This window comes from Pseudomonas sp. W2Oct36 (genome assembly GCF_041060465.1).
GTDB classification, from domain to species: Bacteria; Pseudomonadota; Gammaproteobacteria; order Pseudomonadales; family Pseudomonadaceae; genus Aquipseudomonas; species Aquipseudomonas graminis_B.
Genome location: NZ_JAUERW010000016.1, coordinates 1 through 115343, shown reverse-complemented (window position 1 = coordinate 115343; position 115343 = coordinate 1). Strand labels below are relative to the sequence as shown.

The 115343-nt window shown below is 62.0% G+C and carries 96 protein-coding genes (1 of these 96 running past the window's edge); 48 read left to right on the top strand and 48 right to left on the bottom strand.

Annotated elements, in window-relative coordinates:
* On the bottom strand, nt 1-79 hold the 5' end (the start) of the coding sequence (locus QWI18_RS19580; RefSeq protein ID WP_369319631.1) for a hypothetical protein. 377 nt of this gene lie to the left of the window's left edge; 79 of the gene's 456 nt are visible here — the first part of the coding sequence; it begins with the start codon at nt 77-79; the stop codon falls past the left edge of the window.
* A 68-nt stretch (nt 80-147) separates the two neighbouring features.
* On the opposite strand from QWI18_RS19580, the gene QWI18_RS19575 reads away from it, so the two are divergent.
* Nucleotides 148-558 (top strand): MerR family transcriptional regulator, encoded by a 411-nt coding sequence (locus QWI18_RS19575; protein ID WP_192130297.1) that lies wholly within the window; start codon nt 148-150, stop codon nt 556-558.
* 8 nt (nt 559-566) lie between these two features.
* Here QWI18_RS19575 and QWI18_RS19570 read toward each other — a convergent pair whose 3' ends face one another.
* Nucleotides 567-1745 carry an MFS transporter gene (locus QWI18_RS19570; protein ID WP_192130298.1) on the bottom strand — a complete coding sequence of 393 codons (1179 nt, stop codon included), beginning with the start codon at nt 1743-1745 and terminating at the stop codon, nt 567-569.
* Between the two features lie 398 nt (nt 1746-2143).
* On the opposite strand from QWI18_RS19570, the gene QWI18_RS19565 reads away from it, so the two are divergent.
* Complete coding sequence (locus QWI18_RS19565; protein ID WP_192130299.1) at nt 2144-2458, top strand: RcnB family protein; 315 nt, start codon at nt 2144-2146, stop codon at nt 2456-2458.
* A 133-nt stretch (nt 2459-2591) separates the two neighbouring features.
* On the opposite strand, the gene QWI18_RS19560 is transcribed toward QWI18_RS19565, so the two are convergent.
* A complete protein-coding gene (locus QWI18_RS19560; RefSeq protein WP_244656864.1) occupies nt 2592-3071 on the bottom strand; it encodes a DinB family protein in 480 nt (159 codons plus the stop codon).
* A 93-nt stretch (nt 3072-3164) separates the two neighbouring features.
* Nucleotides 3165-4070 carry an AraC family transcriptional regulator gene (locus QWI18_RS19555; protein WP_369319630.1) on the bottom strand — a complete coding sequence of 302 codons (906 nt, stop codon included), beginning with the start codon at nt 4068-4070 and terminating at the stop codon, nt 3165-3167.
* A 100-nt stretch (nt 4071-4170) separates the two neighbouring features.
* Between QWI18_RS19555 and QWI18_RS19550 the strand changes: the two genes are divergently transcribed.
* The 9 genes from QWI18_RS19550 to QWI18_RS19510 all read left to right on the top strand — a co-directional run bounded on the left by QWI18_RS19550 (nt 4171) and on the right by QWI18_RS19510 (nt 14864).
* Nucleotides 4171-4917, top strand: coding sequence for an SDR family oxidoreductase (locus QWI18_RS19550; RefSeq protein ID WP_065988831.1), 747 nt, complete (start codon nt 4171-4173; stop codon nt 4915-4917).
* 151 nt (nt 4918-5068) lie between these two features.
* Nucleotides 5069-7651, top strand: coding sequence for a glycosyl hydrolase family 28-related protein (locus QWI18_RS19545; protein ID WP_369319629.1), 2583 nt, complete (start codon nt 5069-5071; stop codon nt 7649-7651).
* Between the two features lie 280 nt (nt 7652-7931).
* Nucleotides 7932-8963, top strand: a complete 1032-nt coding sequence (locus QWI18_RS19540; RefSeq protein ID WP_369319628.1) for a substrate-binding domain-containing protein — start codon at nt 7932-7934, stop codon at nt 8961-8963.
* Nucleotides 8947-9951 (top strand): ABC transporter substrate-binding protein, encoded by a 1005-nt coding sequence (locus QWI18_RS19535; RefSeq protein ID WP_369319627.1) that lies wholly within the window; start codon nt 8947-8949, stop codon nt 9949-9951. The genes QWI18_RS19540 and QWI18_RS19535 overlap by 17 nt, the downstream gene beginning before the upstream one ends.
* Nucleotides 9952-10821 (top strand): ABC transporter permease, encoded by an 870-nt coding sequence (locus QWI18_RS19530; protein ID WP_369319626.1) that lies wholly within the window; start codon nt 9952-9954, stop codon nt 10819-10821.
* Nucleotides 10818-11612: an ABC transporter permease gene (locus QWI18_RS19525; protein WP_369319625.1), complete on the top strand. Its 795-nt coding sequence runs from the start codon at nt 10818-10820 to the stop codon at nt 11610-11612. The genes QWI18_RS19530 and QWI18_RS19525 overlap by 4 nt, the downstream gene beginning before the upstream one ends.
* On the top strand, nt 11609-12640 hold the full coding sequence (locus tag QWI18_RS19520) for an ABC transporter ATP-binding protein (protein WP_369319624.1): 1032 nt from the start codon (nt 11609-11611) through the stop codon (nt 12638-12640). Before QWI18_RS19525 ends, QWI18_RS19520 begins: the two co-directional genes overlap by 4 nt.
* 22 nt (nt 12641-12662) lie before the next feature.
* Nucleotides 12663-13496, top strand: a complete 834-nt coding sequence (locus tag QWI18_RS19515) for a phosphodiesterase (RefSeq protein WP_065988838.1) — start codon at nt 12663-12665, stop codon at nt 13494-13496.
* 213 nt (nt 13497-13709) lie between these two features.
* A complete protein-coding gene (locus QWI18_RS19510; RefSeq protein WP_369319623.1) occupies nt 13710-14864 on the top strand; it encodes an ATP-binding protein in 1155 nt (384 codons plus the stop codon).
* Nucleotides 14865-14885: 21 nt separating this feature from the next.
* Here QWI18_RS19510 and QWI18_RS19505 read toward each other — a convergent pair whose 3' ends face one another.
* The 27 genes from QWI18_RS19505 to QWI18_RS19375 all read right to left on the bottom strand — a co-directional run bounded on the left by QWI18_RS19505 (nt 14886) and on the right by QWI18_RS19375 (nt 49136).
* Nucleotides 14886-15125, bottom strand: coding sequence for a hypothetical protein (locus QWI18_RS19505; RefSeq protein WP_065988840.1), 240 nt, complete (start codon nt 15123-15125; stop codon nt 14886-14888).
* Nucleotides 15126-15218: 93 nt separating this feature from the next.
* Nucleotides 15219-18137: an EAL domain-containing protein gene (locus QWI18_RS19500; protein WP_369319622.1), complete on the bottom strand. Its 2919-nt coding sequence runs from the start codon at nt 18135-18137 to the stop codon at nt 15219-15221.
* Nucleotides 18138-18168: 31 nt separating this feature from the next.
* Nucleotides 18169-19020: a phosphate/phosphite/phosphonate ABC transporter substrate-binding protein gene (locus QWI18_RS19495; protein WP_065988842.1), complete on the bottom strand. Its 852-nt coding sequence runs from the start codon at nt 19018-19020 to the stop codon at nt 18169-18171.
* Nucleotides 19021-19355: 335 nt separating this feature from the next.
* The gene (locus QWI18_RS19490) at nt 19356-20189 is read right to left on the bottom strand and encodes a Brp/Blh family beta-carotene 15,15'-dioxygenase (RefSeq protein WP_369319621.1); all 834 of its coding nucleotides are present in this window, start codon (nt 20187-20189) and stop codon (nt 19356-19358) included.
* Between the two features lie 26 nt (nt 20190-20215).
* Nucleotides 20216-20908 (bottom strand): bacteriorhodopsin, encoded by a 693-nt coding sequence (locus tag QWI18_RS19485; protein WP_369319620.1) that lies wholly within the window; start codon nt 20906-20908, stop codon nt 20216-20218.
* A gap of 158 nt (nt 20909-21066) precedes the next feature.
* Entirely contained in the window at nt 21067-21270 is a 204-nt protein-coding gene (locus tag QWI18_RS19480; protein WP_369319619.1) for a DUF1289 domain-containing protein, read from the bottom strand.
* A 6-nt stretch (nt 21271-21276) separates the two neighbouring features.
* Complete coding sequence (locus tag QWI18_RS19475; RefSeq protein ID WP_369319618.1) at nt 21277-21630, bottom strand: hypothetical protein; 354 nt, start codon at nt 21628-21630, stop codon at nt 21277-21279.
* Between the two features lie 35 nt (nt 21631-21665).
* Complete coding sequence (gene dmeF, locus QWI18_RS19470) at nt 21666-22613, bottom strand: CDF family Co(II)/Ni(II) efflux transporter DmeF (RefSeq protein WP_296311992.1); 948 nt, start codon at nt 22611-22613, stop codon at nt 21666-21668.
* Nucleotides 22614-22633: 20 nt separating this feature from the next.
* A complete protein-coding gene (locus tag QWI18_RS19465) occupies nt 22634-22909 on the bottom strand; it encodes a metal/formaldehyde-sensitive transcriptional repressor (protein ID WP_065988849.1) in 276 nt (91 codons plus the stop codon).
* Between the two features lie 88 nt (nt 22910-22997).
* Nucleotides 22998-23759: a YoaK family protein gene (locus QWI18_RS19460; protein WP_369319617.1), complete on the bottom strand. Its 762-nt coding sequence runs from the start codon at nt 23757-23759 to the stop codon at nt 22998-23000.
* A 95-nt stretch (nt 23760-23854) separates the two neighbouring features.
* Entirely contained in the window at nt 23855-24577 is a 723-nt protein-coding gene (locus QWI18_RS19455) for a Crp/Fnr family transcriptional regulator (RefSeq protein WP_192130315.1), read from the bottom strand.
* A gap of 64 nt (nt 24578-24641) precedes the next feature.
* Nucleotides 24642-33287, bottom strand: coding sequence for a glucoamylase family protein (locus QWI18_RS19450; RefSeq protein WP_369319616.1), 8646 nt, complete (start codon nt 33285-33287; stop codon nt 24642-24644).
* Nucleotides 33288-33414: 127 nt separating this feature from the next.
* On the bottom strand, nt 33415-34791 hold the full coding sequence (locus QWI18_RS19445) for an ATP-binding protein (protein WP_369319615.1): 1377 nt from the start codon (nt 34789-34791) through the stop codon (nt 33415-33417).
* Nucleotides 34788-35450, bottom strand: coding sequence for a response regulator (locus QWI18_RS19440; protein ID WP_192130318.1), 663 nt, complete (start codon nt 35448-35450; stop codon nt 34788-34790). The genes QWI18_RS19445 and QWI18_RS19440 overlap by 4 nt, the downstream gene beginning before the upstream one ends.
* Before the next feature lie 10 nt (nt 35451-35460).
* The gene (locus tag QWI18_RS19435) at nt 35461-36102 is read right to left on the bottom strand and encodes a tetratricopeptide repeat protein (RefSeq protein ID WP_369319614.1); all 642 of its coding nucleotides are present in this window, start codon (nt 36100-36102) and stop codon (nt 35461-35463) included.
* A complete protein-coding gene (locus QWI18_RS19430) occupies nt 36099-36908 on the bottom strand; it encodes an SDR family oxidoreductase (RefSeq protein ID WP_369319613.1) in 810 nt (269 codons plus the stop codon). The genes QWI18_RS19435 and QWI18_RS19430 overlap by 4 nt, the downstream gene beginning before the upstream one ends.
* Complete coding sequence (locus tag QWI18_RS19425) at nt 36895-37584, bottom strand: TenA family transcriptional regulator (RefSeq protein WP_369319612.1); 690 nt, start codon at nt 37582-37584, stop codon at nt 36895-36897. Before QWI18_RS19425 ends, QWI18_RS19430 begins: the two co-directional genes overlap by 14 nt.
* Entirely contained in the window at nt 37581-39062 is a 1482-nt protein-coding gene (locus QWI18_RS19420) for an AMP-binding protein (protein WP_369319611.1), read from the bottom strand. Before QWI18_RS19420 ends, QWI18_RS19425 begins: the two co-directional genes overlap by 4 nt.
* Nucleotides 39052-39732 (bottom strand): thermostable hemolysin, encoded by a 681-nt coding sequence (locus QWI18_RS19415; protein WP_244656887.1) that lies wholly within the window; start codon nt 39730-39732, stop codon nt 39052-39054. The genes QWI18_RS19420 and QWI18_RS19415 overlap by 11 nt, the downstream gene beginning before the upstream one ends.
* Nucleotides 39733-40036: 304 nt before the next feature.
* Nucleotides 40037-41779: an ABC transporter ATP-binding protein gene (locus QWI18_RS19410; RefSeq protein ID WP_369319610.1), complete on the bottom strand. Its 1743-nt coding sequence runs from the start codon at nt 41777-41779 to the stop codon at nt 40037-40039.
* Nucleotides 41776-42723 (bottom strand): acetamidase/formamidase family protein, encoded by a 948-nt coding sequence (locus QWI18_RS19405; protein ID WP_369319609.1) that lies wholly within the window; start codon nt 42721-42723, stop codon nt 41776-41778. The genes QWI18_RS19410 and QWI18_RS19405 overlap by 4 nt, the downstream gene beginning before the upstream one ends.
* Before the next feature lie 77 nt (nt 42724-42800).
* Complete coding sequence (locus tag QWI18_RS19400) at nt 42801-44408, bottom strand: ABC transporter substrate-binding protein (protein ID WP_369319608.1); 1608 nt, start codon at nt 44406-44408, stop codon at nt 42801-42803.
* A 26-nt stretch (nt 44409-44434) separates the two neighbouring features.
* Nucleotides 44435-45361 (bottom strand): ABC transporter permease, encoded by a 927-nt coding sequence (locus tag QWI18_RS19395; protein ID WP_369319607.1) that lies wholly within the window; start codon nt 45359-45361, stop codon nt 44435-44437.
* Nucleotides 45361-46209, bottom strand: coding sequence for an ABC transporter permease (locus QWI18_RS19390; protein WP_265385353.1), 849 nt, complete (start codon nt 46207-46209; stop codon nt 45361-45363). The genes QWI18_RS19395 and QWI18_RS19390 overlap by 1 nt, the downstream gene beginning before the upstream one ends.
* Complete coding sequence (locus QWI18_RS19385; RefSeq protein WP_065988865.1) at nt 46206-46790, bottom strand: ANTAR domain-containing response regulator; 585 nt, start codon at nt 46788-46790, stop codon at nt 46206-46208. The genes QWI18_RS19390 and QWI18_RS19385 overlap by 4 nt, the downstream gene beginning before the upstream one ends.
* Nucleotides 46787-47947 (bottom strand): transporter substrate-binding protein, encoded by a 1161-nt coding sequence (locus tag QWI18_RS19380; RefSeq protein ID WP_369319606.1) that lies wholly within the window; start codon nt 47945-47947, stop codon nt 46787-46789. Before QWI18_RS19380 ends, QWI18_RS19385 begins: the two co-directional genes overlap by 4 nt.
* A 292-nt stretch (nt 47948-48239) precedes the next feature.
* A complete protein-coding gene (locus QWI18_RS19375; RefSeq protein ID WP_369319643.1) occupies nt 48240-49136 on the bottom strand; it encodes a LysR family transcriptional regulator in 897 nt (298 codons plus the stop codon).
* A 117-nt stretch (nt 49137-49253) separates the two neighbouring features.
* On the opposite strand from QWI18_RS19375, the gene QWI18_RS19370 reads away from it, so the two are divergent.
* Nucleotides 49254-50744, top strand: a complete 1491-nt coding sequence (locus tag QWI18_RS19370) for an MmgE/PrpD family protein (RefSeq protein ID WP_369319605.1) — start codon at nt 49254-49256, stop codon at nt 50742-50744.
* Between the two features lie 98 nt (nt 50745-50842).
* Here QWI18_RS19370 and QWI18_RS19365 read toward each other — a convergent pair whose 3' ends face one another.
* From QWI18_RS19365 to tcuA, 3 genes are all read right to left on the bottom strand, one after another.
* Nucleotides 50843-52147: an MFS transporter gene (locus tag QWI18_RS19365; protein ID WP_369319604.1), complete on the bottom strand. Its 1305-nt coding sequence runs from the start codon at nt 52145-52147 to the stop codon at nt 50843-50845.
* 62 nt (nt 52148-52209) lie between these two features.
* The gene (gene tcuB / locus QWI18_RS19360; protein WP_369319603.1) at nt 52210-53367 is read right to left on the bottom strand and encodes a tricarballylate utilization 4Fe-4S protein TcuB; all 1158 of its coding nucleotides are present in this window, start codon (nt 53365-53367) and stop codon (nt 52210-52212) included.
* On the bottom strand, nt 53354-54808 hold the full coding sequence (gene tcuA, locus QWI18_RS19355; protein ID WP_369319602.1) for an FAD-dependent tricarballylate dehydrogenase TcuA: 1455 nt from the start codon (nt 54806-54808) through the stop codon (nt 53354-53356). The genes tcuB and tcuA overlap by 14 nt, the downstream gene beginning before the upstream one ends.
* A gap of 194 nt (nt 54809-55002) precedes the next feature.
* On the opposite strand from tcuA, the gene QWI18_RS19350 reads away from it, so the two are divergent.
* Nucleotides 55003-55923, top strand: coding sequence for a LysR family transcriptional regulator (locus tag QWI18_RS19350; protein WP_369319601.1), 921 nt, complete (start codon nt 55003-55005; stop codon nt 55921-55923).
* Nucleotides 55924-56069: 146 nt separating this feature from the next.
* Here QWI18_RS19350 and QWI18_RS19345 read toward each other — a convergent pair whose 3' ends face one another.
* The gene (locus tag QWI18_RS19345) at nt 56070-56222 is read right to left on the bottom strand and encodes a hypothetical protein (RefSeq protein WP_369319600.1); all 153 of its coding nucleotides are present in this window, start codon (nt 56220-56222) and stop codon (nt 56070-56072) included.
* A 97-nt stretch (nt 56223-56319) separates the two neighbouring features.
* On the opposite strand from QWI18_RS19345, the gene gcvA reads away from it, so the two are divergent.
* Together gcvA and QWI18_RS19335 are read left to right on the top strand one after the other, a co-directional pair.
* Nucleotides 56320-57225, top strand: coding sequence for a transcriptional regulator GcvA (gene gcvA / locus QWI18_RS19340; protein WP_369319599.1), 906 nt, complete (start codon nt 56320-56322; stop codon nt 57223-57225).
* Between the two features lie 76 nt (nt 57226-57301).
* Complete coding sequence (locus tag QWI18_RS19335; RefSeq protein WP_369319598.1) at nt 57302-58129, top strand: EamA family transporter; 828 nt, start codon at nt 57302-57304, stop codon at nt 58127-58129.
* Between the two features lie 11 nt (nt 58130-58140).
* Here QWI18_RS19335 and QWI18_RS19330 read toward each other — a convergent pair whose 3' ends face one another.
* Entirely contained in the window at nt 58141-58422 is a 282-nt protein-coding gene (locus tag QWI18_RS19330) for a hypothetical protein (RefSeq protein WP_369319597.1), read from the bottom strand.
* A 177-nt stretch (nt 58423-58599) separates the two neighbouring features.
* Nucleotides 58600-59118, bottom strand: coding sequence for an Hcp family type VI secretion system effector (locus QWI18_RS19325; protein WP_065988875.1), 519 nt, complete (start codon nt 59116-59118; stop codon nt 58600-58602).
* Nucleotides 59119-59798: 680 nt separating this feature from the next.
* Here QWI18_RS19325 and tssA point away from each other — a divergent pair.
* The 17 genes from tssA to QWI18_RS19240 all read left to right on the top strand — a co-directional run bounded on the left by tssA (nt 59799) and on the right by QWI18_RS19240 (nt 82200).
* On the top strand, nt 59799-61355 hold the full coding sequence (gene tssA / locus QWI18_RS19320) for a type VI secretion system protein TssA (protein ID WP_369319596.1): 1557 nt from the start codon (nt 59799-59801) through the stop codon (nt 61353-61355).
* Nucleotides 61356-61387: 32 nt separating this feature from the next.
* Entirely contained in the window at nt 61388-61891 is a 504-nt protein-coding gene (tssB, locus tag QWI18_RS19315; RefSeq protein ID WP_369319595.1) for a type VI secretion system contractile sheath small subunit, read from the top strand.
* A gap of 25 nt (nt 61892-61916) precedes the next feature.
* The gene (gene tssC, locus QWI18_RS19310; protein ID WP_369319594.1) at nt 61917-63392 is read left to right on the top strand and encodes a type VI secretion system contractile sheath large subunit; all 1476 of its coding nucleotides are present in this window, start codon (nt 61917-61919) and stop codon (nt 63390-63392) included.
* A gap of 13 nt (nt 63393-63405) precedes the next feature.
* A complete protein-coding gene (gene tssE, locus QWI18_RS19305) occupies nt 63406-63825 on the top strand; it encodes a type VI secretion system baseplate subunit TssE (RefSeq protein WP_369319593.1) in 420 nt (139 codons plus the stop codon).
* 107 nt (nt 63826-63932) lie between these two features.
* Complete coding sequence (tssF, locus tag QWI18_RS19300) at nt 63933-65720, top strand: type VI secretion system baseplate subunit TssF (RefSeq protein WP_369319592.1); 1788 nt, start codon at nt 63933-63935, stop codon at nt 65718-65720.
* A complete protein-coding gene (gene tssG, locus QWI18_RS19295) occupies nt 65684-66706 on the top strand; it encodes a type VI secretion system baseplate subunit TssG (RefSeq protein WP_369319591.1) in 1023 nt (340 codons plus the stop codon). Before tssF ends, tssG begins: the two co-directional genes overlap by 37 nt.
* Nucleotides 66703-69282, top strand: a complete 2580-nt coding sequence (tssH, locus tag QWI18_RS19290; RefSeq protein ID WP_369319590.1) for a type VI secretion system ATPase TssH — start codon at nt 66703-66705, stop codon at nt 69280-69282. The genes tssG and tssH overlap by 4 nt, the downstream gene beginning before the upstream one ends.
* 10 nt (nt 69283-69292) lie before the next feature.
* A complete protein-coding gene (locus QWI18_RS19285) occupies nt 69293-70810 on the top strand; it encodes a sigma-54 interaction domain-containing protein (RefSeq protein ID WP_369319589.1) in 1518 nt (505 codons plus the stop codon).
* Between the two features lie 78 nt (nt 70811-70888).
* A complete protein-coding gene (locus tag QWI18_RS19280) occupies nt 70889-71029 on the top strand; it encodes a type VI secretion protein (RefSeq protein WP_369319588.1) in 141 nt (46 codons plus the stop codon).
* 17 nt (nt 71030-71046) lie between these two features.
* Nucleotides 71047-72246: a type VI secretion system-associated FHA domain protein TagH gene (tagH, locus tag QWI18_RS19275; protein ID WP_369319587.1), complete on the top strand. Its 1200-nt coding sequence runs from the start codon at nt 71047-71049 to the stop codon at nt 72244-72246.
* 5 nt (nt 72247-72251) lie between these two features.
* Nucleotides 72252-72758 carry a type VI secretion system lipoprotein TssJ gene (gene tssJ / locus QWI18_RS19270; RefSeq protein ID WP_369319586.1) on the top strand — a complete coding sequence of 169 codons (507 nt, stop codon included), beginning with the start codon at nt 72252-72254 and terminating at the stop codon, nt 72756-72758.
* Nucleotides 72755-74086: a type VI secretion system baseplate subunit TssK gene (gene tssK / locus QWI18_RS19265; RefSeq protein ID WP_369319585.1), complete on the top strand. Its 1332-nt coding sequence runs from the start codon at nt 72755-72757 to the stop codon at nt 74084-74086. Before tssJ ends, tssK begins: the two co-directional genes overlap by 4 nt.
* Before the next feature lie 5 nt (nt 74087-74091).
* On the top strand, nt 74092-74973 hold the full coding sequence (icmH, locus tag QWI18_RS19260) for a type IVB secretion system protein IcmH/DotU (RefSeq protein ID WP_369319584.1): 882 nt from the start codon (nt 74092-74094) through the stop codon (nt 74971-74973).
* Between the two features lie 13 nt (nt 74974-74986).
* Entirely contained in the window at nt 74987-78514 is a 3528-nt protein-coding gene (gene tssM, locus QWI18_RS19255) for a type VI secretion system membrane subunit TssM (RefSeq protein ID WP_369319583.1), read from the top strand.
* Nucleotides 78514-79242, top strand: a complete 729-nt coding sequence (locus QWI18_RS19250; RefSeq protein ID WP_369319582.1) for a PP2C family serine/threonine-protein phosphatase — start codon at nt 78514-78516, stop codon at nt 79240-79242. The genes tssM and QWI18_RS19250 overlap by 1 nt, the downstream gene beginning before the upstream one ends.
* On the top strand, nt 79239-80261 hold the full coding sequence (locus QWI18_RS19245; protein WP_369319581.1) for a serine/threonine-protein kinase: 1023 nt from the start codon (nt 79239-79241) through the stop codon (nt 80259-80261). The genes QWI18_RS19250 and QWI18_RS19245 overlap by 4 nt, the downstream gene beginning before the upstream one ends.
* 580 nt (nt 80262-80841) lie before the next feature.
* Nucleotides 80842-82200 (top strand): MFS transporter, encoded by a 1359-nt coding sequence (locus QWI18_RS19240; protein WP_369319580.1) that lies wholly within the window; start codon nt 80842-80844, stop codon nt 82198-82200.
* A 74-nt stretch (nt 82201-82274) separates the two neighbouring features.
* Here QWI18_RS19240 and QWI18_RS19235 read toward each other — a convergent pair whose 3' ends face one another.
* Nucleotides 82275-84704, bottom strand: a complete 2430-nt coding sequence (locus tag QWI18_RS19235) for a DUF3772 domain-containing protein (protein WP_296313569.1) — start codon at nt 84702-84704, stop codon at nt 82275-82277.
* A gap of 451 nt (nt 84705-85155) precedes the next feature.
* Here QWI18_RS19235 and QWI18_RS19230 point away from each other — a divergent pair, with 451 nt between their 5' ends.
* A complete protein-coding gene (locus tag QWI18_RS19230) occupies nt 85156-86100 on the top strand; it encodes a DNA/RNA non-specific endonuclease (RefSeq protein WP_369319579.1) in 945 nt (314 codons plus the stop codon).
* 99 nt (nt 86101-86199) lie between these two features.
* Here QWI18_RS19230 and QWI18_RS19225 read toward each other — a convergent pair whose 3' ends face one another.
* The gene (locus QWI18_RS19225; RefSeq protein WP_369319578.1) at nt 86200-87798 is read right to left on the bottom strand and encodes a hypothetical protein; all 1599 of its coding nucleotides are present in this window, start codon (nt 87796-87798) and stop codon (nt 86200-86202) included.
* A gap of 3 nt (nt 87799-87801) precedes the next feature.
* A complete protein-coding gene (locus QWI18_RS19220) occupies nt 87802-89499 on the bottom strand; it encodes an Hsp70 family protein (RefSeq protein WP_369319577.1) in 1698 nt (565 codons plus the stop codon).
* Between the two features lie 329 nt (nt 89500-89828).
* Between QWI18_RS19220 and QWI18_RS19215 the strand changes: the two genes are divergently transcribed.
* From QWI18_RS19215 to QWI18_RS19195, 5 genes are all read left to right on the top strand, one after another.
* A complete protein-coding gene (locus tag QWI18_RS19215) occupies nt 89829-90737 on the top strand; it encodes a hypothetical protein (protein WP_369319576.1) in 909 nt (302 codons plus the stop codon).
* A gap of 130 nt (nt 90738-90867) precedes the next feature.
* Complete coding sequence (locus QWI18_RS19210; protein WP_192130353.1) at nt 90868-91569, top strand: DUF3053 domain-containing protein; 702 nt, start codon at nt 90868-90870, stop codon at nt 91567-91569.
* 157 nt (nt 91570-91726) lie between these two features.
* Nucleotides 91727-93913: a M48 family metalloprotease gene (locus QWI18_RS19205; RefSeq protein ID WP_369319642.1), complete on the top strand. Its 2187-nt coding sequence runs from the start codon at nt 91727-91729 to the stop codon at nt 93911-93913.
* Nucleotides 93914-94234: 321 nt separating this feature from the next.
* Nucleotides 94235-95983 carry a right-handed parallel beta-helix repeat-containing protein gene (locus tag QWI18_RS19200; RefSeq protein ID WP_369319575.1) on the top strand — a complete coding sequence of 583 codons (1749 nt, stop codon included), beginning with the start codon at nt 94235-94237 and terminating at the stop codon, nt 95981-95983.
* A 275-nt stretch (nt 95984-96258) separates the two neighbouring features.
* Entirely contained in the window at nt 96259-97500 is a 1242-nt protein-coding gene (locus QWI18_RS19195; RefSeq protein ID WP_369319574.1) for a DUF1835 domain-containing protein, read from the top strand.
* On the opposite strand, the gene QWI18_RS19190 is transcribed toward QWI18_RS19195, so the two are convergent.
* The 3 genes from QWI18_RS19190 to QWI18_RS19180 form a co-directional block, all read right to left on the bottom strand.
* Nucleotides 97501-97962: a GNAT family N-acetyltransferase gene (locus tag QWI18_RS19190; protein WP_369319573.1), complete on the bottom strand. Its 462-nt coding sequence runs from the start codon at nt 97960-97962 to the stop codon at nt 97501-97503.
* A gap of 76 nt (nt 97963-98038) precedes the next feature.
* A complete protein-coding gene (locus QWI18_RS19185) occupies nt 98039-99547 on the bottom strand; it encodes a Fic family protein (RefSeq protein WP_369319572.1) in 1509 nt (502 codons plus the stop codon).
* Between the two features lie 117 nt (nt 99548-99664).
* Nucleotides 99665-100561, bottom strand: coding sequence for an AraC family transcriptional regulator (locus QWI18_RS19180; protein WP_192130356.1), 897 nt, complete (start codon nt 100559-100561; stop codon nt 99665-99667).
* A gap of 138 nt (nt 100562-100699) precedes the next feature.
* Here QWI18_RS19180 and QWI18_RS19175 point away from each other — a divergent pair, with 138 nt between their 5' ends.
* Genes QWI18_RS19175 through QWI18_RS19165 form a run of 3 tightly spaced genes read left to right on the top strand, consistent with a single transcriptional unit; the run spans nt 100700 to nt 102847 of the window.
* Entirely contained in the window at nt 100700-101443 is a 744-nt protein-coding gene (locus tag QWI18_RS19175; RefSeq protein WP_369319571.1) for an SDR family NAD(P)-dependent oxidoreductase, read from the top strand.
* Between the two features lie 19 nt (nt 101444-101462).
* Complete coding sequence (locus QWI18_RS19170; protein ID WP_192130358.1) at nt 101463-101864, top strand: VOC family protein; 402 nt, start codon at nt 101463-101465, stop codon at nt 101862-101864.
* Nucleotides 101861-102847 carry a trans-acting enoyl reductase family protein gene (locus QWI18_RS19165; protein WP_369319570.1) on the top strand — a complete coding sequence of 329 codons (987 nt, stop codon included), beginning with the start codon at nt 101861-101863 and terminating at the stop codon, nt 102845-102847. Before QWI18_RS19170 ends, QWI18_RS19165 begins: the two co-directional genes overlap by 4 nt.
* 6 nt (nt 102848-102853) lie before the next feature.
* On the opposite strand, the gene QWI18_RS19160 is transcribed toward QWI18_RS19165, so the two are convergent.
* On the bottom strand, nt 102854-103759 hold the full coding sequence (locus QWI18_RS19160; RefSeq protein ID WP_192130360.1) for an AraC family transcriptional regulator: 906 nt from the start codon (nt 103757-103759) through the stop codon (nt 102854-102856).
* A gap of 202 nt (nt 103760-103961) precedes the next feature.
* On the opposite strand from QWI18_RS19160, the gene QWI18_RS19155 reads away from it, so the two are divergent.
* Nucleotides 103962-104711, top strand: coding sequence for a glucose 1-dehydrogenase (locus QWI18_RS19155; protein ID WP_369319569.1), 750 nt, complete (start codon nt 103962-103964; stop codon nt 104709-104711).
* 52 nt (nt 104712-104763) lie between these two features.
* Here the strand turns inward: QWI18_RS19155 and mntP are convergent, their stop codons facing one another.
* Complete coding sequence (gene mntP / locus QWI18_RS19150; RefSeq protein WP_369319568.1) at nt 104764-105330, bottom strand: manganese efflux pump MntP; 567 nt, start codon at nt 105328-105330, stop codon at nt 104764-104766.
* Nucleotides 105331-105568: 238 nt separating this feature from the next.
* Nucleotides 105569-106888, bottom strand: coding sequence for an ATP-binding protein (locus tag QWI18_RS19145; protein ID WP_296312208.1), 1320 nt, complete (start codon nt 106886-106888; stop codon nt 105569-105571).
* A gap of 10 nt (nt 106889-106898) precedes the next feature.
* Between QWI18_RS19145 and QWI18_RS19140 the strand changes: the two genes are divergently transcribed.
* The gene (locus QWI18_RS19140; protein WP_192130363.1) at nt 106899-107132 is read left to right on the top strand and encodes a hypothetical protein; all 234 of its coding nucleotides are present in this window, start codon (nt 106899-106901) and stop codon (nt 107130-107132) included.
* 53 nt (nt 107133-107185) lie between these two features.
* On the opposite strand, the gene QWI18_RS19135 is transcribed toward QWI18_RS19140, so the two are convergent.
* The gene (locus QWI18_RS19135) at nt 107186-109258 is read right to left on the bottom strand and encodes a calcium-binding protein (RefSeq protein WP_369319567.1); all 2073 of its coding nucleotides are present in this window, start codon (nt 109256-109258) and stop codon (nt 107186-107188) included.
* 391 nt (nt 109259-109649) lie between these two features.
* On the opposite strand from QWI18_RS19135, the gene QWI18_RS19130 reads away from it, so the two are divergent.
* The 4 genes from QWI18_RS19130 to QWI18_RS19115 are packed head-to-tail and all read left to right on the top strand — an operon-like array spanning nt 109650 to nt 113247.
* The gene (locus tag QWI18_RS19130; protein ID WP_192130365.1) at nt 109650-110690 is read left to right on the top strand and encodes an NAD-dependent epimerase/dehydratase family protein; all 1041 of its coding nucleotides are present in this window, start codon (nt 109650-109652) and stop codon (nt 110688-110690) included.
* A complete protein-coding gene (locus QWI18_RS19125; protein WP_296315278.1) occupies nt 110690-111448 on the top strand; it encodes a glycosyltransferase family 2 protein in 759 nt (252 codons plus the stop codon). The genes QWI18_RS19130 and QWI18_RS19125 overlap by 1 nt, the downstream gene beginning before the upstream one ends.
* Nucleotides 111445-111723: a lipid-A-disaccharide synthase N-terminal domain-containing protein gene (locus tag QWI18_RS19120; protein WP_065988912.1), complete on the top strand. Its 279-nt coding sequence runs from the start codon at nt 111445-111447 to the stop codon at nt 111721-111723. Before QWI18_RS19125 ends, QWI18_RS19120 begins: the two co-directional genes overlap by 4 nt.
* 3 nt (nt 111724-111726) lie before the next feature.
* Complete coding sequence (locus tag QWI18_RS19115) at nt 111727-113247, top strand: ArnT family glycosyltransferase (protein ID WP_369319566.1); 1521 nt, start codon at nt 111727-111729, stop codon at nt 113245-113247.
* Nucleotides 113248-113304: 57 nt separating this feature from the next.
* Here QWI18_RS19115 and QWI18_RS19110 read toward each other — a convergent pair whose 3' ends face one another.
* The gene (locus QWI18_RS19110) at nt 113305-114195 is read right to left on the bottom strand and encodes an SDR family oxidoreductase (protein WP_369319565.1); all 891 of its coding nucleotides are present in this window, start codon (nt 114193-114195) and stop codon (nt 113305-113307) included.
* 99 nt (nt 114196-114294) lie between these two features.
* Between QWI18_RS19110 and QWI18_RS19105 the strand changes: the two genes are divergently transcribed.
* Nucleotides 114295-115188, top strand: coding sequence for a helix-turn-helix transcriptional regulator (locus tag QWI18_RS19105; RefSeq protein ID WP_369319564.1), 894 nt, complete (start codon nt 114295-114297; stop codon nt 115186-115188).
* Nucleotides 115189-115343: the final 155 nt, after the last annotated feature.

Genomic DNA, 115343 nt, shown 5'->3' with positions numbered 1-115343 from the left:
AGCCTGCCGTCATTATCAAGTCGTAAACGGCGCTGCCTCTGACAAGGTGCCTGTTGGTCTTTGCGTTGATCATGATCATCCCTCAGAGTTGAGCCCGCAGGCTAAAGCCTGGTCTTGGGTCCAGAGTCAACGTGAGCATTGAACGTTATGAAAATAGGTGAAGTGGCACTGCACGCTGGCGTGTCTGTGGACGCGTTGCGGTTTTATGAGGAGAAAGGCCTGATCAAACCCCGGCGCAGTGCCAATGGCTACCGGCATTATCCGCAGGAGACCCTGCAGCTGGTGGGGTACATCAAGCTGGCGCAGCAGCTGGGGTTTTCGCTGAAGGAGATCGGCGAAAACCTGCCGTTGCTGTGGAACAGCGAGCAGGTCTCCAGCGACCTGCTCGCTCGATTATTCAGCGAGAAAATCGCGTTGCTGGACGAACGCATCGGGCAGATGCACGCGCTGCGCAATCTGCTGGCCGAGCGGGCCGGGCAGGTCTGTCCGCTGTTGGGCAATGGCGCCGCTGACTCGCCCGGAAGGGCGCATCACCAGGCAATGCCCGGCCGTCCCTAACGCCGCTTTCAGTCGCACAGCGCCTGGCTGCGACGCATCGCTATCGGCCGCACCAGGCTCAGCAATCCTGCCAGGGCCATGGCCGCACCGACCCAGAGCGGCGAGCGCAAACCCAGGCCTGCGTCGATCGTCACACCGCCCGCCCAGCTACCGAACGCCAGTCCGGCGGTGATGACCGAGGTGTGCATGATGTTCACCAGCGCGCCGGGCTCGGCCGCTTTCATGACGCGCGCCACCATCGCAGGATTCAGTGCCACACCGGTCAGTCCGAGGGCAAGGAAGCACATCAGGTTGAGCCACAGATGATCCCCGGCCAGGGCGAAGCCCGATAACGCCAGCACCATGATTGCCAAGCCCCAGCCGACGATCGCCATCATGTAGCGGTCCGCCAGCCGGCCCACCACCCAGTTGCCCAGCACGTTCGCGACGCCGTACAGCGCCAGCAGCGGTGCGACGAATTTCGGCGCGACGCCGACTTCCTGAATCAAAATGGGCGTGCAATAGCTGAAGGCGGCAAAGGTCGCGCCGATGATCAACCCGCTGGTGACGTACGCCGCCCAGAGGGGCGGGTTCTTCATGTCGGCGACTTGTTGGCGCAGTGGCGGTTCGCTGCCGTTGGCGCTCGCCGGCAGGCGCTTGCTCGCCAGCACCGTGCACAGCATCGCCAGCACCACCACCAGCCAGGCGCTCGCACGCCAGCCAAAGTGTTGCTCGACCCATGTAGTCAGCGGCACGCCTACGACCGGGGACAGCATCAGCCCGGCAAGGACCACCGACACCGCCCGACCGCGACGTTCCGGCGTCACGAGGCCTGCGCACACCGTCATGCACAAACCGATGCAGACGGCACTGGAGATGCCCATGACCACGCGAGCAGCAGCGAGCACCAGATAACTTTGCGCGGCCGCTGCGACTGCGCCGGCGACCACATAACAGACGAGCAGCGCGATCAAAGAGCGTTTGTTGCTGACGCCTTTTGACAGCAGCAGGACGGTCACAAGCGGGCCGCCGATCGCCATGCCCAAGGCGTAAAAGGCGATCAGGTTGCCGACCTGGGCGAGACTGACCGAGAACGCGTCGGCCAGTGCCGGCATCATGCCGGCGACCATGAACTCGGCCGTCACCAGCGAGAAAATCGTCAGGCCCAGAAGGTAGACGGTGGAGGGGAGCTTGCTGCGGCTGGACATGGGTTTCCCGAGGGGTAAAGAAGGCCGGCTACCCTAGGGATTGAGACGGGGCAGGTCAACAGGCAATCAAGTCACTGTCCCTAGAAAATTGGGGCTGTTGCATCATCCCGAGGCCCGCGCTTGCATCGCCAGCCATTCGTCCCGCGTCAATTCCCAGAACGTGGAAGCAATTGCTGTATCAGGCAACCCCCTGGCTCCAAACCGAGCCCGTCGTGCATCCGGTTGAGACCGGTACATCGCTCTAGGGCACCTGCCAGTGAGGCTGCGCAGGCTGGTGATGCGGATCTGAACCTCCGTGATCCGATCGAACTCCTGCGAATCAGCCCCGGTCAGAGCATGACGGATGCACCGTCACCCCTTATTCAATCAGCGGCACTCGTTTGCCAAAGGATCTGATCATGATCGGAAAGAAATACCTCCCTCATCTGCTGTTCACCGCGGTATGCGCCGTCAGCAGCTTTTCGTACGCTGCCGAACAGCCAAGCGTGACGATGGATCGGCCGGGAGCAGGGGTCAAGGAAATCAAGGAAGGCGATAACGCCCCTGACCAGTACCAACGTCCGAGCCTCGCCGTTAAAGACTGGCGCGCACGCCACCTGACTGCACCGGACAAGAACCAGCAGTGGGTGGAAATCAAGGACAAATACGCGTTGATTGACATCCCTACCGGGACGATCAAACAGATGGTGCCGAAGGCCAAGGGGCACAAGTAACGCCGTTGGTTGAGACCCCATTTCTCAGTCAACGAATGAAGGCGTGACGTCTGACGCCTTCCCGGCTAAAGCCGGTCCTACAGTGGGCTCACCGCTAGCCTGACTAGATGTGTGTGGTCTGGTAGGACCGGCTTTAGCCGGGAAGAGGCCTGTCGGCGGCCCTTAAGGGCAAATCCCCATCCAGATAAAATTCATCCAGTTGTGGCGGTGATATGCGGGTACCGGACAGCATGGCGTGAACCTGTCCACGGTGGTGAATCTGATGCTGGAATAAGTGCAGCAGCAAGCGATCCACCCGTTCAGGAATAATGCCTGCTGCCCGCACCACGCGCGCTCGACTGCTCAAGACGTCCTCACTCAAGCCTTCGCAATAGGTGACAAGTCGGGCGTCGGCCCCGGATTGGAGCTGGACCAGTTGCTGAATCGACATATTCTCGGGCAGGTTCTGTCGTTGGCCCTTCAGATCAAACGTCAGTGCCGCCAGGTAAAACTGATCGACATCAAGAATGTGCCGCAATGTCAGCTCGATCGAGGGAAAAAACCTGTTCGCGGCGCCAGGTATGCTTCGTCGCTTAAGCCAAGGCATGCCGAGAGCAAGCGCCGGTTCGACCATTGATTATTGTGTGCCTGCGCCAGATAGCTGTTCATCCGAGGGCCCCGTGTAGATGGCTGGAACGACAATCGTATTGAATGTGCGGGCGGTCAGTCACCCACCGTCTCCTTCCCGCGAGTACCGACCCGGCGCGCGCCCGGTGTAGCGGTTGAATGCCACGCTGAACGCGCTCACCGAGCCGTAACCCACGCGCTGTGCAATCCCGGCAATGTCCTCCACGCGCTCACGCAGCAGCTTTTTTGCCAGCGCCATTCTCCACGCCAACAGATACGCCATGGGTGGCATGCCCAATGCGTTCTGAAAACGCTCGAAGAACGTCGAACGCGACAGGGCGGCTTCCCTCGCCAGTTGTTCCACGGTCCACGGGCGGCCCGGATGCCCGTGCATTTGCCGCAATGCCACCGCGAGGCGTTCGTCGCCCAGTCCGCGTAATAATCCGGGTGGCGCCGCTTCGGTGGCGGTGCAACGCAGCGCCTCTATAAACAGCACTTCCAGCAAATGGGCGAGGATCACGTCCCTTGCTGGCCGCTGAGCCCGGGCTTCCCCGGTCACCAAGCCAACCAGCGTCGCCAGTCGGGGCTCGCCGCGCACGTGGATCAGTTGCGAGAGCAGCGAGACCAATAAAGCAGCGTCCGGCGATCCGAAGGTGCAGTGACCTACCAACAACTGAACGTCGACGGGCACATCGGGCGGGCCGACACGAATGTCCCGTGGACGGACCTCGACGGGAACCCGTTCAGCGTCACCCTCCAGAACGGGCTGAAGGCTCATCATCTCGAAATCGTAAGCCGCCGGGATCAGCACAAAGTCGCCTGCCTGCAGGGTCATCGGCAACTGCCCGGCCACCGAAAGCCTCGACTCCCCTTGTAAAATCGCGCAGTAAAAAGGCTGGCCGTGTACGGAGCGCTGCACCCGCCAGGCGCCGGCGCCGTTGACGATTTTGGACAGTGAAGCGCTGGGTTGCAGCAGGGTGACCACTTCAGCGAGCGGATCGAGCATTCCGGACTCCTGCAAAAGAATAGCGGATGGGCGATGATATTCAGTCCGGTTACCACAGCTTATCGTTGCGTCACTGTCAATCACGCGATGGATACACACCATGAAAACCATTCTGATCACCGGCTGCTCTTCGGGCTTCGGCCTGACTACCGCCCAATATTTTATCGACCGAAACTGGAAAGTTATCGCGACCATGCGCACGCCGGATGCAGCGCTTTTCAAAACGTCCGAACATCTGCGCGTGCTCGCGGTGGACGTCACCGACCCAGACAGCATCCAGAACGCGATCGACGTTGCCGGGCCGATTGATGTTCTGGTCAACAACGCCGGCATCGGACTGCTGGGCGCCCTCGAAGGCTGCTCGATGCAGAAGATCCGCAGCATCTTCGACACCAACACCTTCGGCACCATGGCGATGACTCAGGCCGTACTGCCGCAGTTCCGCCAGTGCAGCGCCGGGGTCGTCATCAACGTCACCTCCAGCGTGACGATCAAATCACTGCCATTGCTCAGCATCTACACGGCGAGCAAGGCGGCGGTAAATGCGTTCACCGAATCCCTGGCGCTGGAACTTGAGCCGTTCAACATTCGCGTCAACCTGGTACTGCCGGGGCGCGCACCGGGGACCGACTTCGGCAAAAACGCACAGCCCCGCATGCAGGGCAGCATTCCGGACGCGTATGCCGATCTGGCTCAACGCGTGTTTAGCGAGTGGTCGCAATCGACACTGGTGACCGAGGCCCAGGATGTCGCCGAAGCCATCTGGGGGGCGGCGAACGACCCTGGTTCGCCGATGCGCATCGCGGCGGGCGCGGATGCGGTCGCCTTGATGGGGGAGGCGGACTGACGATCCGCTGTTATCCCGGATCATGCTGCCCATCCGACGAAAGCCCCTTCAAGGGAACTAACAATCAGGAACTCCACCGGTCCAAGCTGTTCCCCGAGCCGGTTGTGACAACCGGCTCACAGGTCGTCAGTTTTCCAGGCAGGAGCAGCGCATGAGCATCACCCCCACTTTTGATATCCGCAATTATGGCGCCAAGGGCGATGCCACTACTGACGATACCGTCGCCATCCAGAAGGCAATTGATGCCGCAAGCGCCGCGGGTGGGGGCAAGGTTTACATTCCTGGCGGCACCTGGCGGGTGTCGGACAGCGACGGTTCGGGTAACGCGCTCGCGCTGAAAAGCAACGTCACCCTCACCGGAGAGGGTGCCGGTGACAGCGTGCTCCAGTTGGCCGATGGCACCGGTTCGAACACCACGTCTCTGCTGGGCGTGGTGGCAGGCAGCACCGTGCGAGACGCCACCGTCAGCAATCTTACGCTGGATGGCAATCAGGCCAACGGCGGTGGGCAGGTCAGTGGCTGGTCCCAGTCGGGGGCCAACAGTACCAACCTGCTGATCGACGGCGTCACCGCGACGAACTTCAGCGGCAGTGGCTTCGACCTGACCGGCGCGTCGGTGCATCTGACAGTGCGCAACAGCACGGCCACCGACAACGCCTCCGACGGGTTTGCAGTGGGAGGTTCGCTGCCCGCACTGACCTTTCAGGACAACCGCGCGCTGGATAACGGCGCCAACGGCATCAATGTCGGCCTGGGCGGCGTAGCGGTTTCGCTGACCGACAACCAGGCGTCCGGCAACGCTGGCGACGGGATTTACGTCCATGAAGAAAGTGGCGTCGACACCGGCTTTTTCAGCGTCATCGGTGGCGACGTCTCCGGCAACGGCGGCGATGGCGTGCACATGCGCGGCATCGAATACGGCGGCGTGTATCGCCTCGACATCCACGGCAACGGCGGCTCGGGTGTCAATCTGCAAGGCACGACCCACATCGAGGTGTCCAACAACGTCATCCACACCAATGCGCAAGGCAATGACGTGCCTGAAGTGGCCATCCGCAACCTGGGCAGCGATAACGGCACGCAGAATTTCGTCTACGACAACCTGATCACCGGCGGCGCCGGATCGACCTGGGGCGTGGCCGAGGTGCCGTCGGACGTGGCGAGCGTGGAAGGCAGCGTGATCTTCGGCAACGTCATCAACGGCACTCAAGCCGGCGACATCAGCGCGGCGGGCAACGCAAGCCAGGTCTACAACAACAGCGATGTGCTGATCGTGCGCGGCAGTGCGGGCGCCGACACGCTGATCGGCAGCCGCTCGGACGAACTCATCAGTGGCGGGGCAGGGCGCGATCGCATCGATGGCGGCGCCGGTGATGATGTCATTCAGGGCGGTGCAGGCGCGGACCGCCTCAGCGGCGGAACGGGCAGCGACGTGTTTCGCTTTACCTCGGTCAGCGACAGCTACCGCACGGCCACCACGTCATTCACCGATCGCATCACCGATTTCAACGACGCCAGCGACCGTCTCGACCTGACCCTGCTGGGATTGTCCGGCCTGGGCAATGGCCACGACGGCACGCTGAAAGCGACCTATAACGCTGGCACTAACATCACCTACCTCGCCAGCCTGGACGCCGATGCCGCCGGCAACCGTTTTCAACTGGCACTGGACGGCAACCACCTGAGCTCCCTGAGCGCGGCGAACTTCTTTTCGTCGATCACCGGCACGGCCAGTGACGACAAGCTGCTGGGGACCGCTGCCGACGACGTGCTGCTCGGCGGTGCAGGTCGCGATACGTTGTCCGGCGACGGCGGCGCGGATCGTCTGATCGGCGGCAGCGGCGGCGACACGCTGACCGGTGGCGCAGGCGCAGATACCTTCGTCTACACCCGCGTCAGCGACAGCCTGCGCAACGATGCCAGCGGCAGCTACGCGCAACGCGACCTGATCACGGATTTCAACAGCAACGGCCATGATCGCCTGGATCTCACCGCTTTGAATTACAAAGGCCTGGGCAACGGCTACGACGGCACGCTGAAAGTGGTGCTGAACCTCGCCGGCGATCAAACGGCATTGAAGTCGCTGGAGCCGGACGCCGACGGCAACCGCTTCGAAATCCTGCTCAGCGGCAATCACCTCTATGACCTGACCGCCAGCAACGTGCTGTTCGCCAACCCCGATGACACGCGCACCGATTCGTCCCAGCCGCTGACCTCGGTGAACGCCACCGGCACGGCAGGCGCCGATACGCTGTATGGCGACTGGGGCAACGACACCTTGTTTGGCCTGGCGGGCGACGACGTGCTGGCCGGCAGCGTCGGCGATGATTTACTGGTTGGCGGTGCCGGCAGCGACAAGCTCACCGGCGGATCGGGCGAGGACACCTTCCGCTTTGATCACATCAGCGACAGCTACGTCGGGGCGGCGGACCTGATCACTGATTTCACCACTGGCCACGACACGCTGGATGTTTCGGCGCTGGGCTTTACCGGCCTGGGCGACGGCCGCGACGGTACCTTGCAGGTGAGCTACAACGCCAACAGCGACCGCACCTACGTGCGCAGCAACGAAGCGGACAGCGCCGGCCAGAAATTCCAGGTCACCCTGGCGGGGGATTACAGCCACAGTCTGAAGGCCGAGGACTTTGCCTTCAGCGCCGCCGTTAATGCGGCTGAGATCAAGGTGGTGGGCGTGGCGGCGCCGATGGACCATGTGGTGCTGTCCGACGCCTGATCGCCTTCAATGCATGGGGTCTCTCAGGCTGCACGCGATCTCATTGCAGGACCGGCATTAGCCGGGAAGAGGTCAGTCCGCACACCCTCGCATTTGCGGTGTGACGCCTGACGTCTTCCCGGCTAAAGCCGGTCCTACACTGGGTTGAGCCAGTCCGACTTCCGCCTGGCAGTCAGTCCTGCCTCACCCAATGACTCCAATCTGTCACACCCCCGCCCCTGAAATGCCACATTGACACCGTAATGTCCTCGCCAATGAGATCGATCTCAAGCGAGTGATCATGAGTGACCTGAAAGACGTCGCACGGGTGGCCGGGGTTTCCAGAGCGACCGCCGCCCGCTGTTTCGCCTCCCCCGAAGTGGTACGCCCGACAACCCGTGACCAAGTATTCGCCGCCGCGCGAGAACTGGGTTTTCGGCCCAATCTGCTCGGCCGTCAGTTGCGCCTTCAAACCACCCAGCTCATTGGCGTCGTCGTGCCGAGCCTGCTCAACCCGGTGTTCGCCGAACAGTTTCAAGCCATGGAGCGCGCCGCGCGGTTGCGGGGCTACAACCTGCTGCTGGCGACCACCGACTACAGCGCCGAGCGGGAAAGCGCGGTGGTTGAAGAGCTGCTGCGCCAACGGGTCGACGGCCTGGTCTTGACGGTCACCGACGTCCACAGCAACCGCGTGCTGCAAAGCCTCAGCACCGAAGACACGCCCTTTGTTCTCGCCTATCACCAGCCCGGCAGCACCGAATACAGCGCCGTCTCGGTGGACAACCGTGCCGGCATGGCCCTGGCCACGCGCTATCTGCTGGAGGCCGGTCATCGACGCATCGGCATGGTCGCGGGGCCGACGCTGCAGTCCGACCGGGCGCGGCAGCGCTACGCCGGCTACTGCGACGCAATGGCTGAACACGGCCTGGCCGCCATGCCCATCATCGAAATGCCCAGCCACACCCAGGCCGACTTCAGCGCGCTCGCGCCATTGTTGCTCGGCCCTGACGCGCCGACTGCGCTGGTCTGCTCCAACGATTTGCTGGCGATCAGCCTGATCGCCGAACTGCGCCGCCACGGATGGGCGGTCCCTCAGCAGCTGTCGATCATCGGGTTCGACGGCATCGACATCGGCACTCAGATGCACCCGACCCTGTGCAGCGTGGTCCAGCCCATCGCCGCGCTGGCGACCACCGTCATCGATCAATTGCTGGCGCAGATTGCCGGCGCCGCCCCGACTTCCCATTGCCTGCCGTGCCACATCCGGCCTGGCGAAAGTACTCAACCCTACAATCAGCCCTACGAGGAGACGCTCCATGATCCGCTTCAGTAAAACCCTGGCGGCACTGCTGCTGTGTGGCGTGGCCAGCCTGACCCAGGCCGCCGAAACCGCGATTTGCTACAACTGCCCGCCAGAGTGGGCGGACTGGGGCACCCAGCTCAAGGCGCTCGCCGACACCACCGGCGTGCAAGTGCCGCTGGACAACAAGAACTCCGGCCAATCCCTGGCGCAACTGGTGGCCGAGAAAGCCGCGCCGGTGGCGGACGTCGTGTACTACGGCGTGACCTTCGGTTTGCAGGCGCAGAAAGCCGGCGTGGTCGGCACCTACAAACCCAAGGGCTGGGAGGACATTCCCGCAGGCCTGAAGGACCCGGAAGGCCACTGGTTCGCGATCCACTCCGGCACCCTTGGCATCATGGTCAACGTCGATGCCCTGGGCGGTTTGCCGGTCCCGCAGAGCTGGGCCGATCTGCTCAAGCCGGAATACAAAGGCATGGTCGGTTACCTGGATCCGTCCAGCGCCTTCGTTGGCTATGTCTCCGCTGTGGCGATCAACCAGGCCATGGGCGGCACTCTGGATAACTTCGCGCCGGCCATCGACTATTTCCAGAAACTGGCGAAGAACGCGCCGATCGTGCCCAAGCAGACCGCCTACGCCCGAGTGCTTTCAGGCGAGCTGCCGATCCTGGTGGATTACGATTTCAACGCCTACCGCGCCCGCTACAAGGACAAGGCCAATGTCGCCTTCGTCATCCCCAAGGAAGGCAGCATCAGCGTGCCCTACGTGATGAGCCTGGTCGCCAATGCCCCCCATCAGGCCAACGCCGAGAAGGTGCTGGATTTCGTGCTCTCCGAGCAGGGCCAGGCGCTGTGGGCCAAAGCGTATCTGCGCCCTGTTCGTGCGATGAAAATGCCGGCCGACGTGGCCGCGCAATTCCTGCCTGACAGCGATTACGCCCGCGCCGGTGTGGTGGATTACCAGCACATGGCCGACGTGCAGGAAGCCTTTTCGGCGCGTTACCTGAGCGAGGTCAAGTAAGTGAGCACCACGGTGTGGAAGGCGCAGAACGTGGCCGCGGGTGGGTTGTTGAAACGGCGTTTGCGCCCGACGGCCGCTTGGGCCCTCGCACCCGCCGCGGCAGTACTGGCGGCGTTCTGGCTGCTGCCATTGGCGCACCTGATAGTGCTCGGCGGACAGCAACGGGACGGCGCCGGCAGCGGTTACTGGCAAGTGCTCAGCAGCCCGCAGTACCTGGGCAGCCTGGCGCAAACCTGTGTGCTCGCCGCCGTGGTGACCCTCGCCGCGCTGTTGGTCGGCGGCATCACCGGCGTGTTTCTCGCCCGTCAGCGTTTTTTCGGTCGCACCACACTGGTGGCGCTGCTGACCTTTCCGCTGGCGTTTCCTGGGGTGGTGGTGGGCTTTCTGGTGATTCTGCTGGCAGGGCGGCAGGGGCTGTTCGCGATGCTCGGCCTGAAACTGGCGGGCGAGCGCTGGGTGTTCGCCTATTCCCTGGCGGGGCTGTTCCTCGGCTACCTGTATTTCTCGATTCCCCGAGTGATCCTCACGATCATGGCCGCCTGCGAAAGCCTCGACCGCAGCCTGGAGGAGGCCGCCCACTCCCTCGGCGCCGGGCACTGGCGGGTGGTGTGTGACGTGATCATTCCAGGGCTCGCGCCAGCGCTGGTGTCCTGTGGGGCGATCTGTTTTGCCACCTCCATGGGCGCGTTCGGCACGGCCTTCACCCTCGGCACCCAACTGAACGTCACTCCTGTGGCGATCTACAACGTGTTCACCAACTACGCCAACTTCACCGTCGCTGCAGCGCTGTCGGTGGTCTTGGGCGCGCTGACCTGGGCGGTGTTGCTGCTCGCGCGGCGCATGGTCAAGCAATCGAGGACGGTCCTGTGAAGCGCTCTTCGCTGTTCATCGCGCAACTGCTGTTCACGCTGCTGGTCTGCGCCTTCATGTTGGTGCCGGTGCTGATGTCCTTGGTGGCCGGGCTCACCCGCAATTACTTTCAGGGCGTGTCCAGCGGACTGACCTTCGACTGGCTCGCGCAAGTCTGGCAGGCCTATTCGCCGACGGTGTGGCTGTCCCTGCAACTGGCAGTGGCGTGTGCGGTGTGCGTCTGCGTGATCGGCGTCCCGGCGGCCTATGCGCTGGTGCGGATGAACAACCGCTTCAGTCGCGCCTTCGAGGAATTGATGGTCCTGCCGGTCGCCATGCCAGGCCTCGCCAGCGCCCTGGCCCTGCTGCTGACTTATGGCCAGTTCGGTAGCTTTCGCAGCAGTTGGCTGTTCATTCTCGTCGGCCATGTGCTGTTCACGTTGCCGTTTCTGGTGCGGCCAGTGATGGCAGTGATGCAGCGTCAGCACCTGCCGACGCTGGAGGAAGCGGCGGCCAGTCTCGGTGCCGGGCCGTTTCGACGGTTCTTCAGCGTGGTGGTGCCCAACTGCCGGGCGGGAATTCTGGCCGGCGTGCTGATGGTGGTGACGCTGTCCCTGGGCGAATTCAACCTGACGTGGATGCTGCACACGCCGATGACCAAAACCCTGCCGGTGGGTCTGGCGGACAGTTACGCCTCGGCGCGGCTGGAAGTCGCCAGCGCCTACACCCTCATATTTCTGCTGATGATCGTGCCGCTGCTGGTGGCGTTGCAGGCCATCAGCGCGCGCCTTTCCCGTGGAGAGCAAAGATGACTGGAACCACGCTGCGCCTGATCGGCTGCCGCAAGGCTTTCGCCGACGGCACCGTTGCCGTTCACGACCTCAACCTGACCATCGAGGCGGGGGAGACCCTGGCGATCCTCGGCCCGTCCGGTTGCGGTAAAACCACCACCCTGCGGATGATTGCCGGGCTGGAGCGGCCGGACGTAGGCCAGGTGTTGTTCGGTGATCATGACGTCACCCGTCTGCCCATCGAGCGTCGCGACGTCGGCATGGTCTTTCAAAATTACGCGCTGTTCCCCAACCTCACCGTGGAAGGCAACATCGCTTATGGCCTGAAGGTGCGCGGCATGTCTGTTGCCGAGCGCAACAAACGCTGCGCCGAACTGCTGGAACTGGTCGGCCTGCAAGAGCACGCCAAACGCGGCATTCATGAGCTGTCCGGCGGACAGCGTCAGCGGGTGGCGTTGGCCCGCGCGCTGGCGCCACGGCCGAAAGTCCTGCTGCTCGACGAACCCCTCGCGGCACTGGACGCGCAACTGCGCGAACGCCTGCGCAGCGAACTCGATCAGCTGTTGCGCGGCCTCGGCATCACCTCAGTGTTCGTCACCCACGATCAGGGCGAAGCCATGGCCCTGGGCGATCGGATTCTGGTCATGCAGCAAGGGCGCATCGCCCAGCTCGGCACGCCGCGCGAAATCTATCAGCAGCCGGCCAATCCTTTCGTGGCCGGTTTCGTCGGCAACCTCAATGCCTTTTCGGTGGCAGGCCGTACCGTCAACGGCCTGAAAGTCAGCGGCGGCGAGCTGCCCTGGGCTGAGGCGAGTGAGCCATCCACGGTGTATTGCCGGCCTGAGCATCTGCGGGTGGTGACGCGCGAAGGGCACCTGCACGGGCGTTTGCTGGGACAGTTTTTTCAGGGCGCGCAAAGCCGCTTGCTGATTGAGGTCGGCGCCGCGCAACCGCTGCTGGTCGACAGCGCCGACAGCGTTATTCATGCGCCGGGCGATCTCATTGCCCTGGCCATCGAGCCGCAGGCGCTGTTCGCCCTGCACCCGTGATCCTTGTTTAAGTGAGTTGAATGTGAACGCCCCGTTTCTCATCGCGCAGATCAGCGATCTGCACCTTAAAGCCGGCAACAAGCTGACCTATGGCGTGGTCGACACCCTCGGCGCCTTGCGTCGCGCGGTCGATCATCTGAACGCCAGCACGCCGCGGCCGGACATCGTGGTGATCAGTGGCGACCTGGTGGACTTCGGTCGGCCGGATGAATACGCCGTCCTGCACCCCGAGCTGGCGCGCCTGAGCATGCCGTATTACCTGGTGCCCGGTAATCACGACGTCCGCGAGCACCTGCTGGCCGAATTTGCCGATCACGTTTACCTGCCGCTCTGTCCCCAGTCGCCCCTGGATTGGGTCGTCGAAGAGCACCCGGTGCGTCTGATCGGACTGGACTCGACGATCCCCGGTGCCCACGGCGGCCAAGTGCTGGACAGCCAGATGGCCTGGCTGGATGACGTGCTCGGTCGGCGCCCGGAGGTGCCGACTCTGGTGATCATGCACCACCCGCCGTTTGTCACCGGTATCGGCCACATGGAGCGCGAAGCGTTCATCAATGGGGCGGCGCTTGAGCAGGTCATCACACGGCACCCGCAAGTCGAACGGGTGCTGTGCGGTCATTTGCATCGGCCGATGCAACGGCGCTTCGGCGGCAGCATCAGCTGCACCTGCCCGGGCACCTCGCACCAGATCGTGCTCGATCTGCGCGACGACGCCCCGGCGCATTTCAACCTCGAGCCGGCGGGCTACCTGCTGCATCGCTGGGAAGCGGAGCAGGGCCTGGTGACCCACAACGGCGTGTTCGGTGATTACCCGGGGCCGTACCCGTTTTACGACGCTCAGGGGTTGATCGATTAGGCACGCCCCATCTCGGTGGACTGTCCTTACGCTTTGGCCTGGCGGCGCCCGAATGTTCTGCGGGCGCTGATGGTTGGCGTACGACTGAAGTGGGTTACCTATAATCAGTCTATAGTCGTTCTATAATCGCCTATAAACGTAGATTTCACCCATATCTATAATTGGTCTATAGTCACTCTATAATTGCCTATAGAGCTGTGCAGAGATCTACAAATGCCTGAAATCCTCTACCACCGTCCCGAGCTGGCCGCCCGGCTCTCCAAGCTGATCATGCAGGTGTCGGTGGGCAGTTCCGCCAGCTCCGGCGTCTTCCTGGCAGCGCCACGGCGTACCGGCAAATCCACCTTCGCACGTGAAGACCTGCGGCCTGCGCTGGAAAAAGCGGGGGCGATTGTGTTGTATGCCGACCTCTGGCAAGACCTCACCAAAGACCCAGGTCTGGTCATCGTGGAAGCGATCCGCGAAGCGGTAGGTCGCAGCGACGGTTTCATCACACGGCTGGCCAAGGCGTCCGGCGTGGAGAAGGTCGTTGTCGGCGGCTTGAACTTCAGCGTGGATAAAATCGGGCTTGGCAGGGACATCGACCTCACCACGGCGCTGGTGGCGCTCTCCGACGAATCAAAGAAGCTCATCGTGCTGATGATCGATGAAGCGCAACACGCGATCACTACCGAGGCGGGTGTGGCGGCGCTGTTCGCACTCAAGGCGGCGAGGGACGAACTCAACAGCTCCCGGCACCACGGCCTGCGAATCGTTTGCACCGGCTCGAACCGGGACAAGCTGGCCATGCTGTGCAACAGCAAGGATCAGGCGTTCTTCGGCGCGTCGATGGTGCCTTTCCCGACGCTCGATCAGAACTACATCGACTGGCTGTGCGCCAATATCGACCTGCCATCTCCGCTCGATCCGGCAGAAGTGTTCCAGCTGTTCAAAGAAAGTGGCTATCGGCCCGAATTGCTTGGCGCAGCAGCTGATGCTATTCGCTTCGACTTTTTCATCGACCCTGAAAATGTACCTGAGCGTTTTGCCGAGCTGGTCCGGGCGCAGGCGGATGAGCTGAACGCGAACCTCAAGAAGGTGATCCACAGCCTGACCCCGATCCAGTCGGCCGTCATTCGCGTCATGGGCAGCATGGGCGATAACTTCGCCCCGTTCGAGGCGCCCACCATGGCGTTGTACGCCACAGCGATGAAGCAGTCAGGCGTTGCCGAAAGTGCCATCAAGGTTGAGGTGCCGGGGGTGCAACAAGCGCTCATTGCCTTGCAGGAAAAGAACCTGGTCTGGAAGGCTTCCCGGGGCGTTTACGCGGTGGATGAGCACGTGATCGTTGATCTGCTCCGTGCCGACGGGCTGCTTGACGGCTTGTAGCGTCGCGGCAGCCCGCAACCGTCACCTCTTAAGGGCTATGGCCTCTTGGACAAGGCACTCAAGGGCAAACTGCTCGGTGTAGGTCATCTGAATCGGGGTGGTCTCGCCCTTGACGGTCCTTTCGCCATCCAAGATGTAGCGGATGCGCTTGTCAGTCACACCGATACGCTTTGCGATCCACGAAGGTGTTTGGCCAATTCGCGAGATCAGCTTGTCAGCGTATTCGGTGGAGGGGTTATAGAGTTCTGCGTTGGGTGTCATGTGACGTCCAGGTAGAAGTCGGGCGGGTGCCCGAGGAGATTGCCACACAGTGTGTCAACAACTGGAGAGTGTGGCGACCTCAATATCACGGGTTTACGCAACATCAGGCTCGGCAAATCTTATGTCCAGCGTACGTGACGACTTGATCATCGCAGCGCACTCATCCCTCGGTACGGGTCTGCTGAAAAGATAACCCTGTATCTGATCGCAGCCATGTTTCACCAGCAGCTCCAGTTGCTCGAATGTTTCGACCCCTTCGGCAATGACCTTCAAGTCCAGCTCATGCGCCAATACGATGACCGCTCGGGTAATCGCCTCGTCTTCATGATTGCTCATGATGTCTTTAATGAACATTCTGTCTATTTTGAGGATGTCGATAGGGAATCGCTTCAAGTAGGCCAGGCTGGAATAACCCGTTCCGAAATCGTCGACCGAAAGGCCTATCCCGTATGACTTGATGTCTCGAAGTATTTCAACCGCCGACTCGGGTTCAATCATCAACACCGACTCAGTGAGCTCGAACTCTAAAAGAGTAGGGTTGATACCGTATTCTTCCAGGATATGTTTGACGATGTTGGCCAGGCCTTTTACCTGAAGCTGCCTGGCGGACAGGTTGATGGCGATGGGTACCAGTCTGATATGACTGTCTTCCCAGCTTTTCAACGTCTCACAGACTTTCCGGATGACCCATTCGCCCACCGGAATGATCAGGCCGGTCTCCTCAAGCATGGGAATAAAATCAGCGGGAGACACCAGGCCGAGCGAGGGATGATTCCACCTTAACAAAGCCTCCAGGCCACTGATGCTGCCATCTGCGAGGCTGACCTTTGGCTGGAAATGCAGAATAAATTCATCGCGTTCCAGCGCACCCCGTAAGAGTGTTTCAGTCTGCAGACGTTTAACGGCACTTTCGTTCATCTCGGCGTTATAAAACTTGAAATTATTACGCCCACTTTTTTTCGCATGGTACATGGCGGTATCCGCATTCTTGAGGATGACGCCGGCGTCATCTCCGTCAAACGGATAATTGGCGATGCCCACGCTTGCTGAAACAAATATGTCCTGGCCGCGAAGGTTGAACGGCTTCTCCATTGCGTCAACAACATGGGCCGCCAGGGATTTGATGAAACTTGCCGAGTAGACAGGGTGTGTGACCACAATCGAGAACTCATCCCCGCCCAGTCGCGCAACCATGCTGTTCTCATCGATGTACTCTTCCAGACGTCGACTCGCCTGGATAAGCAACTCATCGCCCACGGAATGCCCCATGGTGTCGTTCACGGTTTTGAATCTGTCGAGATCGATAAAGATGACGCTTATTGCAGATGGCGCGGAGGCTGTGCGGCTGATTGCAGCGTGCAGGTAATTATTGAGAAACCAGCGATTGGGCAAGGTGGTGAGCGAATCATTTTCGGCAAGATGGGTGAGTTTTTTCTTCGCGTCGTCTCTTTCAAGCGCGGCTGCCAACAGGTTTGCCAATGTCTGGATGTAGCTAACATCTTCACGGGTAAAAACATAGTCAGTGGTGGCATACACCCCAAGAACGCCCTTGAAAACATCCCTGCACGATATATCGACTTCCAGGGTACTTCTGATGCCATGGGTTTCCACTGTGTCATCAGTCAACAGCTTGTAGGTGTCATCAGCTCCATCGGAAATAATGGCAAGCTCAGTCGAAGCGCCCATGCGGCTGGACACTTGGCTCGCGTAGCTGCGGCGGATGTCATCGTGGGTCAGGCCAATCTCAGCGCTGAGGATCACCCCGTGACTCACTTGGTCAACGACTGATAACGCTGCCTTGCTCATTTTCAAACCTTGCGCCGCCGTTAGCGCCGCCAGTTGACCCAGGGCTCTGACGTTTTCCTCGGTCAATGCCTGCTGGCCAAACAAGGCGATCAGGTTTTGCCTTCTGGAGTTATCCAGAATGGCGACCTCGAACTCTTTTCGGTCGGTGATATCGATGTCGATGCAGATATATTTTTCAACGCCGCCCCTGTCATCGAGGATCGGGATGATGGTGCGTTGATGCCATTTATCTGTCCCGGCACGACCTGAAAGCCTGACCTCACCGTTCCACACTTCACGTTCAGGTGTCCATTGCCACGGCTGAGTGGCGCAATACATGCCGTTCCAGACTTCATCGATCGTCAACGCCAGAAGCTCAGCGCGAGAACGCTGGGCGCTGGACACGAATCGTTCGTTAACATAGGTAATACGGCCGGAGGGTGAAAATTCGCAAACGATCGAAACCTCATCCAGGGCATTCTTATGCTGCACCAATGTGTTCATCAACGATTCAATGCGCTGACCAAAGTGATTGCGCATACTGGCTGCCGTACGGTTTACCGCCTTTATGGCCTCCTGTATTTCCACGGGCGCATCGGCCACCAACATCGCTTCTGCTGCCACCGCACCTGAAGCGATTTCCGCTTCATAAGAGTGAAGTTTGTCCAGGTGTGCGAGCGACCGTTTGATCATGAACCCCATCAACAGCAAACTGGTCAGCAGAAAAAGCACTGCCAGTACGGTCGCCTGCACCACCAACGTACACAGTTCAGCCGCAATTTTCTCGGCATTGAAAGACAGGCGCATCACGCCATAATCTTTGCCCCCGATCGTTATCGGACGGTTGACATCGAATAACCGTGCGGCCACCTCGGATTCTATCCACGCAGGGGCTCTTCCAGCAGGCGCCTTGGGTGCCTGCAGACGAATGACGCCACCTGACAGGTCAATAAACATGGCCGACTTGAACGGTGAGCGAGACAGGGTTTTTTCGAGGGTCCTTTTGATGGTGTCGTAATCGCCGATGATGACACTTTCTTCAACGGCCTGTGCCGCCACCTCTATCAGCATGTTAGCGCTGTCTTGTATCTCTTCAATGTGCTGGAGCATCTGGTTTTTATAAAAAAGACCCAGCCCGGTTGTCAGAAATACTACGATCAAAAAGGACAGCATCGCCAATATGCGCGACGTCAGTGATCTGGGCATCAGGCTTTTAAAGAAATTCATTAACAGCCTCTCCCGCTAGGTGTGAGATTGATTACTTATGGTTTGCTGGAGCGCTGTTATAAAAATCACGATAGGACGCATAATCCGCTTCCGTCGCAGGAATAAACTTGATCGGTTCAGGTGCATGGACGAGCTCAGTCGCGTCATGAAGAATTTTGCTGCCTTCACTATCATATTGCATATTAAAAAATGCATCGGCGACCGCCGTCAGTTCTTTTTGAGACACTCTGGGCGAGGCCATGAGGGCTAAGTCGTTAAACAAGGACGAGTTCCACAGTACGCGGAACGACTTGCCTTCTCTCTCGGTGTAGCCGCTGACCAGCTGTGAATTAACCCCCATTGCCTGGGCCTTGCCACTGATCAGCTGGCTGAACGCACCATCCATGTTTCCTGCAAACACCGTAGACGTATTTATCCCTTTCTTTACCAATTCGGCGCTGGTGACTTTGTAAGCGATGAACGCTTCGGGTCCCGGGTACACGACTTCCTGGCCTTCCAGTTCAGCAAGGCTATGGATGGGGGAATCGGCAGGTACCACGATTTGCCCTTCCAGGGGAGGGGCGTCACGGCGACCAAACACCTTCCAACCCATTTTGTCGCGCTCTGGACTGAAAAGATGGTTGGTAAAAGCGAAATCAACTTCTTGTGCGAGCACATAACTGGTGGTGTCGGAGGAGGTACGCCCTAATTTCAGGGTCAGGTTCACGCCGCTTTTGTCGGACACGTACCGAATGATCGGGTTCCAGAAACTGGCTGAGAGATTAAGGTTGTATTGATTGACCGGCGAAAAATTGTAGACTTTAACGTCTTCGGCACTCGCCACATTTGACAACCCAAAAGACAGCGCAATAATAAAAGCTTTGCAGGTTAGGCGTAACGTCACGTGTTCACTCCAGCGGTAGACTAGCTTCTGACCCAACGGTGATTAAAGTTAAATCAAACTCATCAATCCAATATAATCGGCCGGGCGCGGGGGATCTTAAGCACCCTTTGCTTAAATAATTAGTTAAGTCTATTGGATCCACTAATCCGCCCGCATTGGTCCCTGTGATAAGGCCGTTACCCCATACTCGTTTGGATGAGGGAGGTGATTGGAGGAAGAGCCGTTATTCCGACAGTGGATGCATTCCTGATGGTGACGCGTCTGGCCCGCCCGGGCATTGGTCTTGGTAGAAGCAAGGCGACCTGAGTGGGTCAAAGCGTTAGTGTGCGGGTCAGTTACCGCTCAACCACTCGCGCTTCCGAGGGTGGCGGGCCGTCTATACCCGCCGCTTTACCCACTGGCAGAAAACGCGGCAATACGATCATGTGCGGTACTGCAAAGGCCGTTAATACAGCGAACAGCGCGCGGATTCCGGTGCCTTCCTGCAGCAGGAAGACAAGACCTCCAACCAAGATGAACAGAGCAGCGCCCAGGCATATTGGCCAAGTGAGGCGCAGGTAGGCAGACAGGTGAGGCGCGCCCAACAGACGCTGGCGAACCTGGGTCTGAGGCGCGGCGTGCAAGCTATAAAATCCAACAGCGAAGCCGACGAGGGGTGGTAACAGCACCACGGCAAACAGCGTGGCCGCTAACCACAGGCTGCGTTGGCGCCAGGAGGCCAGCAGCAATACCGGTAGCGCGATGACGCCGCTTGTGGCGAGCAACCACGTCAGCCGTTCCGCCAGTCCATGGGGTTCGCCCGAGCCGATGGTTAACGCGAGCAACCGGGCGACCTCTGTCCCATGCACCACTGCCGGACCGCCAATGATGAAGAGCCCCAACGCCAGCGATGTCAGCCGCTCGTGGAACAATTCATCTTCATGGAAAAAATGCCAGGCCGACAGCAGCAGAAACAACAGGAGTGCTGTCGCACTTGCCAGCTGCCAGCAGAGTAGACACCCAAGGGCTGTCGCCAGGTAGGAAAAGAGGAAAGCGGGGCGTCGTGCCGTTGCCACCAGATGCATATCGCTTACCCCGTGGAGAAGCCCCAGGCCCAACCCTACCGCCAGCGCAAACGTCATCTGCGTCGCTGCCCCGGACAGGCTGGCAATCACGGCGGTCGACAGCATGACTAGCCACCCCGTCCTGTTCACTCTCAGGCGCCTGACTTCGCCAGAGCGGCGTGCAACTTGCGCTCGGAGGTGAAGGCGTACACGACCTTGGCCAGGACATCGAGTACCAAGAAGATCCAGATGGTTGCGGCATCGCTTACCATCCATATCCCCTCTGGCCCGATGGCGAAAACAACCGGGTAGATCAACCAGAGCACAGTGAGAAAACCGATATTTTTACGGTACGCCGCGCCAATGGCCGGATGCTGCCCGGCGATATTCGCCAGTGGCTTCCACAGCAGATAAAGCACACCGACAAAAGCCGCGCACGACCAGGCAAAAAATACCCATTTCAAGGTGCCGTAAGGCGCCAACGAGGCGATCAGACCGGCCACTATCATCATCACATCCAGGGTCACGATAGACGCCACGAAGCCGGCTTGGCCTTCCTGCTCACGGCCGCCCAGATACGCCGAACTGACGACCCCGGCCAGCAGCAGAGGCGTGGTTAAGGCCCAGTCGACGTAGCGAGCGAGATAGGTAACGCTGTCGTCCGGTTTGATCAGGTTACCCACGCCCAGGTACATGCAGAGGTAGGCCGTTGCCGCAATGAACGGGACGGCGGAATGGACCAGTGTGTGGCCGCGCAGTGGGCCGCTGTGAGCGCCTTTGGCGTAGATGGCCAACGAGGCAAGCGACATGATGACGAAGCCCAGGAGCAGAGGTATTGGGGTCATTGGGGTGTCCAGATAGTCTATGAGATCCGCTTGGCGACGCCATCTCCCAATCCGAGAAGGTTTTGCCGAGCGCTGCAGTCAGATAGAGAAGTCACGGACTAAAATGGTTCAAGATGTTTCTCGGGTGCTCAAACATTCGGCTGAATGTGCCTTCACCGTTAACACTCACCGCCATGCTCGGCTTTCTGCTCCTTGCGAAACTGCTTCAAACGCCCACTCGCTCTTTGCACCGCCGCCATTTTTTCAGGCCGCTTCATGCGTTTCCACTTTCTGATGTCGTCCTTCGTCCGGCCACAACTCACACACAGATCACCCCTGAGCTGGCACACCGCGATGCATGGGTTTTCAATTTCTTTGGCCATCGTCAGTCACCCTTGACCAAGTCGCTTTTGCCAGTTGCCCTCATGAGCGCGCTGGCATTCCTCTTCGGAGTCAAGGCGAACATTGCGATCGGAGAGTTTCAGGTCGATGCAGGCTTCATTCAACGCAATGGCCGTCAGCTCAAAAATGCGCGCCTTCGCTTCAAGCTGAGCGTGCTGTTTGTCCGCCCGCGTTTCGAACACCCAGATCACCTTCAGGGTGTCAGCCAGCGCATTCAGGTCAGCCGTGTGGGTCAGCCAGGTGAAGCCTTTGATCTCACTTTTTGCTGTCTCGCACGCTTCGGTCAGCGTGGCGATTAACCGGCGTTCGATTCGCGCCAGTTCACGTTTGCCGGGTGGCATGGCAATTTCCTCTGGGGCAGGGCAGAAGCGCTCAATCAGGCCGGTCGAAATTCGACCGTCAGGTGCCTGATTTCATGGACCGGCTGGAGACGTTCACGGATGGTGTCGGCGTTCGCAGTGGCGGCGCCAAGGACGCTGACGATGGCCGCATGGGCTTGGGGGCCGACCCGCCAGACGTGCAAGTCGGTGATGGTGGCGTCTCCCGGTTCTTCAACCAACTGGCGGATCTCCTCGGCAACGTGTGCGTCAGTCTGATCGAGCAATACGCCTGCGGTGACGCCCATCAAGGTCCAGGCCCACCGCGCGATAACGAGGGCGCCAACGATGCCCATGGCCGGGTCCAGCCATACCCAGCCCAGATAACGACCGGCGAGCAATGCAGCGATGGCCAGCACCGAGGTCAGCGCGTCCGCGAGGACGTGGACATAGGCCGATTTCAAGTTGTTGTCGTTGCCATGAGGGGCATGGGGATGGCCGTGATGATCATGCTGATGGTCATGATCGTGCTCATGATCGTGTCCATGGCTGTGCCCGTGGCCCAGCAACAGGGCGCTGACGATGTTGACGATCAACCCGGCAATCGCGATGAGGGTAGCGGTGCCAAACTGAACATCGGTGGGCTGCAAGAGGCGCATGACGGATTCAACGCCGATCCCCAGGGAAACCATGCCGAGAATAAGTGCCGACGCGAAGCCGCCCAGATCCCCTACCTTTCCTGTGCCGAAACTGAAGCGCTGGCTGGAAGCGTTGCGTTTGGCGTAAGCATAGGCGGCCGCGGCGATGCCCAATGCACCGGCATGCGTCGCCATGTGAAAACCATCGGCCAGCAGCGCCATCGAACCGGTGACATACCCGGCGGTGATTTCACCGACCATCATCACCACCGTCAGCGCCACCACCCACAGAGTACGCCTGGCGTTCTCATCGTGCGCCGAGCCCAGGAAGACGTGGTCGTGCAGGTAATTGATGTTCGGACTCTGCATAAGCGGGCGCCTGGATGTGTTCACTTGGAATAACGACGAATGGCTTCAAGCAGCTCTTCGACACCTTTGCTGCGCTCGGCTTCGCTGAGACCAGGATCCGCCACGTGAGCGCGCGCGTGGTCTTCAATGATCTCCTCCATCAGGCCGTTGATGGCCCCGCGAGTGGCGGCGACAAGGTGCAGCGTCTTGGCGCAGTCGAGGTCCGACTCCAACGCCCGTTCGACGGCCTGGAGTTGTCCGGCAATGCGTTTGACACGCTTGAGAAGATCGTTTTTGTTGGCTGCGACATGACCCATCGGATACACCCCTGGCTAGACGGGATGCAGCATAGGGGTACCCCCTATACCTATGCAAGGGTTGGCTCGGGCACGGATCAACGATGGATCACCCCCGACACGCACGCCGGAAATACCGCCGCACATCGTCCAGGGCAGGCACGACCGCCAGCATGCCCAGGACCAGCGAAAGCGGTACGGTCGCGGTGTACCCCACGTGTTTGAACCCGTACGCACCCACCACACCGCCGGTGAAAAAGCTCAATGCCAGAGCAGTCAACAGTTTCAGCCGCCCGCGGTTCGCGACCACTCGCGGTTGCCCGGGCGGTGTAGCGCCGTTCCAGTAGACGAGCTTGCCGAGTTCAATACCGATGTCGGTGACGATGCCGGTGATGTGCGTGGTTCTGATTTCAGCCTTGGAAACCTTGGTGATCAAGGCGTTTTGCAGGCCCATGATGAAACACAGCAGCATGACCGTGAGGGACACGATCAATCCGTCCACGGCCGCCAGCCCGGGGCCCAGAAAGCCGAAGCAGAGTAGTAAAAACGCCTCGAACAACAGGGGCAAGGCGAACGCGCTGTGCAGGCGTCTGCGGCGGGAATAATTGACCATGATGGCCGAACAGGCGGCGCCTGCCATGAAAGACAAGAGGGCGCTGCCCCCGCGCAGCAGCAGGTCGTACGCACCCAGCACCGCGTTATCGGCCATGGACGAAAGGATGCCGGTCATGTGCGAGGTGTACTGCTGAACCGCCAGAAAGCCCCCGGCGTTGATGGCGCCGGCCACAAAGGCCAGGACAAACCCGAGGTGGCGGTTAGCGTCCGGTGTGCGTCTTCGGCCGGTCAGGCTGCGGATGTATCTGATCGCCATCAAAGGGTCCCGTGGCTGCTGAAGTTCCTGACGCCGTTTTCATCCGATCCGTGCAATCACCGCCTTGAGCCTTCAAGACCCTGATAATGACCTGATCACTCACGTCGTCGGGTATAGCTCAGCAAGCGGTCGGACTCGGCCTTCACCACTGAATAGCATTCGCAGCTCAACCGTTCCAGTCGCGGGCGGTCAAGGACCTTGATCTGGCCCCGAGTGTATTCGATCACGCCTTGGCGCTGCAGCTTGCCCGCCGCTTCGGTCACGCCTTCTCTGCGCACACCGAGCATGTTGGCCATCAGTTCCTGGGTCATGGTCAGCTGATTGCCTTGCAGTCGATCCAGCGACAACAGCAACCAGCGGCACAATTGCTGGTCGATCGAATGGTGGCGATTGCACAGACCGGTCTGTGACATTTGCGCAATCAGGGCCTGGGTGTAGCGCAGCATGAGCAGCAACAGCTCGCCGTGACGATCGAATTCTTCCTTGAGTTTATGGCCGGGCAGGCGGAAGGCGCCTCCGGCACTCTGCACCACCGCGCGGCTGGACGTGCTCTCGCCACCCATGAACACGGCAATGCCGACAAGCCCTTCGTTGCCGACCACGGCGATCTCTGCGGAGGCGCCGCTTTCGGTAACCTGCAGCAGGGACACGATCGAGTCGGTGGGAAAGTACACCTGACGCAAAATGTCCCCGGGCTCATACAGCACCTCACCCAATACCAATTGCACCCACTCCATGTGCGGCGCCAGACGCACGAGTTCTTCATCGGCCAGCGCAGCAAGCAGGTGGTTGTCGACGGGCTGCGGCGCGGTGTACATGGTGGAGCTCCAGGAGTGGGGACGACCAACGGAGAGTACTCCAGTGCAGCGCCGGCGCTGGAGGTCAATCATCGGCCGCTTTCGCGTAATCCACCGGCTTGGGGGCTGCCGGCTGCGAACCGCCGCACTGGATGCGAACCCAGCGCTCCGATCCATCGTCCACCAGCGTCAGTGTCATTCCGTCCACTGCGGTGCCGTCCAGCGTCATCGAGCTGCCGGCCGTCTCGCCACGGACCACCTCGAAGTGGTACTGCGTCCCTGCAAAGCGGTAACTCAGGTTGAACCCCGGCCAGTCCTCCGGCATCAACGGCTTCAGCTGCAGCAGGTTGCCGCTGCGCTGAAGCCCCAGCAGTGACTCGACGCCCAACCGGTACATCCAGCCAGCGGAGCCGGTGTACCACGTCCAGCCGCCGCGCCCCGCATGGGGTGCAGTGCCGTAGACATCGGCCGCCATCACATAGGGTTCGACTTTATACGTGTCGATCCTGGCGCTGTTGAGGGGGTCGGCCGGGTTGATCATGTGCAGCAATTGCCAGGCCTTGGCCGTGTCGCCCAAGTGCGCGAACGCCATCGCCGCCCAGACCGCCGCATGGGTGTACTGCCCACCGTTTTCGCGCACGCCCGGCACATAACCCTTGATGTAGCCCGGGTCTTGCAGACCCTTGTCGAACGGCGGATCGAGCAGCAGGACCGCACGGATATCCGGCTTGACCAGGTACTGATCCACCGCTTGCATCGCCCGTTGCTGCCGGGCGGGTGATCCGGCGCCGGACAACACCGACCAACTCTGGGCGATGGAGTCCAGCCGACACTCATCGTTGACTGATGAGCCCAGAGGTTGCCCGTCGTCAAACCAGCCGCGGCGATACCACGCGCCATCCCAGGCAGACGCTTCCAGGTTGTCGCGCAGCTGTTTCGCCTGTTCACCGCAACGTGCAGCGAATTCGCTGTCGCCGTGGCGTTCGGCGACCCGCGCAAAGCGCTCAAGCACATGGCACCCGAAGAAGCCCAGCCAGACGCTTTCACCCCGGCCGAGATAGCCCACGCGGTTCATGCCGTCGTTCCAGTCGCCACTGCCCATCAGCGGCAGACCGTGTTCGCCACGGCTCAGGCTGTGCTCGATGGCGCGGACACAGTGCCGATACAGCGGCTCCTGCAAGGGAGAGAGACCGGGCAGGTCGTAATAGGATTCTTCCCCCGGCCCCAGCGCGCGCCCTTCGAGGTAGCCGGCGGGTTCGTCCAGCACGGACAGATCACCGGTGACCTCGACGTAGCGGCTGGTGGCGGCGACGAGCCACAGGAAATCGTCGGAGCAGGCCGTGCGCACGCCTCGATTGAGGGGAGGGTGCCACCAGTGCTGAACATCGCCCTCGGCGTATTGATGATTGGCGCACAGCAACAGATGCGTCCGCGCAGCCGCCGGATCGGCATGAATCATCGCCATGCTGTCTTGCAACTGATCGCGAAAGCCGATGGCGCCACCCGACTGGTAATAACCGCTGCGGGCGAGAAACCGGCAGGCGATCACCTGGTACATCAACCAGCCGTTGAGCATCACATCCAGGGCCGGTACCGGGGTCTTCACCTGAACCACCGAAAGCACCGAACGCCAGTGGTCTTTGACTTTCTGCAACTGCTCCGCCGCCACCTGCACGCCTTTGTAGCGTTGCGCCAACTGGGTGGCTGCCTGGGGATTTTTCTCCGCACCCAGGCGCAAAATGACTTCGGTGCCTTGCCCGTGTGCGAGCGCCAATGTCACTTGTATCGCAGCGCACGGGTCCAGACCGCCACCGGTTTTTCCCGACAGCCCCTTGTGCCGCATCGCGGCGGGCGACCGCAGGCTGCCGCAACGTCCGATGAATTCGGTACGGTCCGCCGTGACACTGTGATCGACGGTGTCGGTGTCGAAAAACGCCACGCGCTCGCTGAATTCCACCGACCAGGCGTTGCGCGCAAACAGTGCGCCGCTGGCAGGGTCCGAATGGGTGACCACGTGCATGGCTGATTTGCTGCGCAGATCGCCCAGCACCCACTCCACATAGCCGGTCACCGTCAGGTTGCGCTCTCGCCCCGAGACATTGCGCAGCACCAGCCTGGAGAACTTGATCGGTGCATCCAGCGCCACGTAAACCCAGAGCTCGCTGTGGATGCCGTCTTCCTCGTGCTCGAACACGGTGTAACCAAAGCTGTGGCGGGTTCGGTAAGCGCCAGTGCCCGAAGCGGGTTGCGGGGTGGCCGACCAGAAGAGGCCGGTGTCTTCATCGCGCAGGTAAATGACCTCGCCGACGGGGTCGCTCACCGGGTCGTTGTGCCAGGGAGTCAAACGGTATTCGTGGGCATTTTCAGCCCAGGTGTAAGCACTGCCGGACTCCGAGACCACCGTGCCCATCTGGGCATTGGCAATCACGTTGGCCCAAGGAGCTGGCGTGGGATGGGAGGCCGGGGCGTTGATGATGTACTCGTCGCCGTCCTGGCTGAACGCACCGTAAGCGTTGCTCAGCGGCAGCGAAACGCGCAACGGCGCAAGGGCCTTTAATGGCGCTGGCACATGAACCACGGTAGCGACAAACGGCGCGTGCACCCGCACGACGCGGCGGCGGTGAACCTGTTCGGCCAGGGTGCCCAGGCCTTCGGAAAACACCAGCCGCGCGGCGGACAGGATCAGCGTGCGGTCTTCGTTGGACATCTGCTGCGCCATGCGCACGAATATGCCGCCCGGCCGATCCACCAGCGTGGCTTCGCTGCCGGAAGTGACCAGTCCCATGATCGCGTCCTGCAGTTGCTGGCGATAACCCACCTGATCTTCGTTCCAGATGAGGAGGTCCGTCAGCAGGCCTTTCTGACGCCAGTAGGCGTGGGCCTGAATCATCTTCTGGACCAGCTCGATGTTCTCAAGGCTTCTGACCTGCAACAGCACGATGGGAAGGTCGCCTGAAATCGACTGCCCCCACAGGCCCTGCTGATTGCGCAGGTTGGCCGTCAGCACGGTGCTGTCGGCGCGCAAGCCTGCGTTGGCGTAAATCAGGGAAGAGGCCATCTGTTCAAACAAACGGGCGTCGGCAGGGGAAACGTTGAGCTGACGCAGCAGCACCTGGCTGTGGGTCCATGACAAATCGAAGACCCGGTCCGCCAAGTGTCGGTCCCGGTACTTGTTGATCAGCGAGAGGCAGTCTTCGCGGCTGTCCGCCACGCCCGTGACCAGATCGATGGTGCCTTGCTGCCCGGGCTGCAGGGTAATCCGGCAACGGATGGCGACAATCGGGTCCAGGACCGGGCCGGCGCTGCCTGACAGTTGCTCGCAGTCCGGGTCCAGCGCGGCCGGCGACTGGGTGCTGCGGCCTCGGCCAATGAAGCGTGCGCGGTCGGTCTCGTAGGAGATGGCCTGGATATCAACGCCATGGGCCGCCAGCAGGTGGCACATCCACGGCGTGTGTTCATCGCTGGCCCGCGGGCGACGGCTGCAGACGATGGCTTGCAGCGGCAGCAGCAATTCGGTCTGCACGAATAATTTGCTGAACGCCGGGTGCATGGCGTCCGTTTCCGGTGACGCCAGCACCACTTCCGCGTAGGTGGTGATCTCCAGCGTCTTCGCAGACTCCCCGCGGTTGGTCACGTGCAGGCGCCGCAGTTCGATGTTGTCTTCAGGGGAGACGACGATTTCCATGTGGGTGTCGAAACCCAATTCCCGGGTGCGAAACTCGGCGCGGGCATCGCTGAAAATAGCCTCGTGGCTCTCGGCCCGGTGCAAGGTCGGCTGAAAGGCACTGGACCAGACGGCGCCCGTGGCAACGTCTCTCAAGTAACAGAACATGCCCCAGTTGTCCCGGGTTGCATCTTCATGCCAGCGGGTGGCGGCCATGTTGTCGAGGCGGCTGTACCCGCCGCCGGCGCTGCTGAGCATGACGTGGTACCGGCCGTTGGAGAGCAATTGCACCGCCGGGCGCTTATGCCCCGGGTTGGCAAACACCCTCAGGTCGTTCTCCTGCCCGGCGCCGGTATCACTGGCGGCGGGCTGCTGGGCGGTTTGCAGGTAAGGCGCGGCCACTTTCGGCACCCGCTCTTGCAACAGCAGCAGGGCCGATTGCAGGGCAGGGTCCGACTCAAACCGCCGTTGCATCGGCTGGTTGAGCAGCACGCTGGTCAAGGCCAGCAGGCTCATCCCCTGATGATGCGCCATGAAGGACTGCACCCAGGCGTAACGCTGGCCCCGCGGCAGGCGCGCTTCGGTGTAATCGACCGCCTCGTAGAATCCGTAGCGCCCGGAGGCGCCCTTGCGGGCCAGCCGCTGCAGGTTTTTGCAGGCCGCGTCGGCGTCCACCATCAAGGCCAGGACGCTGGCGTAAGGCGCGACAACCACGTCGTCGCCCAGGCCGCGCTTGAGGCCGAGGGCCTGAACGCCGAACGCCCGGTACTGATAATTAAAGTGCGCATCCAGTGTGTAATAGCCCGATTCCGACACCCCCCACGGGATGCCCAGACGTTTGCCGTGTTCGATTTGCACGGCCACCGCCGCCCGGCAGGTCTGGTCAAGCAGACTGCCGTCGTAGTTGGGCATGACCAGCATGGGCATCAGGTATTCGAACATCGAGCCGGACCAGGACATCAAGGTCGGTACGCCGGCGGAGTCACCGAGCAGTCGCCCGAGGGTGAACCACGCCCGCTGCGGAATCTGCCCCTGGGCGATCACCACGAAGTTGGTCAGGCGCACTTCTGACGCCAGCAGGTCGTAATAACCGGTGTCCAGGCGACGCTCGTCGGCGTTGTAGCCGATCACGAACAAGTCGCGCTTGTTGTCATAGAGCAGGGAGAAGTCCATCTGCGCCAGATCGCTCGTCAGCAGAATCAGGCGATCGATCCGGGCGATAGCGTCGAGGGCCGTTCTGCGCACTGCTGCTATGCGCGGGTGATCCTCCGCAGCCCAGTCAGCTTCGTCCAGCCGGGACAGCGCCCGCAGTGTGCGGCGACGGGGTTGGCGGCCGGCCAAGGGCGGCGGCAGTCGATAACGTTCGAGGGCCGCGAGCCAGTCATCACACTGCGCGAGCAAGGCGTTTTGCCAATACACGCCTTCTTCGCTGCCACCGGCTGCCATGGCTGCAACCCGGGCACGGACGGTCTGTAACGCCGTCAACAGCGCACCGATGTCATCGGTTCCGGCGGGCTCGTCGAGCAGGGGAAAGAGCGCGGTCAACGTGCCAGCGGTGTCCGTCGTTTCAAGCAGCGTGTCCAGCGTGATGCGCAGGCCCTTGAGCATGGCGGCATCGAACACCGCAGCGTCGGGCAGCTGGATCAAGCCGGCGCGCAGAGTCAGCAGGTGCCCGGCCAAGTTGCCGCTGTCAACGGTGGAGATGTACTGAGGGCGCAGGGGCTTGAGTGTCTGCGTGTCATACCAGTTGTAGAAATGTCGTTGGTACCGCTCCAGGCTGTCCATGGTGTCCAGCGATGCGGACACACGCTGCAGCAGTCGGTCGGTGCTGAGGTAACCGAAGTCGTGGGCGGCCAGATGCGCGAGCAGCGCCATGCCCATGTTGGTCGGCGAGGTCCGGTGGGCGATCACCGATTTCGGCTCCTCCTGAATATTGTCAGGGGGCAGCCAGTTATCCTGGGGCCCGACGAAGTCATCGAAGAACGCCCACGTCCGCCGCGAGAGCACCTGCAGGAAGCGCAGTGCGTGCACCGAGGGCTCGAACACGGCATTTTCCGGCATCGCGCTCAGGCGCCAGGCGATCCAGGGGCCGGCAGCCCAGGCGAGCAGGAACGGCATGGCAATCAGCAGAGCCAGCGGGTCATTCATCAAACCGGCCAGCCCGCAGAGGGCGAGGGCAGGGCCTGCCCACATTTCGCGGTAGAGTCCCGGCAGCGGGTTCTGCGTGTTGCGCTCCACTTCCCGGGAGGGTTGCCACTGCAATAACAGGCGACGGCTGAACAGGATGCGCCAGAGCGAACGGGCAATGGCGCCCACGCTGTAATACATCTCGAACGGCAACCATGCGACGGTGGCAGCGATCTGGGCGAGGTCCTGCCCCAGACTCCTGCACAGCGCGGCCAGGTATTGCCGGTAAGGCACGTTCAACGGCGGTTGCAACCCGTCGGTCAGGGTCCTGAGCAACGGTTGCATGACCAGCAAGCCGACCACCGCCAAGGTCCAGGCCAGCGGTTCACTGCTGGCGAACCAGCCCCAGGCCAGCATCAGCAACACTGCCGCCGGCTCAAGGCTGCGGCGCAGGTTGTCGAGAATCTTCCAGCGGGCCATGACATCGAGACGGTTGCGTGCCCATTGGCCGCGGGTGTTCAGGGTCCAGGGCAGAATCCAGGGGATCAGCTGCCAGTCGCCGCGAATCCAGCGATGGCGTCGCTTGACGTCCACGCTGTAGCGAGACGGGTATTGCTCGTACAACTGCACATCGCTGAGCAGGCCTGACCGGGCGTAGCAGCCCTCGATCAAATCGTGACTGAGGACCTGGTTGTCCGGCAGACAGCCCTCCAGCGCACAGGTGAACGCGTCGACATCGTAGATGCCCTTGCCGATGAACGAGCCTTGTTTGAACAGGTCCTGGTAAATGTCCGAGACCGCCCGGGTGTAGGGATCAACGCCGCCGCCACTGCCAAACAGGCGCGAATAGATCGAGCGGGGGGTGCTGGTCAGGCTGATGCCGACCTGGGGTTGCAACAGCGCGTACCCGGAAATGACACGCTCACGTCGCGCGTCGAACACCGGGCGGTTCAGCGGGTGCATCATGGCGGCCACGCATTGGCGGGCAACCTCTCCCGGCAGGAGCGTGTCGGTATCAAGGGTCAGCACATAACGCACCGCGCCAAGGGCAGAGGTGTCGCCCACGATGGTGGTAAAACGGTTGTCGTCCGCACCCCGCAGCCAGGCGTTGAGGTCAGTCAGCTTGCCGCGTTTGCGCTCGTGGCCCATCCAGGCGCGTTCACTGGCGTTCCAGCGGCGCGGGCGGTGAAACAGGAAAAACCGCGCGGGCAGTTCGTCCTCGTATTTGCCGTTGAGTCGGTTGATCGCCGCCGAGGCATAGTCGAGCAGGTCTGCATCCGCTGCCTGCACTTCGGCCGGCGCATCGAGAAAGTCGGTCAGCAGCGCGAAGAAAAGATTGCTGTCGCGATTGGCGAGGAACCTGACTTCCAGGCCCTCTACCAGGTCGTCGACGTCCGCGCGCGAACCGATCAGCGTGGGAATGGCGACCAGCGTGCGCGCTTCATCGGGAATTCCGTTGGCATAATCCATCTTCGGCAGCATGGCGGGCAGCAGGCTGAAGGTGACCAGCCAGTTGATGAGGCTGAAGGCCAGGCGACTGGTCATGACCAGGCAGGGCACGGCCAGTGCGATGAGCGCGAGATCGGGCAACCCGTCCCGGTGTGCCGAAGACAGCAGCGGCAGTGCAAAAATAATGGTCAGGGCACCGGCAGGTGCCAGGTAAAACGTCAGCGGTGAGCTTTGCAGCAGGCGTTTCCAGCGTTCGTGAAAGGGCACACGGGCGCCCAGCTTTTGCTCGAGCACCCCAATGCCGGGGCCGACCAGGAAATACCCGATATGGCGGGCGAGATCGTCTCCGGCTGACGCGTCCCGGTGTTCTCGGGAGAGCGCCACAACGGTCTGCGCGACGGATATTTCAGTGCGTCCACTGCGCCTGGCCAGCCGTTCGATGACGTGGCGATAGCTGTCGCGGGTGGCGAAGTCCATGCGCGGATAGACCTCGGCCGGGTCCTGTTGAAGGGTCTGCTCGACATGGCTCATCCCTTCGACGAACTCGCGCCAGGGGGTCGCTGACAGCAGGCGCAGGCTGGCGATGCTGTTGCTGATGGACATCTGATCCGCCGACTGCTGCTGCGCATCGAATTGCACCTGTCGCTCGATGCTCGAACCGGTCTCGGCGAGCAACTGCTCGATCCAGTTGAGGGGCAGCGCCAGGGCAGCGCTTTGACCCTGCAACCGACGGGCGAACTCGGCAACGAAAGCAGCGGTCGTGGGCGGGGACGAATGGGCCATGTCAGCGACAGTCAGCACCACGCTTTTCACGTCGTGCTCGGACACCTCGATGAGCCGCTCGGCCCAGTCATCCGCCAGATTGCGATCGTCCCAGTTGGCCATGACCCGGGAGGCCACCCGCCGCAGGTTTTCGATCAACGCCAGGCGCAGCATGATCGGGATGGCCCACAACTCGCCCAGCGCCAACGGCATGACCGTCTGGTACGACACCACGAAGCGCGTAAGGCTCAGTTCGTCAAAGCGGCCATCACCGTGGGAAATGGTCTCCAGGGCAATGTCGTACACCCTCGGCAAACCGCTGGAGGGCCCATTGCTCAGGCGCGGCAACTCACGGCTGTAACCCTGGGGCAGGTGCGACCTGGCTGTGCGGATGTGATCTTCAATCAGGAAAAAATTATCGAGCAGCCACTCGGCGGCGGGGGTGATCCGGCGGTCGGAGGCCTGGGCCTCAGTCAACGCGCTGCAGCTTTCCTTGAGCAATGCCTCGTTGTCATCCAGCCTGCCCAGCAGGAAGTCCCGCGTGGTCACTGCACCGAGCTGATGCTGAGTGGCCAGGTCTATGCCGTGGCTGGCCATCTGGTCGGCGTTGAAGAGTTCGGCGCGCAGCAGTCGCTCGTAGGCGAACGCCAGCTTCGGGTGGGCCCCGGCGCGACCCGCCAGCCTGACCCGTGAGATCGCCTGTTTGGTGCGTGTCCATGTGCTCGTCATTAGTTTCCCTGAAATGACTTGCACTCCGGCGGACGCAGCGTTTTGGGCGGTGTGCGCAGCGGAGCGCCGGCACTGATGTGCCCTGGTGAACGATGCGTTCAGACCACGACAGTGTGAGTACGCTTTCTCAGGGCTGTCTGTTCGCTGGCGCACATAGCGTCGCGCGCAAGCCTTTCCCGGCGCGGTTCTCCATGATGATTTCCCCGCCCAGGCGCCGCGCAATGGTTTGCACGATGGTCAGGCCCAGGCCGACGCCCTGATCATTGCCGCGGCTGTAAAAGCGTTCGAACAGGCGCTCCCGCTCGGCTTCGTCGATGCCAGGCCCCTCGTCGGCAACGCTGAGCCGGAAAGCGCCATCGCCGAAGCCCAGGGTCACACTCACCTGACCCCCTGCAGGCGAGAAATTGACGGCATTGGTCAACAGGTTTTGCAGCGCGATGTCGATGGCAGCGAAATCGGTCGTCACCTCACGGGACGGCTCAGCGCATTCGAACACCAGTTCCAGCCCTCGGCTCAATACCCACGGCGTCATCTGCACCAGGCTGTCGCGCACGGCAGCGACCACGTCAGCGCTGCGCGTCGGCACGGGCCCCGCGCCGGGCTCCAGTCGTGCGATGGTCAGCAGCTGATTGACCAGGCGTGTCGTCCGATCAACGCCCACGATCAGGTAGCTCAGGGACTCATTGCGCTGCGCGTCGTCGCGCGCTTCGAGGACGTTCTGTGCATGCACCCGCAGCACCGCCAGCGGCGTGCGCATTTCATGGGCGGCGTCGGCGATGAAGCGTCGTTCACGGCTCAGCACATCCTGAATCTGTCCGAGCAATCGGTTCAGGGCCGCTTGCATGGGTTCCAGCTCGCTGGGCAGGGGCGCCAGTTGCAAGGGTTCGAGGGAGCCCGGATGACGACCGCGCAGGGTGGCGGCCAGATCGGCCAGCGGCTTGAGGCCCCAGCCAATGGCCAGCCAGATCGCGCCCATCAGCAGCAGGCTGCCGATCAGATTGGGGATCACCGTGTGGCGAACGATGCGGTTGACCAGGTCCGAGCGCACGTCGTCGCGCTCGCCAACCCAGATCACCAGGTCATGCTGCGCATCCCTGAGCACGAAGGTGCGCCATTCATGTTTGCCCAGATCATTGATGTCGCTGAAGCCGGTGTATTGAGGCGCATGGGTCAGGGTCGGTGCGCTGGGGGTGTGCACCAGCAACCGGCCTTGAAGGTCCCAGACCTGAAAGGCGATTTTGCTCTCGTAGGGGTGGCCGTCGACTCGCGGTTCGGCCTGAGCCAGGGCCTGATTGAACGCCTGGTACAACTGCGCATGCTCCTGCCGCGCCAGGGGCATGCGCATCACGCCCTGCAGCAACCGGGCGTTGGTGGCGAGCTGGGCATCGTAGACTTCGGCGATTTCGTGGTTGCTGTCATGGAGGTTGACCAGGGTCAGGATCAGCAGGCCGATCAGCACCAGTCCAAGGATCAGGGTCAGCGTGCGGCGGCGGATCGACGTCACGGGCGATCCTCCACCAGGTAGCCGACGCCGCGTACGGTGCGGATCAGCTCGCTGGAAAACTTCTTGCGCAGGTGATGGATGTGCACTTCGAGGGTGTTGCTCTCTGCTTCTTCGTTCCAGCCGTACAGCAACTGCATCAAGCGTTCGCGGGTCATCACCCGGCCCGGTGGCGAGAGCAGTTCGTATAACAGCTGGTATTCCTTGGGGGTGAGGGCGACGAGATCATCCTTGTAACTGACTTGCTGGGTGGTCGGGTCCAGGCGGATGCCCGCGTGCTCGATCGTGACCCGCGCGCGCCCGGCACTGCGCCGCAACAGCGCCCGCAGGCGGGCCTTGAGTTCGGACAGGTCGAAGGGCTTTATCAGGTAATCGTCGGCCCCTGCGTCGAGGCCGGCAATGCGGTCTTCGGTGGCGTCCCGTGCGGTCAGGATCAGCACCGGCAGCGCCGAGCCACTTTCACGCAGGCGCCGCAGCACCGCCAGGCCGTCCAGCCTGGGCAATCCGAGATCGAGAATGGCCAGATCGAAGACCTCGCTCAACAAGGCATGGAGGGCGCTGGCGCCATCTTTCACCCAGTCCACCGTGTAGCCTTCGCGACTCAACGCCTGATGAATGCCCTCGCCGAGGGCGACATCATCTTCAACCAGCAGCAAACGCATGAATGCTCCGTCATTTCAGTTTCTTGTTTACGTCCACCAGCAATAGCTGGATATCTTTACGGCGTCCACTGTCCGCCACTTCGCGACCGGGCCGGGGCGCGGCGAGCAAGGCTTTTTCCAGCGCGTCCTTCGCCTGGGCATAGTGACCCTGGCGGTAGAAATGATCGCCCCAGAAGTACAGCGGATCGATGCCGTCGGGATTGAGCTTGAGCGCCTGCTCCAGGAGTGCTTGGGCCTTATCCGGGTCGCCGAACCCGATGGGCCACCCGGGCACTCGATCGTACAGCGCAGCCAGGCTGGCGTAGGCGGAGCCTTGCAAGGCATTGGGGTCCAGCGTCATGGCTTTCTCGAGGTCGGCTTTGGCCGTTTTGACTTTGCTCAGGGCACCCAGTCCGCCCTGGGCACCGGCCCAACTGCTGGTGACAATGCCCGACCATATCCAGGCCTCGGCGACGGCGGGACGCTGCTGGGTGAAAGCGGCGGACGTGGCGGCCAACTGTTCAAATGCCGCGACGCGCTGGTCTTCCGGCAACTGGTATTGAATCCGTGCCCACTCCTGCTGAATCCCGGTCAGGCGTTGCTTGTCCGGTGCATCCAGTGCCCATACCGGTAGGGCGAGGGTGGCGAGCAGTACGACGAGTAGACGTTTCATGGCTTGGTGCTCTTTTCGTGAGTGGCGCTGCTGAAGCGGCGAATGAGGGGCAGGTGTTTGCGCAGCCCGCGGTCCACCACGGCAGGCAGCAGACTGTTGAGGCGTACGAAGAACTGTTCAGGCCAGCCCATGTAAAGCTCGCGCTGATTGCCGACAATGGCGCGAACAACCGCGGCGGCGACTGTCTGCGGATCGTCCTCGGCGGTTTTCAGGGCGGAGTTGAGGGCGCGCGCTGCGGGACTGTTCATCGTTGTGCGGGTAGCGCGGGGCGCGACGTACAGCACGCCCACCCTCGTATCCGCCAGCTCACGGCGCAGCGCTTCGGAAAACCCCCGCAGCGCAAACTTGCTCGCGCAATACGTGGCGTAACCGGCATAGCCGATCGAGCCATAGGTCGAGCCGACGTTCACCACCATGGCGCGGCTGGCCTGGCGCAGCAGCGGCAACAGCAGGCTGGTGAGCTGGATTGGCGCGTTCAGGTTGATGTCGAGCATCGAATCGATCTCGTGCCCTGGCAACTGCTCCAGCATGGCGAAATGATTGACGCCGGCGGCGTTGATCAGCAGGTTGACCCCGCTCATCGCTTGCGCCGTCATCAACACGTGCTGACGACCTTCGGCGGTGGTCAGATCGGCCTTCACCCAGTGCAGTAGATGCGGGTACTGCTGTTGCAACGGCAACAGCGGCTCCTGATGGCGGCAGACGGCGAGCACTTCGGCGCCATGGCTGCACAGCGCCTGAGCAATGGCCATGCCGATGCCGCCGCTGGCGCCGGTCAGCACCACGCGCGCTTCAGACAGCCGCATGGTCGAGCTCCTTCAAAGGTTCGGCCTGGGCGAGGGGTAACTGACGAAACATGTCGGTGTACAAGCCGTAGACCACTTTCGAGGCTTTGATTACGGCCGCCTGATCCTCAGGGTCTTCAAGGCGGTCCATCAGCGTGCGATAGGTTTCCATGTGGCCGACATCGAGGCTGCCATGGGAACTCAGGTAGCTGAATGCAGTGGCCGGCAGTGCCAGGCGCTGCTGAATGCTGCCGGCGGCATGGGTCGCCAGGGCGATGCTGGTGCCTTCCAGCACGTTGACCATGCCGAACAGTCCCACCGGGTTGCCCCGGGCGATGAGGTCGTAGAGGTAGGCGACCATGAGCTCGATGGGCAGACCGGGCGTACCCTCGCGCACGGCATCGGCATCGCCACCGCAGGCGCGCAGGTCGTTGAGGATCCACTGCTCGTGGCCGTATTCGTCCTCGATGTACTCGCACACCGCGCCCCGCAGCCATTCCAGCCGGGAAGGCAGCCGCGCGCCACAGGCCATCATCAATGGCACGGTATGCCGCACGTGGTAGTAGGCCTGGGTCAGGAAGGCGCGATAGCTCTCCAGCGAGACTTCACCGTGCAGCGCCTGATGAATGACGGGCAGGTTGAACAGGGTCTCGCGCTCGGTGCGGGTGGCGTCTTGCAGCGTTTGGAAAAAACTCATGATTGAAGATCCTTTGCTCGCGTGGGCTCGGTGAAAAGATGTCGGTAGTTCGCCAGAATGGCGTCGCGTCGGGGTCGGCCGTTGGCGGTGACCATGCCATTGGCGGCGGTGAAGGGCTGATCGAGACGGGTCCAGCTGTGGACGCGTGCATAGTCCGGCAGTGCCTGGTTGGCCTGCTCGACAGCCTGTTTGATCTGCAGGTCGGTGGTGTCGGGGCGCAGCGGCCACACCAACGCATGATTGCGTGACAGGGCTTCGCCGTAGACAAACGCCTGGGCGATCCGACCGCGTTGGGTCAGCTCCGCCTCGACCCACTCAGGGTTGACGTTGCGACCGTAGCTGGTCACGAACTGATGCTTCTTGCGGCCGTGAAGGTAGAGGTAACCGTTGGCGTCAAACTCACCAAGATCACCGCTCGGCCACCACTCCGGTGTGGGTTCTGCCTCGCCGAGATAGCCCAGCATCCGCGACCCGCGAATCAGGACCTCGCCGTCTTCGGCCAGGCGTATCTGCACATGGGGCAGGGGTCTGCCAACGCTGCCGGGATGGTGGGCGTCCGGGCGGTTGAGGGCCACGACCGACGCGCACTCCGACAGGCCGTAGCCTTCGTACACCGGAATGCCAAGGGCTTCGGCGCGCAGCAACAGTTCGTGGGTGACTTTGGCGCCGCCCACCGCGATGAAACGCAGCGCTGCCGGGTTGAACGCGCGCATTTCGCAAGCGCTGACCAGCAGCAACAACAGCTGCGGGACAAGGATCATGCTGTGGGGCTGTCGCACCGCCAGCGTCGACAGCAGACGCGGCAATTCCACACCGCTGGCCCCTTGAATGCCCAGGGTTCGCTGGCTTGGCAGGCTCAGCATCGCCCCGGCGTAAAGCGCGGCATAGCAGCCGACGTTTTCCAGCAGAATGGCCAGAGGCAAGAGTGAAAGGTGGTGGGCGGGCTGGCGAGACTCGCTGGCGCGCTGCACCTCCATGGCCACCGTCAGCACGCTGGTGGCGTCCAGGCAGACGCCTTTGGGGGTGCCGGTCGTGCCAGAGGTAAACGTGAGCTTTGCCGTGCCCTCGGGCAGGGGCGACGGCTGACGGTTCGTGCGCAGCCAGAACCCCTCCTCATGACGCAATGCCGAGGAGGCGAGTTCACTGGCGTACTCGTCGTCAGCAATGACCACGTCAGCCTGGCTCTGCTCCAGGCAATGACGGCGCTGGGCTGCGCTGAAGAACGGCGGCAGCGTCACACAGGCCAGTCCTGCGAACAGAATCGCCAGGTCCCAGATCAACAGGTCCGGGCCATTCTCCAGGGCGAGGGCCACGACCCTGGCGTCCAGGTCCTTGAGCCTCTCCTGGCGCAGATTGATTTCGGCGTCCAGCTCGGCATAACTCAGTTTCAGGTCGTCGCCCCACAGCGCACACGCATCGGGCTGCCCGGCGGCGAGATCAGCGATGCGTTGGCGGAATCTGCTCAGTTCAGGCGACATGGCAGCTGTCCTCCAGGGTCAGGGGCAACCCGAAGCGTTCAAACACGCCGCTGCTGCTCAAGTGCAGGAACCCGGAGCGGATGTCGCCGACGTGCACGCTGGGTTGAGAGTCGTAGTAATTGCCCCAGGCGTGCCGGTCTTCGCCCAGGCGCAGAGGGTCGGCGAGGCACAGTGTAAGGGGGCGCAGGCCGAGGCGATTGAAGCTGTTCACCAGTCCGGCGTTGCCGGTGAACGCCACCCATTCCAGGCCGCTCATGGCGAGCAGCCAGGTCACGGCGATGATGCTCAGCCGCGCGCTGCCCAGGTTGCTGGCGGCGAGGTTGCCCACTTCGACGATGCCCTGACGGTCCACGGCCCTGCCGGCACTGGCTTCGATCATCTGCTCGACAGGCTGATCCAGATAGTTCTCCAGGAACAGTGCGCCGGAGGTGGCTACACGCACGCCGGCCACGGCGCAGAGCGTGCCGGTGTTGTCGTGGAGTCCGAACAACTCCGGCATGAAGCTACGGATCTCGGCGTTGTGCGCCTGGCGGAAGCGATGCTGGATGAACGTCTCGTAGGCGTCGCGCAGTGGCTCCTGAGACAGCGCACGATTGAGCGAGAGGGCCGGTGATTGCGCCGTGCCGAATCCCATAGGCAGGAAATCCAGAGGCAGCGCGCTGGACGGCATTGAGTTCGGTGGTAATCGGTTATTCCAGTCCAGACCCTGCATGGGTGTGGCTCCTCCCCAGTGGTGATGGGGTGGAGTATCGGGGTCGATTCTTAACGAAGTCTGAAGGTGAGAAATTTGCCTGGCCTGGCTTTCCTGCTGATCTTTGCGACGTCTTCAGACTGCCTTAAGGCAGGGGCCTCAAGGTTCGCGGCATCAAGAAACATTCCTCCACTCAGCGAGCGCCCCGGCATGGTCCGCGACAAGACCCTGCGCCGCATGCTGCCGTGGACGGCGGAAAAGCGTTAAGCGGTCACCGCTTTTATCACTCCACCGCCACCCAGTGATCCGCCGCCACCGCCGAAAACCGTTGCACCGGCGCGACAAAATCCGCTGCCTTGATCGGGTCAGGCCGTTCCAGCTCTTTGAGCAGGCTCTTGAAATCCCGGCGCCGGCCCACTTCGGGCACCGGCACTGCGGCGAGCAGGCGGCGGGTATAGGGATGCTGCGGGTTGTGCAGGACCTGATCGCGGGCGCCGATTTCGACGATACGGCCGCCGTACATCACCGCCACGCGGTGGCAGATGCGTTCGACCACGGCCATGTCGTGGGAGATGAACAGGTAGCTCAGCCCATGCTCGGCGCGCAGCCGTTCCAGCAGCGCCAGCACTTGCGCCTGAACCGACACGTCCAGCGCCGACACCGATTCATCCGCGATGATGACTTTGGGGTTCAGCGCCAGTGCCCGGGCGATGCAGATGCGCTGGCGTTGGCCACCGGAAAACTGATGGGGATAGCGTTGAAGGGCGTCCCGTGGCAGGTCGACCTGTTGCAGCAATTGCGCCACACGCTCGCGCCGCTGGGGTTCGGGCATCTTGCCGTGAATCAGCAGCGGCTCGCCCACCAGATCGAACACGGTCTTGCGCGGATTGAGCGCAGCGTACGGGTCCTGAAACACCATCTGCACGTCGCGGCGCACCCGCTGCAATGCGTCACCCTGCAAACCGTTGAGTTCCTGCCCCAGCAATTTCACGCTGCCCTGATAGCTGAGCATGTTCATCAAGGCCTTGCCGGTGGTGGACTTGCCGCAGCCGCTTTCGCCCACCAGCCCCAGGGTTTCGCCCTGACGCAGCTCGAAACTCACGCCCTCGACCGCATGCACGGTGCGCGGGGTTTCGAACCAGCCGTGGCGCAAGGGGAAGCGCACGCTGAGGTCCTGAACCGCGAGCACTACCGGCTGTTCCGTCATGACATCAGGCGGCGGCGCACTGCCCAGCACCGGCACCGCGGCCAGCAATTTGCGCGTGTAGGGCGCTTGCGCGTCGGTGAAGACCTGATGCAACGAACCGCGCTCTTCCATGCGGCCCTGGTTCATCACCACCACTTCATCGGCCATCTCGGCGACCACGCCCATGTCGTGGGTGATGAGTAAAAGGCTGGTCGCGAACTGCTGCTGCAACTCGCGCATCAGCTCAAGGATCTGCGCCTGAATGGTCACATCCAGTGCGGTGGTCGGCTCGTCGGCGATGAGGATTTCCGGCTGGCAGAGCATCGCCATGGCGATCATCACCCGCTGGCGCATGCCGCCGGATAACTCGTGGGGGTACTGGGTCAGGCGCTTGTCGACCTGGGGCATGCGTACGGCGTCAAGCATGGCCCGGCAGCGCTGGTGAATCTCACTGCGACTCAACGCCTCATGCCGGCGCAGGGTTTCCGCCAGTTGCTGGCCGACGGTCAGCAGCGGGTTCAACGACGTCATCGGCTCCTGAAAAATCATGCCGATGCGCTTGCCACGCAGGCTTTGCAGGTCCCGTTCCGGCAGGCTCAGCAGGTCGCGGTTGTCGAACAGGATCGCGCCACCGGGAACGCTGGCCGCCTTGGGCAGCAGGCCCATGATCGCCAGGGACGACAGCGATTTGCCACTGCCCGATTCACCGGCGATACAAAGAGTGCGGCGCGGGTACAGGGCGAAACTCAACTCATCGACCACCCGCCGCCGTGACGCGCCGCCACCGACGTCGATGCTCAGCCGCTCCACCGACAGACTCGGCTGATCGTCTGGCTTCACTGGAACACCACTTTCGGAAAGTAGAACGACACCACCCAGTTCGGCAGGTCGACGATTTCGCTGATGCGCAGATCGCCGCACACCGAGCACAGCATGTACGCCTGTTCCGCCGGCATGCGGTGCTCGCGGCACAACCAGTCGATGGTGTTGGCCACGGCTTGGCGGGCGGCCTGCATCAGGTCCGGGCCGATGCCGGTGAAGGCTTCGTAGCCGGCGCTGTCCAGGTGGCTGGTCACCGGTCCCGGCGTGCTGAAACGCGGCGTGGCCAAGGGCGTTTGCTTGATCAGGTCGAGCGTGACCACCACGTCCATGGCGCTCTCGATGGCGGTGCCGCAGACCTCGCCATCGCCTTGGGCCGCGTGGGTATCACCGATGGAAAACAACGCGCCGGCGACTTCCACCGGGAGGTACAAGATGCTCCCTGCCGCCAGGTCGCGGATGTCCAGATTGCCGCCGACCCGACGCGGCGGCACGATGGAATGCAGCCCGGCCTCGGCCGGTGCAACGCCGACGGTGCCGGCGAACGGCTTGAGCGGCACCTTGGCGAAATCACCAAAGGCGGCGGGGGCGAGGGTATGCGTGTCGTAGTGCCAGAGCGCCAACGCCGGCGCCTGGAACTGGTCGGCGAGCAGGCCGAAGCCGGGGATGTTGGCGGTCCAGCCGAAGCCACCGGGCTTGAAGCTGTCCAGGGTGATTTTCAGGATGTCGCCAGGCTCGGCACCCTCGACGTAGATCGGACCGGTGACCGGGTTGATCTGGTCGAAGGGCATGACGCTGACGTCCGCGGCCTGGGACTGCGCGGTGAAATAGCCGTTGGACGAATCCCGGCAGTTCATTTGCAAGGTGGTGCCGGGCGCGACGCGCTCGACCGGGGTAAAGCGGTGGTCCCAGCCGAAGTGGCTGTTGACACTGTGAATGGTCTTGACCAGGCAGTTCTGGCACATGGGTGCGGTCCTCGTGGCTAAGGGGTCAGGCGCAATGGCCTGTTCCAGCGGGATTACTGGGGACAGGCCAAGGGAAATCACTTCACCCAGATGGAGTCATAGTTGACCGGCACGTGGACCGGATCAACGTACAGCGCGTCGTCGCCGCCCATGCGCTTGGAACGCACGGTGAAGCGTTGCTCGTTGAAGATCGGCACCCACGGCGCGTCGGCCATGGCGTCGGTGAAGATCTTTTTCCACGCCTCGGTGCGTTCGGCCTGTTGTTCCGGACGGGCCATGGCATCGGCTTTGGCGGCGCGTTCATCCAGCGCCTTGTTGCAGTACAACGACCAGTTCCAGCCGCCTTCGACCGCGCCGGTGCAACCGAGAATCGGGCCGTAGAAGTTCGACGGATCCGGGAAGTCGGCGATCCAGGCCATGCCGCCTGACCACACCATCGGCGCCTGATCCTTGGAGCTGCCGGCGGCAATCACGTTGGCCTGGGCCAGGGACTTGATCTGCACGCGGATGCCGACCTTGGCCAGGTCTTGCTGGATCGCCTGGGCGATGCGCGGCTGCGGGTCGGTGTTCATCACGTACAACTCGGTGTCGAAACCTTTGGCGAGACCAGCGTCGGCCAGCAGTTTTTTTGCGCCTTCGACGTCGTAGGGCAGGCCCTTGTACTGGGTGTCATAACCCGGCATCGCCGGCGGCAGCGGCTGGTTGGCCGGCACCGCGCGACCGTTGATGATGCGCACGATGCGTTCCTTGCTGATGGCCATGTTAATCGCCTGGCGCACCTTGAGGTTGTCGAACGGCGGCAGGGTGGTTTTCAGCGTCACGTAGCCGGTCTGCAACTGGTTGCCGGTGACCAGCAACTGCCTGGACGCCGGGTCGTTCTTGAACTGCAGGAATTGCGCGGGCGGCACGCCGTCGCCGGCAATGTCCACTTCGCCCTTGTTCAGGCGCAGCAGCGCGACGGTAGGGTCTTGGCCGATCTCGAAGGTGATCTTGTCGACATAGGGCAGGCCCTTCTGGAAGTAATTAGGGTTCTTCACCAGTTCCAGTTTCTGCCCCAGTTTCCACTCGGCCAGGCTGAACGCGCCGCTGCCCACCGGGTGCTTGCCGAAGTCGGCGCCCCATTGCTCGACCGCTTCTTTGGGCACCACCGAGGCGAAGTTGATCGCCATGATGTGCAGGAAGGTGGCGTTCGGTGCGCTCAGCGTGATGGTCAGGTGCAGGTCGTCGACCACCTTGATGCCGCTGAGGGTCGTGCTTTTGCCGCCGGTCACGTCGTCGTAACCGACAATGGAGCTGAAGAAACCGGCGCCCGGGCTCTGGGTTTTCGGGTTGACGGTGCGCTCAAGGGAATACTTGACGTCATTGGCGACCAGCTCACGGCCGTTCTGGAATTTCACGCCCTTGACCAGGGTGAAGCTGTACACCAGCCCGTCCGGAGAAATGCTGTAGTCCTCGGCCAGGCTTTTCACCAGTTCGGTGGTGCCGGGCTTGTAGTCCATCAGTCGGCCGAACAGGCTTTTGATCATCGACCAGTTCTGCCAGTCGTAGCCGATGGCCGGGTCCAGGGTCGCCACATCGTTCTGGTAGGTCACCACCACATCGCCGCCGCTTTTCGGCGTGTCGGCCCACAGTGGCGTAGTAAACAGCGTGGCCGCCACGGCCAGGGTCAGCGCGTTGATTTTCATTGTTGTGCCCCGTTGTGTTGATGGATTCAGTGCTGCTTGATATCGATGCGCGGGTCCACCAGCGGGATCACCAGATCCGCCAGCAGGTTGCCCAGCACGATGGCCACCGCCGACAGCGTGGTGACGCCGACGATGACCGGGATGTCGACTTGCTGGATCGACTGCCAGGCGAGCTGACCGATGCCCGGCCAGCCGAACACCGACTCGACCACCACCAGCCCGCCCATGAACACGCCGATGTCGATGCCAATCATCGGGATCACCGGCACGATCGCGTTGGGCAGCACGTGCACGAACACGATCCGCGCCCGGCTCAGGCCCTTGGCCCGTGCGGTGCGGATGAAGTCCTGATGCAGCACTTCGATCATCGAAGAGCGGACCATGCGTGAATACCAGCCACTGCCGAGCAGCCCGAGTGTCAGCGCCGGCAACATCAAATGGCTGGCGCCGCCATAGCCCCCCAGCGGGAACCAGCCCAGTTGCACGGCGAAGAAGTACAGAAACAGCATGGCGGCGATGAACTGCGGGGCCGACACACCAACAAAGGAAAACGCCATGAGCAGCTTGTCGGCGAAGCTGTCGCGCTTGAGCGCCGCGAGCATGCCCAGGCTGATGCCGATCAACAGCTCGAAACCGATCCCGGCTGCCATGAGTTCCAGAGACGGGCGCAGTCGCGCGCCGATCAGTTCGCTGACGGCGGTGCGCTGGATGTACGAGCGGCCAAGGTCGCCGTGGAGCAGGTTGCCGAGATAACTCAGGTATTGCTGATAGAAGGGCAGGTCCAGGCCCAGTTGCGCCCGAATCGCCGCGACCACTTCAGGGCTCGCGCTGCGCCCGGCGATTTGCCGCGCAGGGTCGGCAGGCAGCAGGAACAGCAACAGGTAGGTGATGAAGGTCACGCCGAGCAGAATCAGTAGCGCATAACCGACCCGGCGGCAAATGAACGGCAGCATCAGCGACGCCCCTTGAGTGTGGGGTCGAGTTCGTCGCGCAGGGCGTCGCCGACCAGGTTGAACGCCAGGGACAGCAGGATGATCGCGGCGCCGGGAATGAACACCAGCCACGGGGCCGAGGTGAAGTACGTCTGGCTCTCGAAAATGATGTTGCCCCAGCTCGGCGTCGGTGGCTGCACGCCCACGCCCAGGTACGACAAGGTGGCTTCCAGCAAAACGGTGGTGGAAATCCCCAGCGTCGCCCACACCAGAATGGTTGGCAGCAGATGGGGCAACAGGTGCGAGAACAGAATGCGCAGGGAACTGGCGCCGAGGGTGCGCTCCACGGCAACGAAGTCCCGCGCACTGAGCGCCACGGTTTCGGCGTAGATGACCCGGGCGATCTGCACCCAGTTGACCATCGCAATGACCATGGCCACGATCCACACGCTGGGCTGGAAAATCGCCGACAGGGCAATCGCCAGCAGCAGCGCAGGGAAGGCCATCATCAAGTCGGTCAGGCGCATCAACACGCTGCCGAGCCAGCCGCGCACAAAGCCTGCGGTCAGGCCCACCAGCGTACCGATCAGCACCGCCAGCCCGTTGGCCAGCACACCGATGAACAGCGAGGTGCGCGCGCCGAAGATCAACCGCGACAGCAGGTCACGGCCAAGCAGGTCGGTGCCCATCCAGTACGGCGTGGCCGGGGCCATCGGTGCGCCTTCCATCGTCAGCCCCTCGACGAATTGCTCGTCCGGGTCGAAGGGGCTTAGCCACGGGGCCAGCGCCGCGAGCAGCACCACGGTGACGATAAACAACAGCGAAACCGCCACGGCCGGCCGACGCAGCAGGGCTTTGAGGGTGTTCATGCGCGGTCCTCGTCCCGCGCCGCGAGCAGTTCCACACACAGTGCTTCGATCGGACGATTGAGCTGCATCGACAGACTGCGCAAGCGCTCGTACGCCGTCGCCTCGTTGATGCGCTGGGTCACCATCAAGCGCGCCAGGGCCTGGGCCATGAGCGGACGCAGCGCCAGGCGCTGTTGCAGCTCGTTGAGTTGTTCGGCATCGGCGCGCTGACGGTCGCGCAATCCCACCGCCATCATCAACGTGGTGTAGACCGAGCCCTGGCTGATGGGCTTGTTCAGCAACGCCGTCGCGCCGAGCTGCAGTGCCCGCTGGATCTGCGACAGGGTTTCGTGAGCCGTCAGCGCGACGATGGGAATGCTGGCCGCGTTCAGGGCCTGAACGGCGAGTGGGCTGGCGAAATGTTCTATCTCAAGGATCGCCGCGAAACAGCCCCGGGTGTCACAGGGCGCGTCGTGCTCGAGCACCTGCGAGTGAATCCCCAGGCGTTGCAGGCTTTTGCCCAGATTGCCCTGACTGCGTTCATCGCAGTCGATCAGCAGCAAGTGGCCCTGGTCGAAAGCAGGAAAGGCGCGTGTGTTCATTTGACGATCCTCAAGCGCGGCGCCGGGATGGCGTGTCGGTCGACCACGTCGGCGTGTACATCCGTAACAGTGAGATAGGGGTCGGCGGCGATCGCATGAGGCGCCGACTGCACCACATGAAAGCGCCCATCGCGCAGTTCAGCGATATGACTGGCCAGCGCGCTGTGATGATTGCGCGCCGACAGGCTGACGGTGCCCAGCACGCTGGCGACCGGGTGCCCGTAAAGGTGCTCGCAAATCGCTTTGGGCGATGCATCTTCGCTGGCGTGCAAGGCGTCGGCGAACACCCTCAGCGCCGTGTAGGCGCTGGTGTAGTAATGCGAACAGGTGCGCGGACCATGACGCTGCTGCCCCTCGCAAAACGCCGGATTCAGGGTTTCGAAAAACGGCCCGCACGACAGCAGCCGCAGCGCCTGCATCGGGCCCACCCCATCCAGCTCCGCTTCGGTGAGGTTGCAGCTGAGCACCGGCAGGCGCAGGCCTTGGCGCTCGCAGGCCCGATCCAGTTGTTGCAAAAAGGCGTAGGAAGACTCGCCCACCAGGTTGTTCAGCACGAACGCCGGCGGGTCCTGAATCAGCCCTTCGATCAGCGTGTCGAAGCCAGTCGCGCCCAGGTGCCAGTACTTTTCGCCGAGCACTTCAGCGCCGTTGGCTTCCAGCACTTCCCGGGCAATGCGGTTGCTTTCCCAGCCCCAGACGTAGTTGGAGCCGAGCAGAAACGCCCGCCGACCAAACTGGCTCAAGGCGTAGCGCAGCAGCGGCAGCAGCGTCTGGTTAGGGCATCCGCCGAGGTACAAGACGTTTTCGCTGCTTTCGTAACCTTCGTAGGGGCTCGAATACCAGAGCAGCGCGCCGTGCTGGTCCAGGTCCGGGATGATTTCCTTGCGGCTCGCCGACAGCGTGGTGCCGAAAATGTGCCGGACCCCCGCACTCAGCAACTGCGCGATGCCGCGGCGGTAGCCCGCCGGGTCGCCTTGGGGGTCGATGCAGATCGCCTCCAGTCGCACGCTGCGCCGGGTGTCGGCGTTGACTTCGGCGAGCGCGTCCTGCAACCCGAGCAAGGCACTGCGGCCCATGCGCCGGTAGGTGCCTTCGGTCGAGAGCAGAAAGCCAACCTGAACGGTGGGGCGCAGGTCGGGAGTCAAAAGGTTCGGCATGAACAGCCTCCATAAAAAAAGCCCGATCAACCCGGTGGGGGTCGATCAGGCTTCGATACCTGGCGCATTCGAGGCGCGTATGTGGACGAGACTTAAGGACCGGGGTCCGGCTTGCCGTTTGCGTTGAGCATGAAATAAGCGTGCCAAGTGAAAATCCACCGGGTTGACGGCCTTCGCTGGCGTTGGTCTGCACGGCATGGCTCCGCAGTGGGGCGCTCGGTCATGAAGCGCTTCAAAGCAGGGCGCAGGGTTATAGCCCAACCCAGCGTCCAGGGCCTTGTCGACCGTGAGTTCACTGCGCCAAGGCGGCGGCTGCAATCATCTGGTAAGCGCGCTCGGCCGCGGGTGAGAGAATTCTGTCTCTGCGCCTGATCAGCCCGATGGTGCGATTGACCACTGGCCTTGTCAGCGCAACGGTGCATAACTCGGTATGGGCAAGGTGCGCAGGGATCGCCAGTTGCGGAACTGCGGCGACCCCCAGCCCGGCAGCAACCATGTCCACCACCGTGCGCACATGCCTGGCTTCACAGAGCGGCTGCGGAAGTTCCGGTACGCCCGCCAGCGCGAGGTCAAGCAGGAGCCGATTTCCGCTGGCTTTGGTGACGGCAATGTAATCGTGGCGATTGAGGTCCGCCCAAGTGACGGATGCCCGGGTGGCGAGGGGATGGTCGCGGCGGCAGATCATCACGAATCGTTCTTTGAAGATCGGCGTGAATTGCAGGTTGGCCTCCTGCGCGCCGATGTAGTTCACACCGAAATCGGCTTCATTGCGCACCACAGTAGACAGCACGTCACTCGCGCCGTCGTCCAGCACTCGAACCAGAATGCGCGGATACAGCTGCTGAAATGCCTTCAACGTGCCCAGCAGGCAATGGTTCAGCGCTGTGGGCACGCAGGCGATGGTCACCTCGCCGCGCATCCTGCCGCTGCCCTCGCTTATCCCCAGCATTGACTCCTCGAACGTGTGCACCACCAGCCGCGCCTTGCGCGAGAACTCGCGTCCGGTTGCGGTCAGTTCAACGCGTCGGGTGGTCCGTTCCAGCAAACGGACGCCCAGGTTGGCCTCCAGTTTTGAAATGCGCCGGGATAACGCTGGCTGGGAGAGGTGCAGTTCTTTCGCAGCGGCACTGAAGCTGCCCAGTTCGGCAACCGCCACCAGCGCACGTAAATCGCCCATCTCCACATTCATGTTGGCCATGCATAAGTTCCCATTATTATTGCAATTAACTTGGGGTGGGTTGTACGGCATGATGACCCGGTGCGCACTCGCACGTGCATCCACATAATCATAAGCACAGGATCACCCATGAACCCTTTTAACCGCCGCACCCTGTTGAAGGCTGGCGCCGTTGCCTCTGTCGCCAGCGCTGCACCGGGCTTTGTCTTCGCCGCCCAGCCTGCCGCCGCTGTCTCAAACGCCTCCATCGCCGCTAAAACGAATGAGCCGTCGGATGGGGAGGGCGTGACCCGCCTGCTGGCGGCTTATCTGGTCAAAGCGCAGTACACAGATCTGCCGGAGAACGTCCGCAAAGAAGGGTGCCGCACCCTGCTGAACTGGGTCGGTGTGGCGGTGGGCGGGTCTCATCACGAAACCGTGGAACGCGCCATTGCGGCGCTCAAGCCTTTCTCGGGCGCGGCTCAGGCCGGTCTGCTCGGTCGCACCGAGCGCTTCGACATCATGAACGCCGCCTTCCTGAACGGCGTGGCAAGCCACATTTTCGATTTCGATGACACCCATCTCAAAACCATCATCCATCCGGCGGGCCCAGTGGTCTCGGCGATCCTTGCGCTGTCGGAATACCGCCCGGTTTCGGGCACCGAGTTTCTCAATGCATTGATACTCGGCGTTGAAACCGAATGCCGCATTGGCAATTCCGTTTACCCAAACCACTACGATGTCGGCTGGCATATCACTGGCACAGCGGGGGTATTCGGTGCTGCCGCGGCGGCGGGCAAGCTGCTTGGGCTCACTGAGCAGCAAATGGTCTGGGCGCTCGGCCTCGCCGCATCACAACCGGTAGGGCTGCGGGAGTCCTTCGGCTCCATGAACAAAAGCTTCAATCCAGGTCGCGCGTCCAGTAACGGCTTGTTCGCAGCCCTGCTGGCGGCGCAGAACTTCACCAGTTCGGACGGGATGATCGAGGCCAAACGCGGTTGGGCGCACACCATCAGCACCAAGCAGGACTTCAGCCAGATCACTGAAGGGCTCGGCACCCACTACGAGGCGGCGCTCAACACCTATAAACCGTTTGCGTGCGGGATCGTGATTCATCCGGCCCTCGATGCGGCCATCCAGTTGCGCAATCAGTACACGCTGACCGCCGACCAGATCGCCAGGGTCGAATTGAAAGTCCACCCGCTGGTCATCGAACTCACCGGCAAGAAGACGCCGAAAATCGGCCTTGAAGGCAAGTTCAGCATCTATCACTCCGTTGCGGTGGCCATCATTCAGGGCGCGGCCGGGGAGCGGCAGTACAGTGATCAGGCTGTGCTCGACCCGGCGGTGATCACCCTGCGGGAAAAGGTCGTGGCGACGGTGGATCCGGCGATCAGGCCGGAGCAGGTCGACATGACCATCACGCTCAACGACGGGCGCACCCTGCACAAATTCATCGAACATGCACTCGGCAGCGTCGAGGTCCCCATGTCCGATCAGCAGCTTGAGGCGAAATTCCTCGACCTGGCCAAAGGCATATTGCCGGACAGCCAGGCTCGGAAGCTGATGCGTACCTGTTGGGATGTGGAAAAGTTGGCCTCAGCGGCAGACATCAGCAAAGCCGCGGTATCTGCAGCCTGACAGCGTTGATCGTCAACAGCCCAAGGGAGGGCGACGGTGGCTCGGGACGTTTTGCCTGACACTGTCGCCCATCGCCCATCGCCCATCGCCTCAGCGAATCACGGCGCCGCCGCAACGACCTGCGCGCGCTGGCGATACAAGACCAGCGTCGCACCGAATCCGCAGATCGCCGCAAACATCAGCCAGAACGCCGGCGAAGCTTTGTCCCCCGTCGCCTGCACCAGAAAGGTCGACATCGCCGGGGTGAAGCCGCCGAACACCGCCGTTGCCAGGCTGAAGGCCAGCGAGAACCCCACCACGCGCACTTCCTGGGGCATGACCTCGGTCAGCGCTGCGACCATCGCGCCGTTGTACATGCCGAAGAAGAACGAGAAATACAGCAAGACTGCCAGCAGCCGCTCGAAGCTTGCCGCTTCCGCCAGCCAGTGCATCGCCGGGTAGGCCGTGAGGATGCACAGCAGCGAAATGCCCAGCAACAGGGGCCGACGCCCGATGCGGTCAGACAATGCGCCACCGATGGGCAGCCAGATGAAATTGCTCAGCCCGACAAACAGCGTCACCACCAGACTGTCAGTGGTGCTCAGGTGCAGCACGGTTCGGCCGAAGGTCGGGGTGTACACGGTGATCAGGTAAAACGTCGTGGTGGTCATCGACGCCAGCAACCCGCCGGCCAGCACCGTGCGCCAGTTTTCGCGCATCGAACGAAACACTTCGCGGGTGCTGGGATGGTGCAAACGGCGCTTGAACGCTTCGGTCTCTTCAAGGGAGCGACGGATCACGAAGATGAACGGGATGATCACGCAGCCGATGAAGAACGGAATGCGCCAGCCCCACGCGGCGATCTCACTGGCCTGCATATACGTGCTGATGCCGTAGCCCAGCGCGGCGGCGAGGATGATTGCGATCTGCTGACTGGCGGACTGCCAACTGGTGTAGAAGCCGGTGCAGCCCGGGGTCGCGATTTCGGCGAGGTACACCGACACGCCACCCAGCTCAGCCCCCGCCGAAAAGCCCTGCAGCAACCGTCCGAGCAGCACCAGGACCGGTGCAGCGACGCCGATGGTGGCGTAACCCGGCACCAGCGCGATCAGCACCGTGCCGCAGGCCATAATTGCCAGCGTCACGATCAGGCCTTTGCGCCGACCCACTTTGTCGATGTACGCACCCAGCACGATCGCGCCGAGCGGACGCATCAGAAAGCCGGAGCCGAACACGGCGAAGGTCATCATCAGCGAGGCGAACTCGCTGGTGGCCGGGAAGAAGGTCTGGGAGATGTAGGTGGCGTAGAACCCGAACAGAAAGAAGTCGAACTGTTCGAGAAAGTTGCCGCTGGTGACGCGGATGATGGCGCCGACTTTCGCGGCGCGCGACCGCGTGGCTTCGGGGGTGGGGGTGCTGTTCATGGCTAATCAGGACTCTTTGTTTTTATGGAGTGGGCAACGTGTGTGCATCGGTATTGCGGGCTTCAGTCACTGCCCGCGTTGATCGGATTCGGCTGACGTTTTTCGATGGAGTACTTGAGCAACGCGGCGCTGCGAAAGATGCCGTGGGCGAACTTGCTATAGGGCATGGTCAGGAAGAAGGCCATGACCAGTCCCAGATGGATGGCCAGCAACAGGCCCAATGCACTGCTTTCGCGGAACGCCAGCAGGGCCAGACCGCTGCCGCTCACCAGCAGCAAGAGGGCGATGAAGCCGCGGTCCATGGGCTTCTGCTTTTCATCACCCTGGTCCGGGTTGCGCCGCAGGTTCATCCACAGCAGCCCGGCCGGGCCCACCAGCAGGCCGATGCCACCAACCACCCCGAGCATCACCGGCAGGCTGAAAATCGGGTAGGGCGCCGACCAGTCGAGCAAGTAGTGATACAGCGTCGCCGTTCCGGTGGCGGCGAAGCACAGCATGAATCCGTAAAAGGTGAAGTGGTGAAAACGCCGGCGCCACAAGGTGAATTTATCGTCAGCGTTGGTGCAGCCTTCGCCGTGACCGCCGTCCAGGTACTTGAGCTGGGCGACGTTTGCCGTCGCTTCCAATGCAGCGCTGGCTTTCAATGGCAGCGTCGACTGCACGGGCGACACATTGCGCCAGAATCGCCCCACGCCGATGCTCAGCGCCAGCACGGCAAAGCCGAACACCGCGCCGAACATCAGGGCCAGGGTGTTGTGCGGGAAGATCCCGTAGAAGTTGCCGCCCGGCATGGCGGTGAACAGGTTGCCCATGACCATCAGCGTCAGGCACAGGAAAAACGCCAGACCGGCCCCTGACGCCAGCGCCAGGGTCAAGCCATTGCGCTGGTACAACGTGCCCAGCGCCTTGGGCCAGGCGTATTCGGCGTAGGTGTCCAGACGCACCTTGGCCATGGCCTTGGGCACATTGATCGCGAATTCGTGGGGCGCCGCGTACTGACAGGCCGACAGGCAGGCGCCGCAGTTGTGACACAGGTTCGCCAGATAATGAATGTCGGCCTGATTGAATTCGAGGCGACGGGTCATGGCCGGGAATACCGCACAGAAACCTTCGCAGTAGCGGCAGGCGTTGCAGATGGTCATCTGCCGCTCGACTTCGCTCTCCTGCAGGTTGAGGACCGGGATCAAGGCGCTCGGCGCCTGTGGATCAAACAGTTGCATGTCGGCGTTCCGATTTCGCTGAAGAGGGACCGAAGCCCGCTGAGGCGGCTGCCTGCACGCCGGCGATACGGCCGAACGCAGTGCCGATGGCCATGCCGATGCCCGCCGTGTAGCCCTTGCCCAATACGTTGCCAGCCATCATCTCGCCAGCGACGAACAGGTTGGGGCTGGGCTTGCCCTGAAAGTGCACGGCGGCGGTGTCGTCGGTGGCCAGCCCGAGGTAGGTAAAGGTCACCCCCGGCTTGAGCGGGTAGGCGTAAAACGGCGGCTTGACCAGCGGCCGGGCCCAATGGGTCTTGGCCGGCGTCAGGCCTTCGGTGTGGCAGTCATCCAGGGCGGTGTGATCGAAGGTGCCGACCTGACAGGCCCGGTTGTAGTCCTCGACGGTCTTGACGAAGGTCGCTTCCGGCAGATTCAGCAGCCCCGCCAGCACTTCCAGGGTGTCGGCCTTGGTGCCCGGAAAAACCGGCGGCATGAAGCGGCCTACGGCTTGCTGGTCGATGATCGAGAACGCTTGCTGATTCGGCTGACCGGCCACCAGACGTCCCCAGATCGCATAGCGCTTGGGCCAGAAATCTTCGCCTTCGTCGTAGAAACGTTCACCGTCGCGGTTGACCACCACGCCCAGAGACACACAGTCGATCCGCGTGCAGATGCCGCCGTCGTAGAGCGGGGCGCGGGCGTCGATGGCCACCATGTGTGCCTGGGTCGGGTCGCCGATGATGTCGGCGCCGAGGTCCTGCATGCGCCGTAGCAAAACGCCGGTGTTGAAGCGCGTGCCGCGAATCAGGAAGTTGTCCGACGGCCATTCTCCGCGCGCGTTCTGGCCCCAGGCTTCGCGCAGCCACTCACGGTTGGATTCGAAACCGCCCGCCGCCATGACACAAGACCTCGCCTCGATGCGCTCAGCGGGGAGCAACTGCCCATCCACCTCCCGCTCACCGACGTGAGCGGCGACGAACGCGCCGTCCTTCATCTCGATGTCAGTGACTTGGGCGTCGTAGCGAATCTGGATGCCCAGACGTTCGGCGCTGCGGAAATAGGCGTTGATCAGGGCTTTGCCCCCGCCCATGAAAAACGCGTTGGTGCGCGCCACGTGCAAGGCGCCCGACAAGGGTGGCTGGAAGTGCACGCCGTGGGAGCGCATCCAGTCGCGGCAGGTGGCGGAGGCCCGAATGGCGATGCGCGCCAGCTTTTCATCGGTCAGGCCGCCGGTCACCTTGAGCAGGTCTTGCCAGTATTCCTCTTCCGGGTAGGTGTCGATCAGCACGTCCTGCGGCGCATCGTGCATGCAGCGCAGGTTGCGGGTGTGCTGCGAATTACCGCCGCGCCAGACTTTCGGCGAGCCTTCCAGCAACATCACGCTGGAACCGGCTTCCCGGGCCATCAACGCGGCGCACAAGGCCGCGTTACCGCCGCCGATCACCAGAACATCAACCATCATCACTCCTCGTCACGCCAGCGCTGGACAGAGTGCAACTGGCGGTGATGAACAGTAGGGACAGGCGCCGCTGGCCGAAAGGCGGGTTAAGGCGAGGGGGCTTTAGTTTTAGTAAAGGGTTAGGCTGCTCGGAATACGTATACTTTGACGGCTGACTTTCCGCAGCTTGCGTCATAGCTCAACGAGGAGCCCCTGTGGAACTGCGCCAACTTCGCTATTTCGTCAAAGTCGTCGAGATGACCAGCCTGGGGCGCGCCGCCCTGGAACTGAATGTCGGCACGTCCGCCTTGAGCCAGCAGATGAGCAAGCTCGAAGACGAGTTGGCCACGCGCCTGCTCAATCGCACCTCCACCGGCGTCAGCCCGACAGCGGCGGGCCTGGCGTTTCTGCACCATGCGCAACTGACCCTGCGCCAGGCCGACGCCGCCGTGCAGGCCGCGCAACGGGGGCGGATGCGCGGCTACGTCAGCGTTGGCCTGCCACCGACCACGGCCAGCGTCCTGGCGTTGCCGCTGATCGAAGCGATGCGCGCGCGTTATCCGGACATCCAGCTGCACCTGGTGGAGATGCTCTCCGGCTACCTCGCCAGCCAGCTCAGCGCGCGACAGCTGGACCTCGCCGTGGTGTTCCAGGCCGACATCGCCCGGCGCTGGACCATGATTGCGCTGCTCGACGAAGCCGTAACCCTGCTGCACGCCCCGGGCTTCCCCGGCATTCCCCCTGGCGACACCCTCAGCCTCGCGCAGATCGGCGACATTCCTCTGGTGCTGCCGAGCAGCGGCCACGGCCTGCGCGCCACCCTCGCGAACGCTTTCGAAGCGGCCGGCATGCCGTTGAACGTGGTGATGGAGATCGACGGGCTGGCGACCTTGATGGACGTGGTGCGCCACGGCGTCGCCGCCACCCTTCAGCCCGGGGCTGCGGCGGCACGCTTTGCCGGGTCGGGATTGTGTGTGGTGCAGATTCACGAGAAGCACCTGATGCGCCGCAACACCCTGGCCAGTTTGCCGGACGACGAGCTTTCGCCTGCGGCGCTGGCGGTCCGGGTGGTGATTCGGGATGTGGTGAGGGTGTTGGTGGAGAAGCGCGAGTGGCCCGGGGCGACCTTGCTTTGAGTCGCGGCCACCTGCGGCGGTCCATCTACAGGCTTCCCGGCTAAAGCCGGTCCTGCACCTGGTTTTTCACCTACTGTCGCTGACTGAGCGCACTGCTTCAATATCGATGACTGATGAGCGTCCGGCCTTCTTCGGCAGGCACCACGTTAACGCTGGCGGCCTTCCCGAAAAAGCTCCGGCGCGGTCATGGGCTTGGCGGTTTCGCGCCAGAAGAACTTGAAAGTGGCCTGAGCGTTGGTGACTGCCGCCTTGAGTTCGTCGCTCTCGCCTTTCACGCTGTAGATGATCTGCCCGGTCATGAGTAAGTCGTTCCCTCTGTCGATCTGAATAATGTTCTACCATGAGCCGTCATTCATGGTGTGAGCCGCTGCGCTCACGCCCGCGAGGCCCGATGAAATGAGAGACCTGCCACCCACCGCCACCTTGCGCGCCTTCGAAGTCGCCACCCGTCACGGGACGTTTACCTCCGCCTCCGAGGAGCTGCACGTTACCCAAAGTGCCGTGAGTCACCAATTAAAAAATCTCGAAGACATCTGGGGCGTGCAGCTGTTTCAGCGCGGCAAGACGTTGAGCCTGACGCCGGCCGGTGCAGCGCTGGCGCCCATCGTGCGGACGTTTTTCATGAACCTGGAGGCGACGCTTGCGGACCTCCGGGAAGAGAACGGCCGGGTCAGGCTCAAGGTCAGCACGACCTATTCCTACGCGCTCAAATGGCTGTTGCCGCGCCTGCCCAATCTATCCCAGCTGCACCCGGAAATCCTCGTCACGCTGGACAGCACAGACACCGCGATCAACTTTGCCAGCGGTGAGGCCGACGTGGCGATCCGTCTGGGAGGCGGCAACTACCCCGCGCTGCACTCGGAATTCATGTTCAGGGAGCACATCTTCCCGGTGGCGAGCCCCGACTTGCTCAAGCGCTTCGGCATGCCCCGGGAGCCGGCCGAGCTGTTGCGCTATCCGCTGTTGGCCCGGGACGGTTCCGACCTGGTGCCCAAATGGGAGGTGTGGTTTCAGAACATCGGCCTGGGCGTCACCTCGCTGAAGGAGAGCGTGCGTTTTCCCGACACCAACATGACCGTGGAGGCGGCCTTGTTAGGGCAGGGCATCGCTCTTGTTCGAAGTGGCCACGTGGAGAAAGAGCTGCGCGAGGGCAGTTTGATCAGGTTGTTCGACGTGCCGTTTCCCTCGCCGGTGGCCTATTACTTCGTTTGCCCGAAGGGGGTCGAAACGCAGCCCCATGTGGCGATTTTTCGCGACTGGGTGATCAGGGAGTCGACTGCAGCCGGGCTTAGTTATGGCTGAGGCATGAGCAATTGCTCATGATTCGATGAGCAGACTTCGCTTCCGTTTTGTGGGTCAGCCTGACTAAGATCCGCCCATGCCGACCCATATCATTCTGTTAATCCTCTTCGCCGCTCTGCTGCACGCCAGCTGGAACGCGTTGCTGCGCGGCGGCAATGACAAGCTCTGGTCAATGACCATCATGTGCGTGGCGGTGGCCATCGTCAGCCTGGCCGGGGTACTGTTCATGGACGCCCCGGCGCCGGAGAGCTGGCCTTACGCGGTGCTCTCTGCGCTGCTGCATGTCGGCTATAACCTGTTTCTGGTGCGCACCTACCGCAGCGGCGACCTCGGGCAAACCTACCCGATCTCCCGGGGCTCATCGCCGGTGCTGATTACGCTGTGTGCGTCGCTATTTGCGGGGGAGGTGGTCGAGACCGGCGCGATGATCGGCATTGCACTGGTGTCAGCGGGGATTATTTCTCTGGCGTTCAAAGGCCGGAAACTGGACACGGCCAGCCTTCCGTATGCGTTGGGCACCGGCTGTTTCATTGCGGCCTATAGCGTGACGGACGGCATTGGCGGGCGTCTGTCCGGCGCGCCGATGGCGTACACCGTGTGGATGTGCGCGCTGTGGGGTGTCCTGATGCCGATCACTTACATCGGTCTGCGGGGCGCACGCAGTCTGCTGACGGTCCGGCCCGGTCTGGTCGCCTCGTTGGGCGGAGGCGTGGTGTCGCTGCTTGCTTACGGCATCGTCATTTATGCGATGACTCTCGCGCCGATGGGGGCCGTGTCGGCACTGCGCGAAACCAGCGTGCTGTTTGCCGCATTGCTCGGGTATCTGTTTTTGGGCGAGTCGCTGACCGTGCGCAAGATCCTCGCGTGCGTGGTCATTGCGGCCGGCACGATCATCATTGGCTGAGCCGTGCAGGCTCACTTGCGCAGCTTCGGTTTCACCGCCTTCAAACGCGCAATGGCCAGGTTGTGCAGGTATTGGCGTACGGCGTCGTGGTGCTCGACGCTGACGTGATAGCTGTCCAGCAGTCCCAACAAATACCCCTCGGCCATGGCGTGGTAACGCGACACGCTTTCCCGAGTGTCACTGGTGTTGAGCCTGGCAATCAGCTCGTCGATCCGGGCGCGGTGCTCCTCTGAGAACCAGTCCTGCTGAGGGGCAGAGCCCGTATCGTCGTTCAGGGGCGTGTGCAGATTCATGGGGCCTCCAGGCGAGCACATCGGGCGCGGGCTGACAGGGCGCGGGACGGATGTGCAGCCAAACCCGCGAATATGGGGTTGGACAGCGCATCTGCCGCAAAATCCGCTAGCCCGCGCCGCGAAGGCTCGGAAATCCCGGCCAGTCTTACCGGCCGGGATTTTGAGGATCAGCCGGACTCAGCCAGCCACCGGCGAGCGCCAGTCATCGGAGCCCGACGTGCCGCAGACTTCGTGGGTCCAAGTGATCTTGCGGTAGGTAAACTCCACGTCTTCCAGATGAGTGAAGTGGGCGTTCGACGGGTCTTGGCAGTTGTGCATGTAGTCTTTGATGTCGACGATAATCGCGTCCTCGAGTTTGGTGGTGTAGTAATGCTCCTGTGTGCCTGCCGCCGAGGTGCGATACCACTGGATAGTGATTTCGGTCAGGCGTTCGCCCGACGTCAAGGCTGCCAGCAACAGCGGCGAAGACTTGTCGAACACCTTGGTGATCTTGACCGGCTTGTGAACACGCTGACCGGTCGGCTGACCCGACTGCGGGTCGCGGGGGATGATCATTTCATGTTGAAACCCTTGCACCATGACCTGATCTTCGTGACCTTCCTGAAACGTGTTGCCGACCGAGTCTGCGGTGAAAGCGCCCGCGGTGATCAGGCCCTGCTTGGTGCCTGTGATGGACATGTACGCTGGTGTTGCCATTAAGATGCTCCTTGCCTCATAAATTAAAGTGCCCAACAGCCAGTCCGCCTGCTGGGCAGTGGTGTTAGTTCAAGCTTCGTGCCATGTAAGAACTCATCCCTGTAAAACATGGGTTTGATGGGGGTTAAGCGGTTCTTTGCCGGTTAAGGAGAAAGTTTTGTGCCGTGATGTGCGCAAGAAGTTGCACAGCGCTGCGCAACTTCTTGCGCATTCGGCTACAGAGGTCGGGATATAAGGGCTGCAAGTTATCGCTCAGCGATTTTTCGTACAGGCAGTGCGCAACTTCTTGCGCATGGAGGCCCAGTGATAGTGCTTGTTGCGAGTGAGTGCAGGCAGCTGAGTAAGAATGATCCAGCCAGGCATGGGGGGCTGCATGATCTCCAGGCTCCGGTTCTGACCTCTGAACCCTATGTTTTCCGCCGTTCGATCATCGATAAAAAAGATTTATGAAAGAAGTCTCTCTGAATCCCCGGTATTCAGAGAAACTTCCTACAAGGCTAGTGGAAATATCGCGTTTATAGAAAGCTTGATAGTGTAATTACCGCTGAGTACTATTCGCGGCCTCTGATGGGTAGACGTTTTGTTACATGTCGGTTGCCCACTTCGCTCGTATTTTAATTTTGTCAGGCTCGCCGATTTAAGTGTCTGTCGTTGGCGCGTTTTTACGCTGAAGATCTCGAATGTCTTATTCAAGTCCACTGTCTGAATATTATCTTGAAGCTGCCCAAGCCTGCATATCCACTGTGAGCTTCGCGGGTGAAGACATTCGTTTTTCAAACGAATACGAGGCGTTGGAAAACGAGGTTAATAAAGCTCAGTCCATGCATGAAACGGCCCAGATCGACTGGCTGAACGTGCGTGAACAAAGTGAAAACCTGCTTCGCACCCAATCCAAAGATTTGCGCGTCGGGGCTTGGCTGACGTGGGCCCTGTATCAGCGTGAATCTTTCCAGGGGCTGTTGGCAGGACTTGGGCTTCTTCACCATCTTTGCGTGCACCACTGGGATGAAGTTCATCCCGTCAAGGCCCGCACCCGTTCCGCAGCCATCGGTTGGCTGCTCCCCCGTCTTGAGCAAGTGCTGTTTGATGACGTCGCTATCAAAGAGCAGTCGCCGCTGTTCAGTCGCCTCGTCGAGATGCTCGAAGACCTTGATGCGGTGTTCACACAGCACATGGACGACGATGCACCCTTGCTCTTGCCGGTGTCCCGGCGTTTGAAAAATATGGCCCGGCACACGGTTCACAACCTGCCTGACGCCAGGATTGCCGGAGGCGCTGATGCGCCAGTCAAGCCGTCTGCCACTCCGCCGCTCCCCTCAACTGCGCTGATCGACAGCGAGAAAGACGCGCAAAAGTCCCTGCGGTTTCAGCAGGATAGCGGGCGCTCATTGTGTGCCTGGTGGCTCAAGCAGAAAGCCAGCGATCTGCGTGCATTGCGTTTGAACCGGACATTGCTGTGGTTGCCGATCGAGGCATTGCCGGAGCGCAACTCAGAGCACATCACCGCGCTGCGCGGGCTCCCGGCAGACAAGCTCAAATGTTATCGAGACCGATACGATCAGGGCAGCTACGCCGATCTGATTATCGAGCTGGAGGCGAGTCTGGCAAAGGCGCCGTTCTGGTTCGATGGCCAGCGAATGGTCTGGGAGTGCCTGCACGCGCTGAAAGCCGAGGTGGCAATGCGTGAGGTAGAAATCCAGTTCGCGCTCTTGATTCAGCGGCTCCCCGGGGTCATAGAGCTTCGTTTTCACGACGGCACCCCGTTTGCGGACCCTGCGACTCGCGCCTGGATTGGCGCCAGCGTCACACCTCGCCTGCAGGCTGCCAGCGCGCCTCGCCGCGTCGACACCACAGATAACCAGCCGGTCTGGGAAGACGCCCTGGAGTGCGCGGTCTCGGTGCTGCGCGATGACGGCATCAGGGCCGCTGTCCAGCGCCTGAAGCAGGGCCTGCACAGCGCCCGGGGCGAGCGTGCACGATTTTTCTGGCAATTCGCCCTGGCCCGGTTGTGCTTCACCGCCAGGAAATACGAACTCGCCAAGACCCAGCTCGAAACCCTCGACCAAACCCTGCAGGACTCAGGCATCAATGCCTGGGAGCCTGATCTTGCGCTGCAGGTGCTGCATCTCTTGCACAGCTGTTTCGAATTGCTGCCCCAGGGTCATGGCGCCCGGGAACGCAAGGAAGAGGTTTATCGCAGGCTGTGCCACCTCGACCTCGAAGTCGTACTTGAATAGGCCCCAGGGCCCTAATTACCAGGAGAACGGCCATGGCCAAAGAAGGATCGGTAGCCCCCAAAGAACGTATCAACGTCACGTTCAAGCCCGCCACGGGGGGTGCGCAGGAAGAGATCGAGCTGCCTTTGAAGCTGCTCGCAATCGGTGATTACACCTTAAGAAAAGACGAGCGAAAAGTCGAAGAGCGCAAGCCCATCAGCATCGACAAGATGACCTTTGACGAGGTGCTGGCGAAGCAGGCCCTGAGCCTCACGCTGAGCGTGCCCAACCGTCTCCAGGCGGAGGAAGGGAATGATGAGTTGGCGGTGCAACTGCACGTCAAGTCGATGAAGGACTTCAATCCGGCCTCGCTGGTCGACCAAGTGCCGGAACTGAAAAAACTCATGGAACTGCGCGACGCCCTGGTGGCGCTCAAAGGACCGCTGGGTAACGCGCCCGCTTTTCGCAAAGCCATTGAAGGCGTACTCGCCAACGACGAGTCCCGCGGTCGCGTGCTGGGCGAGCTGGGTTTGAACGCCGCCGCCCAGGACACCTGAGTCCATCTGCCAAGGAGCCAACATCATGAGTACTAGACCAGCGCAGCAGCAGGGCAAAGAACCCGGCGAGTTCAGCATTCTCGACAGCATCATTGCCGAAACCCGCCTGCCTCGGGATGAGGATGCCTATGGCATCGCCAAGCGCGGCGTGTCGGCGTTTATCGAGGAACTGCTCAAACCCCAAAATGCGGGTGAGCCGGTCAAGAAGGCAATGGTTGACCGCATGATTGCCGAGATCGATGCCAAGCTAGGGCGTCAGATGGACGAGATTTTGCACCACCCGGACTTCCAGTCTCTGGAGTCGTCCTGGCGTGGTTTGCAGTTGCTGGTCGAGCGGACCGACTTTCGCGAGAACATCAAGATTGAAATCCTCAACGTGTCCAAAGAGGACTTGCTGGAAGATTTCGAAGATTCCCCCGAGGTCATGCAAGCCGGTCTCTACAAGCATATCTACACCGCCGAGTACGGTCAGTTCGGTGGGCAGCCTGTGGGGGCGATCATCGCCAACTACTTCATGTCCCCCAGCGCCCCGGACGTGAAGCTGATGCAGTACGTTTCCAGCGTGGCCTGCATGTCCCACGCGCCATTTATCGCCGCCGCCGGCCCCAGGTTCTTTGGCCTGGAAAGCTTCACCGGCCTGCCAGACCTGAAAGATCTGAAGGATCATTTCGAGGGCCCGCAGTTCGCCAAATGGCAGAGCTTCCGTCAGTCGGAAGACGCCCGCTACGTGGGGCTGACGGTGCCGCGCTTCCTGCTGCGCAACCCGTACGACCCGCAGGAGAATCCGGTCAAGTCGTTCGTCTACAAGGAAACCGTTGCCAACAGCCATGAGCACTACCTGTGGGGCAACACGGCGTACGCCTTCGGTACGAAGCTGACGGACAGCTTCGCGAAATTCCGCTGGTGCCCGAACATCATCGGCCCCCAGAGCGGTGGCGCAGTCGAAGATTTACCGCTGCACCACTTCGAAAGCATGGGTGAAATCGAAACCAAGATCCCGACCGAAGTCCTGGTCAGCGATCGGCGTGAATACGAGTTGGCGGAGGAGGGCTTTATCTCCCTGACCATGCGCAAGGGCTCGGACAACGCGGCGTTCTTCTCCGCCAGCTCGGTTCAAAAACCCAAGTTTTTCGGCACCAGCGCGGAGGGCAAGGCGGCGGAGCTGAACTACAAACTCGGCACCCAGCTGCCGTACATGATGATCGTCAACCGTCTTGCTCACTATCTGAAAGTCCTGCAACGCGAGCAGCTGGGTTCCTGGAAAGAACGCACTGACCTCGAACTGGAGCTGAACAAGTGGATTCGCCAGTACGTTGCCGACCAGGAGAATCCGAGCGCTGAAGTCCGTGGTCGGCGTCCCCTGCGTGCCGCGCAGATCATCGTCAGTGACGTGGAGGGTGAACCCGGCTGGTATCGCGTCAGCCTGAACGTGCGCCCGCATTTCAAATACATGGGCGCCGATTTCACCCTGTCGCTGGTGGGCAAGCTGGACAAAGAGTGAAGGGGGTCGACGCATGACTGGGTACGGCAGCCTTTTTGAACGCCTGGGTGGCGACGCCGACAAGCGCGTTGGCTGGAGCCGCGAAGACGCTGCGACGGCATCGGTGGCTGCCCATCTGGCCAAGATGCTCAGCACCCGTGCGGGCAGCGTTCAGACGCTTATCGACTACGGGCTGCCGGATCTCAACGACATGCGTTTAAGCCTTCATGACGCGTTGACCAACGCGCGGCTCGCTATTGAGGTTTTCATCGAAACCTACGAGCCACGCTTGAGCAGCGTCCAGGTCATCGCGCTGCCCCACGAAAACGATCAGCTTCGGCTCGCCTTTCGTATCGAGGGGCTGCTGGAGGTTGAGGGTTTCAAGCGTCAGGTCACTTTCGCCGCCTGCCTGGAGGGCGGCGGTCAGGTACAGGTCAACCACAGAAAAACCTGATGTCAGGCCACGTTTCATGTGACTGCACCCGATGACGGAAGGCACCAGCAGGCGGTTTTCCGCAACGACCACCCTTGAACCAAACAGCTGCGCTCGAAGGTAAAACCATGTCCTTTAACCACTACTACCAAAGCGAGCTCACCGCGCTTCGCCAGCTAGGTCGTCTGTTTGCCGAGCGCAGCCCGGCGTTGGCGCCTTTTCTGGGGCAGGCCGGACGGGATCCTGACGTAGAGCGGCTGCTGGAAGGCTTCGCGTTCCTGACCGGACGCCTGCGACAGAAGCTCGATGACGAGCTGCCCGAGCTCAGTCATTCGCTGATGCAACTGCTGTGGCCCAACTACATGCAGCCGCTGCCTGCCTTCAGCATTCTGCAATTTGACCCGCTGAAGCTGGCAGGGCCTGCGCTGAGGGTGGAGCGGGATACGCCGGTGGACAGCGTGCCGATCGATGGCGTGCAGTGTCGCTTCCGCACCTGCTACCCGACCGATGTCCAGGCGCTCGACCTGGTCGCACTGACGTACTCGGTCAAGGGCGAGGGCTCACTGTTGAGTTTGCGGCTGGAGATCAGCGGCGAAGGCCATTTTGGTGAGTTGCAATTGAGCCGTTTGCGCCTGCATTTTGCCGGCGAGCGTTACATCAGCCAGATGCTCTATCTGAGCCTTCTGCGCAATCTCGAGAGGATCGAGCTGGTGCCGTTGGACGGGGACGGCAAGCCCATCCAGGGCGTCAACGGCCTGCCCATGTCATTCAGCATCCCTGGCGACCGTATCCAGCCCGTGGGGTTTGCCGAAGACGAAGCGCTGATCCCGTATCCGCTGAATACCTTCCGCGGTTACCGCTATCTGCAGGAGTACTTCGCTTTCCAGGACAAGTTTCTGTTTGTGGACGTGAATGGTCTGGACCTGCTCGCTGCATTGCCGGAAGAAACGCTCAAACGCATACGCGGGCTTGAATTGCGTTTCGACATTCGCAAGAGCGGTGTGCAGCGCCTGCGACCGACGCTGGACAACGTCAAGCTCCATTGCACGCCCATCGTGAACCTGTTCAAACATGACGCCACGCCGATCCGCCTCGAGGGCAAACAGGACGAGTACCTGCTGATGCCGGCGCTCTATAGCCCGGAAAATTGCGGCGTGTTTTCGGTCGAATCGGTGATCGGCTGGAAGCCCGGTGGCTTGGGTTACGAAACCTACGTGCCTTTCGAGTCCTTTGAGCATGACCCCAGTTTCGATGTGCCGAACCGCCGTCCGCACTACAGCATTCGCCAGCGTTCATCGTCGCTGCACGATGGCCTCGACACCTACCTGAGCTTCGGCATCCGTCACACCGAAGCCTCTGAAACACTGTCGATCGAGATGACGTGCACCCATCAGAACCTGCCGCGCAAGCTCAAGCTGGGTGACATTTGCATCGCCTGCGAACAGACACCGGAAGGTCTGACCTTCCGCAATATCACCCCGGCCACGCCCAGTTATGCGCCGCCGCTGAACCGCGACTTCCTGTGGAAGCTGATCAGCAACATGTCGCTTAACTACCTGTCCCTGGCGGACGTCAATGCCTTGAAGGTGATCCTCGAAACCTACGACTTGCCGCGCTATTACGACCCGCACGCAGAAAAGGTCAGCAAGCGCCTGCTGGGCGGGCTCAAGTCGATCCGGCACCAGCATGTCGACCGGCTGCACAAAGGGCTGCCGGTACGCGGGTTGCGCACCGAGCTAACCATCGACCCGCACGGCTATATCGGCGAGGGCGACGTGTTCGTGTTCGCCTCCGTTCTTAATGAGTTTTTTGCGCTTTACGCCAGCCTCAATTCGTATCACGAGCTGCGCGTGAAAAGCACACAGGGAGAGGTGTACCAATGGACACCCCGTATGGGCCTGCAGCCCCTGCTTTGAGCGGGCTGACCCAAGGCATACGCGAATATTCGCTGTTTCAGGCCGTCTTGCTGGTCATCGACCGGCTGCGCATGGCGCACCCGCATTTGAGCGATGACGACCTGTATGACCAGCTGGAATTCCAGGCCAACCCGAGCCTCGGTTTTCCGGGCAGTGATGTGGACCGCGTGGAGTTTTTTGAAGCGTCCGGGCTGATGCGTGCACGCCTGCGCTTCAACCTGCCGGGACTTGTCGGATCCGGATCGCCTTTGCCTGCGTTCTATAGCGAGCAGGCATTGGGCGACAGCGAGGAAGGCAACCCGACCCGCCAGTTCCTGGACCTGTTTCACCACCGCCTGCATCGGCTGATGCTGCCGATCTGGAAGAAATACCGCTACCGCGCCTGTTTTGAAAGCGGCGCGATCGATCCGTTTTCGTCGCAGTTGTTCGCGCTCATCGGACTGGGCAGCGAGGAGATTCGACAGGCGCGGGAGCTGAACTGGAAGCGACTGCTGCCCTACCTGGGATTGCTCAGCCTGCGCGCGCATTCGGCAGCGCTGATCGAGGCGGTGCTGCGGTACTACTTCAAACACGCAGCACTGACGATTGAACAATGCATGGAGCGTCGCGTGGACATTCTGCAAGAGCAGCGCAACAGCCTTGGCCGAGCCAACAGCCAGCTCGGCGAGGACATGGTGCTTGGCGAACACGTCCGCGACCGCAGTGGCAAATTCCGCATTCATGTTCGAGAGCTTGGCTGGCAGCGTTTCCACGAGTTCCTGCCCATCGGCGCGGGTTACCAACCGCTGTGCGCATTGGTGCGATTCACGCTGCGTGACCCGCTTGATTACGACGTTCGCCTGGCGCTGCGTCAGGAAGAAATTCGCGAACTGCGCCTGGCCGGACAGAACGCGTGTCGCCTGGGATGGACCAGTTGGCTGGGCCGCGACCGCGCGGACGGCGTGGTCACCCTGGGCAGCCAATCATTAAGGACAGCCGAACGATGAGTAACATCAACCTGCAACAACTTATTCAGGCGCTCGACGCCGAAAGCCGTCGCGACCTGGAGCACGCCGCCGAGCGCTGCGTGGGACGCGGCGGTAGCAAGGTGCTTGTCGAGGACCTGTTGCTGTGCTTGCTGGAGCGCCCACAGGGCCTGCTTTCCCGCGCGCTGCAGGATGCCGGTGTGGACGCGGGTGAACTTGGCGCCGCGTTGCAGATGCGGATGGAACACAGTGCGTCCCGCAGCCCGGTATTTGCCCCGGAACTGGTGCAGTGGCTGCAGGATGCGCTGCTGGTCGCCAACCTTGAATTGGGCCAGACCCAGGTTGAACAAGGGGCGCTGATCCTTGCGTTACTGCGCAACCCCATGCGTTACGCGGGCAGCCGCTATCAGGCATTGCTCGCCCGACTGAACATCGAGCGCTTGAAAGCATTCGCCTTGTCACAGAAGGCCCATTCCGACGCCGGCAACCGCGATGGGGTCGGCGAGTCACTGCTGACCCGCTTTACCCATAACCTCACCCAACAGGCCCGAGACGGCAGGCTCGACCCGGTGCTGTGCCGTGACGACGCCATTCGGCAAATGGTGGATATTCTCGCCCGTCGGCGGAAAAACAACCCGATCGTGGTGGGTGATGCCGGTGTCGGCAAGACGGCAATCGTTGAAGGGCTGGCGTCGCGTATCGTCGCCGGGGAAGTGCCGCAGGCAATACAGGACGTTGAGCTGCTGTCGCTGGACATGGGGCTGTTGCAGGCCGGCGCCAGCGTCAAAGGGGAGTTCGAACGTCGCCTCAAGGGCGTGATCGACGAGGTCAAGGCGTCGCCCAAACCGATCATATTGTTTATCGACGAGGCCCATACCCTGATCGGGGCCGGGGGGGAGGCGGGTGGCTCCGATGCGGCCAACCTGCTCAAGCCGGCCCTGGCGCGTGGCGAACTGCGCACCATCGCTGCGACGACCTGGACTGAATACAAAAAATACATCGAGAAAGACCCGGCGCTGGCCCGCCGCTTCCAGCCGGTGCGGTTGCACGAACCGACCATCAATGAAGCAGTGACCATCCTGCGTGGCCTTGCTCACGTTTACGAGCGGAGCCACGGCATCTATCTGCGGGACGACGCAGTGGTCGCCGCCGCTGAGTTGTCTGCCCGCTATCTCGCCGGCCGCCAGTTGCCGGACAAGGCCGTCGATGTGCTCGACACAGCGTGCGCACGCGTTCGCATCAGCCTCGCCGCCGCCCCCCAACGTCTTGAGCGTCTGCGCAATGAACTGGCTGAAGGCAGCCGCCAGCGTCAGGCGCTGCGTCGTGACGCCGAAGCCGGTTTGCTCGTTGATCATCCGGCACTGGATGCACTGGAAAACCGTTTGCGCGCTGCGGATGAAGAACGCCTTGCGCTCCAGTCACTCTGGCTTGAACAGAAGGGATTGGCCGAGCGCCTGCTGGAGCTGCGTCAGCGAATGGCGCAGGCGGTTGATGTCGATGAACCGCACACTGTCGAAGACCTGCAAGCCGCACGCGATGAGATTCACCTCGCCCTGACTCAGGCCCAGGCCCGGGAGCGGCTGGTGAGCTTCGAAGTCTGCCCGCGGCTTGTCGCCGAAGTGATCAGTGCCTGGACCGGCGTGCCCTTGGCGCAATTGGCGCGGGAGCACAATGCCAAAATAGCCAGCTTTTCAAGGGACTTGAGCGCCCGTATTCGCGGTCAGGAGCACGCGGTGCACGCCCTTGATCGTTCGATGCGGGCCACCGCAGCCGGTCTTAACAAACCCGACGCACCCGTGGGCGTGTTCCTGTTGGTCGGGCCGAGCGGTGTGGGCAAGACTGAAACCGCGCTGGCGCTCGCTGACTTGCTGTACGGCGGCGAGCGGTTCATCACCACCATCAACATGTCCGAGTTCCAAGAGAAGCACACCGTCTCGCGTCTGATTGGTGCGCCGCCGGGCTACGTGGGTTACGGCGAGGGCGGCATGCTCACCGAAGCGGTGCGGCAGAGACCGTATTCCGTGGTCCTGCTCGATGAAGTCGAAAAAGCCGATCCGGACGTGTTGAATCTGTTCTATCAGATCTTTGACAAGGGCGTGGCCAACGACGGGGAAGGGCGGGAGATCAATTTCCGCAACACGCTGATCCTGATGACCTCGAACTTGGGAAGCGACCTCATCAGTGACCTCTGTGCCGACGGCGCGCGTCCCGCTGCGCAGGTGCTAGAGGACACTGTCCGTCCGGTGCTCGCGAGTCACTTCAAGCCGGCGCTGCTGGCCCGCATGCGCGTCGTCCCCTATTACCCCGTGAGCGGGTCAGTGCTGCGCGAACTGATCGAGGTCAAACTGGGACGCCTGGGCGAGCGTCTGAATCGCCGTCAGCTGGCGTTCACCTTTTCCGAGGCGCTGGTCGATCATCTGGTGCAGCGCTGCAGCCAAAGTGACAGCGGCGCACGTCTGATCGACCACTTGCTGGAGCTTCACGTACTGCCTCAGGTGGCTGACCGGTTGCTCGATGCGATGGCGGCAGATCAACGTCTCACGTCCGTGCACGCAACCGTCGATCACGAAGCCGCCGTGACCTGCGAGTTTGCCTGAGGTGGGCGCGATGTTCATTCAGGTCCCGCAGCCGCTGGCCTACGCCGAAGCGTTGCTGGAGCAATTCGCCCGGCTCGCCTGCGCCAGCGACGATGCGGCGCTGCTGGGCGGTTTCGCGCTGGGGCTCGCCGATTTGAGCGGGTGCGAGCTGACACAGCTTTATCTGCTGGATGCGGGTCATACGGGTCTGGGGATGACCGCCGAGTGCCTTGAGGGCAGCTTGCAACCCCGCGAGGGACAAAACCTGCCCGCCGATTACAACGATGAGCAGCTGCTGCAGTTTGCGCTGTGCCAAAACCGCGTTGTGTGCCTTGCCGATTTGCCGGGCAGCCTGCATGAAACCAGGTTCCTGCCGACCAGAGCCGTGCCCTGGCAGTCGCTGCTGTGTGTGCCCATCGTCAGTGATAAGCAGAAGGTGGAAGGCTTGCTCGTCTGCGCAAGCACTCGACACCTCGAGTTGCACGCTTTTGCCGACTCCCTCGGCCGACTGGGCACGTTCGTGCTGCGCCAATTGCACCTTCTTCAGCGCTTGAAACGCCGTACCGATGACTCACGACCCGTGCCCGTCAGTGTGCCCAGCATCAGCGCCTATGGATTGATCGGCAAAAGCGCGCCCCTGCGCCAGACCTGTTCGATGATCAGTAAAGTCCTGCACAGCCCGTATACCGTTTTGCTGTGCGGAGAAACGGGCACGGGCAAGGAGGTGGTGGCACGTGCCATCCACGACCATGGTCCGCGTCGCTCTCAGGCTTTTATTGTGCAGAACTGCGCGGCACTGCCCGAAGGCCTGCTGGAAAGCGAGTTGTTCGGCTACAGCAAAGGGGCGTTCACCGGTGCCCTGCGTAATCGCGCCGGGCTGTTCGACGCTGCCAACGGCGGGACCCTGTTGCTCGATGAGGTCGGCGACATGCCATTGTCGCTGCAGGCCAAGCTGCTGCGGGTGCTGCAGGAGGGCGAGATACGCCCGCTGGGCTGCAACGATACGCACAAGATAGACGTGCGCATCCTTGCAGCGACCCACCGGGATTTATCGGTCATGGTCAGGGAAGGCACGTTTCGCGAAGACCTCTACTACCGCCTCTCGCAATTCCCCATCGAGTTGCCCGCTCTGCGTCAGCGCGGCGATGACATCGTCGATCTCGCCCGACATTTTGCCGACAAGGCTTGCGCATTTCTGCAACGGGATGCACTGCGCTGGTCGGACGCCGCGCTCGATTATCTTTCTGGCTATGCCTTCCCTGGCAACGTTCGCGAACTCAAGGGGCTGGTTGAACGTGCCGTTCTGCTGTGTGAAGGCGACGAATTGCTCACCGAGCATTTCACCCTCCGCGCGCAGGCCGCCCCTGATGATGCCCGCCTGAATCTGCGCGAACGTCTTGAGCAGGTCGAACGCGGCTTGCTGCTCGATTGCCTGCGTAAAAACGCGGGGAATCAGACCCTGTCCGCCCGCGAGCTTGGCCTGCCCAGGCGCACGCTGCTGTACCGCCTTGGCCGCCTCAATATCAATCCGGGTGAAGTCAATGCGTAGCCCCGAACCATTTCTTTCCCACTTGCTTTCCCTCGCGCCGACCGTTGGCGCCTGGTGCTCACCCCTGGAGACCCTCTGATGTTTGCTCATCACCGGAACGCTGTTCTGCTCACCCTTGTTCTTCACTGTGGCCTTTCGGGTTGCAGCGGGAATTACACGTTCAACGACAACAGCTATCGCCCGCTGGGTGATCCGCAGGCGGCCAACCGCAATTACTGACCGCCAGGAGAATCACCATGGAACTGGTTTTCGAGATGCTCAGCGCCCGGCAGTTTGTGCCAGCAGAGCAGAGCCAAAAAACCTTCAGGCAGGCGGGCGGCGTGATCGGACGGGGCGAGGACTGCGACTGGGTCATTCCTGACCGCAATCGGCACGTGTCCCACCACCACATCCTGATCAGCTACCGCGATGGCCGCTTTTATCTCACCGACACCAGCAGCAATGGCGTGCTGAGCGGGGAGAGCAGGGCAAGGCTGCCCAAGGGAAAGGCCGTGCTCATCGAGCATGGGAGTCTGTATGTGCTGGGCGATTTCGAACTGCGTGCCCGGCTCACACGGGACCCGGCCTCATTCGACGGTGACGTGGGTCGTATTTATGCGGCCGGCAGCATCATCCCGGACGACTCGTTTCTGGACCTCGACCCGCTGAATGCGCTCGATCAGCAGGAGCGCGTCCACTCAGACATCGACGAACTGATTTCGCCAGGTGGCGCCATCAAGGACGGTCAACAGCGTGCGGACTATGCCCGGGTGGACATGGAAAGCCTGCGCGTGCCAGAGCTGGTCGAAGATCCCGCGGCACAGCCACCACCGGCGCCTGCAGTGAGTGAAGTCGAGCGCCAGACCGATGACTTCTGGACCCGGTTTGCCGAAGCGCTGGGCATCGAATTCGACGACTTTGATCAGGATGCCCGGGAAATGCTGGCGCTCAATGCCGGCCGTTTGCTCAGGCAATGCATTGGCGGTCTGCAGCAGAACCTGCACACCCGCAGCGAGCTGAAAAACGAGTTGCGCCTGTCCCAGACAACCGTGCAGGGCGCTCAGCGGAATCCGCTGAAGTCGGCGGTCGATGCTGAAGAAGCACTGTCGGCGTTGTTGCGCCCTGGCAAGCCCGGGCAACTGCCCGCCGAGCTGGCGATAAACCGGGCATTCCATGACGTGCAGGCGCACCAGGTGGCCTTGCTGGCCGCCAGTCGCGCAGCAGCCCGCGCCACGCTGGAACATTTTTCACCCGAGCAACTCGCCCTGCGATTCGAGCGCGATAACCCGCCACTGCTCGTGACCTCCGGCAGTCGCTGGAGAGCCTTCGGCCGCTACCACCAGGCGTTGCGCCAGGACAATGACTGGAGTGAACGCTTGCTGGCGCGGGACTTCGCCCAGGCCTATGAAGAGCAAATTCGTCTGATTTCCACCCTCCACACAGATCATCAGGGATGAAGCGCATGTTTCGCCGTTCAACTGTCTTCCTACATACGCTGACTGCGTTGATTGTTCTGCTCATGCTGGCAGGTTGCTCGACGCTGTCGCCGTACTCACACCTGACCAAACTCAACCTCAGGCTCATGGCCAGCGATCAGCTGAATCCCGATCTGAACGGCCGGCCGTCACCCGTTGTGGTCCGGCTGTACGAGCTCGAGCATGCAGTGGCCTTCGAGAACGCTGACTTTTTCAGCCTGTATGAGCGGGCCAAAGAGTCCTTGGCGCCGGACTTGGTCGCCACTGAGGAGCTTGAGCTGCGCCCGGGCGAAACGGTCGAGCTCAAGCTCAGTGTGCACAAGGGCAGTCGCTACGTCGGCGTTGTGGCGGCGTACCGCGACCTGTCACAAGCGTCGTGGCGCTCCACGCTTTACCTCGCGCCGCAAGCCGCTACCGACGTCGATCTGACCCTCGATGAAAACGGCATTCGGCCTTCCCATGAAACGCTCGCCGAGGCGGTTGACCAGCCATGAATACTCACAAAGTCATCTGGCAGGAGGGCATGCTGCTGCGTCCGCAGCACTTCCAGCACAACGACCGGTACTACGACCACCAGTTGAAAGTCCGCACTCGCTTGATGGGTGGCTATGCCTGGGGATTCTTGACGCTGGAGATCGACCTGCAGTTTCTCAACATGGGCAAACTGGTCATCAGCCAGGCGTCGGGCATTCTCCCTGACGGCAGCGTGTTCGAGTTGGGCGGCAACACCCAGTCGTTGGCCCTCGACATACCGCCCAATACCGGCAACACGCCTGTTTACCTGGCGTTGCCGTTGATCACCGGCAATCATGTGGAGGCGCGGCGTCCGGAGCAGTCCGATGTGCTGGCGCGTTACACCGCGTACGAAGCGCAAGTCGCCGATTCCAATGCAGGTGATGACGCGGCGTGTCAGGTCAGCTGCGGTCGGCCCGACTTCAGATTGCTGCTGGGCGAACAGCAGAGCGACCACGCGTACGTCAAGCTGAAGATCTGCGATGTGCTCGACACCACCCCGGATGGTGTGGTCAGCCTCGCCCCGGATTTCGTTCCGACCTACCTTCAGTCCCATGCCTCCAGCTATCTGCTGTCGTGCCTGAAGGAAGTCATCAGCATGCTCAGTCACCGGGGCGACAGCATCGCCGAGCGCATCCGCGCCAGCGGCACGGTCGCCGGCGCCGAAGTGGGCGACTTCATGATGCTTCAGCTGATCAATCGCGCCGAACTGCTGCTGCGTCACTACCTGGGTCTGGAGCACGTGCATCCGGAAGCACTCTACCGCGTGTTGCTGACCCTGCTGGGCGATCTGGCGACCTTCTCGAGCGACAGCAAGCGGCCGCGTCTGGACAGTCGCTATCGGCACAGCGATCAAGGGGAAAGCTTCCGCAAATTGATGGAAGCGCTCCGGCAGATGCTGTCGATGGTGCTGGAGCAGCACGCGATCGAGCTGGTGCTGCAGCCGCGTCAATACGGCATCACGGTCTCGCCGCTGCACGATCGCACGCTGCTGGGTTCGGCCTCCTTTGTGTTGGCGGCGAGTGCCCATTGCGACTCCGAGGAACTGCGCCATCGTCTGCCGGCGCATTTCAAGGTTGCATCGGTGGAGCGTATCCGCCAGTTGGTGAACCTGCACCTGCCCGGCATCAAGCTCACCCCGTTGCCGGTGGCGCCGCGGCAAATTGCGTTTCATTCGAACAAAACCTACTTCCTCCTCGAACTCAGCTCCGAAGACCTGGCGCAGCTGGAGCGCTCCGGCGGTTTCGCGTTCCATGTGTCCGGTGAGTTCGCCGAGCTGGAGCTTAAATTCTGGGCCATCAGGAACTGACCGTCATGATCAGGGATAACGATTACCGCCAGGACCACAAAACCGTGCTGGTCAGCCGACAGGGTCATGGCCCCGCATCGGCGCCGATCACGGATTCCACGCCGCCGCCGCGCTTCGAGCAACTGGAAGAACGCATGATTTACGCCGCGCACCTGCGTCCGGCGCAGACGTTCAATGTCGGCATGAACCCGCTCGTGGCCGCTGCATCGGAGCTGTTGTCCGAGGTGGTACGGCTCAAGCGCGGGGACCTCCCGCAAGACATGGGCGCGCTCCATGAGCATCTGACCCGCGTGATGAAGTCGTTTGAAGCGCGCGCGCTGCACAACGGCGCCGAGACCAGTCAGGTCGCGGGTGCCCGTTATGTGCTCTGCACAGCGCTGGATGAGGCCGTGGTCACGAGTGGCTGGGGCAACGAAAGCGAGTGGTCGCAGATGAGCCTGCTGAGCAGGTTTCACCAGGAAACCTTCGGCGGCGAAAAATTCTTCCAGTTGCTGGATCGACTCTCGAAGAACCCGGTGAAGCATCTGCCGATGCTGGAGCTGATGTACCTCTGCCTGTCGTTGGGCTTCGAGGGCCGCTACCGGGTGCAGACCCGTGGCGTGCAGGAACTCGAGAACATCCGCGACGCGGTCTACCGGCAAATTCGTCAGCTGCGCGGTGATGCGCCTCGCGAGCTGTCGCCCCATTGGGAAGGCCTGAGCAACCAGCGCCGCGACCTGGTGCGCATCGTGCCCAGCGGGATGGTCGTGGGCTTCACCCTGGTCTGTCTGATTGTGATGTATTCGGGCTTTGCCTGGGTGCTCGGCGAGCACCGGAACGCCGTCCTGCAACCTTATCAGCCGTTTGATCAGCCTGCCGTTCAGCCGCAATCGCAGCCGCAGCCGTAAACAGAGACGTGTAATGAAAAACCTTTTCAAGAAAACCGGCGCGCTTTTGCGTCAGACGTGGGTGTGGACGCTCCTGCTGCTATTGCTCGTGGCGCTCACGGTCTGGTTCGTCGGGCCGGCCCTCGCGGTTGACGATCGAAAGTTCTGGGAGAGTTCAACCTCTCGGCTGTTGACCATCAGTTCGCTGTGCCTGCTCTGGGGCCTTGCCATGGTCTATGTCAGCTGGCGTGCCGGAGAGCGCAAGAAAGCGGTGGAGGACAGTGAGGACGGTCAGGCGCGCATGCAGCGCGACGATCAGATCGACGAGGAGCAGGCTGAACTGACGACGCGGTTCAAGGACGCGCTGAAAACACTGAAGACCTCAGACCTGTATCGCGGCCGCAGTGATCACTGGCGCACCGAGCTGCCGTGGTACCTGCTGATCGGCCCCGAGGGCGCCGGCAAGACCAGCCTGCTGGACTTTTCAGGGCTCGAGTTTCCGCTCGACAAGGCCGAGCGCACACTCGCCCGTGACCCTCGAGGCACTCGCCACTGTGACTGGTATTTTGCCAACAATGCCGTGCTCGTCGACACCGCTGGCCGTTACCTGACCCAACCCGGCACTGACATCGACCGCAGCGCCTGGTGCACGCTGCTTGACCTGCTGCGCCGATATCGCCGCAACCGCCCTCTGAACGGCGTACTCGTCACACTTCCTGTCGACACGCTGCTCCACGACAGCGACCCTGAACTCGAAATCCTCGCACGGCAGGTGCGTACGCGTTTGCAGGAGGTGCATCAGAAGCTGCACGCCGAGGTGCCGGTCTACCTCGTGCTGAGCAAGGCCGACAGTCTTCCGGGGTTCGACGCGTTTTTCGATCAATTGACCCGCGAGGAAAGTGATCAGGTCCTCGGTACGACCTTCCGCAAAGGGCAGAGCGGCACTGACGCCGAGGTGTTGCGCGATGAATTCGGCGAACTGCTGGTGCGGCTTAACAGTCAGGTGATCACCCGCATCCATCAAGAGCGTGATCCCTCGCGCCGTGGCGGCATTCTCGACTTCCCCCATCAACTCAGTCGAATCGGCGAGCGCGTGTGCGTGTTTGTGGAACTGGCCTTCACTGGCAATCGCTATCAGTCAGCCAGCCAGTTGCGGGGCTTCTACCTCACCAGCGCGCCCGGCTTTGAGCAGGACATGCACGCGCCTGCGGTCGGCAGGGGTGTGAGTCCGGGGATCAGCACGGGATCGCTGCCGACTCTGGGCAGCAGGCGCTCGCGTTTCATCAACCACCTGCTCAGCAGGGTGATCTTCCCGGAGGCGGACCTTGCCGGCCTGGACACCCGCGAGCGCAGCCGTATCCACTGGGCCCAGCGCGCACTATATGCAGGGGCGCTGGCGTCACTCGCGCTGTTTGGCAGCCTCTGGGCCGTGAGTTTTTCCAGCAACTATGAACGGCTCGACAGTGTGAGTGCCCTGGCTCGAACCTGGGCCGAACAGCGGTCGGCGCACACGGTCCAGACTGACCTTGTCGCAGTGCTCAAAGTGCTGGACACCCGTTACGCGGCGACCCAGGTTTTCCCAGGCAAAGGGGACGTCGGTTACCAGGCGCGTGGCGGCCTTTATCAAGGCGAAGCAGTCAATCCGGTTGTGGAAGGCGCTTACGTGCGCGAGCTGGAGCGTCTGCTGCTGCCTCAGGTGGCGATGATGCTGGAGGGGCAGATTGCCGCCAACCTTGAGAATCGTGAGGGCCTGCTCAAAAGCCTGCGTGCCTATTTGATGCTCGGCATAAAAGACCGGCGTGATGCGACGTGGCTCAGGGAGCGGGTCGCCGCTGATGGGTCCGAGCTGTACCCCGGCAATGTCGCGGTGCAAGACGGTCTGAACAGCCACTTCGAACGGTTGCTGAAGCTGCCTTTCGTCCATGCCCTCAATGATCAACGCGTGTCGCAGGCACGGCAGGTCCTGCGCGGCGAGTCCCTGGCGAACGTTGTCTACCGGATCCTGCGCGAGCAGGCCGGTACCTTGCCGGATTACAGTTTCGACCAGCACCTCGGGCCGCAGGCGGCGCTGTTCGTCGGCGCCGATTATGTGATTCCGGGGTTCTACACCCGACAGGGCTACGAGCAGTACTTCTCGGTGCACGGCTCCCGGGTGGTGGCCGATATCCTGCGGGACAACTGGGTGCTGGGTGAAAGCGCCGGCCTCAGTGGCATGGACATGCAGCGTCTGATGGTGGAGCTCGAACAGCTCTATTTCCGCGATTACGCCGATTACTGGGGCGAAGCGGTCAGCGCGGTCGAGCTGCCCGGACCCTACGATTTCGCCGACAGTGCAGAGCAACTGGCGGGCCTGACGTCGGCCCATTCGCCAGTGATCAACCTGCTCAGGGAAGTCCGCGAAAACACACGCTTCACCCCGGTTGCCGAGGCCCTGACAAACGCCATCGATGTTGCCACGCAGGTGGCGGACAAAGGGGGAAAAGCCGGCAAACTGGCGGTGGCTGCGTCCAGCAAGGGTTCTGAAGCCTTGAGTGCCTCCGTCCCGGATACCGCGCGCAAATCCCTGCAAACGCGCTTTGATCCGTTGCACCGCTTGCTCGACGACGAGGACGGGCCGACGGCTGATCTGGTGCCCGTTCTGGCAGTGCTCAACGAGCTGCAAATGCAGATGGCCAGTCTGGGCAGGGCCAGCTCGCCGGAGCAGGCGGCATTCGACATGGCCAAGTCACGCATGGGCGGGCAGCGTGATGCGCTGGGCACCTTGCGTGCGGCATCCAGTCGGCTGCCGCGTCCGGTGGGCGCGTGGTTCAGCACCTTGGCCGAGGACTCATGGCGGCTGGTGCTTCGCGACGCCTATCAACACGTGAACCAGCACTACCAGAGTGAGGTGTACAGCTTTTACGCCAAGGCGATCAGCAAGCGTTATCCGTTCAACGCCAACAGTGCCAGCGATGTCGCACTCGGTGATTTTCGCGAGTTCTTCAAGGTACAGGGCGTCGCAGACCGCTTCTTCGACGGTTTTCTGCGGCCGTTCGTGAGTGGCGAGAAGGGCAGTTACCGTCTGCGCAGTATCGACGGGCAAAGCCTGCCGATCTCCCGTGCGTATCTCGATCAGTTGGGCGCGGCCCGGGTCATCCGGCAGGGGTTCTTTGCGGACAACCCGGCCGAGCCACAGCTGCAGTTCAAACTTGAGCCCCATACCCTGGACTCTTCTGTCAGCCGTTCCGAATTCAAGCTGGGCGACAAGACCCTCGAATACCGCCATGGCCCGATTGTCCCGGTGTCATTTCAGTGGCCCACCGATGCCCAGGCCGGTCGAACCAGCCTGGTGCTCGACAGAATGGTGGGCCGCCCATTGGGTATCGAAGAAAGCTCGGGACCGTGGTCATTGTTCCGGTTGCTGGATTCGATGCAGCGGGAGGAACTCAGCGGTCGAGACGTCCTGGTATTGAAGGCCGACGTAGGGGGGCTGCGTGCCAGCTACCTGCTGACGAGCCAGCGCTCGCCAAACCCGTTCGACATGGCCATGCTGCGCAGCTTCCGCATGCCGGCACAACTCTGATGGCGGTCGTCGGCCATTGGCGCAGCGCTGCCCGGACCCACGCCGGCAAGGTCCGGGAACGTAACGAAGATGCGTTTCTGGAGTGTCCCGAGCAGGGGCTGTGGGTGGTCGCCGATGGCATGGGCGGCCACCAAGGGGGCGACATCGCCAGCCAGATGATCGTCGCCAGTCTGGCGGAGCTGCCGCTGCACGGAAACTTCGATGACAGGCTTATCGGCGTCAGACATTGCCTGCACTGGCTGAACCGGCGGCTGGGTCAGGAGCTGACCGTTAATGCAGGCCGACAGGACAGCATCATTGGCAGCACGGTGGTCGCACTGCTCGTGGAGGAAAACCGGGCGGCCTGCGTCTGGGCCGGGGACAGCCGCTGCTATTTGTGGCGCGGTCAGCGGCTGTATCAGCTGTCCCGGGACCATTCGCTGCAACAGCAACTGATCGATGAACGACAGATGAACGCTCGACAGGCCCGGGCCCACCCTGGCGGGCACGCCTTGACCCGAGCGGTGGGCGCTGCCGAACACCTGACACTTGAGGTGCTGGAGCTTGAGGTGTTTGCCGGCGATGCGTTCTTGCTGTGCAGCGACGGTTTGTATCAGGGCTTGAGCAGCGATGCATTGGGCCACGCGTTGAGTCTGGCTCTGCCGGCAATGGCACTCAAGCGCCTGTTCGATGACGCGCTGCGGGGTGCCGCCCGAGATAACCTGACGGCTGTGGTGATCCGCGGATGACCGATCCTCTGCAAACAGATCCCGATGGACAAGCGCTCGTTACTCCCCCCGACGATGACCCGCCCAGCGATCTCACCTACTACGCCTTCGCTCAGTCGAAAAATCGTGAACCCGCTCGCCTGTCGGCCCCATCGGCCTTCAACACAATGCCCGACGTTCTCGCAGGCCGTTACTGCATTGAACGACTGCTTGGCGCCGGCGGCATGGGAGCCGTCTACCGCGCCCGCGATTTGCTCGCCGAGCAGTACGGCGATCCCGACCCGTATGTCGCGCTCAAGGTCCTCAACCAGGACTTCGCCGAATCGCCCGATGCCGGCGCCGTGCTCTACAGCGAGTTTTGCCTGACCCGCTACCTGCGGCATGACAACGTGCTGCGTGTGCACGGATTTCACGTCGACACCGCCTGCGAGCGCGCCTTCATCACGATGGAACTGATGCGAGGTCTGACGCTGGACCAACTTCTTTGCGAGCGGCCTCTGGGGCTGCCGTGGCAAGAACTGCGGCAGATCGTGCTGCCGTTGCTGGACGCCCTGGCTTACGCCCACGGCTGCGGTGTTATTCACGGGGATGTGAAACCGAGCAACGTCATGCTCAGCGAGAACGGCGTGCGCCTGTTCGACTTCGGCCTTGGCAGGGCCGAGGAGGGCGTACTGCCCGGCCTGCCACACCTGAGCCGCGAGCGCTTCAACGCCTGGACTCCGGGCTACGCCGCACCTGAACTGCTTGAACACCGGCAGCTGTCGGCAAGCGCTGACATCTACGCGGTGGCGTGTGTGATCTACGAACTGGCAAGCGGCAAACATCCCTTTCGCCACCTGCCCTCGACCCAGGCACGGGATGAACACCTCCACGTCGGCTTGCAGGCGCCAGCCCGTCTACCAAAACGTTGCTGGCCTGCCTTGCGAACCGCCCTCGCATTTGACACCGTTGCCCGCGCGATAACGGCCGGGCAAATGCGAGACGCGTTCACCGGTTCCTCGTCCTGGCCGTGGTACAGGAAGATCCGCCCATCCTGGTGACGCCATCACGTGCGCGGTGCGAGATCCAACGCCTTCCCGGCTAAAGCCGGTCCCACTAACAGCGCACGCGGTGTGTCAGGTGGGACGCGCTCGTATTGTAGGACCGGCTTCAGCCGGGAAGGGGTCGGCTTGAACGCTCTCAATCTCGCGGTGTGGCACCTTCGGTAAAGCACTTCTCCACTGATCAGGTAAAAACCCGCCGAGAACGCCGATATAGAGCCCTTTCCACAAAAAAAGCGGATTTATTTTCATGAATAAACCGCAACCCCTGACCGCCCGGTCCTTCTGCCCCTCAGGCGATACAACCGGGCACGTTGTCGCACCTAGGCTAACGTCATGCGGTTGAGCTTAATCGTTTCATCTGTCATAAAAGAGGGGCTACGGGCTCGAAAATCTAGAAAAACATAGATTAATGGGTCGAACGATAGCGGCTTTCACGTCCGACCCCCGCGCGCTACCCATAAGCCAGTTTTGCTCGCTGCCCGAAGCGGAAATCTGTGCACCCCACCTGCCTTCCAACCTCATCGAGGCCATTCATTCGGCGCGCCCAAGCGTCATGCATCAAAAAAGGAACGGAAAATTGAGCGATCAATCCACTCCGAACACTCCACTCTCACGATTCTGCGACAAAGTGGGTATTCCCTATCCCATGTTCTGGGGCTTTGTCGGCCTGCTGATCTTCATGATCGGCGATGGCGTTGAACTCGGCTACCTCTCGCCCTTCCTCAGTGATCGCGGCATGCCCGATGACGAAATCGCCATGATCTTCACCACCTACGGCATCACGGTCGGCATTTCATCGTGGCTCGCCGGTGCGCTTTCCAACCTCTGGGGCCCGAAACGGGTGATGTTCCTGGGGCTGATCATCTGGAGCGTGTTTGAAGTGCTCTTCCTGATCTACGGCCTGCAGGAGTTGAGCTACTCGATGATTCTGCTGACCTACGGTCTGCGCGGCTTCGGTTATCCGCTGTTCGCTTACGGCTTCCTGGTCTGGATCGCCGCTTCCACGCCATCCCGCAAAATGGGCATGGCCGTGGGTTGGTTTTGGGTCGCTTACGCTGCAGGCTTGCCGATGCTGGGCTCTCTGGTGGCGAGCGCCGCGATCCCGCTGATCGGCGCGCTGCAAACTTTCTGGTTGTCCTTTGCCCTGGTGGTCATCGGCGGTGCGATTGGTTTGATCGGGATGCGCGAATCCCACGGCATGCGTCGACTCGCCCCCGAGGGTGAGCGGCCGATGGTGTCGATGGCCAAGAACATCACCATCATGTGGACGCGTCCGAAAGTGTCACTGGCCGCCCTTGTCCGGGTGATCAACACCTCGTCGATGTTCGGTTTTCTGGTGGTCATGCCCGGCTTCTTCATGCACACCGTGGGCTTCACCCTGGAAGAGTGGCTACGCCTGCTGACCATCGTCTTTGTGTTCAACATCATCGGCAATCTGAGCTCCAGCGTGATCAGCACGAAGATCGGCTATCGCAATACGATCCTGTGGTTTGGCGCAGTGGGCAGCACGATCAGCACGCCTTTGTTCTTCTTCATGCCACAAGCGTTTCCCCACGACTTCCTGATCGCTTCCATCTTCGGTGCGTTCTACGGCCTGACGTTGGCGTGTTTTGTGCCGCTGTCGGCGCTTGCACCGGCGTTGGCGCCTAATAACAAGGCCGCTGCGTTGTCGGTGCTGAGCCTGGGTGCAGGTGCGTCGACATGGGTAGGCCCGGCGGTGGTCGCGATTTTCAATGAGAGTTACGGCATTGAAGGCGTGGTCTGGGCATTCTGCGGCTTATACGCGCTGAGCGCCGTGATGACCGCATTCCTGAAAGATCCGGAGCCTGTGCATGACCCGATCCTGATCAAGATCAAGCGCCGCATCAAAGTGTTCGCGCCGCGTCTGGATTATCGGTGGGCCCATGCGGAAGACCCGAACAAAGACGTGAGCTGATTCCGGTGGGCGCGCCGCGCGTCAGTCATGAAGGGCTCGACTGACGCGCCGCGCACCTCAGCGCGGCAGACGAATCAATCGACGACTGCCGGCGGCTGCTCCTTGCCCAGGCCGTCATTAATCAACACCATGCTCTGCGGTGCAGACAGCGCAATGCCCATCTCCCGCAAGCGGCCCAGCACGGTAAACAACAGGTCGCTACGCGCACCGCCCACCGAACGCGGGCTGTTGACGAAACCGCTCGCGCTGATGATCAGGCCCGTGTTGGTCAAGTCTTTGAAGGTGACCGACGGCGCTGGTGTATCGAGTATGGCTTCGTGCTCGGTGAAAGCCTGCAACAGCAATTCGCGGATCTGCAAGACATCCGTTTCCAGCGGCAGCGTCAGGGAAATCCCGACCACGCCCAATGCATTGCCCATGGTCACGTTGCGCACGTTCTGGGTAATGAACTGTGAGTTCGGCACGATCACCGTGGAGCGGTCGGACATCTGGATTTCGGTGGCACGCACGTTGATCCGGCGGATATCGCCCTCGACCCCCGCCAGGCTCACCCAGTCTCCGACCTTGACTGGCCGCTCGGTCAGCAGAATCAAGCCCGAGATGAAGTTCTGCACGATGGCCTGCAGACCAAAACCGATCCCCACCGACAGCGCACTCACGACCCACGTCAGGTTCGTCAGGCTGATGTGCAGGGTGGACATCACCACCGCAATCACCAGCACAAAGCCGATATAGCCGATCAGGGTCACCAGGGAGGCCTGCATGCCGGCGTCCATGTTGGTTTCCGGCAGCAGGCGTTCGCCGAACCAGTCCTTGAGCACGCGCACGCCAAACAGGCCGGCGACCAGGCAGCCCAGTGCCATGAGAATGTCGCTTGGGACGATGTTCAGGGCGCCCAGGGATTTGTCGGTGACTTCCATGCGGGTGAAGCTTTCGAGCAGCTCTCCGGGACTTGAGCCCGACGGCAGGAAGGCCAGCAGCACCGCGGCCAGCAACAGCAAACTCCGGCCAACGCCCGCCAGAACGGTGCTCGCCTGGGCCTGATGGCGAGGGGACAGGCCAAGTGCCGAACCCAGCGCCATGCCGCCGGGTTGCTTGGGCGACAGCAGGGTTTCGCAGACGTCGCCGAAAAACGCCACCAGCAGGTAGGCGGTTGACGCCACCACGCTCATCCACAACAGCTTGACGGCGAGGAAGTAGGCCAGGGTCAGGTAGCCGCTCAGCAGCGCCAGCAGGCTCAAGCCGACCCAGACGGCGACCACGAAGGGAATCAACCCGGCGAGGCCGCCCGGACGTTCGATGGCACACCGGCGACGGGTGCGGCGGTAGCGCACCAGGCCGAAGAAAAACACCAGCGAAACGGCCAGTGCGGTCAGGCCGTTGACCGCCACGGTCAGCGCGAGGCTGCTGGCAATGACACTGTTGATGCGTTCCTGGGTGCCGATGATCATCAACGCCAGGGCCAGCACGGCCGGGAAACGGCCCATGGCGGTGGCGATTTCGTCAGGAATGTTGGGCAGGCGCCACGAGGGGTGCGGCAGCATCAGCAACGCGCGGCCCAGGCCGACGATGAAGGCGCAGAAGGTGATCAGCGTTTGCAGTTGGTCGAGCAGGTTGACCACGTCGTTGCTGAGCACCGCATTACTGACGATGCCCCACCGCAGCAAGGACGTAGCGGCGGTGATCGTCACCACTGTCGACAGCCCGACCGCCAGTGCCAGGGCGCTGCGGCGCAGGCGACCTTCTGGCAGCCAGCGCACCATCAGGCGGATCAACAGGCTCTCCAGCAGGCGGCGCACCACCACCCAGATCAACAGCGCGCCAATCACCACGCTGGCAAACAGCAGGCGGTTGCCGGGCGCCAGGGCGCTGGTGAACACGCTGCGGACGTCGTCCAGCAGGCCGTTCATGCGCCTCAGATCGTCATCGGTCGGGCGAATCAGGGTCGACCAGAATGCCGAACTGAGGGGACTTGCCGTGCGGGTGCTGATCTGCGAATCGAACAGGCTGCGGCGCAGGCTGAAGATCTGTGTGGCGAGGTCCCGTGCCGACTGACTCAAGGTATTGGTCTGCCGCTCGTCGCTGACCAGCGCGTTTTTCTGGGCGGTCAAGGTCTTGCGCTGGCTGGTCAGGGTGGGCGCTTCGTCCGGTTGCACCGGGCCGAGGATGTTCAGCTGATCGTTGAGGTGCTCAATGTCGACCGCCTGCTTGGCGATCAGGTCATCGGCTTGCTTCTGCACCTGCAGCGCGGCCTGACGCAGGCTCGAAAGCAAATCGTCATTGGCGCTGACGGTGACTTTTTGCCGGATCTGGTCGAGCTGCTCGCTCAGGTCATCCAGGCTCGGGGCCTCGGCTTCCGGCGTCGCATTGATTTGGCTGGCGGGCTGTGTTGTGGCTTGCGGCGCGACCTGCGCCGCCGCAGCCAGTGCGAAAGCTGGCACGGTGATGCACAGCAGCAGCGCGAGCACCCCGGCGTAGAAACGGTTCAACGTGGCGTGTTGCATTCGGGTTCCTTTGGGGCGTTAACCGGTTTTACGATCTGATCGTCTGGCGCAGGTCTTGAACGGCAGGCAGGGGCTCTCGACACGTTCGTGCGCGCGGGGGCGGATCATAGCAAGTATTGGGTCAGGGCGGCTCGGCCCACTGCGCGAGACCTGCGTTCAGCCTGCACCCACGTCGCGACTGGTGGTGTCTGGGCTATTTGTGTATGAACATCAAAAGCAGATCAGAAGCTTCCCGGCTAAAGCCGGTCCCACAGACAGAGCCGGGGCTACGGGGGGATGAGGTTTCTTAGTGGGACCGGCTTCAGCCGGGAAGGGGCCCTTTCGGGCACCACAGCTAACCGATACCCACCGCCTCTTCAGGTCATGTGATATTCACACTGTGCGGTACATGATCTTTGCGTTGTATCAACAAGGCCCGCCGATTGGGCCTCATCAATCAAGAGGTAGCAGGATGCCGACACATAACGCTCAGGTGAATCTCGCCTATCGCCCCCGTCTTGCTGATCTTCAGCCCATCACGGCCGGCCCGTCATCCCATGCCACCGCGCTGCGATCAAGCCCTCAGGGGCGGGTCACGCCGGCGTCGCAACTGGAAGGCCGGTCAGGCTACAGCGATGAATTTCTCGGGGAGTTCGTGGTGCCGTGGCCAACGGTATCCACGCCTGACGATGTCTACCCCCTGGGCAACCCGGGCAATCGTCTGGATTACACCCACTTCTCCATCAGCATGTCGCGCAGCCGGCGCATCGCGCTGTACGTCGGCGTGAACATCGAGGGGGGCAGCAGCGTCGAGATCGTGCGGAGTCAGGACGCCTGGGCCTACGACGGCCGGCTGCCGGTCGAGGCGCAGATTGGCGACGATCTGTACCGCGACAACCTGCTGGATCGCGGCCACCTGGTTCGCCGGCAGGACCCCAACTGGGGCGCCGAGGCGCAGACCGCCAATCAGGACACCTTCCATTTCACCAACTGCTCGCCGCAGATGTCTGCCTTCAACCAGAAAACCTGGCTGGAGCTCGAAGACTTCATCCTGGAAAACACCCGCCGCTGGAAGGAGCGCGCCACGGTTTTTACCGGACCGGTCCTGCGCAGTGACGACCCGCTGTACCGGGGCGTGCAAATTCCCAGAGCCTTCTGGAAAGTCGTCGCGTTCCTCGGCGATGACGGCACACCTTCGGCCAGCGCGTACCTGATCGACCAGACCCGCGAGCTGGGCAAGCTGGAACTGGTCTTGGGTGCACTGAGGACCTATCGACGCAGCGTCGTGCAGATCGAGCAGCTCACCGGCATCAGCTTCGGTGAGCTGGCGCGGTATGACGGGTTTTCCAATGAAGAGCAGCTCACCGGCACCCGCATCGAGGCACTGATCCAGCGGCCGGAGGACATTCGGCTCTAGGTTGACGCTGCGGCTTTATTGGCCACGGGGCCTCGGGCCTTTGCGCCGAGGCCTTTCAGCGCAACGTTCAGCCCGGCGACCTGGCGCAGCGCCCGGCTCTCAGGCGCCTTGGGTCAACAGCGTGCCGGGCATGTTCTGTTGCACATACAGGATCAGACCCACCATGAACAGACAGAACAGCCACTGCAGCACACTGATCCCGGCGATCCGGTAGATCGCCTGCAAGGGCCGGCGCCAGCGGTATTGGCGATCCACCGGCGCCGCGCGTCCAGGTTGCAGTTTGCCGATCAGGCCGGTGACCACAAAGGTGACCACGCCCAGCAGTCCCAGCCATTTCCAGAGAATGAAGGCCACGGCCAGCATGGGTACGCTGTTGCGGATCACCAGATGCCGCCGATCCCGCGTCAGTTGGTGGCGTGCGCACCAGGCGCTGACGCTTTGATCAAGGTCGTAGAAGGATTCCGTGAACGTGACCCAATGCTCAAGCAACCATTTGCCCATATACGCGCTGAGCACCCCAAGCAATATCAGGATCGGCGACATGATCACCATGACCGGGAGCTCGGCGGGGTGCAGGCCATTCATGCCGAGGGCGAGGGTAATCGTCATGGCGGCGCAGGCCCGCTTCATGACGTGCTGAGGACGTTCGTGCCCTACCAGTGCTTTCCAGAACCACGGATTGTTGTCCGGGAACCGCTTTGGCCAGTCGGGAAACCGCGTGATGAACGCCTGGGATAATTGTTCGCAAGCCTGCCAGTCAGCCTCGGCGAATGTCGCGGCGCGCGCCTGAAGGCGTTCCGCAGACGAACCGGTCAGGAACAGCGCAGCCGCATTGGCAGAGGGGGTCGGATGCTGCTCGCCCAGACGCGCCAGCGCACGCAGTTCGCCGAGCCATTTCTTCTCTTCATTGCGGGCGAGCAGGGTGTGCCATTGCTCATCGACGACGGGAACAACCGCTGATTCGGTGTCCCAGCCGAACAGCTGTCGCACCCTTTCAAACAACCCCGGCGACCAGTTTCCGTGGTTGAAAAACAGGTCCAGCACCTGCACCTGAAGCGTCTGGCGGCGGGCTAAATCGCCCAGCCAGCCTTGTCGACAGTGGTGCTCGAGGCAGTCAATGAAGCGGGTTTCCTCGCCGGCGGCCATGTACTGCTCCAGCCTGTGGTACAGCCCCAGGGAGAGCAAATGGCCCAGCCGCTCCTGATCGGATTGCCGAGGACGAACCTGCTGCCAGGGGGTCAGCCACTGGCGGGTTTCCAGGCCCCATCGCAAGAGGTTCGGGCTGGCGTCTGGCGCTTGCACGCAACGCACGAACAGCAAGGCTTCGACGGTCGCTTCGATGCCTTTTGCGACGGCTTCAGTCCAGCAGTGGTCAACGGCATCGTCGTTGAAATGTTCGAGCAGCTCGGCGGCCTGCTCCTGTGCGGAACGCACCACTGGCCGAGTGACCGGCGCAGGCCTTTGCACCAGAGGCGCTGCCGAAGCCTGTACAAACGAAGTGTCACCGCCAACGCCATCGTCGCCCTCGCGGGCCAGCTGCAACGCGCGTTCGTAGGCTTCACGCAGTTGCTGAAACGCAACGGGGTCTTCGTCCGGGCGGGTGACCTTCAGCAGTCTGGCGTACTGGCGTTTGACGCTGCGCTCATCGGAGCGGGCAGGGAGGTCGAGAATTGTCCAGCAATCGAACGTCGCGTCCATGGGTCAGTGCCACCCGCCGCGTTCCAGCTGTTTGAGCCGCTCGTTCAGCTCCGTGCGCGTCTGCCGGATGAGGCGTTCGTCCTGACTGTCGAGGGCACGCTGGAACACGCTTGCCCAGTCACCGATCAGTTCGCGGCGGTCGCCCAGGCTCTCCTGGTAGAGATGCTCCAGGCGCGCAACCAGCAGCGTGTTGACCTGCTGATCGCGCGGATGAATCTTGAGCGCGGCGAGGGCTTGCAGGCGCTCGGCGATTTCTTCAGGGCTGAGCACGCCGGGGTTGTTTTCGATGACCAGTGCGAACGCCTCGCCCGTGCTGGGGAGGGTGACCTGACATTCGAGAATGCCGTTGTTGTCGTACGTAAAGCGCACGTCGAGACTGACGTTGCCTTCATTTTGCGGGGGGAGGGGAATCGCCAGTTCGCCCAGGGGAATGTTGTCGCGCACCAGGCGACTTTCGCCCTGGAAGATGCTCACCGTCACGCCGGTTTGCCCCGCTTCGGCGGAGTAAACGGTCTTGACCCGGCTGACCGGTACCGTGGTGTTGCGCTCGATGATCGGCAAATAGTGCCCATGCTCACGGTGCCGGCCGACCCGTTCTGCGACCTCGATACCCAGGGTGTAGGAGCAGACGTCGGTCAGCACCACTTCTTCGAGGGCGGCATTCCGGGATTTCAGCGCCGCCTGAATCGCCGCGCCGTGGGCCACGGCTTCATCCGGGTTGAGCTGGATGGAGGGGAAGCGCCCGAACATGCCCGCCGCCAGTTTGCGCACCAGCGGCATACGCGTGGTGCCACCGACCAACAGGATTTCGTCCAGATCGCCGACCAGCAGCCTGGCATCGCGCATCGCGCGTTCCACCGGATTGCGCAGCCGTTCGAGCAACGGCGCATACAGCGCGGCCATGTCCTCCTGGGTGAAGGTCTGCTGCCACTGCCGGCCGTCCACGCGCAGCACGAACGCGTCACTGCGCGCCTGACCCAGGGCAATGCGCAGGCGTTGGGCTTCGCGGTGCAGCGCGTGAGCGACCGATTCGGGGGCGGGAAAGCCTGGCTGGTCGGCTTGGGTGCGAACGAAAGCCTCGGCCAGCAGCCGGTCGAAATCTTCGCCACCGAGGAAGTTGTCACCGGCACTGGCGCGCACTTCCATCACCCCCTCGAACAGCTCGAGGATCGACACGTCAAACGTGCCGCCCCCCAGGTCGAACACCAGAAACGAGCATTCGTTTCCGTGTTGCGGCAGTCCGAATGCCAGCGCGGCAGCAGTGGGTTCGTTGATCAGCTTGTCGACCTTGAGGCCGGCCAGCTCCCCTGCGATGCGCGTGGCTTTGCGCTGGGCGTCGCTGAAGTAGGCCGGGACGCTGATGACCGCCTCGACAACGGTTTCGCCATAGGCACGCTCGACGTCTTCCTTGAGGCTGCGGAGCACCAGCGCGGAAAGCTCTTCGGGACGAAAGGCGTGATCGCCCAGGTTGATCGTGTGGGCGCTGCCCATGTGGCGTTTGAACAGCGCAGTGGTCACGCAAGGGTGGGTGTGCAGGCGTTCGCGAGCGGCTTGCCCGACCAGAATCCGACCCTCATCGTCCAGTCCGACCACGGACGGGGTGAGCACCTCGCCCAGGGCGTTCGGCACCAGCAGGCTGGCATCGTCTTTCCAGACCGCGACCAGGCTGTTGGTCGTGCCAAGGTCAATCCCGACAATCATGGGCGAAACCCTGTGTGCGTTTTATCGTTCATAAGCGGTGTCTTCCCTGAGCCTGGAGGTTGGGTGCGCAGATTTGAGAATGATCGGCGGGAGGGGTTCAAGCTTCCCTGCGCCTTGTGTGCGCCTTCACTGCGCGGACGGCGTAACATGCCGCAAAATTACAAAATAATGGGATCCAAAGGGAATTTATTTCTGCTTAAGCTATCTAGCATGACGGTTACAGACGGTTTCATTTGCGCCAGCCTCGTTCATCCGGCGCCAGTCAACCCACCGCCAAGCCACCTCGGACGGCGCTGATCCATATTTTCTGACAGGGACGCACACTCGCGATGCAAACAGCCTCCACTGCGGCACCCGCCACTGGCGAGCGCGTCGCCAGCTTCAGCTACGGCAAAGGCTTTCTGGTTTTTCTACTGATTTTCGGCGTGGTCCTGCTGGCCCTGGCCGGGTTTGTTCTGTATCTGGGGACGATCCTGCCCCACAGCGCTGCCGGCCCTGTCGAACTGAACACTTCCCGTGGCACCCCCCTGAACGTCTCCAGCCCCGCCATGATGATTTATGCCACCAGCGCTTTCCTGGCCGTGCTCGGGCTGATCGTACTGGGGCTTTATGGGTGGCAGAACAAGCAGCGCCAGACGCGTTATGAGCTGTATGAACACGGTGTTGCGCACACGACCCGGGGCGCCCGCACCTACGTGCCGTTCGCCGAGATTCAGGACCTTTACCTGTTCAGTTCGGGGCAGGTGGCCTACACCGGGTTGATCACCAACCTGGCGTTCCGTCGCACTGCCAGCGAGCCCTTCCACCGGGTGCTGCCCTCGTTGAAGGGCTTCTACACCTTCATGGAAACCTTCCGCGAGCTGTACCTCAACGCGCGTCAGCCCGTGGTCCTCGATACTCTGCACGCCGGTGGCAGCGTTACCTTCAACTGCCTCAACGGCGCCCAGGTCTGGCGCAAGCGCATGGGCGGCGATTTCCTCAACGTCGACACCCAGCCGATCGTAGTCTCCCGCGACGCCGTGCTGATTCAGAACAGCGTGGTGCCGATGTCCGCGCTGCGCAGCATGGATCACAGCCGCTGGAACGAGACCATCGAGATTCGGGATGCGGCGGGCAAGGTCGTGCTGTCGACCCTGGCGACCGGCATCCTCAGCCATGATCTGTTTCTCAGCACCCTTGGGCTGCTCATGGAAACACCTGCGAATGATCGGCCAGCCACTGCGCCGACGTTTGCCTGAACGCTGCTCAACCCACCGTGTCTTCGCTCACGGCTGTTCAGGGGTTGCCCCGGGCATCGAAGCATCGACATTCACAGCCTTCGGCAGGCCCATCTGCCACGGGCGTATCACTTCTGGAGATTCTCCGACAATGACCGTCTCACTCACCCGCCACTGGTTACTCGCCCTTGCACTGCCTCTGCTACTGACCGCCTGTGGCAGCAGCGAACCTGACCAGCGTGCCGCGTTCAAGCAGTTCCTGCAGACCCGGATCATCGACAAGCCCGGCGTGCACGTGCCCAAGCTGACCCCGGATGAATCGAAATCGTTCGGCGATTACAGCCAGCACTATGCCGTGATCACCGACTTCAACAGCGGGATGGACGCGAGCATCAAACCCCTCAACGGCTTCGTGCAGAAAGGCGCGTTCCGTTCATTGAGCGACGTGATCGAGCGCCGTGACGATATCAAGACTGCGCAAACCGGCTTGAATGACCTGGTCGTGCAGCTCAAGCAAGAGTTGGCAAAAGCCGATGCCGCCCATGCCCAGCTCAAGCAGCCTGACGATCTGAAGACGGTGTATGACAGCGCCTATGACCGCACCGTGACCCTACCGGCCAACACGCTCCTGACCGTGATGCCGCAAGTCAACGGCACCATTGATTCGGGCCTGAAAGTGGCTGACTACGTCGACGCCCACAAAGCGCAGATCCAGATCAATGGCTCCGTGGTTCAAGTGACGGACCCCAAGGTGCAGACTGAGTTGAACACGCTGCTGCAGGACCTGAATGCCAAAGCCAGGGTGGTTCAGGAAGCGCAGGTGCGCATGCAAACGGTGTTGCTGGGTCGCTGATCCAGACGCCGATGGCTGCGTGGCTCACCGCGTTGAGCCACAGCGTCGAAGGCGTCGCTTTTGACACGCACGCAACGGTCATCTGAACGTTGCTCAAGGAAGAAGGCGCGCGCCAGGGAGGGCACTCGGCGGCGCAGAAGAGGGCCGTCCGATGGACATCAAAAAGCTGAAGCTGATTGCCGTACTGGTTTTATTTCCCCTTGGGTTGAATCTGGTTGGGGTCTGGGAGCTGCAACGCAGCAGCGACGACCACGCCGAATACGCGGCCTACCAGGCCGACCTTGCCGAATTTCGTCCAGAGCTCCAGGCCATCGCCGACAACAGCGGCTCGCGACCCGTTATGGTCGATGTGGGCGACGGCGAGAAAATGGAAGTGAAAATGGCGCTGTCCCGCGTCACTGAGATGCAGGACGAGCTGGACACCTTGCTGCCGTTGACCAATGTCATGGCGTGGGTGGCAAAGGGCACCATTACCCTCGGTTTGCTGGCGGCTCTGGTGGGCGGGCTCGGCTTGCTCGCCCTTAACTGGGCAGGCCGGCGCGCCATGCATTCGCGGGAGCAACTGCTGCACAGCTTCACCCGTGTGATCAAACTGCTGCCCTACGTTCTGGTCGGGCACGTGGTGGTGATGGGGGCAGCGATTGCCGCCATCGTCGCATTCGAGGCGCTGGGCGCGTGGCACGCCGGGCGGCTGTCGGCCGGCGAAATGAAGTTCATGTTCTTCGGCATGGTCCTCGTCGCAGGCTGTCTGTATTCCATCTGGCAGATGGGCACGCAACTGCGCGTCATGCTCAACATGTTCCAGCCCACGCCGATGGAGGTGATGGGCGAGACGGTCACCGTCGAGCAGGCGCCGGTGCTCTGGGCTTACGTGAAGGATCTGGCCCTGAAACTGGGCGCACTGCCGCCCGATCACATCGTGCTGGGCATGGCCGCCGGCTTTTACGTCACCTCCGGCGACATCGCCCTCGCGCCGGCCAACACCACCTTGACGGGCCGCACCCTGCATGTGCCGCTGGCCTATCTCGGCATCCTGGATGAAGCCGAAACCACCGCGGTCATCGGCCACGAGCTGGGGCATTTTGCAGGCGCGGATACCGAGTTCAGTATGCGTTTCGTGCCGATCTACCACGGCATCGAGCGCAGCCTGGTGGTGATCGGGCAGACCCTGGTCGACAGTGAATGGCTGCAGCGCGCGACCCTGCACCCGGCGTTCATGCTGGGCGCCTACTTCATGGAAAGTTTCGACCACGCGGTGATGCACTGGAGCCGTGTGCGTGAGCTGGAAGCCGACGCCGCCGGTGCGCAGCTGGCGGGCAATCTGGCGGCCGCGTCGGCGCTGGTGCGCATTTCCGCCATCGATCCGATGCTGCAAGAGCGCCTGGTCGCCCACATCACCCAGGCAACCCGGCCGACGTCCGAGCACGTGCCGGTCAGTGATCTGCCGACCACGGTTCTGCGCGAAATCGCGGCCTTGCCCCTGACCTTGCCGGAAGAGGAAATGGCCACGCAGCTGCCGCATCCGTCAGACACCCATCCTTCGAATGGCGAGCGCGTGGCGTCTCTCAAGGTGTCGATCGACGATGCCGTGCGCAGTGGCACGCGGCCGCTGGATGCAACGCAAGCCTGTGCGGCGATGGATCGCTACTTCGCCCAGCCCGACGTGTTGCGCGCTCGCCTGACGGACGATTATCTGAGCCATCACGTCCAGCAGGACGCCGTCCTCGTCGAGACATTGCGCACCCACGCCGGCAATGTGACCGGGGACGTTGCGCTGCACGAAGGGGCGCGCTTGCGGGGGCAGATCCTGATCGGGTTCAGTGGCCTGCTGGCCGTGGCGGGGCTGATCCTGCTACTGGCACCGGTGCTGTTTCCAGGTGCTGCGGGACGTGATCCGCAGCCATTTTTCGTCGGTGCCGGCATCGCTCTGTTCATCATGCTGTGCATGTTGCCCTTTGGCGTGCGCCTGTTCAGACGTGCGCATAAAACCGCGCTGCTGCTGACGCCGGATCACTTCGTGTTCGCCAACCTCAAGGCGCCGCTGCCGATTCGCGACATCGCCGACTTCAACCTGCAGGTGGGGAATGTCGTCATGCTGACGATCCTGCTCGAAGACAACGCACCCCTGCCGGAGCTGACCTCCCGGTCGTTCTTCGCACCGGATGTGGCGCTGAACAAGAAGAAACGGTGGCTGATGTTGCCGATGAGCAAATTCTGCCGCGATGACAAAAAGCTCAAGCTCCCCGAGCTGGCCGAACTGATCGGGAACTACGTCAACGCCGGCGCCGCGCGGCATTTGCTGCAGCAGCGGTTTGAGCAGGAAGAGGAATCGAAGGCTGGGTAGATGAGGCCAGGTTGGAGCGAAATTCGGATACACCGGGATTTTGAATAGTAGGACCGGCTTTAGCCGGGAAGAGGCCGGTTTGACTACTGCAAATGTCGCGGTGTGAAGCCTGACGCCTTCCCGGCTAAAGCCGGTCCTACGAAACGCACGCGACCCGGGGATCTGCTTTAGTCGCGCAGACTTCGATCCGATACCTGCGCTGAACGGGGAAAGACTGAGGACGGGATTCCCCACCGCCCGTCACCTATCCCGTCAGATGACCCAGCTTTCACACAGCATGCCCATACTGCTCCCGTCTCTTCATTCGAAACGGAGCATGTTATGACACTGCAATTCAATGTCCGGGATTTTGGCGCAGTCGGTGATGGGCATACGTCCGACACCGCGGCCATTCAAGCCGCCATCGATGCGGCGGCGAAAGGCGGCGGCGGCGATGTGTATATTCCTGCCGGCACCTGGACCCTGACCCCGGGCGGAAAGCCTGCCGACGGCGCGCTGATGCTAAAAAGCAATGTGTTCATCAAGGGCGAGGGCATGGGCGTCACGGTGCTCAAGCTGGCCGATGGCACCGACCAGGCTGTCACCGGCATCATCCGCTCGGCGAGCGGCGAGGCAACCCACGATTTCGGCGTCAGCAACCTCACCCTCGACGGCAACCGCGATGCCACCAGCGGCAAGGTGGATGGCTGGTACAACGGCTTTCTGCCGGGCCAGCCGGGTCAGGACTCCAATGTCACGCTGTCCGGCGTCGAGATCCGCGATTGCTCGGGCTACGGCTTCGACCCCCACGAGCGCACGGCGAACATGCTTATCGAAAACAGCGTGTCCCACGGCAACGGGCTGGACGGGTTCGTCGCCGACTACCTGATCGACAGCACGTTTCGCAACAACCTGGCCTACGACAATGACCGTCACGGTTTCAACATCGTCACCACCACCCACGATCTGGCGCTGCTGAACAACGTCTCCCACGACAATGGCGGGGGCGGCATCGTCGTCCAGCGCGGCAGCGAAAACATCCCCTCGCCGTATCACATCACCATCGAAGGTGGCGAGGTGTACGGCAATGCGGCTGAAGGCGTGTTGGTGAAACTGTCCAACGGCGTTGATATCAGCGGCGTGGACATTCACCACAACGGTACCTCCGGCGTGCGTGTCTACGGCAGCACGGACGTTGAGGTTCGCGGCAATCTGATTCACGAGAACGCACAGAAAGCCGGCATTCCTGAGGTGCTGATCCAGCCGTTCGACGACCGCGGCGGCGTCTCCGGGAAGCTTCATCCGTCTGACCACAACACCTTCGCGGGCAACATCATTACCGGCGGCGACAAAAGCACCTTCGGGGTGGCAGAGGAGAGCGGGCAGTCCGGCAGCAACTCGGTGTACGGCAACACCTTCGCGCACCTGCAGGACACCGTATCGCTGCAGGGCGCGGGTGACCACGTCGGGACCAACCCCGTGCTGAATGCCATCGACGGCGGCAATGGCGGCGATGCCATCGTCGGAACCGCGAAGGCCGACTCGATCAACGGCAAGGACGGGGCAGACACCCTGAGTGGCGGATCCGGCGCGGACCTGCTCTGGGGCGGCGCTGGCCATGACCGGTTGCTGGGCGGCAGCGGCAACGACACCCTGATCGGCGGCGCCGATGCCGACGTGCTGTTTGGCGGCGCAGGCTCGGACCTGTTCCGGTTTGCCTCGGTGTCCGACAGCTACAGAACGGCGACTGCCAGCCATGCAGACCGCATCGGCGACTTCGATGCCGCCCATGACATCATCGATGTCTCGGGCTTGGGCTTCACCGGATTTGGCGACGGCCACGACGGCACCCTGAAGTTCACCACCAACGCCGAGCATACCCGGGTCTACCTGAAAGACCTGGACGCCGACGTGCAAGGGCATCGCTTCGAACTGATTCTGGACGGTGATTTCAAGGCCGCTCTTCCTTCAAAATCCATGGTATTTGCCGACGCCCCGACGTCGCTGGCCAGTACATCAACCCCAGCGGATGCCGTGTCGGTGGAGCTGGTAGGCGTGGCTCAGGATCATCCGGAGATTGCCCTCGTGTGACGTAACGGCAGGCCCGTCTTGCCCCTGCGCGCTGGCACGGGGAGTGGATCGAGGTAGGCCCGCGCCGTGAGGTCATACTCACGGCGTGGTCCCATACAACTCCCGCCTCCATTTCCGCCCCCACCTTTGCATCCTGCCGGCCTTCCGGCTAAAGTCGGCCTCCGGGCGTCTGCTGCGCCTGCGGTACGCGCGAAGGGGTCTCCCAAGGCAAGCGTTGCACACTCATTCATTCCAGCTCCCGGCTTGTCGGCGGACCGAGCCCCAAAGGAGTTGGCATGCCTGCCACACATGCGTCCCGTCAACACGGTCTGCTCGATGTACCTGCGCTGCGTAAGCACGCAAAACGTCTTCTCAAAGCCCTGAACACCCACGAAGCGGATGACGCCCGGGCGCAATTGCGCGCGATGGGCCTGCCGGGCCCGGCCTATCGGCTCGCCGACACCCAATGGCTGGTGGCCCGGGAGGCAGGGTTCGCCAGTTGGCCCAAATTGATCGCCCATGCCGATGCCGTCGGATTTGCCGCCCGCCATCCGGATTTTGCGGCGACGGGTGAAGCACAGGTTCAGCACTGGCGCTGCGGCAACGACATCGAGCGCAGCCTGCGCGTTGCCGGCTTCGCAGGTGCGTTCCAGATGTTCGACGACCCGATGGTCATGGGACCGGTTCCCGCGCTGCCTGACGACGACTATTGGGCGGTGAGGGCAGTCTTTGCCCAGCAGGCCTTCGGCTTGTCGGCCCGTGATGCTCAGCAACGGCAGGCGACTCAGCGTGGGGCTTTGGCACGCCTGAATGCCGACAGTGAACTGGTCCTGTGGTGCGAAGCCGATGCCTACGATCAGCTGTTTCTGGTTCGGCTGCTGGCGAGTTTGCCCAGCATGCCGCGCAGGCTGGAGCTGATCGAGATCAACCGCGTGCCCGGCGTCGAGCGATTCATTGGTATCGGGCAACTGGACCCGGACGTGCTCGCCTGGCTCTGGCCCCAGCGGCGCGCCATCGGTGAAGACGCGCTGGCACTGGCCCGGCAGGTATGGGCCGCCTACACCGCCGCGGACCCGACTCGCTGGGCCGAGCTTGCGGCACAGCACCATTGCGCGCTGCCGCTGCTCGGTCCCGCGCTGGCAAGACAACTGCAGGAGCTGCCCGGCGCAGAGGATGGCTTGAGCCTGACCCAGCGGCTGACCCTGCGCATTCTCGCGGAGAAAGGCGAGATGCCCGCCGGCAAGGTCTTCGGTCATTTGATGATGACCTATGAGCCGCTGCCGTATCTGGGCGACATGATGTTCAACGCACTGCTCAGGGCTCTCATCGACGCACCGCAACCGCTGCTGCACGAACAAGCGGGCAGCGAATGGCCCAAACGGCTGGTCGGACTGACCGCGCTGGGTGAGCGCGTCCTGCGCGGGGAAGTGAACTGGCTTGATCTTGAGCCAGCAGAGCGGTGGGTCGGCGGTGTGCAGATTATTGCGGACCGCTCGCCCTGGGTGGTCAGCCCCGAAGGGCGGGTGTGGTGTCGCTGACTAGGCCAGAGACGTCAGTGACTTCTCCATGATGATCGTCCGTTCCTCGCCGTGGTATTCATCCCGAACGGTCGAGTAGCCCAGGGACTGGTAGAAGCCCTCAGCCGTGATGGAGGAGGGCACGCGCAACTGACTGACGCCGTTGGAGATGGCGGCTGATTCAACGGCCGCCATCAAGGCGCGCCCGGCGCCCTGGCCCTGGTGTGTCGGGGCGACGAACACGCTGCGAACCGTGGCTTGATCGAGGCTCGCCGTGGCAATAACTTCTTCGTCGAGGGTCGCCACGTACACCTGCCGCTGCACCAGCAAGCGCAGGATCGCCGGCGGCGAAAAACTCAGCGTCACCTGGGCGATCACGGCGGCGGAATAATCCTGGCGATTGGACTCGCGCAGGGCGGCCACGATGACGCGGCTGATCGCGGTGGCGTCATTATCCGTTGCCTTGCGGATATGGCAGTTCATGTGGCTGTGGTCCTTGTGTCCGCGAGCGGTTATCTCAATACCGGGTGAGCAGCGCACACCGATAATCCCCTTTCATTTACTGGTCGTTTTCATCTTGTGGCCGTTGCTGCGCCTGCTGATCAAGCAGCATTTGTGTGACCTGCTCAATGTAGTCGAACACCTCAGGCTGGACCGAGTATTGGTACTGCTTGCGACGGTTGTTGGAAACCTTCCCGTTATTCGTCAGGCACATCATCACGAGGTTGGCCAAGTCGCTGCCGCGCACGTCGTAGACCTCATTTACCGTCCGCACGACCCTGTCATAGTTTTCAAGAAAGATTGTCTCTTCCCGAAGTTCCACTTCTAACGCACGCTTCGCCATTTCCAGAGTGAACCGTACCGCTGAAGTGGCATCCCAGAAGCGATAGATCGAGGGATCACCCGTGAATTCGAACGAGTACTGACCCTGATCAATCCACCGGACATCCCAGAAATCACGCGCCGGGCGAGAGAACGACTGCAACGTCTCCAGATACAGGCGCTCCTCGCGTTTCATGGCCACAGATACCGGCAGCAGCAAACCATTTTCCAGCGCGCCGGCGCGGCACAGAGTGTGGTGGATCAAAAAACGGGAGAGGCGACCATTGCCGTCCATGAACGGATGAAGAAAGACGAAACCGAACGAGATGATTCCAGCCGCGATGAGGGGGTCGATCCGCGCGGGCGCGTCGTTGCCCAAGGCCATTAGCTCCTCCATCAACTCACGACAGAGATCTGGGCCTGGCGGAACATAGGTGACCCCTGCTGCGCCCTGTAGCCCATTCGCCAGATGGTTCTGCTCATGCCGAAACGCGCCCGCCATGTCAAAAGGGTTGGATATCGTTGCATTCTGGAGATGGACCAGATAGTCCTCGTCCAGTGGAATACCCTCATGAGCCTGCCGGAGCAGTTGGATAAATTTGCGCGCCTTATCCTCGCTAGGCGACTCTTTCTCAATCGCAAATGAATCCTGCGTCTCGTGAAGGTAAGCCCAGTTGATCGCGCGATCCATCATTCCTGTCGGGAGGCTCCGCATGAAGTGCTGAGCGCGTGCGAGGATATCGTAGTCCAGCAGTGCGACGATCTCCGGCGTACGCTCAACAGTCGCGCAGTAGGCGATTGTCCCAATCCCGTTGAACTCTACCCGCCAGCGGGAATTGCGCTCTCCAGGCATCGTCACATACAAATCAGGATCGAACAGCGGTACGAATGCACCTCTCACGGGTGAATGCTGAATCAGCTCTTCCCCGGTGAAGGCTTCGCGAAGAAAACAGGCTTTGCGCAGGTAAATACCGTTGGGGGTCTTTACTAACTCCGCCTCCACTCTAGCCGCGGGAATTTGCGGCAGTGCCTGGGCCAAAATGGTGAGATTGATTCCTTCGTGCTTGAGCGCGAACAGCAAATGCCCCAGCAGATCATCTGGCTCAGGCGCACTGCCCGGTGGCACCGTCAGCGTTTCACTGATGCGCTTGATCCTTGTGACTGGCTGAATCTTCGCGGGTCGGTTTAAAGGGAAAGCCGAAAGGCGCAACGATTCTTGCAGCTTGGCGTAGCCAACTAAATTCATAGCGCAATTCCTTGATTCACGACGATCCCATGCAGTTTTTCTTCAGTGCACCCAGAAAATCTTCAGTTCGACCAATTATCCTGATTTTTTCTTAACTTGATACATCCCGTCTTACTCCTAGGACCGCGCGACCACCCCCGTAGCCCTGAGAATCCTGCCGGCATCCCGGGCGGGAGGGAGCCCGAACACCCGGGCGTAATCACGACTGAACTGGGTGGCGCTCTCGTAGCCGACCTCGAACGCGGCTGCCATGACGCTCCTGGCATGGGCAACCATCAGCGTTCTGGCCTGCAACAGGCGAACCCGCTTCTGGTACTGCAAAGGGCTCAGGTGAGTGACCGCCTTGAAATGCCGATGGAACGCCGAGACGCTCATCGAAGCGCGCTCGGCCAGGCGCTCCACGCCCAGGGGTTGAGCGAAGTCACGACGGATCCACTGGATCGCCATGTTGACCCGGGCCATGGCGCTGTCCGGCGCGGCGATTTCGCGCAACATCCAGCCAAGGGGGCCCTGGAGCACGCGGAAAATAATTTCCCGTTCATAGACCGGGGCGAGGGCGGCGATCGCTTCGGGGTCGCCCATCAGTCGCAGCATTCGCACCCAGGCATCCATCAGTTCATCTGTCATCAATGCGACGGAAAACCCCGAATCCTGTTCAGCGCGGCTGGCAGGTTTGGGCAGGTCGGCGAACAGCGTCGCCAGCACCGCCGGGTCCAGCGTCAGGCTGACTGCCAGATAAGGCTCGCCTGCAGGCGCCGGGTGCACCGAACCCACCGCAGGCAGATCGATGGACATGACGAAGTAGGTCGCCGGGTCGTAGCTGAGGGTCAGGTCCCCCACGGTCATGCTTTTGCTGCCCTGCAGAATCACGTTGATCATCGGGTCATACACCGCCGCGAGCAGGTGCTCGGGGATTTTGCCCTGCACCATGGCTACCCGGGGGATGCCCGTTTCGGTGCGACGGTTTTCAGCACCGGCAGCAAGCAATCGGAGTTCATTCAGTTGTTTTTCCATGGGCAGCATGTTGAGGGCTGAGCGTCATGCCGCGCAAGGGAAAAGCAGAAACGGGCAGGTTCCGAGCAGGAACGGACACGTCCTCGGTCTCTGTGATGAGTACTGTGGAGCCACGTTTGAATCACAGAGGAACACGACATGGGCGTTATCGTTATCACAGGCGGCAGCCGCGGGATCGGTGCCAGTGCGGCCGAACACGCGGCGAAACGGGGTATGGGTGTCATCCTGACGTACAACGCCAACCCTCAGGCGGCGGCTTTGGTCGTCGAGCGCATTGCACAGGCCGGTGGGAAGGCCGTTGCGCTGAAACTCGACGTGTCCGACGTCGGCAGCTTCGAGGCGTTTCGCGAATCCGTGGTCACGGCACTTCGCGAAACCTGGGCGACCGCCACGTTGAGTGGCCTGGTCAACAACGCCGGCTATGGCCTGTTCAACCCCTTGGCAACGGTCAGCGAAGCGCAGTTCAACGGTCTGTTCAACGTGCACCTCAAAGGCCCGTTTTTTCTGACTCAGGCGCTGCTGCCGTTACTCGCGGACAACGCCAGCATCGTCAATCTCACCAGCGCCACGACACGAGTGGCCACGGCCGGCGTTGCTCCCTACGCCGCGTTCAAGGGTGGCCTTGAAGTGCTGACCCGCTACATGGCCAAAGAATTTGCCGACCGGCGAATACGCGCCAATGCGGTATCACCGGGCGCCATCCGCACAGAGCTGGGCGGCGGCCTCAACGATGCGTTCGAAGCGATGCTGGCGGCGCAGACCGCGCTCGGCAGAGTGGGCGAACCGGAAGACGTCGGCCGAGTGATTGCCATGTTGCTGTCCGACGAAAGCGGCTGGATCAATGCCCAGACCCTTGAAGTCGCCGGCGGCTACAACATCTGACCACGGGAGGATTTCGAGAATGCTGGATCATATTTTTCTGTCAGTGAGCGACGTCCCACGTGCCGTCCGCTTCTATGAGCAGGTGCTCGCACCTCTGGGCGTCACGGCACGGCTGGACTACGACGGCAAGGACGGTCCGCCGGGACATCCTGACCTGAAAGGCTTCGGCGCCAACGGTCGGGTGTTTTTCTGGCTGCGCGAGGGAGTAGTCGAAGGACGTGCTGTCCATGTCGGCTTCGTCGCCAACAGCAAGGCCGAAGTGGATGCCGCTTACGCCGCCGCCATGGATCACGGAGCCGTGGACAATGGCGCGCCCGGCGCACGCTTGCACTACGACCCTGATTACTACGCCGCCAATGTGCTGGACCCGGACGGCTACAGCCTGGAATTCGTCTGCAAAAAATGGCAGCACGCCCAATGAGCCCGCTGCTGATCTACGGCGCCACGGGCTACACCGGGCGCATGGCAGCAGAACGCGCCAAAGCCCAGGGGCTGGTGTTCGAAATCGCCGGGCGCAATCGTCAGCGTCTCGAAGCACTGTCTGCGCAGCTGCAAGTGCCCTATCGGGTGTTCGATGCCGACGGGAATGCTGCCGCTTCGTTGTCGGGGATCTCTGTGCTGCTCAACTTTGCCGGTCCGTTTGCGCACACCGCCGAGCCTTTGATGCGCGCCTGCATCCACGCCGGCGTTGACTATCTGGACATCACCGCCGAAATCAACGTGTACCGATTGGCCGAACGATTGGGCGCTGAAGCCTTTGCACAGGGCGTCATGTTGCTGCCGGGCGTGGGCTGGGACGTGGTGCCTACCGACGCGCTGGCACTGCATGTCGCCAGGCGCGTTGATCAACCGCGTTCGCTGCGCATCGCGCTGCAAGTGCCGGGGTCGATGTCTCGGGGCTCGGCCAAGAGCGTCAGCGAAATCATCGGCGCCGGTGTGCTCGCCAGGGTGGCGGGTGAACTTGTCGCGACACCTGATGCCCCGCCGCGTCAGTTTGATTTCGGCCAGGGACCGCTGCTCTGTGTGCCGCTCTCGTTCGGGGATCTCGTGACCGCGTGGCATGCAACCGCCATTCCCGACATCAGGATGTATGTCCACCTCTCGGGCGAAGCGTTTCCAGAGGGCGACCTCTCACTGCTTCCCGATGGCCCCGACGCTGCGGCGCGTGATGCCCATAGGGCTCGCGCGGCGGTTGAGATCACCGGGGCAGATGGCTCGATCGCGCGGTCGGTCATCGAAACCGTGAACGGCTACACCTACACACCACTCGCTGCGGTTGAAGCTGCCCGCCGTCTGTTGGGCGGTGAGCGGCGGCGGGGGTTCACAGCCCCGTCGCAGGTGTTCGGCGGCGGGTTTGCGCTGAGCATCGCGGGCACGGTCATCACCGACCTGCCAGCCAGGTAGTTCCGGTCAGGGGGCTGCCGGTGGGGCGGTGGTCTCGCCGCTTGGGGCGAGGGGCGACTTGAACCGCGCGGCGTCCCGCAGGGGAGGCAGGCCGAACAGCCGGGCGTATTCGCGATTGAATTGCGAAGCGCTTTCGTAGCCGACCTTGTAAGCGATGGACGTGGCGTCCAGCGAATCGAACAGCAGCAACCACCGGGCGCGTAACAGGCGCAGGCGTTTTTGATACTGAATGGGTGTCATGGCTGTGACCGACTTGAAATGCCGATAAAAGGCAGCAACGCTCATCTCGGACATCAGTGCGAGGGGCTCGACGCGGAAAGGCTCGGTGTAATGCTCGCGAATCCACTGCGTCACACGGCGGATCTGTGTCATCCGGCCATCCGGGCGCGCCATGTCACGAAGGATGCCGCCCAGTGGCCCCTGCAAGGCACGATACAAAATCTCGCGTTCGATCATCGGGGCGAGGACTCCAGCGTCATGGGGACGATCGACCAGCCGCATCATCCGCACCCAAGCGTCCAGCATCTCATCCGACGTGCACACGGCCTGAAAGCACGCGCTTTGTGCTGCCCCTGGTGCCGTGTTCACCTCCATCAGCAGCGTCGCAATCACATCCAGATCAAGGGTCAGGCTGACCGCCAGATAGGGTTGATCGGCCGCTGCGGCGTGAATCTGGCCCGTGGCGGGCACGTCGACCGGCACCAGAAAATAATGGCCTGCGGTGTAGCGAAAAACCTCATCGCCTATCGACAGGCTTTTTGTGCCCTGGAGTACCAGATGCAGCATCGGCTGGTAGACCTGATCTGCGCAGGCCTCGGCGCAGACCATTGCAACGCGGGGCAGACCGGTGTCCGTCCAGGTGTTTTGGGCGCTCATCACGATGCGGCGCAGTTCTGCGATTGGATTTTCCATACCCCACCGTGGGCTACACCGCGGTGCCTGGCAAGCCATTTGAGAAGATCAGGCAAGGATGTGCTAACAACCGGCAAACGCTAGCCCGGTGGTTGGCCGAATACTGGGGGCACGCGGCTCGTTCCAGGTCCGGTGCTCACGACCGGTGCTCACCACGGACAGTAACGACGCTCAACAACACCTCATTTCAAAAGGTCACGGTATGAAACTCAACGGAAAAATCGCGGTAGTCACGGGTGCCTCGAAAGGTATCGGCGCCGGAATCGCCAAGGCGCTGGCCGCCCAGGGCGCAACGGTCATTATCAACTATGCCTCCAGCAGGGCCGACGCCGAGGGGGTGGTCACTCACATCACCGCCCAGGGCGGCTCCGCCGTCGCCGTGCAAGCGGACATGAGTCAGGGGGCTGACGTCACGCGCCTCTTCGACACGGTTCGCGAGCAGTACGGGATGCTGGACGTGCTGGTCAATAACGCAGGGGTGGCGGTGTTCCAGATGATTGACGACCTCACCGAGGAAGCCTTCCACACACAATTCAACCTGAACGTCCTCGGCTACCTGCTTGCGGTGCGAGAAGCAGTCAAGCTGATGGCGCCTGGGGCAAGCATCATCAACATCAGCTCGATCCTGAGCACCGACCCCTACCTGGCCTCCAGTGTCTACTCGGCCACCAAGGGCGCGGTCGACACCTTGAGCTTCGCCCTGGCCAGGGAACTGGGGCCGCGGGGCATCCGGGTCAATTCGATCCTGCCGGGCCACACCAACACACCCGCAACGGCCGGCCACTTTGCGGGCGAGCTGGGAGAGAAAATACTGGCGGGCACGCCATTGGGACGTTTTGGAGAGCCAGAGGACATTGCCCCTCTGGCCGTGTTTCTGGCTTCCGGCGATTCCCATTGGGTCACCGGCGAATCCATCAGGGCATCCGGCGGGGTGCGCGGCGTGGGATATTGAACCATTGGCTTGACGGCTGAAGCGCACGGTTCATGTGCGCTCATATCGTCGTTTACGCCGCCGACAAATGCTCGTAAAGAATCGTCGCGCCGACCAGCATCAGCACAATGCCGCCGATGATTTCAGCGCGTTTGCCTACCACCGTGCCCAGCACGCGGCCCAGCATCACGCCGAGGGTGACCATGACCGTTGTCGCGACACCGATGGCGGCGGCGGCCACCAGGATATTCACGTTGACGAACGCCAGACCCACGCCTACGGCCAGCGCATCGATGCTGGTGGCGAAGGCCGTCACGGCCAATATCAGGAAGGAGTGCTGGTTGGGCTTTTCTTCTTCGGCTTCTTCGTGCTTGAGGCCGTTGTAGATCATGTGCACGCCGAGTATCAGCAGAAGCGTGAAGGCAATCCAGTGATCCCAGTTCTCGACATAGGACGTGGCCGCCTGGCCGATCAGCCAGCCGATCAAGGGCGTAATGCCTTCAATCACACCGAAGATAATGCCGGTGCGCAGCGCTTCTATCAAACGAGGCTTGTGCAGGCTCGCGCCTTTACCGATGGCCGCTGCGAAAGCGTCCGTGGACATGGCCAAAGCAAGAAGGATGAGGGAAATCGGGTTCACGGTTATGTTCCAGTCGGGCTGTGAGTCAACGACGCAACCACACGCCCGACTTTAGGCATGGATGCATCGTTGGTCTCGCCAACCCGAAGGTGTTCGTGCCACGGCAGGCCGCCGAGAATGTTGACACGAACGCTCTGTGACAATGAGTCCAGAGCAGGCTACTCCCCAACAAGGGCCGCCACTATACCGCGTGAATGTGAAAGAAATGTCGACGCGTGACGTTCAGTTCAGCGAATCATCAGACGGCTTGAACCGCTTCCGACGTCGCAATACAGCCCAGGATTCTCAGATACAGACTCACCGTTGTACCCGCTCCCGGAGCCGTTTCGATGCGCGCGTCACCGCCCGACTTGATCGCAAAATCCTTTGCCTGCGCCAACCCCAGCCCCGTGCCCTGGCCGGTCGCCTTGGTCGTGAAAAGAGGCTCGAACACGCGGCCTGCTATTTCAGGGGCCATGCCGGGACCGTTGTCCCGTACGCTCACGACCAGGTAGTCGCCCTGTTGCAGCGATAAATCATCCTCCACATGCACCCAGCGCGTGGACAGATGCACCTGACCGCTACCCTTCAGGGCATCACGTGCATTGGCCAGCAGGTTCATGACGACCGCATGGAGTTGAGCTTCCAGACAGAGAACGCCCCAGCCCCATTCGGCGAGATCGAACGTGAGGTCGATGGTTTCGCTCATCGAGTGACGCATCAGCGACTGCGCACCGTGAAGGCGAGCGGTCACATCGATGCAGATCAGTTCAGGCCCGTCACCGCGCACGCTGGTCATCAAATAGCCGATCAACTGCCGACCTTGCTCAACGGCTTGCAGTCCGGTCTCGGCGAAGCGCTCCACGTCCACTGGCCGTCGGGAGCGCAGGCGGATCAATTGGAACGCAGCGCTCACGCTCTGCAGCAAATTATTGAAGTCATGGGCGATGCTCGCCGTCAGCATTCCCAGAGATGAAATGCCCCTCGCGTTATCCAGCAGCGGGGTGACTTCGTTCTGGTTCTGCTCGGCGTGTTTGAATTGGTCCTGAAGTTGCGTCAGTTGCTTCGCCCGTTGCGTGCCCAGCCAGCGGGCCTCGAGCAAGGCAGCGGCCTGCCGGGCCAGTGCCTGCAAGGCAAGGGAATGGCGTTCGCTCAGTTGCCGGGGTTGTGTGTCGATCACGCAGACAGTGCCCAGCGCCGCGCCGCTGTCCGTGACAATGGGCGCACCGGCGTAGAAACGAATATAGGGAGGACCGAGCACCAGCGGGCTGGAAGCGAAGCGAGGGTCAACGGCCGCATCTTCGACGACCAGCACCTGCGCGGGGTCCAGGATCGCGTGGCCGCAGAACGCCAGATCCCGGTGGGTTTCCTGCACCTCAAGGCCGATGCAGGCTTTGAACCACTGACGATCCCGATCGACCAGCGACACCAGCGCAATGGGCGCGTCGCACAAAGTGGTCGCCAATAGAACGATGTCGTCGAATGCCTTCTCGTTGGCACTGTCCAGCACGTCCAGGTGTTCGAGCGAGAGGACGCGCTCTTCCTCGTTGAAAGGAAAGGGGGCGGGATGGTGGGCCATCGATAAACCGGTGCTGGAAAATGTAGTCCGGCATCATGCGCTGTGCCCCGTGCTACCGCAAGGGCGGAGGCCTGTTGATGCCGAACTGGGGAAAGAAAACGACGCGCTGTCTGCTGTGCAACTCGTCGAGGCCTCGAAAGCGATCGACGCCTACGGCGCGCTGTTGGACGAGTCAGCCAAGGCGGCACCGATGCGGATCTTGAGGTCCTATAACGAGTTGGTCGATGCAGGTCACCGGCTCTAAGCGTTGAAAGAGGGGAACGCGCATCAGCCGTTCCCCTCGATGCACCCAGCCTGTCAGCCGAGGGCAACCTCGCTGGTCATGCCCACCAGGGTCACTTCCTCGGCCTGCGCAAAGATCATTTCAGTATTGCCCAGGTCCTGGGTCCAGTCGCCGGTGAGGGCGATTTCGAACCGATGGCCCTGAGCGTCCGCTTCCACATCCTTCAGGTAGGTGCGGTCCAGATCGTGGTTATAGACCATCTTCAGCGTCGTCCCGGTGCCGTCTCCGAAACCCGTGTAGCCCAATGCCGACACGTCGATTTTGTCGTTGTTGTTGGCGAACCGGTCAATCAGGTCCACGAAGCTCTGGGTGTCGGTGCGGTAGCTGTCAGTGGCTGCCGTGTAACGGAACACGTCAGCGTCATTGATGCCGTTGCGGCCGTAGACCGAAAGGTTCGGGTCGTCGCCGCCGCTCAACAGGTCGGCACCCGCGCCACCGATAATCACATCCGAGCCTCTGCCACCATCGATGCGGTCGTTACCGGCCAGGCCGTAGATGACCTCCGACATGGCGCTCCCCGTGATCACGTCCCTTCCAGCCGTTCCTTCGACGGTGGGGGCGGTGAACACCAGATTGGTGCTGTTCAATTGCCCTGTCAGGTTGCCTTCGAACGCCAGTTCAAAGCGCTGCCCGTCAGCGTTGGCATCGAAACTTTTCAGGTAGGTGCGGGTGCCCTCAGCGTTGGCCTGGATGGCCAGCGTGCCATTGTGACCGTCGCCAATGCCGGTGAAGCCCAATGCAATCAGGTCTACGCGGTCCTGGGAAGCGTCGAAGTCCAGAATCCGGTCACTGCCGGTTTCCGTAGCGGTACGGTAGCTGTCGCTGATCTGGCTGAAGCGGAAAACGTCTGCGCCGGTCCCGCCTGCCAGCACGTCACGGCCACCCCCGCCTTGCAGCAGATCGTCACCGCCCAGACCGCGGATGATCTCGGCCGTGTCGTTGCCAAGCAGGTGATTGGCCTCGCTGGAGCCATCCACATGGAATTGACCGTCCTGGCTGCCGAAGGTGGTGTCCAGGCTGCCATCGGCGTTCAGTCGAGTGATGACGTCGCCTGCGATCAGGATTTTGCCATCGGGCTGAACAACCACAGAGTGGGCATAGTTCTTCTCGCCTTGAGGCACCCGAATCGTGAGTTTGCCATCGTCGCTAAAGGAAGTGTCGAAGGAACCATCGGCATTCAGCCGCAGTACGTTGAAGGCGGTGTTGTCATTGCTCTCGCCGGCAATGATGATCTTGCCATCGGCTTGCACGGTTATCGCAGAACGGTAGTCCAGCCCCAGCGCGGTATCGAAGTACACCACGCCGTCCACGCCAAACGCGTTATCCAGGTTGCCGTCGGCTGCAAGTCGCTGAACGGCATAAACCGGATCGCCCGGGTCGTGGGGTCCGTCGGAGCCCACGTACAGCCAACTGCCGAGCAATACGCTGCCGTCGGGCTGCACAACAGTGGCGATATTGCCGGTGCCGTAACGTCCGGCAGGGTTGAGGATAAGCGCGCCTTCGGTACCGAAATCCTCCGCTGGAGCCCCGCTGCTGTCCAGCTTGAACACCACTGCTTGCGAGCTGCCGCGAGCGCTGACGTACACCGAACCGTCGGCTGTGGCGTAAATCGCCATTCCATCGGTGCTGATCGGTACATCAAGTGCTGCGGCGCCGCCTTTGCCGAACGTGGTGTCCGGAGTGCCATCCACGTTGAAGCGTTCGACTTTCAAACCGCCAGGCCCGGGCTGCGCCGACAGGACTTTGCCGTCGGCCTGGACCGCCATCACGTAGTAAGCCTCGTCTTCCGGATCCAGGCTGGCGGGCACGAGGGCAATCCCGTCCTGGCCGAAACTGTTGTCCAGGCTGCCGTCGCTGTTGAGGCGCACCGACGTGAAGCTGCCTCGCGTGCCGTAGCTTTCATCGCCGGGCGAGCCCGGATAACCAATGGCGGTCTGGAAGCTTTCGCCGCCGACGATGATCTTGCCGTCAGGCTGGAGAATGACGCTCCAGGTTTGATCGCCCCCCGTGGAGGGGTCCACCTGCACGGTCCCCGGGCCGGTTCTTACGGTGTAATCGATGGTGGGCTTGCGGTCGGTTGAAGCCATGACATTGTCCTTTTGACATGGAACTTGATGGGAATAACGCTCTCGAGTTGACCGTGTGGGCGTCAATAAATGCGATCGAGGCTGCCTGTCGGCGACAAAAACCGTCAGGGCTGCGCTAGAGCCGGTGGCCCAACGGCTCTGGGCTTCGCTCGGTCAACGTCTCGATCGCATCACGCGATGTGCCGCTCACCCCATTCACATTGCTTAAATATTGCTGTGACACAGTTTCATGTCGCTTGATCAAGCATCCGACAGCGTCAGACAGCCATCCCGGTGATCACGGGTGGTGGGCTGGCTCTGTAAAAAGGACTCATGAAATGAATGTCACGGTCTCATGCGCAGGATACGCAGCACTCACCCAGGCTCGGTGCCGCCGCTGGGCGATAGCGCAATGACGGTTCTGATCACAGGGGTGGCTGGTTTTATCGGCTTTCACATGGCCAGAAAACTGTGCCGCCAGGGCGTTCACGTGGTGGGCATCGACAACCTCAACGATTACTACAGCGTTGACCTCAAGCGTGCCCGGCTCGCACAGCTTGAACACCTCCCAGGCTTTCACTTTCAGCAAATCGACATCATCGACCAAGGCGCATTGCGTGGCCTTTTCAGCGCGTACGGCTTCAGCGAGGTGATTCATCTTGCGGCGCAGGCGGGGGTTCGCTATTCCATCGACAACCCGGCCGTGTACGCCGATGCCAACCTGGTCGGGTTTCTCAATGTCCTTGAAGCCTGCCGGGCCTACCCGGTAAAGCACCTCGTTTATGCGTCGAGCAGCTCGGTGTACGGCGCCAACACCAAGATGCCGTTCGCGGTGGGAGACGCGGTTGAGCAGCCCGTTTCCCTGTATGCCGCGACCAAGCGCGCCAACGAGCTCATGGCCTACAGCTATTCCCATCTGTACCGGATTCCGGCGACAGGCCTGCGGTTTTTTACCGCCTACGGCCCTTGGGGGCGGCCGGACATGGCGCTGTTCAAATTCACCCAGGCCGTCCTCAATGGCGACCCCATCGATATTTATAACGACGGCGAGATGGCGCGGGATTTCACCTACATCGACGACATCACGGAGTCGATGAGCCGGCTGCTGCCCAGACCGCCGCCGCTCGTTGACGGTGTCGCGCCGTGTCAGCTGTTCAACATCGGGCGAGGCGCGCCGGTGAAGCTTCTGGACTTCATTCACTGCCTGGAGTCGGCGCTGGGGATTCAGGCCAAGCGCAACTATCTACCGCTTCAGCCGGGCGACGTGTTGCAGACCTGGGCCGATGTGTCCGGCCTGGCGAAATGGATCGACTTCAGCCCCCAGGTCGGGGTGGAGCAGGGCGTCGCCGAATTCGTGCGCTGGTATTGCGATTTCTACCCCGGCAAACAGGGCCAACCGGCCAGACAGGCACAACCGGCCAGACAATCAAAACAAGCGACGCGGTGGGCGTGATGAGTGAGTCGGTGTTCGTGTCGGTGTTGATCCCGGCAAAAAATGAGGCGCAGAACCTGCCTTCATTGCTCAATGAAGTACGCGCCGCGCTGGCCGGGGAGCGCTATGAGGTGTGGGTGGTCGACGACGGCAGCACCGACGACACGCTGCGTGTGCTGCAGCAGATCAAGGCCGAAGGCTTCGAACCCCTTCGGATCCTGCACCACGATGTTTCCCTCGGGCAGAGCACGTCGATCTGGCATGCCGCCCACGCCGCCCGCGGTGAGTGGCTGGCAACGCTGGACGGCGACGGCCAGAACGACCCTGCCGATTTGCCCGGCATGCTGGCGCTGGTGCGCGATGCAGGGCAGGGCAATGACCAGAACCCACTTGAGCCACTGACCTTGGTGGCCGGGCACCGCGTCAACCGGCGAGACACTGCGAGCAAGCGCTGGGCGTCCCGTTTCGCCAATGCCTTGCGCAGCCGGCTGCTCAAGGACGCCACGCCGGACACAGGCTGCGGGCTGAAGCTGATCCATCGAGAGGCGTTTCTGCGACTGCCTTATTTCGATCACATGCACCGCTTCATCCCCGCGTTGATCCAGCGCCATCATGGCCGAATGATCGTTCATCCGGTTCACCACCGGCACCGACAGGCCGGCGTTTCCAACTACGGCAATCTGGACCGGGCGCTGGTCGGCATCCTCGACCTGTTCGGCGTCTGGTGGCTGGTGCGCCGCACGCGACTCAATACCCGGCCCGAGGAGATGAACGGATGAATTTCACCCGCGAAGCGCTTTGGCTCACGGTGGGCTTTCTCGGCCAGGCGGTCTTCACCGGCCGTTTCGTCTTGCAGTGGCTGTACAGCGAAATCAAGAAACGCAGCGTGATTCCGGTGGGCTTCTGGTACCTGAGCATGCTTGGCAGCGCATTGCTGCTGATCTACGCCATCTACCGGGAAGACCCGGTGTTCATCATCGGCCAGTCATTTGGCTTCGTGGTTTACCTGCGCAACCTGCAGCTGATTGCCAAACACAAAGATCTGAAGGAATAGCCGGTGGGCCGTGTTCATTCTCCCGCGTGGCAATGCCTGGCACTCGTGGTGCTGTCGCTGCTGCTGGTCGGCGCCGGCTTTGGCATCAGGCAGCCACTGAATGTCGACGAAGAACGTTTTCTGGGCGTCGCACTGGAAATGCTGCACAGCGGCAGTTGGCTGATTCCCCATCGGGCCGGCGAAATCTATGGCGACAAGCCGCCGTTGTTCATGTGGACGGTGGCGTTCTTCACCTGGCTGACCGGTTCGCCGTCGCTGGCACCCTTCATCCCGGGCCTGCTCTCGGCGGCCACCGCCACGGCGGTGTTGTACGACTTGGGCCGGCGCCTCTGGTGCCGCAGGGTGGGGCGCATTGCCGCGCTACTGTTTCTGGCGACTTACCAGACCTACAGCATCCTGCGCACCGGCCAGATCGACAGCTTCCTGTGCCTGTGGGTCGCGCTGGGCTTCTACGGCATGGTTCGGCACCTTCTGCTGGGGCCGGCGTGGGGCTGGTTCTACCTGGGGTGTCTGGCGATGGGCCTGGGGATCATCAGCAAGGGGGTCGGTTTTCTGCCGGCGCTGATGCTGGTCCCCTACGGCTACGCCGTGCGCAAGCGATGGCCGGGTGTGGCCGTCATGCCGGGGCAGGGGCTTCGCTGGGCGACCGGTTTTCTGCTGGTGCTGGCCGGGTGTGCGGTCTGGGTTGTCCCGCTGCTTGCCACGGTCTGGCTCAAGGGTGGCGCTGACGAAGTGGCGTACCTGAAGGAGATCCTGTTTCACCAGACCGGTGGCCGCTACGCGTCGGCGTGGGATCACCGCGAACCGTTCTGGTATTTCCTGACCGTCATCCCGCAGTACTGGCTGCCGTTGGTGCTGGCGTTGCCGTGGCTGGTGCCCGCCTGGCGTCGCCAACTGCAAAAGCACGACGCGCGGATACTACTCTTGCTGGGCTGGGTGGTCCTGGTGGTGCTGTTTTTCTGCCTGAGCACCGGCAAGCGCAAAATCTACATCTTCCCGGCGTTACCCGGCCTGGTGCTGGCCGCCGCGCCGCTGATTCCGTGGCTGCTGCGACGCTGGTTTGGCGATCGCCCGAAAGCCCGCGCCGTGTTTGGCGTGGCGGTGGTGACCTGGTTTTGCCTGTGGTTCGGCCGTGGCTTCGTGGAGCCGTTTACCGACGGACCCAATCCTCATAAGGCCCTTATGGTGGAAGCGGCCCGGCTGACTGACGGCGCCGAGCTGGTGTTGGTCGGCTGGCGGGAAGGGCATTGGCTGTTCGCGCGCCAGCCGGTGGTGCATTTCGGGTTTGCCGATCAATCCGCCGTCGAGCACGCGGCGCTCTGGCTGCGCACCCATCCATCCGCCTTTGCCCTGGTGCCCGCCGCCGAGGTTGAGCGCTGTTTTGTAGCGGGCAAGGCTCGCCAGTTGGGATCAACGTCGCGGGCCGAGTGGTTGATCGTCGGGCTCGACGCGGATGATGGTCGCTGCCAGCCGCCGGCGCCTGTTCGCGCTTATCGCTTCTCCTGGGGTTCTGACGCGTTGTAGGCCCGTTGCGCGCACGGTCCTTTCGTTAGACGCGGCAGCTCTGTCTCCACGAATCATTCACCGCTGCTGAAAACACCCTTTGAGATCCTCGATCAGCCCCGGCCCGGTCGGCACCCAGTCCAACCGTTCGCGGGTTTTGTTGCTATGGCTCGCCATGTCTCGCCCGACAAAGCTCGACAGCCAGCCGAACCTTGCCATCGCCTCGTCCGCCGGCACCGACGCAACGGGCAGGCCAAGGCCTTCGCCCAGGGTTTGGGCAATGAGGCGGAATGGGATGTGGCTTTCGGCGGTTGCATGATAGCGAGCGCCGGGCTGGTATTTTTCCAGCGCGAGACGATACAGCTGGGCAGTGTCTGAAATGTGCGCGGCGGACCAGTGATTCAGACCTTCATCGACGTAAGCCGAGACGCCTGTCTGCCGCGCGTGTCTGATGAGTTCGGTGGCCAGGCCCTGTTTGGCCGTGTCGTGGATTTGCGACAGGCGCATCACCACGACGTTGAGGCCGCGTTGTAACAGCGCCTCTGCGGCCAGTTCCGAGGCGGCCCGGGGGTTGGGATGCTCGGGATTGAAATGATCCTCATCGGCAGGCGCGCCCGGTGCCGACGAGCCCATCGGCGTCGCCGAAGTGATCAGCAGCGGGCGTTGCGAGCCGTTCAGCGCCTCGCCCAGCGCGGCAATGGCACAGGCGTCTTTCTGGCAGTTGTCAATGAAGTGGGCGAAGTCGTGATCGAACGCGGTGTGAATGACCGCGTCGCACAGATCAGCGCCCCGTCTGAGGCTGGCGAGGTCTTCAAGGGTGCCGCGACAGGGTTCGGCACCGATGGCCCGCAGTGCGTCGGCGCCGGCCTGGGAACGCGTCATCCCCATCACCTGATGACCTGCGGTGAGTAATTCCCGAGCAACCCGGGAACCGATAAAACCTGTGGAGCCGGTAAGAAATACGCGCATTGCTGAAAACTCCTTTTGCTGAAGCCGGCAGGATGCGCGTAACGTTTATCCGCTTAAAAGACGTGACGTTATCAGGGTATACGAACTAACAGGATCATCATGGCCAACCCGTCTGTTCATTTGTTGGGCACGTATCTGAAGGATTGCCGGGCGCGTCTGGATCCGGCCAGTTTCGGTTTTTCCGGCCGACGACGTACACCGGGTTTGCGCCGGGAAGAAGTCGCGCAGCGCGCCAATATCAGCGCGACCTGGTACACGTGGCTGGAGCAGGGGCGGGGCGGTGCACCCTCGGCCCAAGTGCTGAACCGGATTGCCGAAAGTCTGTTGATGACCGCACCCGAGCGCGAGCACGCTTTCATGCTCGCCTTCGGCCATCCGCCGGAAGTGGTCTACAGCGCGCCTGACGGGGTGACGCCGCGCCTGCAACGCGTCCTCGATACCCTGGCGTTCAGCCCCGCGTTTATCAAGACGGCGACGTGGGACGTGCTGGCTTGGAACACCGCAGCAGCGGCGGTCTTCACCGACTACAGCCTGCTGCCGGTTGGGCAGCGGAACATCTTGCGCCTGATGTTCTGCAACCCGCGCGCCCAGGCCCGGCAGGCAGACTGGAACGCTGTCGCGCGTTTCATCGTCGCGGCGTTTCGGGCGGACGCGACCCGCGCCGGTGCTGCTTCCGAGGTCACCCAGTTGGCTGAAGAACTGTGCACCCTGAGCCCCGAGTTTGCGGCGCTGTGGCAGGACAACGACGTGAGGCTTCAGGGCGAAGGCACCAAGCGCCTGCGCCACGATCCCCACGGAGTCATTGAGCTGGAATACTCCAATTTTGCGGTGGACGGACGACTGGACCTGTCGATGATCGTGTATAGCCCGGTCACCGCCGCCGATGCCGATCGTGTACGGGCGGTGATCGAAGACGCTGCCCGGCTAAAGCCGGCGCTTTCCGTGGGACCGGCTTTAGCCGGGAAAGCGTCGGCAGTCGCACTGCAAAATTGATGGCGTACGCACTGGCCTCTTCCCGGCTGAAGCCGGTCCTACTATGAAACCGCGTGCTCCCTGTACAGACCGTGTGAAAACCAGCTACTCAGCAGCTAACCAAAAAAAATGCCCCGATCAACTCGGGGCATTTTCCATTTATACAGAGAAGAAAA

Bases quoted from the DNA above. Each gene is read 5' to 3' on its own strand.
- QWI18_RS19130 (WP_192130365.1), top strand. From the start codon at position 109,650: ATGACGGTTCTGATCACAGGGGTGGCTGGTTTTATCGGCTTTCACATG.
- dmeF (WP_296311992.1), bottom strand. From the start codon at position 22,613: ATGCAGAGTCCGAACATCAATTACCTGCACGACCACGTCTTCCTGGGC.
- tcuA (WP_369319602.1), bottom strand. From the start codon at position 54,808: ATGGTTGATGTTCTGGTGATCGGCGGCGGTAACGCGGCCTTGTGCGCC.
- QWI18_RS19175 (WP_369319571.1), top strand. From the start codon at position 100,700: ATGGGCGTTATCGTTATCACAGGCGGCAGCCGCGGGATCGGTGCCAGT.
- QWI18_RS19180 (WP_192130356.1), bottom strand. From the start codon at position 100,561: ATGGAAAAACAACTGAATGAACTCCGATTGCTTGCTGCCGGTGCTGAA.
- QWI18_RS19230 (WP_369319579.1), top strand. From the start codon at position 85,156: ATGCCGACACATAACGCTCAGGTGAATCTCGCCTATCGCCCCCGTCTT.
- tcuB (WP_369319603.1), bottom strand. From the start codon at position 53,367: ATGCAACTGTTTGATCCACAGGCGCCGAGCGCCTTGATCCCGGTCCTC.
- QWI18_RS19220 (WP_369319577.1), bottom strand. From the start codon at position 89,499: ATGATTGTCGGGATTGACCTTGGCACGACCAACAGCCTGGTCGCGGTC.
- QWI18_RS19575 (WP_192130297.1), top strand. From the start codon at position 148: ATGAAAATAGGTGAAGTGGCACTGCACGCTGGCGTGTCTGTGGACGCG.
- QWI18_RS19125 (WP_296315278.1), top strand. From the start codon at position 110,690: ATGAGTGAGTCGGTGTTCGTGTCGGTGTTGATCCCGGCAAAAAATGAG.
- QWI18_RS19170 (WP_192130358.1), top strand. From the start codon at position 101,463: ATGCTGGATCATATTTTTCTGTCAGTGAGCGACGTCCCACGTGCCGTC.
- tssM (WP_369319583.1), top strand. From the start codon at position 74,987: ATGAAAAACCTTTTCAAGAAAACCGGCGCGCTTTTGCGTCAGACGTGG.
- QWI18_RS19165 (WP_369319570.1), top strand. From the start codon at position 101,861: ATGAGCCCGCTGCTGATCTACGGCGCCACGGGCTACACCGGGCGCATG.
- QWI18_RS19450 (WP_369319616.1), bottom strand. From the start codon at position 33,287: ATGACGAGCACATGGACACGCACCAAACAGGCGATCTCACGGGTCAGG.
- QWI18_RS19460 (WP_369319617.1), bottom strand. From the start codon at position 23,759: ATGGCGATCAGATACATCCGCAGCCTGACCGGCCGAAGACGCACACCG.
- QWI18_RS19195 (WP_369319574.1), top strand. From the start codon at position 96,259: ATGCCTGCCACACATGCGTCCCGTCAACACGGTCTGCTCGATGTACCT.
- QWI18_RS19545 (WP_369319629.1), top strand. From the start codon at position 5,069: ATGAGCATCACCCCCACTTTTGATATCCGCAATTATGGCGCCAAGGGC.
- QWI18_RS19365 (WP_369319604.1), bottom strand. From the start codon at position 52,147: ATGAACAGCACCCCCACCCCCGAAGCCACGCGGTCGCGCGCCGCGAAA.
- QWI18_RS19455 (WP_192130315.1), bottom strand. From the start codon at position 24,577: ATGTACACCGCGCCGCAGCCCGTCGACAACCACCTGCTTGCTGCGCTG.
- QWI18_RS19375 (WP_369319643.1), bottom strand. From the start codon at position 49,136: ATGAATGTGGAGATGGGCGATTTACGTGCGCTGGTGGCGGTTGCCGAA.
- tssK (WP_369319585.1), top strand. From the start codon at position 72,755: ATGAATACTCACAAAGTCATCTGGCAGGAGGGCATGCTGCTGCGTCCG.
- QWI18_RS19160 (WP_192130360.1), bottom strand. From the start codon at position 103,759: ATGGAAAATCCAATCGCAGAACTGCGCCGCATCGTGATGAGCGCCCAA.
- QWI18_RS19250 (WP_369319582.1), top strand. From the start codon at position 78,514: ATGGCGGTCGTCGGCCATTGGCGCAGCGCTGCCCGGACCCACGCCGGC.
- QWI18_RS19285 (WP_369319589.1), top strand. From the start codon at position 69,293: ATGTTCATTCAGGTCCCGCAGCCGCTGGCCTACGCCGAAGCGTTGCTG.
- QWI18_RS19440 (WP_192130318.1), bottom strand. From the start codon at position 35,450: ATGCGTTTGCTGCTGGTTGAAGATGATGTCGCCCTCGGCGAGGGCATT.
- QWI18_RS19325 (WP_065988875.1), bottom strand. From the start codon at position 59,118: ATGGCAACACCAGCGTACATGTCCATCACAGGCACCAAGCAGGGCCTG.
- QWI18_RS19430 (WP_369319613.1), bottom strand. From the start codon at position 36,908: ATGCGGCTGTCTGAAGCGCGCGTGGTGCTGACCGGCGCCAGCGGCGGC.
- tssB (WP_369319595.1), top strand. From the start codon at position 61,388: ATGGCCAAAGAAGGATCGGTAGCCCCCAAAGAACGTATCAACGTCACG.
- QWI18_RS19280 (WP_369319588.1), top strand. From the start codon at position 70,889: ATGTTTGCTCATCACCGGAACGCTGTTCTGCTCACCCTTGTTCTTCAC.
- tssG (WP_369319591.1), top strand. From the start codon at position 65,684: ATGGACACCCCGTATGGGCCTGCAGCCCCTGCTTTGAGCGGGCTGACC.
- QWI18_RS19385 (WP_065988865.1), bottom strand. From the start codon at position 46,790: ATGAACACACGCGCCTTTCCTGCTTTCGACCAGGGCCACTTGCTGCTG.
- QWI18_RS19510 (WP_369319623.1), top strand. From the start codon at position 13,710: ATGCCTGAAATCCTCTACCACCGTCCCGAGCTGGCCGCCCGGCTCTCC.
- QWI18_RS19540 (WP_369319628.1), top strand. From the start codon at position 7,932: ATGAGTGACCTGAAAGACGTCGCACGGGTGGCCGGGGTTTCCAGAGCG.
- QWI18_RS19570 (WP_192130298.1), bottom strand. From the start codon at position 1,745: ATGTCCAGCCGCAGCAAGCTCCCCTCCACCGTCTACCTTCTGGGCCTG.
- QWI18_RS19480 (WP_369319619.1), bottom strand. From the start codon at position 21,270: ATGGCCAAAGAAATTGAAAACCCATGCATCGCGGTGTGCCAGCTCAGG.
- QWI18_RS19390 (WP_265385353.1), bottom strand. From the start codon at position 46,209: ATGAACACCCTCAAAGCCCTGCTGCGTCGGCCGGCCGTGGCGGTTTCG.
- QWI18_RS19200 (WP_369319575.1), top strand. From the start codon at position 94,235: ATGACACTGCAATTCAATGTCCGGGATTTTGGCGCAGTCGGTGATGGG.
- QWI18_RS19345 (WP_369319600.1), bottom strand. From the start codon at position 56,222: ATGACCGGGCAGATCATCTACAGCGTGAAAGGCGAGAGCGACGAACTC.
- QWI18_RS19155 (WP_369319569.1), top strand. From the start codon at position 103,962: ATGAAACTCAACGGAAAAATCGCGGTAGTCACGGGTGCCTCGAAAGGT.
- QWI18_RS19465 (WP_065988849.1), bottom strand. From the start codon at position 22,909: ATGGGTCATGTCGCAGCCAACAAAAACGATCTTCTCAAGCGTGTCAAA.
- tssA (WP_369319596.1), top strand. From the start codon at position 59,799: ATGTCTTATTCAAGTCCACTGTCTGAATATTATCTTGAAGCTGCCCAA.
- QWI18_RS19425 (WP_369319612.1), bottom strand. From the start codon at position 37,584: ATGAGTTTTTTCCAAACGCTGCAAGACGCCACCCGCACCGAGCGCGAG.
- QWI18_RS19245 (WP_369319581.1), top strand. From the start codon at position 79,239: ATGACCGATCCTCTGCAAACAGATCCCGATGGACAAGCGCTCGTTACT.
- QWI18_RS19400 (WP_369319608.1), bottom strand. From the start codon at position 44,408: ATGAAAATCAACGCGCTGACCCTGGCCGTGGCGGCCACGCTGTTTACT.
- QWI18_RS19415 (WP_244656887.1), bottom strand. From the start codon at position 39,732: ATGCCGTCCAGCGCGCTGCCTCTGGATTTCCTGCCTATGGGATTCGGC.
- QWI18_RS19335 (WP_369319598.1), top strand. From the start codon at position 57,302: ATGCCGACCCATATCATTCTGTTAATCCTCTTCGCCGCTCTGCTGCAC.
- QWI18_RS19535 (WP_369319627.1), top strand. From the start codon at position 8,947: ATGATCCGCTTCAGTAAAACCCTGGCGGCACTGCTGCTGTGTGGCGTG.
- QWI18_RS19420 (WP_369319611.1), bottom strand. From the start codon at position 39,062: ATGTCGCCTGAACTGAGCAGATTCCGCCAACGCATCGCTGATCTCGCC.
- QWI18_RS19120 (WP_065988912.1), top strand. From the start codon at position 111,445: ATGAATTTCACCCGCGAAGCGCTTTGGCTCACGGTGGGCTTTCTCGGC.
- QWI18_RS19105 (WP_369319564.1), top strand. From the start codon at position 114,295: ATGGCCAACCCGTCTGTTCATTTGTTGGGCACGTATCTGAAGGATTGC.
- QWI18_RS19225 (WP_369319578.1), bottom strand. From the start codon at position 87,798: ATGGACGCGACGTTCGATTGCTGGACAATTCTCGACCTCCCTGCCCGC.
- tagH (WP_369319587.1), top strand. From the start codon at position 71,047: ATGGAACTGGTTTTCGAGATGCTCAGCGCCCGGCAGTTTGTGCCAGCA.
- QWI18_RS19185 (WP_369319572.1), bottom strand. From the start codon at position 99,547: ATGAATTTAGTTGGCTACGCCAAGCTGCAAGAATCGTTGCGCCTTTCG.
- QWI18_RS19565 (WP_192130299.1), top strand. From the start codon at position 2,144: ATGATCGGAAAGAAATACCTCCCTCATCTGCTGTTCACCGCGGTATGC.
- QWI18_RS19560 (WP_244656864.1), bottom strand. From the start codon at position 3,071: ATGGTCGAACCGGCGCTTGCTCTCGGCATGCCTTGGCTTAAGCGACGA.
- QWI18_RS19500 (WP_369319622.1), bottom strand. From the start codon at position 18,137: ATGAATTTCTTTAAAAGCCTGATGCCCAGATCACTGACGTCGCGCATA.
- QWI18_RS19475 (WP_369319618.1), bottom strand. From the start codon at position 21,630: ATGCCACCCGGCAAACGTGAACTGGCGCGAATCGAACGCCGGTTAATC.
- QWI18_RS19210 (WP_192130353.1), top strand. From the start codon at position 90,868: ATGACCGTCTCACTCACCCGCCACTGGTTACTCGCCCTTGCACTGCCT.
- gcvA (WP_369319599.1), top strand. From the start codon at position 56,320: ATGAGAGACCTGCCACCCACCGCCACCTTGCGCGCCTTCGAAGTCGCC.
- tssF (WP_369319592.1), top strand. From the start codon at position 63,933: ATGTCCTTTAACCACTACTACCAAAGCGAGCTCACCGCGCTTCGCCAG.
- QWI18_RS19235 (WP_296313569.1), bottom strand. From the start codon at position 84,704: ATGCAACACGCCACGTTGAACCGTTTCTACGCCGGGGTGCTCGCGCTG.
- QWI18_RS19215 (WP_369319576.1), top strand. From the start codon at position 89,829: ATGCAAACAGCCTCCACTGCGGCACCCGCCACTGGCGAGCGCGTCGCC.
- QWI18_RS19505 (WP_065988840.1), bottom strand. From the start codon at position 15,125: ATGACACCCAACGCAGAACTCTATAACCCCTCCACCGAATACGCTGAC.
- QWI18_RS19490 (WP_369319621.1), bottom strand. From the start codon at position 20,189: ATGCTGTCGACCGCCGTGATTGCCAGCCTGTCCGGGGCAGCGACGCAG.
- tssH (WP_369319590.1), top strand. From the start codon at position 66,703: ATGAGTAACATCAACCTGCAACAACTTATTCAGGCGCTCGACGCCGAA.
- QWI18_RS19190 (WP_369319573.1), bottom strand. From the start codon at position 97,962: ATGAACTGCCATATCCGCAAGGCAACGGATAATGACGCCACCGCGATC.
- QWI18_RS19135 (WP_369319567.1), bottom strand. From the start codon at position 109,258: ATGGCTTCAACCGACCGCAAGCCCACCATCGATTACACCGTAAGAACC.
- tssJ (WP_369319586.1), top strand. From the start codon at position 72,252: ATGTTTCGCCGTTCAACTGTCTTCCTACATACGCTGACTGCGTTGATT.
- QWI18_RS19555 (WP_369319630.1), bottom strand. From the start codon at position 4,070: ATGCTCGATCCGCTCGCTGAAGTGGTCACCCTGCTGCAACCCAGCGCT.
- QWI18_RS19145 (WP_296312208.1), bottom strand. From the start codon at position 106,888: ATGGCCCACCATCCCGCCCCCTTTCCTTTCAACGAGGAAGAGCGCGTC.
- tssE (WP_369319593.1), top strand. From the start codon at position 63,406: ATGACTGGGTACGGCAGCCTTTTTGAACGCCTGGGTGGCGACGCCGAC.
- QWI18_RS19395 (WP_369319607.1), bottom strand. From the start codon at position 45,361: ATGCTGCCGTTCATTTGCCGCCGGGTCGGTTATGCGCTACTGATTCTG.
- QWI18_RS19405 (WP_369319609.1), bottom strand. From the start codon at position 42,723: ATGTGCCAGAACTGCCTGGTCAAGACCATTCACAGTGTCAACAGCCAC.
- QWI18_RS19520 (WP_369319624.1), top strand. From the start codon at position 11,609: ATGACTGGAACCACGCTGCGCCTGATCGGCTGCCGCAAGGCTTTCGCC.
- QWI18_RS19485 (WP_369319620.1), bottom strand. From the start codon at position 20,908: ATGACCCCAATACCTCTGCTCCTGGGCTTCGTCATCATGTCGCTTGCC.
- QWI18_RS19330 (WP_369319597.1), bottom strand. From the start codon at position 58,422: ATGAATCTGCACACGCCCCTGAACGACGATACGGGCTCTGCCCCTCAG.
- icmH (WP_369319584.1), top strand. From the start codon at position 74,092: ATGATCAGGGATAACGATTACCGCCAGGACCACAAAACCGTGCTGGTC.
- QWI18_RS19110 (WP_369319565.1), bottom strand. From the start codon at position 114,195: ATGCGCGTATTTCTTACCGGCTCCACAGGTTTTATCGGTTCCCGGGTT.
- QWI18_RS19370 (WP_369319605.1), top strand. From the start codon at position 49,254: ATGAACCCTTTTAACCGCCGCACCCTGTTGAAGGCTGGCGCCGTTGCC.
- QWI18_RS19380 (WP_369319606.1), bottom strand. From the start codon at position 47,947: ATGCCGAACCTTTTGACTCCCGACCTGCGCCCCACCGTTCAGGTTGGC.
- QWI18_RS19550 (WP_065988831.1), top strand. From the start codon at position 4,171: ATGAAAACCATTCTGATCACCGGCTGCTCTTCGGGCTTCGGCCTGACT.
- tssC (WP_369319594.1), top strand. From the start codon at position 61,917: ATGAGTACTAGACCAGCGCAGCAGCAGGGCAAAGAACCCGGCGAGTTC.
- QWI18_RS19435 (WP_369319614.1), bottom strand. From the start codon at position 36,102: ATGAAACGTCTACTCGTCGTACTGCTCGCCACCCTCGCCCTACCGGTA.